The organism is Mesonia profundi (genome assembly GCF_031085155.1).
GTDB classification, from domain to species: Bacteria; Bacteroidota; Bacteroidia; order Flavobacteriales; family Flavobacteriaceae; genus Mesonia; species Mesonia profundi.
In genome coordinates this window covers 1-82,349 of sequence record NZ_JAVHUL010000011.1, presented here as the reverse complement: position 1 = coordinate 82,349, position 82,349 = coordinate 1, and the positions used below count along the sequence as shown (strand labels likewise).

Annotated in this window: 82 protein-coding genes, 2 tRNA genes, 1 pseudogene and 1 riboswitch; of the genes and pseudogenes, 44 read left to right on the top strand and 41 right to left on the bottom strand. The window is 35.4% G+C overall.

Annotated elements, in window-relative coordinates; translation table 11 throughout:
- The first annotated feature begins 356 nt into the window (after nucleotides 1-356).
- From RBU60_RS06065 to RBU60_RS06030, 8 genes are all read left to right on the top strand, one after another.
- Nucleotides 357-1,703 carry a phage integrase SAM-like domain-containing protein gene (locus tag RBU60_RS06065; protein ID WP_308863836.1) on the top strand — a complete coding sequence of 449 codons (1,347 nt, stop codon included), beginning with the start codon at nucleotides 357-359 and terminating at the stop codon, nucleotides 1,701-1,703.
- Between the two features lie 12 nt (nucleotides 1,704-1,715).
- On the top strand, nucleotides 1,716-2,603 hold the full coding sequence (locus RBU60_RS06060; RefSeq protein WP_308863835.1) for a PH domain-containing protein: 888 nt from the start codon (nucleotides 1,716-1,718) through the stop codon (nucleotides 2,601-2,603).
- 113 nt (nucleotides 2,604-2,716) lie between these two features.
- Nucleotides 2,717-2,986, top strand: coding sequence for a helix-turn-helix domain-containing protein (locus RBU60_RS06055; protein ID WP_308863834.1), 270 nt, complete (start codon nucleotides 2,717-2,719; stop codon nucleotides 2,984-2,986).
- An 8-nt stretch (nucleotides 2,987-2,994) separates the two neighbouring features.
- Nucleotides 2,995-4,467 (top strand): hypothetical protein, encoded by a 1,473-nt coding sequence (locus tag RBU60_RS06050; protein WP_308863833.1) that lies wholly within the window; start codon nucleotides 2,995-2,997, stop codon nucleotides 4,465-4,467.
- 401 nt (nucleotides 4,468-4,868) lie between these two features.
- The gene (locus RBU60_RS06045) at nucleotides 4,869-5,591 is read left to right on the top strand and encodes a hypothetical protein (protein ID WP_308863832.1); all 723 of its coding nucleotides are present in this window, start codon (nucleotides 4,869-4,871) and stop codon (nucleotides 5,589-5,591) included.
- A 160-nt stretch (nucleotides 5,592-5,751) separates the two neighbouring features.
- A complete protein-coding gene (locus RBU60_RS06040) occupies nucleotides 5,752-5,895 on the top strand; it encodes a hypothetical protein (protein WP_308863830.1) in 144 nt (47 codons plus the stop codon).
- A gap of 639 nt (nucleotides 5,896-6,534) precedes the next feature.
- Nucleotides 6,535-7,530: an AAA family ATPase gene (locus RBU60_RS06035; protein ID WP_308863828.1), complete on the top strand. Its 996-nt coding sequence runs from the start codon at nucleotides 6,535-6,537 to the stop codon at nucleotides 7,528-7,530.
- A gap of 6 nt (nucleotides 7,531-7,536) precedes the next feature.
- Nucleotides 7,537-9,999 carry a S8 family peptidase gene (locus RBU60_RS06030; protein WP_308863826.1) on the top strand — a complete coding sequence of 821 codons (2,463 nt, stop codon included), beginning with the start codon at nucleotides 7,537-7,539 and terminating at the stop codon, nucleotides 9,997-9,999.
- Between the two features lie 93 nt (nucleotides 10,000-10,092).
- Here the strand turns inward: RBU60_RS06030 and RBU60_RS06025 are convergent.
- Nucleotides 10,093-10,174: transfer RNA gene (locus RBU60_RS06025), tRNA-Leu, on the bottom strand.
- A gap of 204 nt (nucleotides 10,175-10,378) precedes the next feature.
- On the opposite strand from RBU60_RS06025, the gene RBU60_RS06020 reads away from it, so the two are divergent.
- Nucleotides 10,379-11,773: a dipeptidase gene (locus RBU60_RS06020; RefSeq protein ID WP_308863825.1), complete on the top strand. Its 1,395-nt coding sequence runs from the start codon at nucleotides 10,379-10,381 to the stop codon at nucleotides 11,771-11,773.
- A gap of 29 nt (nucleotides 11,774-11,802) precedes the next feature.
- Entirely contained in the window at nucleotides 11,803-12,279 is a 477-nt protein-coding gene (locus RBU60_RS06015; protein ID WP_308863824.1) for a DUF6495 family protein, read from the top strand.
- Between the two features lie 10 nt (nucleotides 12,280-12,289).
- Here the strand turns inward: RBU60_RS06015 and RBU60_RS06010 are convergent, their stop codons facing one another.
- Nucleotides 12,290-13,531 (bottom strand): ABC transporter permease, encoded by a 1,242-nt coding sequence (locus RBU60_RS06010; RefSeq protein ID WP_308863822.1) that lies wholly within the window; start codon nucleotides 13,529-13,531, stop codon nucleotides 12,290-12,292.
- Between the two features lie 99 nt (nucleotides 13,532-13,630).
- On the opposite strand from RBU60_RS06010, the gene hisS reads away from it, so the two are divergent.
- Nucleotides 13,631-15,001 (top strand): histidine--tRNA ligase, encoded by a 1,371-nt coding sequence (gene hisS, locus RBU60_RS06005; protein ID WP_308863821.1) that lies wholly within the window; start codon nucleotides 13,631-13,633, stop codon nucleotides 14,999-15,001.
- 350 nt (nucleotides 15,002-15,351) lie between these two features.
- On the opposite strand, the gene RBU60_RS06000 is transcribed toward hisS, so the two are convergent.
- Nucleotides 15,352-16,104, bottom strand: a complete 753-nt coding sequence (locus RBU60_RS06000; protein WP_308863820.1) for a hypothetical protein — start codon at nucleotides 16,102-16,104, stop codon at nucleotides 15,352-15,354.
- Between the two features lie 480 nt (nucleotides 16,105-16,584).
- A tRNA-Met gene (locus tag RBU60_RS05995) sits at nucleotides 16,585-16,658 on the bottom strand.
- 126 nt (nucleotides 16,659-16,784) lie between these two features.
- On the opposite strand from RBU60_RS05995, the gene RBU60_RS05990 reads away from it, so the two are divergent.
- Both RBU60_RS05990 and RBU60_RS05985 read left to right on the top strand, forming a co-directional pair.
- Nucleotides 16,785-17,183, top strand: coding sequence for an START-like domain-containing protein (locus tag RBU60_RS05990; RefSeq protein WP_308863819.1), 399 nt, complete (start codon nucleotides 16,785-16,787; stop codon nucleotides 17,181-17,183).
- Nucleotides 17,184-17,242: 59 nt separating this feature from the next.
- Complete coding sequence (locus tag RBU60_RS05985; RefSeq protein ID WP_308863817.1) at nucleotides 17,243-18,088, top strand: aminotransferase class IV; 846 nt, start codon at nucleotides 17,243-17,245, stop codon at nucleotides 18,086-18,088.
- On the opposite strand, the gene RBU60_RS05980 is transcribed toward RBU60_RS05985, so the two are convergent.
- The 5 genes from RBU60_RS05980 to RBU60_RS05960 all read right to left on the bottom strand — a co-directional run bounded on the left by RBU60_RS05980 (nucleotide 18,085) and on the right by RBU60_RS05960 (nucleotide 22,608).
- Nucleotides 18,085-18,645: a YqgE/AlgH family protein gene (locus RBU60_RS05980; RefSeq protein ID WP_308863816.1), complete on the bottom strand. Its 561-nt coding sequence runs from the start codon at nucleotides 18,643-18,645 to the stop codon at nucleotides 18,085-18,087. The genes RBU60_RS05985 and RBU60_RS05980 overlap by 4 nt on opposite strands.
- A 109-nt stretch (nucleotides 18,646-18,754) precedes the next feature.
- Nucleotides 18,755-19,027: an HU family DNA-binding protein gene (locus RBU60_RS05975; RefSeq protein ID WP_308863814.1), complete on the bottom strand. Its 273-nt coding sequence runs from the start codon at nucleotides 19,025-19,027 to the stop codon at nucleotides 18,755-18,757.
- Nucleotides 19,028-19,213: 186 nt separating this feature from the next.
- Nucleotides 19,214-20,161, bottom strand: a complete 948-nt coding sequence (gene fmt / locus RBU60_RS05970) for a methionyl-tRNA formyltransferase (RefSeq protein WP_308863813.1) — start codon at nucleotides 20,159-20,161, stop codon at nucleotides 19,214-19,216.
- Nucleotides 20,158-22,059 (bottom strand): RecQ family ATP-dependent DNA helicase, encoded by a 1,902-nt coding sequence (locus RBU60_RS05965; RefSeq protein WP_308863812.1) that lies wholly within the window; start codon nucleotides 22,057-22,059, stop codon nucleotides 20,158-20,160. The genes fmt and RBU60_RS05965 overlap by 4 nt, the downstream gene beginning before the upstream one ends.
- A gap of 3 nt (nucleotides 22,060-22,062) precedes the next feature.
- Entirely contained in the window at nucleotides 22,063-22,608 is a 546-nt protein-coding gene (locus RBU60_RS05960; RefSeq protein ID WP_308863810.1) for an ATP-binding protein, read from the bottom strand.
- 68 nt (nucleotides 22,609-22,676) lie between these two features.
- Between RBU60_RS05960 and RBU60_RS05955 the strand changes: the two genes are divergently transcribed.
- The 3 genes from RBU60_RS05955 (at nucleotide 22,677) to murA (ending at nucleotide 25,070) form a co-directional block, all read left to right on the top strand.
- Complete coding sequence (locus RBU60_RS05955) at nucleotides 22,677-22,970, top strand: DUF493 family protein (protein WP_308863809.1); 294 nt, start codon at nucleotides 22,677-22,679, stop codon at nucleotides 22,968-22,970.
- A 115-nt stretch (nucleotides 22,971-23,085) separates the two neighbouring features.
- Entirely contained in the window at nucleotides 23,086-23,745 is a 660-nt protein-coding gene (locus RBU60_RS05950; protein WP_308863807.1) for a DUF4290 domain-containing protein, read from the top strand.
- Nucleotides 23,746-23,759: 14 nt separating this feature from the next.
- Complete coding sequence (murA, locus tag RBU60_RS05945; RefSeq protein WP_308863805.1) at nucleotides 23,760-25,070, top strand: UDP-N-acetylglucosamine 1-carboxyvinyltransferase; 1,311 nt, start codon at nucleotides 23,760-23,762, stop codon at nucleotides 25,068-25,070.
- A 78-nt stretch (nucleotides 25,071-25,148) separates the two neighbouring features.
- On the opposite strand, the gene RBU60_RS05940 is transcribed toward murA, so the two are convergent.
- On the bottom strand, nucleotides 25,149-26,603 hold the full coding sequence (locus RBU60_RS05940) for a TonB-dependent receptor (RefSeq protein WP_308863804.1): 1,455 nt from the start codon (nucleotides 26,601-26,603) through the stop codon (nucleotides 25,149-25,151).
- A 99-nt stretch (nucleotides 26,604-26,702) separates the two neighbouring features.
- On the opposite strand from RBU60_RS05940, the gene RBU60_RS05935 reads away from it, so the two are divergent.
- Nucleotides 26,703-27,464: an MBL fold metallo-hydrolase gene (locus tag RBU60_RS05935; protein ID WP_308863803.1), complete on the top strand. Its 762-nt coding sequence runs from the start codon at nucleotides 26,703-26,705 to the stop codon at nucleotides 27,462-27,464.
- On the top strand, nucleotides 27,464-27,958 hold the full coding sequence (locus RBU60_RS05930; RefSeq protein ID WP_308863802.1) for a hydrolase: 495 nt from the start codon (nucleotides 27,464-27,466) through the stop codon (nucleotides 27,956-27,958). The genes RBU60_RS05935 and RBU60_RS05930 overlap by 1 nt, the downstream gene beginning before the upstream one ends.
- On the opposite strand, the gene RBU60_RS05925 is transcribed toward RBU60_RS05930, so the two are convergent.
- The 7 genes from RBU60_RS05925 to RBU60_RS05895 form a co-directional block, all read right to left on the bottom strand.
- On the bottom strand, nucleotides 27,955-28,608 hold the full coding sequence (locus RBU60_RS05925) for an alpha/beta hydrolase (RefSeq protein ID WP_308863800.1): 654 nt from the start codon (nucleotides 28,606-28,608) through the stop codon (nucleotides 27,955-27,957). The two genes, RBU60_RS05930 and RBU60_RS05925, sit on opposite strands and share 4 nt — an antisense overlap.
- On the bottom strand, nucleotides 28,605-28,949 hold the full coding sequence (locus RBU60_RS05920; RefSeq protein WP_308863799.1) for a DUF4870 domain-containing protein: 345 nt from the start codon (nucleotides 28,947-28,949) through the stop codon (nucleotides 28,605-28,607). The genes RBU60_RS05925 and RBU60_RS05920 overlap by 4 nt, the downstream gene beginning before the upstream one ends.
- Entirely contained in the window at nucleotides 28,933-30,195 is a 1,263-nt protein-coding gene (locus RBU60_RS05915) for a dihydroorotase (protein ID WP_308863797.1), read from the bottom strand. Before RBU60_RS05915 ends, RBU60_RS05920 begins: the two co-directional genes overlap by 17 nt.
- A gap of 100 nt (nucleotides 30,196-30,295) precedes the next feature.
- Nucleotides 30,296-32,230, bottom strand: coding sequence for a BatA domain-containing protein (locus RBU60_RS05910; RefSeq protein ID WP_308863796.1), 1,935 nt, complete (start codon nucleotides 32,228-32,230; stop codon nucleotides 30,296-30,298).
- A 10-nt stretch (nucleotides 32,231-32,240) separates the two neighbouring features.
- Nucleotides 32,241-33,449, bottom strand: a complete 1,209-nt coding sequence (locus RBU60_RS05905; protein ID WP_308863795.1) for a sensor histidine kinase — start codon at nucleotides 33,447-33,449, stop codon at nucleotides 32,241-32,243.
- A gap of 71 nt (nucleotides 33,450-33,520) precedes the next feature.
- Nucleotides 33,521-34,285: a TIGR02757 family protein gene (locus RBU60_RS05900; protein WP_308863794.1), complete on the bottom strand. Its 765-nt coding sequence runs from the start codon at nucleotides 34,283-34,285 to the stop codon at nucleotides 33,521-33,523.
- Between the two features lie 251 nt (nucleotides 34,286-34,536).
- Entirely contained in the window at nucleotides 34,537-35,205 is a 669-nt protein-coding gene (locus tag RBU60_RS05895; protein ID WP_308863793.1) for an ABC transporter ATP-binding protein, read from the bottom strand.
- A 152-nt stretch (nucleotides 35,206-35,357) separates the two neighbouring features.
- Here RBU60_RS05895 and msrA point away from each other — a divergent pair, with 152 nt between their 5' ends.
- Nucleotides 35,358-35,885: a peptide-methionine (S)-S-oxide reductase MsrA gene (gene msrA, locus RBU60_RS05890; RefSeq protein WP_308863791.1), complete on the top strand. Its 528-nt coding sequence runs from the start codon at nucleotides 35,358-35,360 to the stop codon at nucleotides 35,883-35,885.
- A 44-nt stretch (nucleotides 35,886-35,929) separates the two neighbouring features.
- Nucleotides 35,930-36,244, top strand: a complete 315-nt coding sequence (locus RBU60_RS05885; RefSeq protein ID WP_308863790.1) for a hypothetical protein — start codon at nucleotides 35,930-35,932, stop codon at nucleotides 36,242-36,244.
- Nucleotides 36,245-36,318: 74 nt separating this feature from the next.
- On the opposite strand, the gene RBU60_RS05880 is transcribed toward RBU60_RS05885, so the two are convergent.
- On the bottom strand, nucleotides 36,319-38,481 hold the full coding sequence (locus tag RBU60_RS05880; RefSeq protein ID WP_308863789.1) for a T9SS type A sorting domain-containing protein: 2,163 nt from the start codon (nucleotides 38,479-38,481) through the stop codon (nucleotides 36,319-36,321).
- Between the two features lie 252 nt (nucleotides 38,482-38,733).
- The gene (locus tag RBU60_RS05875; RefSeq protein ID WP_308863788.1) at nucleotides 38,734-39,276 is read right to left on the bottom strand and encodes a DUF1697 domain-containing protein; all 543 of its coding nucleotides are present in this window, start codon (nucleotides 39,274-39,276) and stop codon (nucleotides 38,734-38,736) included.
- 152 nt (nucleotides 39,277-39,428) lie between these two features.
- Between RBU60_RS05875 and RBU60_RS05870 the strand changes: the two genes are divergently transcribed.
- Both RBU60_RS05870 and RBU60_RS05865 read left to right on the top strand, forming a co-directional pair.
- Nucleotides 39,429-40,313, top strand: a complete 885-nt coding sequence (locus RBU60_RS05870) for a sterol desaturase family protein (RefSeq protein WP_308863786.1) — start codon at nucleotides 39,429-39,431, stop codon at nucleotides 40,311-40,313.
- Nucleotides 40,314-40,318: 5 nt separating this feature from the next.
- Entirely contained in the window at nucleotides 40,319-41,656 is a 1,338-nt protein-coding gene (locus RBU60_RS05865) for an MBL fold metallo-hydrolase (protein ID WP_308863785.1), read from the top strand.
- Nucleotides 41,657-41,923: 267 nt separating this feature from the next.
- Here the strand turns inward: RBU60_RS05865 and RBU60_RS05860 are convergent, their stop codons facing one another.
- The 8 genes from RBU60_RS05860 to RBU60_RS05825 form a co-directional block, all read right to left on the bottom strand.
- Entirely contained in the window at nucleotides 41,924-42,505 is a 582-nt protein-coding gene (locus tag RBU60_RS05860; protein WP_308863783.1) for a PhnA domain-containing protein, read from the bottom strand.
- A gap of 126 nt (nucleotides 42,506-42,631) precedes the next feature.
- Nucleotides 42,632-43,810, bottom strand: coding sequence for a DUF748 domain-containing protein (locus RBU60_RS05855; protein WP_308863782.1), 1,179 nt, complete (start codon nucleotides 43,808-43,810; stop codon nucleotides 42,632-42,634).
- Between the two features lie 97 nt (nucleotides 43,811-43,907).
- Entirely contained in the window at nucleotides 43,908-44,903 is a 996-nt protein-coding gene (locus RBU60_RS05850) for a metal-dependent hydrolase (protein ID WP_308863781.1), read from the bottom strand.
- Nucleotide 44,904: 1 nt separating this feature from the next.
- Nucleotides 44,905-46,677, bottom strand: a complete 1,773-nt coding sequence (locus tag RBU60_RS05845; RefSeq protein WP_308863780.1) for a MutS-related protein — start codon at nucleotides 46,675-46,677, stop codon at nucleotides 44,905-44,907.
- Between the two features lie 10 nt (nucleotides 46,678-46,687).
- Nucleotides 46,688-47,062: an MmcQ/YjbR family DNA-binding protein gene (locus RBU60_RS05840; protein WP_308863778.1), complete on the bottom strand. Its 375-nt coding sequence runs from the start codon at nucleotides 47,060-47,062 to the stop codon at nucleotides 46,688-46,690.
- Between the two features lie 2 nt (nucleotides 47,063-47,064).
- Nucleotides 47,065-47,706, bottom strand: coding sequence for a DUF4230 domain-containing protein (locus tag RBU60_RS05835; RefSeq protein WP_308863777.1), 642 nt, complete (start codon nucleotides 47,704-47,706; stop codon nucleotides 47,065-47,067).
- A gap of 3 nt (nucleotides 47,707-47,709) precedes the next feature.
- Entirely contained in the window at nucleotides 47,710-48,459 is a 750-nt protein-coding gene (locus RBU60_RS05830) for a cyclase family protein (RefSeq protein WP_308863775.1), read from the bottom strand.
- Nucleotides 48,460-48,504: 45 nt separating this feature from the next.
- The gene (locus RBU60_RS05825) at nucleotides 48,505-48,690 is read right to left on the bottom strand and encodes a hypothetical protein (RefSeq protein WP_308863773.1); all 186 of its coding nucleotides are present in this window, start codon (nucleotides 48,688-48,690) and stop codon (nucleotides 48,505-48,507) included.
- A 38-nt stretch (nucleotides 48,691-48,728) separates the two neighbouring features.
- Between RBU60_RS05825 and RBU60_RS05820 the strand changes: the two genes are divergently transcribed.
- Nucleotides 48,729-49,115, top strand: a complete 387-nt coding sequence (locus RBU60_RS05820) for a nucleoside triphosphate pyrophosphohydrolase family protein (RefSeq protein ID WP_308863771.1) — start codon at nucleotides 48,729-48,731, stop codon at nucleotides 49,113-49,115.
- A 32-nt stretch (nucleotides 49,116-49,147) separates the two neighbouring features.
- On the opposite strand, the gene RBU60_RS05815 is transcribed toward RBU60_RS05820, so the two are convergent.
- Complete coding sequence (locus tag RBU60_RS05815) at nucleotides 49,148-50,221, bottom strand: branched-chain amino acid aminotransferase (RefSeq protein WP_308863770.1); 1,074 nt, start codon at nucleotides 50,219-50,221, stop codon at nucleotides 49,148-49,150.
- Between the two features lie 107 nt (nucleotides 50,222-50,328).
- Between RBU60_RS05815 and RBU60_RS05810 the strand changes: the two genes are divergently transcribed.
- The 4 genes from RBU60_RS05810 to RBU60_RS05795 all read left to right on the top strand — a co-directional run bounded on the left by RBU60_RS05810 (nucleotide 50,329) and on the right by RBU60_RS05795 (nucleotide 52,981).
- Complete coding sequence (locus RBU60_RS05810) at nucleotides 50,329-50,871, top strand: DUF4920 domain-containing protein (protein ID WP_308863769.1); 543 nt, start codon at nucleotides 50,329-50,331, stop codon at nucleotides 50,869-50,871.
- Between the two features lie 2 nt (nucleotides 50,872-50,873).
- Nucleotides 50,874-51,308 carry a hypothetical protein gene (locus tag RBU60_RS05805; RefSeq protein WP_308863768.1) on the top strand — a complete coding sequence of 145 codons (435 nt, stop codon included), beginning with the start codon at nucleotides 50,874-50,876 and terminating at the stop codon, nucleotides 51,306-51,308.
- A gap of 3 nt (nucleotides 51,309-51,311) precedes the next feature.
- Nucleotides 51,312-51,983 (top strand): tRNA (5-methylaminomethyl-2-thiouridine)(34)-methyltransferase MnmD, encoded by a 672-nt coding sequence (gene mnmD / locus RBU60_RS05800; RefSeq protein WP_308863767.1) that lies wholly within the window; start codon nucleotides 51,312-51,314, stop codon nucleotides 51,981-51,983.
- A gap of 92 nt (nucleotides 51,984-52,075) precedes the next feature.
- Nucleotides 52,076-52,981, top strand: coding sequence for a TIGR01777 family oxidoreductase (locus RBU60_RS05795; protein ID WP_308863766.1), 906 nt, complete (start codon nucleotides 52,076-52,078; stop codon nucleotides 52,979-52,981).
- Between the two features lie 59 nt (nucleotides 52,982-53,040).
- On the opposite strand, the gene RBU60_RS05790 is transcribed toward RBU60_RS05795, so the two are convergent.
- The gene (locus RBU60_RS05790; protein ID WP_308863765.1) at nucleotides 53,041-53,718 is read right to left on the bottom strand and encodes a YceI family protein; all 678 of its coding nucleotides are present in this window, start codon (nucleotides 53,716-53,718) and stop codon (nucleotides 53,041-53,043) included.
- Nucleotides 53,719-53,872: 154 nt separating this feature from the next.
- On the opposite strand from RBU60_RS05790, the gene RBU60_RS05785 reads away from it, so the two are divergent.
- The 6 genes from RBU60_RS05785 to RBU60_RS05760 all read left to right on the top strand — a co-directional run bounded on the left by RBU60_RS05785 (nucleotide 53,873) and on the right by RBU60_RS05760 (nucleotide 60,335).
- A complete protein-coding gene (locus RBU60_RS05785; protein WP_308863764.1) occupies nucleotides 53,873-54,451 on the top strand; it encodes a nucleotide exchange factor GrpE in 579 nt (192 codons plus the stop codon).
- A gap of 24 nt (nucleotides 54,452-54,475) precedes the next feature.
- Nucleotides 54,476-55,606: a molecular chaperone DnaJ gene (dnaJ, locus tag RBU60_RS05780; RefSeq protein WP_308863763.1), complete on the top strand. Its 1,131-nt coding sequence runs from the start codon at nucleotides 54,476-54,478 to the stop codon at nucleotides 55,604-55,606.
- A gap of 332 nt (nucleotides 55,607-55,938) precedes the next feature.
- Nucleotides 55,939-56,868: an ABC transporter ATP-binding protein gene (locus tag RBU60_RS05775; RefSeq protein WP_308863762.1), complete on the top strand. Its 930-nt coding sequence runs from the start codon at nucleotides 55,939-55,941 to the stop codon at nucleotides 56,866-56,868.
- Nucleotides 56,861-58,153: an ABC transporter permease gene (locus RBU60_RS05770; RefSeq protein ID WP_308863761.1), complete on the top strand. Its 1,293-nt coding sequence runs from the start codon at nucleotides 56,861-56,863 to the stop codon at nucleotides 58,151-58,153. The genes RBU60_RS05775 and RBU60_RS05770 overlap by 8 nt, the downstream gene beginning before the upstream one ends.
- A gap of 109 nt (nucleotides 58,154-58,262) precedes the next feature.
- Nucleotides 58,263-59,168, top strand: coding sequence for a DUF6268 family outer membrane beta-barrel protein (locus RBU60_RS05765; RefSeq protein ID WP_308863760.1), 906 nt, complete (start codon nucleotides 58,263-58,265; stop codon nucleotides 59,166-59,168).
- Nucleotides 59,169-60,335, top strand: coding sequence for a sigma-54-dependent transcriptional regulator (locus tag RBU60_RS05760; RefSeq protein ID WP_308863759.1), 1,167 nt, complete (start codon nucleotides 59,169-59,171; stop codon nucleotides 60,333-60,335).
- Nucleotides 60,336-60,338: 3 nt separating this feature from the next.
- Here RBU60_RS05760 and RBU60_RS05755 read toward each other — a convergent pair whose 3' ends face one another.
- Complete coding sequence (locus RBU60_RS05755; protein ID WP_308863758.1) at nucleotides 60,339-60,941, bottom strand: hypothetical protein; 603 nt, start codon at nucleotides 60,939-60,941, stop codon at nucleotides 60,339-60,341.
- Between the two features lie 80 nt (nucleotides 60,942-61,021).
- On the opposite strand from RBU60_RS05755, the gene RBU60_RS05750 reads away from it, so the two are divergent.
- Together RBU60_RS05750 and RBU60_RS05745 are read left to right on the top strand one after the other, a co-directional pair.
- The gene (locus tag RBU60_RS05750) at nucleotides 61,022-61,900 is read left to right on the top strand and encodes a PPK2 family polyphosphate kinase (RefSeq protein ID WP_308863838.1); all 879 of its coding nucleotides are present in this window, start codon (nucleotides 61,022-61,024) and stop codon (nucleotides 61,898-61,900) included.
- 250 nt (nucleotides 61,901-62,150) lie between these two features.
- Nucleotides 62,151-63,683, top strand: coding sequence for a GH3 family domain-containing protein (locus RBU60_RS05745; RefSeq protein ID WP_308863757.1), 1,533 nt, complete (start codon nucleotides 62,151-62,153; stop codon nucleotides 63,681-63,683).
- 92 nt (nucleotides 63,684-63,775) lie between these two features.
- On the opposite strand, the gene RBU60_RS05740 is transcribed toward RBU60_RS05745, so the two are convergent.
- Nucleotides 63,776-64,372 (bottom strand): hypothetical protein, encoded by a 597-nt coding sequence (locus tag RBU60_RS05740; protein WP_308863756.1) that lies wholly within the window; start codon nucleotides 64,370-64,372, stop codon nucleotides 63,776-63,778.
- Between the two features lie 130 nt (nucleotides 64,373-64,502).
- Here RBU60_RS05740 and RBU60_RS05735 point away from each other — a divergent pair, with 130 nt between their 5' ends.
- The 3 genes from RBU60_RS05735 (at nucleotide 64,503) to RBU60_RS05725 (ending at nucleotide 66,992) form a co-directional block, all read left to right on the top strand.
- Nucleotides 64,503-65,855 carry an MATE family efflux transporter gene (locus RBU60_RS05735; RefSeq protein ID WP_308863755.1) on the top strand — a complete coding sequence of 451 codons (1,353 nt, stop codon included), beginning with the start codon at nucleotides 64,503-64,505 and terminating at the stop codon, nucleotides 65,853-65,855.
- Between the two features lie 340 nt (nucleotides 65,856-66,195).
- A complete protein-coding gene (locus tag RBU60_RS05730; protein WP_308863754.1) occupies nucleotides 66,196-66,423 on the top strand; it encodes a hypothetical protein in 228 nt (75 codons plus the stop codon).
- Between the two features lie 5 nt (nucleotides 66,424-66,428).
- A complete protein-coding gene (locus RBU60_RS05725; protein WP_308863753.1) occupies nucleotides 66,429-66,992 on the top strand; it encodes a phosphatase PAP2 family protein in 564 nt (187 codons plus the stop codon).
- A gap of 57 nt (nucleotides 66,993-67,049) precedes the next feature.
- Here the strand turns inward: RBU60_RS05725 and meaB are convergent, their stop codons facing one another.
- Complete coding sequence (gene meaB, locus RBU60_RS05720) at nucleotides 67,050-68,138, bottom strand: methylmalonyl Co-A mutase-associated GTPase MeaB (RefSeq protein ID WP_308863752.1); 1,089 nt, start codon at nucleotides 68,136-68,138, stop codon at nucleotides 67,050-67,052.
- A 100-nt stretch (nucleotides 68,139-68,238) separates the two neighbouring features.
- On the opposite strand from meaB, the gene RBU60_RS05715 reads away from it, so the two are divergent.
- Entirely contained in the window at nucleotides 68,239-68,664 is a 426-nt protein-coding gene (locus RBU60_RS05715) for an organic hydroperoxide resistance protein (RefSeq protein ID WP_308863751.1), read from the top strand.
- Between the two features lie 73 nt (nucleotides 68,665-68,737).
- On the opposite strand, the gene RBU60_RS05710 is transcribed toward RBU60_RS05715, so the two are convergent.
- Nucleotides 68,738-69,301, bottom strand: coding sequence for a DUF2911 domain-containing protein (locus RBU60_RS05710; protein ID WP_308863750.1), 564 nt, complete (start codon nucleotides 69,299-69,301; stop codon nucleotides 68,738-68,740).
- 446 nt (nucleotides 69,302-69,747) lie between these two features.
- Here RBU60_RS05710 and RBU60_RS05705 point away from each other — a divergent pair, with 446 nt between their 5' ends.
- The 4 genes from RBU60_RS05705 (at nucleotide 69,748) to RBU60_RS05690 (ending at nucleotide 73,125) form a co-directional block, all read left to right on the top strand.
- Nucleotides 69,748-70,239, top strand: a complete 492-nt coding sequence (locus RBU60_RS05705; protein ID WP_308863749.1) for an RNA polymerase sigma factor — start codon at nucleotides 69,748-69,750, stop codon at nucleotides 70,237-70,239.
- Nucleotides 70,223-70,816, top strand: a complete 594-nt coding sequence (locus RBU60_RS05700) for a hypothetical protein (protein ID WP_308863748.1) — start codon at nucleotides 70,223-70,225, stop codon at nucleotides 70,814-70,816. Before RBU60_RS05705 ends, RBU60_RS05700 begins: the two co-directional genes overlap by 17 nt.
- Before the next feature lie 11 nt (nucleotides 70,817-70,827).
- Nucleotides 70,828-72,321: a hypothetical protein gene (locus tag RBU60_RS05695; protein WP_308863747.1), complete on the top strand. Its 1,494-nt coding sequence runs from the start codon at nucleotides 70,828-70,830 to the stop codon at nucleotides 72,319-72,321.
- A 126-nt stretch (nucleotides 72,322-72,447) separates the two neighbouring features.
- A complete protein-coding gene (locus tag RBU60_RS05690) occupies nucleotides 72,448-73,125 on the top strand; it encodes a peptidoglycan DD-metalloendopeptidase family protein (protein ID WP_308863746.1) in 678 nt (225 codons plus the stop codon).
- 2 nt (nucleotides 73,126-73,127) lie between these two features.
- Here RBU60_RS05690 and RBU60_RS05685 read toward each other — a convergent pair whose 3' ends face one another.
- From RBU60_RS05685 to RBU60_RS05670, 4 genes are all read right to left on the bottom strand, one after another.
- Nucleotides 73,128-73,619, bottom strand: coding sequence for a DUF4199 domain-containing protein (locus tag RBU60_RS05685; protein ID WP_308863745.1), 492 nt, complete (start codon nucleotides 73,617-73,619; stop codon nucleotides 73,128-73,130).
- An 88-nt stretch (nucleotides 73,620-73,707) separates the two neighbouring features.
- The gene (gene secA / locus RBU60_RS05680; RefSeq protein ID WP_308863744.1) at nucleotides 73,708-77,064 is read right to left on the bottom strand and encodes a preprotein translocase subunit SecA; all 3,357 of its coding nucleotides are present in this window, start codon (nucleotides 77,062-77,064) and stop codon (nucleotides 73,708-73,710) included.
- Nucleotides 77,065-77,152: 88 nt separating this feature from the next.
- Entirely contained in the window at nucleotides 77,153-77,374 is a 222-nt protein-coding gene (locus RBU60_RS05675) for a DUF2795 domain-containing protein (protein WP_006989959.1), read from the bottom strand.
- A 126-nt stretch (nucleotides 77,375-77,500) separates the two neighbouring features.
- The gene (locus RBU60_RS05670; RefSeq protein ID WP_308863742.1) at nucleotides 77,501-78,076 is read right to left on the bottom strand and encodes a cob(I)yrinic acid a,c-diamide adenosyltransferase; all 576 of its coding nucleotides are present in this window, start codon (nucleotides 78,074-78,076) and stop codon (nucleotides 77,501-77,503) included.
- A gap of 356 nt (nucleotides 78,077-78,432) precedes the next feature.
- On the opposite strand from RBU60_RS05670, the gene wrbA reads away from it, so the two are divergent.
- The gene (wrbA, locus tag RBU60_RS05665; protein WP_308863741.1) at nucleotides 78,433-79,032 is read left to right on the top strand and encodes an NAD(P)H:quinone oxidoreductase; all 600 of its coding nucleotides are present in this window, start codon (nucleotides 78,433-78,435) and stop codon (nucleotides 79,030-79,032) included.
- A gap of 129 nt (nucleotides 79,033-79,161) precedes the next feature.
- Here wrbA and RBU60_RS05660 read toward each other — a convergent pair.
- From RBU60_RS05660 to thiM, 4 genes and pseudogenes are all read right to left on the bottom strand, one after another.
- Nucleotides 79,162-79,716, bottom strand: a pseudogene (locus RBU60_RS05660) (TenA family protein); the annotation flags it as partial.
- A gap of 82 nt (nucleotides 79,717-79,798) precedes the next feature.
- A complete protein-coding gene (gene thiD, locus RBU60_RS05655; protein ID WP_308863740.1) occupies nucleotides 79,799-80,641 on the bottom strand; it encodes a bifunctional hydroxymethylpyrimidine kinase/phosphomethylpyrimidine kinase in 843 nt (280 codons plus the stop codon).
- Nucleotides 80,638-81,270 carry a thiamine phosphate synthase gene (gene thiE / locus RBU60_RS05650; RefSeq protein WP_308863739.1) on the bottom strand — a complete coding sequence of 211 codons (633 nt, stop codon included), beginning with the start codon at nucleotides 81,268-81,270 and terminating at the stop codon, nucleotides 80,638-80,640. Before thiE ends, thiD begins: the two co-directional genes overlap by 4 nt.
- Nucleotides 81,263-82,066: a hydroxyethylthiazole kinase gene (gene thiM, locus RBU60_RS05645; protein WP_308863837.1), complete on the bottom strand. Its 804-nt coding sequence runs from the start codon at nucleotides 82,064-82,066 to the stop codon at nucleotides 81,263-81,265. The genes thiE and thiM overlap by 8 nt, the downstream gene beginning before the upstream one ends.
- 55 nt (nucleotides 82,067-82,121) lie before the next feature.
- A riboswitch (TPP riboswitch) is annotated at nucleotides 82,122-82,214 on the bottom strand.
- Between the last annotated feature and the right edge of the window lie 135 nt (nucleotides 82,215-82,349).

Genomic DNA, 82,349 nt, shown 5'->3' with positions numbered 1-82,349 from the left:
AAAGTAGATTTTTTCCTATTTAGACTATCCACAATTTTTGCATAAAACTAAAATCCCACAACTTTTTGACTTGATCCGAAGTAAGCTACAGCCATGAATGGATCAAGCTGTATTTTCTAAATAAAAAAAGCTCCAACGATTAAGTTGAAGCTTTTTGAGTACGGGCGGAGATAACACAAATAATGCATTGTGTTAAACTGTACTAAATGTATTTAAGCTTTCAATCCCTTTATTAGCAGTAGTTTTAAAGATTTTTATAGGGAATGAAATAGAAATAAGTTTAAATCAAATGAAGTTTTTAGTACATATTTAGTACAACTTAGCTATTTTTGTTATAATAAACTAAACAACCAATTATGGCTAGAGTATATTTTTTATATCGTTCGCAAAAAGAAAAAGCAGCACTTAAAGTAAGATTACAAGACAAAGGAATTGAGGGCAAATTTTTTCAGTTTGAAGCAAATACGCAAATTCACGTCTCCAAAGAGTTTTGGAATACTGCAAGAAAAAAGCAGCGTGGTTTAAGTGGGGATGATAAGAATGAAATTAAAAGAGTAAATGACAGTATTGAACCTTTAGAGGAATTTATACTAAAGCAATACGAAAAAGATGCACCTAATGAAAAAGATAAAGACTGGCTTAAATTAGCGTTGAAAAATTACTACTCACCAAAAACAGAAGAAAAGAAATACCCTGTTTTTTTAGTTGACTTCATTGATTCTTACCTAGCTGATAAAAAAGCACTTAATGAGTTAAAGGATAACCAAAGAAAGCGAATAATTACCACACGCAATAAGCTAATAAGACTAGAGGAGAGCATATCTAAGAAATACAAGATTAAGGACATTAACGATGACTTTAAGGCTGATTACATTGCATATTCAGAGCAGCAGCAATACTCTGTTAATACTCAAAATAAGGAATTTGAACGTGTTAGAACCATTTGCCGTTATGCAGAACGCAGAGGTTTAGAGGTTAGCAAGGTTTTAAATGAGCGAACTTTTAAGATAAGCAAAGAGAAAGCTATCAAGCTATATCTTGAAGAAGCTGAAATAGAGCAAATTGAAAATGTAAAATTAAAACACGACTATTTGGAAAATGCAAGGGATTGGCTTTTGATAAGTATTTATTCAGGGCAGCGTATTTCTGATTTTATGCGTTTTACTTCTAGTATGATTACTAAGGATGAAAATAACCGCTCGTTTATAATATTTACACAAGTAAAAACAGCACACGAAATGTTCTTGCCTTTAAGGGAGGAAATAAAAACCATTTTAGATAAAAGAAAAGGAGAATTTCCAAGAGCAATTTCAGACCAAAAATATAATGATTATATAAAGTTAGTTTGCAAAGAAGCTGGAATTAATACAATTTGTCAAGGTAAGAAACGTGAGTGTATAGCTCCAGAGGGACAAAAACCTACAAAGTATGATTATAGAAATGTAATTGGAGACTTTGAAAAATGGAAGCTTATAACGTCTCATATTGGAAGAAGGACATTTGCTACTTTAAACTATGGTATCGTACCAACGCCAGACCTAATGTATTTCACAGGTCACACAACAGAGAAAGAGTTTTTAAACTACATAGTAAGACCAGACTATGATAAAGCTAAGAGAGCGTTTGACAGCTTTAGTAAAAAGAAAAGCAAGCCTAAACCCATTCCACAATTAAACGTTATTAGAAACGCATCTAACCAGTAAAAAGCAGCAGTTATGAAAGCTAATAAAGACCAAAATAATAAAACAGCAATGCCAAGTACTAAAACCGAAATATTTCCACAAGAAGAAAAGACAAAAGAAGAAATTTCAAACTTACTTTTATACAGTTACAAAGATGATGCTTATGGCAGACTACAAGAATTATACGACCGTATTAAAAATAGCGATATGAATATGGTGAGCGACAAAGAAGCTAAAGGTTTATTTTTTGAAATTGAACGTGTTACAAACGAGGCAAAGGATTATGCTATGCGTACTTATTTAAAAGAGGAGAAACTAAATAATATCGTCAGAAGAATTGCAGACATAAACAAAGTGAAGAATAATATTAATTGCTTTTCAAAAGAGGAATTAGACGAATGGATAGATGCTTTTGATTTTGAGTTAAAACCTGAATACCCACAAGAGCATAAAGAGGTCAAATATGTAGAACGGGCATCTGAAATTTCTAAAAAGATTGATGAAGCTTGCAAAGCAGCAACTGTAAAAACAAACGAAGCTTGCAGTAATAAAGAGAAAGAAGGTAAAAAAAGTTCTGATATAAACAATAAGGAGACAAAGCATCCTTTATACGATGCCAATTTATTTAATGAAAAGGGTTATGATTTTTTCAAATATCTAATCGAAAATTATGTGAAAGTTTCAAAACACGGAGATAAAACTCGGTTTATGAATATTTGGCATTATTTCAATAACGAATTAAATAATAGCATCAAGTTTGAAAAGCATAAAAGGTTAACAAAAAAAGCTTATAAAGAATTAGCTAAACATTATGAAATTGAAATCACAAACACCGATAAAACCCCAAGCTATGAAAATAAACATTTACCCACTTTGAATTCCCACTTTGAAGCCTTTAAAAATAATCTTTCCAATAAATAGCTTGAATAAAGTTTAAAAAAACAGAAAAAACACATAAAACACATTTTCAACCACTTTTATCGCAGTATAATGAAAATTGAGATTTGCAGTATAACATTTAAAAACAATAAGTTATGCAAACAATTCAATTTACATTACCCGACAGCCTTACAAACGAGTTAAAGGCACTAAGGAACGAACTGCAAGAAATTAAAAGCAATTTCAGACCCAAACAACAATCCGTTTATCTTTCCAGACACGATGTTTCTGAGATGCTACAAATCGACGTTTCAAGCGTTCATAATTGGACAAAGAAAGGTATTATACAAGCGTATCAAATTGGCGGACGTGTCTATTATAAGCGCGAGGAAGTAGAAGCTGCAATCGTGCAACTAAATAAATAAAAAAAGCTATGAGTAAAAAGAAAACCCATAGCTCTAAACCAGCTTCGGAAATAAAATCCGTTCGTAAATATACAAAATTTAAATCACTTGAATTTTGGCGCCGTAACGATAGAGGAAACTTTGTAACTGACATCGCAAAACTTAAAAAATTTTTAGAACTGAATGGTTTTCGAATCATTCATTATTCTGGAAAATGGTTGGCTGTAAAATTTGAAAATAACATTGCTAAAGTTTACAGTCCGCAAGAAGTTTTTAATTACGTTCTAAAGTATATTGAAGAGCAGAAAAACGATAATCTTACCAGTTGTTTCATTAAGGAAGGAGAAACCTTACTAATGATAAAGAAAGCAATTTTAGGCAGCTTGCCAGAGATTGAAGCCACAAGGTATAAGGACAGCAAAAATTCAGCGATAGTATTTTTTAAGAATGTATTTGTCGTTGTTGATAAAGATAACTCCAAGTCTTACAGCTACTCAAGCCTAAGTAAAATAATTCCTAACCAATATATTCTTGAAGGTCAGATTATTAAGCAAGATTTTAAGCATCGAAAAGACTTTAAGGAAAGCCAGTTTTATGAATTTCTAAAGCTATCTACTAATGAGAAAAAGCATTTTAAGAACGTAATAACTTCAATAGGTTATATGCTGCACCGTCATAAGAACCCAGGTTTAGCCAAGGTAGTAATATTGAGCGATATTTCAAGTCAGGCAACCAACACCGCAAACGGAAGAAGTGGTAAGGGTATAATTATAAAAGGAATGGAACAGCTTCTAAACGTGGTAGAACAAAATGGCAAAAACTTAGATTTAGCGAGGGATAAATTTGTCTATCAGTCCATTGATATAGAAACGGTTTTGTTCGTATTACAGGACGTTCAACAGAACTTCAGTTTTGAAGATTTATTTGCAGTAATTACTGATAAAATGACCATAGAGCGAAAGCATCAACTTAAAGAAATATTAAACTTTGAAGACAGTCCAAAGATAGCAGTTACAACAAATTACACGTTATCAGACACCGGAGGCAGCTTCAGCGATAGAAAACATCTAGTACTATTGAATAATCATTTCAGCAGCACTAACAAGCCTGAAAAGCACTTTGGAAACTTGTTCTTTTTGGAATGGAACGATAAGGAATATCAACGCTTCTACTCATTTATGATTTACTGTTTACAGCAGTATTTTAAGAAAGGTTTAGTTGAATATAATAGTCCCGAATTAAGCGTGCAGAAGCTCGAAAACGAAACCAATAAAACTTTTGTTGAGCTAATGGAATCTGATTACAAAGAACTTGGTACGTACTATTTATTGAAAGATATAGCCAACGAACTTAGAGAGGAAATTAACAATCCAGATGATAGAGTTAGGAGTCGTGTGGTTAGTGGATGGATTCAAATTTGGGCTAATTTTAAAGGCTATGAAGTTGATACCAGAGTAAGCGCAGGCGTTGCGAAAGTAGCTTTTAAGAAACTCAAAAACTAAGTTTAAAACTAATGCTTTTAAAGCAAAACTTCTAGTTTGACATCAAATTCAGCAAACTTAAACAAGTAGGACAAGTAGGACAATTTTCAGAAAGATTTAAAAAAGGCGTACAATTTTAAAAAGAAAGTTGAGAACTGTCCTACACGTCCTACAAAAACGTAGGTTAAGTAGGACAATTTTAAAAATATACACATGTAAAAATATATATATATATAAAGTATATGCGAAACTGTCCTACTTGCCCTACAAGCTAAAAAATTAAAAGAATGAAATATTATAAATGGAATAATGCTCCTTAGTTATTATTCAGAATAAATATGTCCTTAAATCAGAATTAAACAATTAATAAAATAATTGAGCGGCAATTGAATATAACATTGCAGCTCCTAAAAATCACACAAATGTCAATTAAAAAAAAATTAGAGTTTAACCAATCAGAACATAAGAGAGAGGAAGACGGAATATTAGAAGTCGGAAATATTTTAATAGATGCTCAAAATGAACTTAGCAAATTAAAAGTTAAGTGTGAGCCCAAGGATTTAATTCAAGGTAATTTCTTAGATGAATTTCACAATCATCATCGCAAAGCTCATAATCAACAAAAAGAAGGTTTCGTTAAAATGCTTTCTTATGAAAAGTATATTGAGATGTTAGAGTTTGACGTAACAGAACTAGAAAAGCTAGAAGAAATTTACAACGCCCGAGCATTTAGCCAACGTGAGTTTTACGCTTACAATACTAAGTTTTATCAGTACTGCAAAAATAACGCTTCAAGGAATCCAAGCTTAAAAGAGTATTTAGATGATGCACCAAAAAAAGTATCGTTCAAACCAGTAGATTTGTTAGTCTTTAAAAATGGAAACATTGAAGTGAATTTAGATACTGAATTATTTACAACCTATGCAAGCAATGACAAGCAGCTTGAAATGATGAACGATATTAAACAATTTGTCAAGCTTGGTAAGAAAATGGATTTGGCGTATAAAGATGTTTATACTCCGATTAAGCATTATTTGTATGATGAAAGTAATCTCTTTCACGGACATCAAACGGGAAAGCAAGGTCTAACAAGAGATTTAAACGAAGTGAATTTTAACTATAACAAAATACTAACAATCCAATAATTATGACCTTAGCACCTGAATACAAAATATTGACATCTAGCAGTAGAGCAATACTAGAAAAAAAAATTGTAAACCACTTTAATAAAAGCTATGAAGCTATTACGGAAGTAACAAAAAACGAGTATAATGAATTCCAAATTGGAGTAAAATTAAATCTATAATGAAAGAAATAAAGATTATTCAAAAGAACAGTATCATCGATATTGAGAAAGAAATTAATAAGCATCTCAAAGAAGGATGGAAAGTAAAAAATAACATCGTTGTAGATGATTGTACTTTAACCATTATGATGAGCAAAAAATAAACCTTGCTTATTTGTTAAATTAAAGGAGCGACCTTAATTGGATACGCTCCTTTTTTTGTTTGTTATATAATTGACAGTATTTATGTTTTTAGCAGCAACTGCAAGTAATAACAATAGAACTAAATAAGAAAAATCTATACAAATTCGTAATGTTATAACTTTAATCTATAACAAGATTTCAAAACCGTGTAGAATAAATCAACATTGCTGCGCGCAACATATTGCAACAGCTTATAAAAGTCGGCAAAGTAACTAAAAGTTTTATTGAGCAATCCCACTAAACATCGATTAAATTAAGCGTCAATCATTGCGATGGTATAATAATAAATTGCAGAGCAACACCCTTAACGGCTTATACTATATGAGTAGCTTAGACGTGCTTGAAATACTTAACAGCATGCTTTAATTGCTTAAATCTATGTAGACTTGAATTAATTTTTCAAACTTAAACTTGTCAAGTTTTTCATAAGGTGATTTTTATTCAATTTTTTTGTAGAAGATTGAAATACATTCATTTTTAAGGTTTCTTAGAACCAGTTTTACCTAATACCTTTTATTAATTATTGTTCATAATCAAGGAAAGGGAAAAAAAAACTAATTTCTTTCTCTAATTTAATAACTTTGTAAAAAAAAATACTAATGAACCAAGCACTGCTAACAAGATTATTTAAATCGATTGAAGGAGACAAAAAAGCACCTTTAGTTAGAATTGCTTATAGCATCATAGAAGAAGAGGAAAAAAAGGGACATTCAAAATTAGCAAGAAAATTAGGTTTAATTTTGGAAAATAATCTTTCTAAATATGAATATAGCACACCCTTTAAACTAACAAAAGAAGCAGATTTTAAAATTCCTGCTGATAGGAGATATAAACTTCCATTAGCTAATCATATCGAGCATGAAAACTTAAGGCGGGAAATGGTTCTTTCATCTACTGTAAAAAGTAAAATATTAAGAATTGAAAAAGAATACCTAGCTAAAGAGAGATTAGCACATCATGGATTAAAACCGCGAAAAAAAATTTTATTATATGGCGCTTCTGGTTGTGGAAAAAGTATGACCGCAGAAAAAATTGCTTGGGATTTAGGTTTGCCTTTTTATAAAGTCCGTTTTGATTCAATTATCTCTTCTTATTTAGGAGAATCAGCTTCTAACTTGCAAAAATTGTTTGATAGTATTCGAAACTACCCTTGTGTTTTACTGTTAGATGAGTTCGATATTATAGGAAAGAAGAGAAATGTCAATTCAAATGATGCAGGCGAGATACATAGAATAGTAAATATTCTATTGGGATTATTAGAAGAATATGATGGAGAGGGTTTATTGGTGGCTACAACTAATCTTGAAGATAGCTTAGATGATGCTTTGTTTAGAAGGTTTGATGATTTTATTGAGCTTCCTCGACCTTCTTTGGAAGAAATAGTTGCTTTACTTAAAATATCCTTTTCAGCTCTTAAACTGAGTAGAGATATAAATATCAATGATTATGCAGATAAAATGGTTGGACTTTCATATGCTATAATCGTAAAGATAGCCAATGATGCAGCTAAAAGATCTGTAATAGACTCAAATAGCGAAATATCCATTAATGATTTGAATAAAGCTCTAGTTGAGAATTCAGCTTTAAACAAATAACATTTTATGGATAGACTTCCTCATTTAAAATTTGTTCAAAAAATACAAGGTAATCCTAGGCTCCATGGTGGTGGTGGTCAAAATGAAAGAACTAAAGAGAATAAAAAAAACCGTAAAAAGCACAGTTCATATTTATCAAAAAGAACTATTGACCTAAGGGAATCTTGGACGCTTAACTTGAGTGAGAGAGAGGAGCAAGAACTCGCACCGTTGGATAAGGATATTATCCCTATATTTCTACAAACTGACCCTGATTTATTATCCGATATTAGTTTTGATTTACAAAAATTTGGGATAGAGATCATTTCAGAGGAGGATGATGGCTTTATAGTTGGAGCATCGAATGATGGTTTAAGAGCTTTAGAGGAAAAGATTAATGGTTTTGTACATTCGGGTCACGGTACTGCTAAAATTGCAAAATTATGGGAGATTATAACTGGGGAGAGAAAAGATTGGAAGCCAAAGCACATTTTATCTGAAGAACTTTATAATAAATGGCCTCATATTAATGAAAAAGATATTTATAAGGTAGAAGTAGGTGTAGCTTTTGATAAACCATTAGGGAAAGAGCCTGACCCCACAAAACAAGGTGGTATTAAGAGGCTTGAAAAATATCGCCAAAAGCAGATAGAAAGAGATGATTTATGGATGGAAAGAGAAACTCATTTTGATAATTTCATTAAAATTTATGGTAGTAGAACCAGTAGCTTTATTGATTTAGAGGATAGCTTTTCTTGTGAATTAGAAATTAGTGGTAGTGGCTTAAAGGATTTGGTAATTAATTATCCGTTTGTATTCGAAGTAACAGAAGTTGATATTATTAAAGGTAGAGTTGGAGAAAGTTTTGAAATTGATGAAAAAAATATAGATATATTACCTCCAAGTGAAGAATCTGCCGAAGTTGGCGTTATTGACAGCGGGATAATGGAAGGTCATAAATATTTGAGCTTAGCTATTGACAGTTCAAAGTCTAAAAGTTATGTTCATAATGATGAATCAACAGCAGATAAAGTTATTGAGGGAGGGCACGGTACTAAAGTTGCTGGCGCAATAATATATCCGTTAGGAATTAATGGTCTGTCTTCTCCATATCAATTACCTTGTAGAATCAGGAATTTGAGAGTTTTAAATGATAATAACCAGCTTAAAAATAAGTTTCCTGCTGAGCTAATGTTTGACATTGTTAATGATAATGAGGATTGTGATTTATTTAATATGTCTATTAATTCAAAGTTCCCATTTAGGATTAAGCATATGTCTACTTGGGCTGCCGCTCTAGACTTATTAATACATGAAAAAAATAAAATATTTATAATATCCAGTGGAAATATAGACAGACCTAAAATACGAAGTTATATTAATGAAGGTTTAGAATACCCCAATTATTTAAATGAAGCTTTTTGCAGAATTGCTAACCCTGGACAAAGCTGTTTCTCTTTAGTTGTAGGTTCTATAAATCATTCAAGTTTTGAGGATGATAATTGGGTTTCCCTTGGAAAGGAGAATGATATTTCTGCATTTTCAAGAATTGGAAATGGAATATGGGGGATGATAAAACCAGATGTAGTTGAATTTGGTGGAGGATTTGTAAGATCAAAAAATGGCGTCAATTCAGTAAGGGAAATAGAAGAGACATCGATCGAACTTGTAAGGTCAACTTTAAATGGAGGTTCTGCATATGGACAGGATACTAGTGGTACTTCATTTTCAACTCCTAAAGTTTCAAATATTGTAGCAAAACTGAAAGAGCTTTATCCAAAAGAAAACAACAACTTGATTAGAGCATTAGTTGCTCAAGGAGCTCGTCTACCAGAAGCACATTTTTTTAATCCTACTACGAGTAGTCTCAAGCATTTTGGATACGGAATTCCTTCACTGGAAAGAGTAACTAGAAATACAGAACAACGAGTAACTTTTTATAATACATCAAAAATTCGAGCAGAGGAAGGGCATATATATTCTTTAAAAATACCTGAAAGCATACGAAATCAAGCGAATGAATATGATATATTGATTGAAGTTACATTATCATTTACTGCAAAAGTCAGAAGAACCAGACAAAAGACAAAATCTTATTTATCAACATGGTTAGACTGGACAGCCTCTTATTTTGATGAGCCATTAGATAAATTTAGGAAAAGAGCTTTAAGGGTAATTGAAGATGAAGAAGTAGACTATGAAAAAGAAAACGGAAAACAAGTTGTTAAGTGGAAAATAAGGGAAAATAAAGACTGGGGAAGTGTTAAAGGTTTGAGTAGAAATAATAGTTCTTTACAAAAAGACTGGGTTATAATTAAGGCTTATGAATTATCTGAAGAAATAAGCTTTTCTGTTCAAGGGCATAAAGGTTGGGATGTAAATAAAGAAGAGATTCCTTATGCTTTTACAGTTTCTATTGAAGCAATAAATGATGATGTTCAGATCTATGAAGAAATAAAAATAGAAAATGAAATTGAGATCGAATTGTAATATGTTTTTCTAAGACAACGTACAAATATAGTACAAGGTATAAAACAAAAAAAGCTAACTAGTTAATAATAACATAGTTAGCTTTTTATTTTGTACGGGCGGAGAGACTCGAACTCTCACACCTCGCGGCACTAGATCCTAAGTCTAGCGTGTCTACCAATTCCACCACGCCCGCATTTATTATATGGTATTTTTCACGTGTCTATCTCCCGACACTTCGGGGCACCACCCTCGCATTATTTCTTAACAAAACCCAGAATTATTTGCTAAGAGGATGCAAATATAAACAAAGATTACAATTTTCAAAGAAAGTCTTTTATAAAAATTTTATTTTTTATGAAGTAGTTCTTATCTTGACCATCTAATAAAAATGAGAAAGATGAATTCTAGCAAAGCTTATGTAGAAAAAAACCAGAAAAGGTTTATAAACGAATTAATAGAAATTTTAAAAGTGCCCTCCGTGAGTGCAGATCCGGCGTATAAAAAAGACGTGATTCGCATGGCAGAAGGAATTAGAAAAAGTTTGGAAGACGCAGGATGTACGCATACCGAGGTTTGTGAAACTCCAGGTTATCCTGTGGTTTACGCAGAAAGAATCATAGATGAGAAGTTGCCAACCGTTTTAGTGTACGGTCATTATGATGTGCAACCGGCAGATCCTATCGATTTGTGGGACAATCCGCCGTTTGAACCTGTGGTTAAGAAAACCGACATCCATCCCGAAGGTGCTATTTTTGCACGTGGCGCTTGTGACGATAAAGGACAAATGTATATGCACGTGAAAGCTTTAGAATATATGGTAGAGAACGACGATTTGCCGTGTAATGTAAAGTTTATGATTGAAGGAGAGGAAGAAGTAGGAAGCGAAAACCTAGGTTGGTTTATTGAGCGGAATCATGAGAAGTTGAAAAATGATGTGATTCTTATTTCCGATACGGGAATGATTGCTAAAGATGTGCCTTCTATTACGACAGGCTTACGCGGATTGAGTTACGTTGAGGTGGAAGTAACAGGTCCTAATAGAGATTTGCACTCTGGCTTATATGGCGGAGCTGTAGCTAACCCGATAAACGTGTTGGCTAAAATGATCGCCTCTCTTACCGATGAAAACAACCACATTACGATTCCTGGTTTTTATGACAAAGTAGAAGAACTCACCAAAGAAGAGCGTGCGAAAATGGGGGAAGCTCCGTTTGATTTAGAAAAGTATAAAAAAGCTTTAGACCTAAACGATGTGTACGGAGAAAAAGGTTATACAACGAACGAAAGAAATTCTATTCGACCTACTTTAGACGTTAACGGAATTTGGGGCGGGTACACAGGAGAAGGAGCTAAAACGGTGATTGCGAGTAAAGCATTTGCTAAAATATCTATGCGTTTGGTGCCTAATCAAGACTGGAAAGAAATTACTGAATTGTTTAAAACTCATTTTGAAAATATCGCTCCAAGCGGAGTAACGGTAGAGGTAAAGCCACATCATGGAGGTCAGGGGTATGTAACTCCCATTACTGGAATCGAATATCAAGCTGCCAATGATGCTTATCACGAAGTCTTTGGAAAAGATCCTATTCCGCAGCGAAGTGGAGGAAGTATTCCTATTGTTTCTCTGTTCGAAAAAGAACTAGGAAGTAAAACCATCTTAATGGGCTTTGGTTTAGATAGCGATGCGATTCACTCGCCTAATGAGAATTTTGGAATCTGGAATTACCTGAAAGGAATTGAAACCATTCCATTTTTTTACAAACATTTTACCAAATTAAAACAGGAATCATAAGCTTCCTTATTAAAGAGATTTAGATGGGTATGAAATACGCAAGATTAACGAAAGAGCAATTGGAAGAATTGCATGAGGAATTTATCAATTTTTTAGCTTCACAATCCATTACGGCAGAGGAGTGGACACAAATAAAGAAAGATAAACCTGAATTAGCCGAAGATGAACTAGACGTATTTAGCGATTTGGTTTGGGAAGGAGTGCTTAACCAAGCCAACTATTTAGAGCATCTTTCTAAACAACAATTATTTTTATTCCATATTGAGGAGGCAAAAATGCGTCTTATAGGAATAAAAGTGAATAATGAAGCTATAAATATTGCTACTAAAGAAGGCTATGCCTGGCTTCAGGATAATTTATTGACAGAAGATGTAGAGATTTATAATTCCGTCAAGGCCATTTCCGAAGATAGAAACAAAGATATCTTTGCCCTCATTCAACAAGGGGCGAATATTACCAAAGGAGAGTTGTTTCAGTATTTTGAACGCGTGATAGAGGTTGAATAATCAGCCTTTACTACTCGTATCGCAAAGATTCTATCGGGTTTTGTTTTGCCGCTTTAAGCGCAGGATAACTACCCGAAAGAATTGCGATAACCAAAGAAATTACCGTGGCTGAAATAATTGCTCCCCACGGAATGCTAAAAACAAAATCGGCGCTCACCGCCACCACGTAGCCTACAAGCATACCTAAGAGAATTCCTAGAATTCCGCCTAGCTGTCCAATAATAATAGTTTCGCTAAAAAACTGAAAAGCAATGGTGTTCTTTTTGGCACCTAAAGCTTTTCTTACTCCAATTTCTCGGGTTCTTTCGGTTACTGAAACCAGCATAATATTCATCAAGGCAATGGAAGAGCCCAAAATAGTGATGATAGAAATAATCCACGCGGCCACATCTAAGTAGCCCATAATTTTAAAAATCTCATTTAATAAGCTGTCGCTACGCTCCATCCCAAAGTTATTCTCTTCTCTAGGCTTTAACTTTCGTATCTTTCTAAAGCTAATGATCGCCTCATCTTGCGCACCTTCCAGCATCTCTTTATCGGCTACTTTTACACTGATGTTGTAATTGGTATTGGCGAGGTTAAATAAAGTCCGCGCTTTCTGAATGGGGATTAACACCCGTAAATCTTGATTGTTTCCAAAGGTAGAACCCTTGCTTTCCAGAACGCCAATTACTTTAAATTTAGCGCCACGAACGCTGATGGTTTTATTGATAGGATCTATGTTTTTAAAAATTCCGTCTTTAAAATCAGAACCTATTACGCAAACGTTTGCGTTATTTTCAATATCAAAGTAAGAGAAATCTCTTCCAGTTTCGACTTCTAGTCCGGAGTTGGTTAGAAAAAATTCATTTACGCCCAAAACGCTTACTTCGGGATCTGTTTTTTCTTTTCCATATTTTATTTCGGCTGCGGAGGTTCCAGAAAAAGAAATGGAAGTATCTGTATTGGGATAAATAAAGTTTTCTTTAAACTCTTTGGCATCGCGATAGGTAATCACAGGATTCACTTTTTGCACCTCTCCGCTACCTCTGGTTTGCACCGTAAAATCATAGCGTTGCAGGTTAAACGTATTGGCGCCCATCGAGGCAAAATCACTGGTAATCGTGTTTTCTAAGGCATTGACGGCACTTAAAATCCCAACCAATGCGGTAATCCCAATAGCGATAATCAATACCGTTAAAATAGTTCTAAGCAGCTGGGTTCTTATGCTGTCTAGAGCGATTCTTATATTTTCTTTGAAGAGTGAAAACATGCGTTTGTGTTAAGCGTTGTTAATAAGACGAGCTTAAGGGCTAAAAGTTACTTATAATTTCTCTTTTGTTTAATTATCTTTGTGACTTTAAATTTTGATATGGCACAAAAACCCACAATACCTAAAGGAACAAGAGATTTTTCTCCTGCAGAAGTTAGTAAAAGAAATTATATTTTCTCTACCATCAAACATCAGTTTCAAAAATTTGGCTTTCAACCTATAGAAACCCCCAGTTTTGAAAACTCAGATACCTTGATGGGGAAGTACGGCGAAGAAGGCGACCGACTTATTTTTAAAATCTTAAATAGTGGAGATTTTTTAAAGAAAGTAGATGATCACGCTTTCGCGGAAAAAAATAGCCAAAAGATCACTACGCAAATTTCAGAAAAAGCTTTGCGTTACGACCTTACCGTTCCTTTTGCGCGTTATGTGGTGCAGCATCAAAACGAAATTGAATTTCCGTTCAAACGCTATCAAATTCAGCCGGTTTGGCGTGCCGATAGGCCTCAAAAAGGAAGGTTTAGAGAATTCTACCAATGCGATGCAGATGTGGTGGGTAGCGATAGCCTTTGGCAAGAAGTAGAATTTGTTCAGCTTTATGATGCCGTATTTACCGCTTTAGGCTTGGAAGGCGTGACTCTAAAAATTAACAATAGAAAAATTCTTTCTGGTTTTGCCGAAGTGATTGGAGAAAGCGATAAACTTATCGATTTCACGGTGGCTTTAGATAAGCTCGATAAAATAGGAGAAGAGGGCGTGATTAAAGAAATGCAGGAAAAAGGTATTTCCGCGGAAGCGATAAAAACCATACAACCTATATTTTCTCTCACCGGAGATTTCTCAACTAAAATTCAAGGTTTAAAAGAGATTTTAGCGGAGTCTGAAGAAGGAAAAAAAGGAATTGAAGAACTTCAGTTTATACAACGTGCCCTTGAAGCTATGCCGTTAGAAACCGCCAAATTAGATTTGGATGTAACTTTAGCACGCGGACTTAATTACTACACGGGAGCTATTTTTGAAGTAGCTGCGCCAGAGAAAGTGAAGATGGGGTCTATAGGTGGCGGAGGTCGTTATGATGATCTCACTGGCATTTTCGGACTTAAAAATATGAGTGGGGTTGGGATCTCGTTTGGTTTGGATCGAATTTATTTGGTGTTAGAAGAACTTGGTTTATTTCCCGCTTCCGCGGAAGCGAATACCCAAGTAATCTTTATCAACTTCGGAGAAAAAGAAGCCTTGTACGCGATGAAAGCGGTGAAAGAATTAAGAACTCAACACATCGCCGCCGAAATGTATCCCGATGCAGCCAAAATGAAGAAGCAAATGAACCACGCCAACAAACGCAATATTTCGTTTGTCGTATTGGCAGGCACCAAAGAGATGGAAGAGGAAAAATACACCTTAAAAAATATGAAAACCGGAGAGCAGTCCAGCGTTTCTTTACAAGAAATGATAAAAACGATAAGCTAGTTTATCTCTAAAATTTCCGCGTCAAAAAAGTCGAGCAAGTTGTTCGGCTTTTTTGATGGGATGATAGTTCGCGGTTCTGTGGTCTTTTAAGTGATTAAAAGAGGTTGTTTTCTGAAGTTGTAGAGCAATCAATTTTGAAGAAAAAAGGATTTAAGTGGATTGAGTGATTTTCGAAAGAAAGTCGTATCGAAGCTAAAAGATGGGTATTTCAATACACTTGTCAAAAAAAAGCACTCAAACTCCTTAAATTAACAACAAATTTTGCATTTTATTTGTGATTTAAATTGTCAACGGTACTATTTACATTTAAATAAAACTCTTCTTTAGTTTCACATTTATTCACTTATAAGTTAAGATAAATACCAAAGTTTATCTGATTTATCTAAATCCGGTAATTTATCTAATCCATAACCGAGATATTCCAAAGTTTTTAAGCCTAATTTCGTAGGTCTGTATCCTTTTATACCTTTTTTATCCCAAACAGTTGTAAACCCACGTGAACTGGCTGTTTCAATTACACCAATTGAAACTAAATAATCTAAACATGCTTCAATATGGGATTTTTCGTGTTGTTTTTTATTTGTGTAAGAGTGAACTATATACCATTCCGGTTGATAACAAAACTCATCTTTAGCCTTAGAGTAATAATAATCACTTCCCATTAAAATATTCTCTTTACCATAACCAGACGATAAATATTTAGTAATTGACAACAACAGGCTTGCCTGTAGTAAACTAATTTTATCAATTGTATATAATATCATTTCTTTATCATTATCTTTCGAAAGACTTTTCGTTGAAGAGAAAAATAAAAAATCTGATAGTAATTTCCTTTTTTCACTCTTAACTTCATCCTTTCCTTTCTCAACTGTTTGTTCTATTAATTTTTTAGCTTCTTCCTTTTTAAGGTACTCTTCATCTACTTGATTTTTAAACTTTTGTAGGTTTTTAACATATCTTTCAAGAAGGTCTTTTATTCTCAAAGATTGTTGATGGTTTTTATATTCAGACCAACCAGTTGCTAAAGATGCAGCTACTGGAAAACTTGAAGCGACAGATATAAGCGTTGATTCAATTATTTTACTAATATCTTTTTTATTCATTAAACATTATAATTACTCTTTATTAATTTCTTTTGAAGTTTTTCAATAACCTCAAAGCATAATTCTTCAATTTTTTTAAGATTATGGACTTTATTAAAAGTTTACTTATTATTAAGTATTTCCATAAAACAAATTATTTGAATATCATTTAGATTAAATATACTCTCCTTTTTTCTCTTTTCAATTTTCATGCCTGAAAAATTAACTTTTTTTCTGTTTTGAAATATTTTAATAAATAGGTAACAATGATTTAAGTCTTAACTGCTTTTACATAAAACTTTCTTCTTTTTCTTTTTTACGATATTAAGATTTAGCAATCTATCTAATAATTATACTGAAATTATGTTAACAGTTAGTAAAGCTATATAGAATGAATATAAAATCCTATCTAAAATTTAAGAATTTGTAAAACGTGTATCTCTAAGAGATTAGCCTTAGTGTTAAGCATAAAAAAACCACTCTAAAAAGAGTGGTTTTTTGTAGCGAGACCGAGATTTGAACCCGGGACCTCCGAGTTATGAATCCGACGCTCTAACCAACTGAGCTACCTCGCCGTTTGCGGGTGCAAATATAGTATTATTTGGCTTTCGAGCAAATAAGTTTTAAAAAAATTAATAAATTAATTTTTAGCTCCTATTCGGTAAAGAATATATATATTGCCTTTCAACAAATTATACGTTATGAGTACAAAAGTGAAATACGAAATGGAGTTTCCAATACAGGTTTCCCCGTCATTATTATATCAATATATATCTACCCCTTCTGGCCTAAGTGAGTGGTTTGCAGACAATGTTAACTCAAGAGGTGAAGTTTTTAATTTTATCTGGGAAGGTAGCGAAGAGAGTGCTAAATTAGTAAGTAAGAAAAGTGGAGAGCGTATCAAATTACGTTGGTTGGAAGATGAGGAAGAAGGAGATGCTTACTTTTTTGAAATGCGCATACAAGTAGATGAAATTACCAAAGATGTTTCTTTGATGATTACAGATTATGCCGAGGATAGTGAAGATGATATTAATGAAGGCAAAATGTTATGGGAAAATATGGTTTCAGATTTAAAACAAGTCTTAGGTTCGGTTTAAAAAATCATATTATTTAAAGTATATTTGCTCCAATTTTACACAAAATTGGAGCTTTTTTTATGATCAATTACAACGGAAAAATGGTAGCGCAAGAGGACGCGAGTTTGTCTATAGACAATCGAGGGTATCACTATGGAGATTCTCTTTTTGAAACCTTAAGAGTGGTGCATGGCAAATTGATGTTTTGGGAAGATCACTACTTTCGCTTAATGGCTTCTATGCGTATTTTGCGCATGGAAATTCCTATGTCGTTCTCGCCAGAGTTTCTCGAAGAAGAGATTCTTTCGTGTGTAAAAGAAAACGGTTTTGAAGAGCAATCCGTGCGGGTAAAAATTAATATTCATCGTCTTCCTGGAGGATTATACCTTCCGCAGCAGCGAGAAATAGGTTATATGATTTCTACTTCCCTTTTAGATACTCCTTTTTACATCAACGATGAATCTGCATACGAAGTAGAGCTTTATAAAGATCATTATGTAGCGAGCGGCTTGCTTTCTACGCTTAAAACGAACAATAGGATTGTAAATGTGTTGGGAAGTATTTATGCCGAAGAAAATGACTACGAGAACTGCTTATTGCTCAATGAGAAGAAGTCGGTTTTAGAAGCCCTTAACGGAAATATTTTCTTGGTAAAAGGGAATAGTATTAAAACTCCGCCATTATCTGATGGTTGCCTTAACGGAATTATAAGAAAAAACTTAATTAAAATTATTGGTAAACTGGAAGACTTCGATTTAAAAGAAGAGAGTATTTCTCCGTTTGAACTTCAAAAAGCAGACGAGCTTTTTGTGACTAATAGCATTATGGGCATTCAATCGATAACAAAGTATAGGAAGAAAAGCTATGATTTTGCGACGGCGAATAATCTACGGGCAAAATTAAATACGCAAGCGCGTTTGGGCTAGTTGTAACTAGGATTTTCTGGCGCATTAGACCAAATGAGGTATTCTCCGCCTAATTCATCTAATTTCTCTTTCCAGAAGTTATGGTAGTTTTTTTCTAAGATCTCTTCTTGAGCATATTCATTGATCAAGATCCAAGCTTTAGCGTGTAACTCTTCTTCGAGTTGGTTCAAATCCCAACCGGAGTATCCTAAAAAGAATTTAATTTCCTTATCGGTGATTAGATTATTTTGGATGAGCTTTTTAACGGCTTCAAAATTTCCTCCCCAATAAATACCTTCGGCAATTTCTATACTATCTGGAATTAAACTAGGGACTTTGTGGATAAAATATAGATTGTCTTGCTCTACGGGACCGCCGTAATACACTAGAAAATCTTTTTTAATACCTGGGATGAGTTCGCTAAGGTTATGGTCTAAAACTTTGTTAAGGATAAAACCAATAGAGCCTTCCTCACTATGATCTGCTAATAATATGACAGAACGATTAAAGGAGAGGTCTCCTGTAATAGAGGGTTCTGCGGCCATTAAGATGCCTTTTTTTGGTTTTAATGCTTCCAAAAGTATATTTATTTACCTAAAACTAAATTAAAAATTTTAAAAGAACAAAATCTTTGATAAAAAAAAGACCCTAAAGAAGGGTCTTTTTAATATTTTCTATAAAGATCTCTTAGTTAACAGACTTCTGTAAATCTGAACCAGCTTTAAATTTAACTACATTTTTTGCAGCAATTTTGATAGTCTTTCCTGTTTGTGGATTTCTTCCTTCACGAGCAGCTCTTCTAGTAACTGACCAAGAACCAAATCCTACAAGAGATACTCTATCTCCTTTCTTCAAAGAACCTTCTACGTTTTCTAAGAAAGATTCTAATGCTTTTTTAGCAGCTGCTTTTGAAATTCCAGCATCTTCTGCCATTGAATCAATTAAATTTGTTTTGTTCATAATTTTTGTTTTAAACTAATTGTTGGTTAAACATCTATTAAATTCTCTCTACAAATTTATACGCTTTTCGTTGCCATACAAGTAATAGCAGGCTAAATACCTATAATTGTTAATAACTTTAGTCAATTGTTAATAAAACTAGCTTGTTTTTCAATTTATTTCTCTCTCGCTAGCATTTTCAAGGCTTCAGAGCATCTTTGCATTTTCTTTAAACTCATAACCATTTAAAAGGTCTTTTGCTTTCATTTTTCTTTTTCCTGGTAATTGCATCTGCTCAATTTTAATAAAACCATTTTGGGTAGCTACTAAGATGCTTTTTTCTTCCATAGAAATTTTACCCAAAGGGAGTTGATGTTCTTTTAAAGTATAACTCGCTTCTTGTATTTTGCAGCGTAAAGTCTCTTCTCCATTTTCTAACTGAGTCCAAGCAACAGGATACGGACTCAAACCTCTTATGTGGTTGTAAATCTCTTGTGTGGGTTTAGACCAATCTATTTTTGTATTTTCATTGATCAACTTATAAGCGGTTTTTAATCCTCCAGCTTCTTTTTGCTCTTGTGGAGAAACTTTGTCGTTTTCAATTTGCTCTAAGGTTGTAATCACCAAACTCGCGCCTTTGTGCATTAACTTATCGTGTAAGCTTCCGGCATTATCTGTAGCTTCTATTTCTACTTCCTCTCTTAAAATAACAGAACCCGTGTCAATTTTTTCATCTATAAAAAAGGTAGTTACTCCCGTAGTCTTCTCTCCGTTAATAATCGCCCAATTAATAGGTGCGGCTCCTCTATATTGAGGTAGGAGCGAAGCATGTAAATTAAAAGTCCCTAAACTAGGAAAGTTCCATACTTTCTTAGGAAGCATTCTAAAAGCAACCACAATGTTTAAATTAGGTTGTAAACGGTTTAAATCTTCCTGAAAAGCATCAGATTTTAAGTTGGTAGGCTGTAATACTTCGATGCCTTTTTCTTCTGCAAAAACTTTTACAGCAGATTTTCTAAGCTTTTGACCTCTCCCAGCAGGTTTGTCGGGGGCGGTTACTACGCCAACTACCGTATAGTCTTGTTGAATGATTTGATCTAGAATAGTTACGGCAAACTCGGGAGTTCCCATAAAAAGTATACGTAATGCTGTCATTTTTTTAATTGAATAATATTGTTACTGCTAATTGAAATTAATTTTTTATCTAGCATAGCTCTTAATAGGTATAAAGTGTCTTCTTCTTTGGCTTCAATTTTTGGGACCAATTGCTTTAAAGGCATTTCTTCCTTTTCTAAAATTACTAAGATTTGTTGGTAAACATCATTATAAACCTTTCTAGTATGCTTTTTCTTGCGTTTTAAGCACACCGAGCATTTGCCACAATCCTCTTTTTCATCTTCCCCAAAATAGGCTAAAAGTTCCTTTACTTTACAGCGTTCTTTGGAAGAAACAAATAAAGTAACCGCTTTTATCTTTTCTTCTTTGAGGCTATATTGCTGTTTGATATATTTAGAGACGGGATTAATGCTAATGTCATCTTCCCTGGTTACTAAAAACACTAAACTCGTATCTTGATTGGCAATGCTTAGATCTATGATTTTTTCTTTGGACAAATATTCTAATTTGTTTTCAATCATTTCTGGGGTTACGCCCGATTTTTCACTCAGCCTATCAATCGAAAAACTGGTTTTATGCTCAAAAAAGCCTCCCTTTAATCTGAATAAGGTTTTTAAAAGTTCTTCGTAAGACGGATTCCTTTCCAAAAAGTAAAACACTTGCTTACTACTAATTAAGAATTGTAAGGCTGTTTTTTTTGAAAACTCTTTGGTAAGCTTGATGACTCCTACGCGATCTAATAACTCTAAACTGTTATACGTAAGCGCAAAGGGAAGTTGGTAATTTTTACAGAAATCACTAAAATTAAAGTTGTGTTCGGTTTGTTCGCCTTCGCCATAAGCAATGGAGAAATAAGCGTTCAGCTTTTTATAGACTAGCTTGACGCTTTTTACAGTAGCGATATTTTTTAAAAACTGATTGTTGAGCAACAAAAAGTCATGATCGTTATAGAGCAGGAGGGAAGTAGCGTCTTCTCCATTCCTACCCGCTCTTCCGGCTTCCTGAAAGAAGCTTTCCAAACTTTCTGGCAGGTGAAAATGAATCACATTCTGAACATTTTCTTTGTCAATTCCCATCCCGAAAGCAGTAGTGGCTATCATTACCTTAAACCTTTCTTTTAGCCAGCCTTCTAGTAATTTATTTTTCTGAGAGGTTTCTAGTCCTCCATGATAAGCATCTGCAGAAATTTGATGTTGTAGTAAAACTTCTTTTAACTCTAAGGTCGCTTTTCTATTTCGTACGTAAATGATACTCGATCCCGGATGTTTTTTCAGAAAACCAATCAGGTGATGTGTTTTATCTTCTTCTTTCTGAATTAGAAACTGAATGTTATTCCGCTTAAAGCTGTATTTAAAGACTTGGGAAACATCAATGCCTAAAGTTTCTAAAATATCACTTTGTACGCGTTTGGTTGCTGTGGCAGTCAAAGCGACTACGGGAATTTCGGGATGAAGTTCTTTAAGAATATTGGTCTTTCTATAAGCGGGTCTAAAGTCGTGTCCCCATTCAGAAATACAATGCGCCTCATCAATAGCAATAAGGTTGACATTCATTTTAGAAATTCTCTCTTGCACCAAATCTTGTTGTAAACGCTCTGGTGAGAGGTAGAGAAACTTGTAATTACCATAGATGCAATTGTCTAAGGTGGTGTCTAATTCCTGAAGAGAAATTCCGCCTTTAAGCATCAGCGATTTAATTCCCTTGGCATTAAGGTTTTGCACCTGGTCCTGCATAAGTGCAATAAGCGGCGAAACCACAATGCATATTCCTTCTTGCATTAGTGCGGGAACCTGAAAACAAATAGATTTTCCGCCACCGGTGGGGAGTAATGCCAGCGCATCATTTCCTTCTATAAGATGGGTGATGATTTCTTTTTGCGCAGGTTTAAAAGTGGAGAAACCCCAATATTCACGTAATATTTCTTCAGGGGTGGGCATGAATTAGTTTATTTGAGTATTCGTTAAAATAAATTCGACACGTTTTTCAACCGAACTTTTAGGGACTTCAATCAAATCATAACCCAATTCAGTATACGTTTTTATAAGCTGTTGCTGAATTTTTTTAGCTTGATCTAAATTTTCATAACGTTCGTTATCTGAAGTGTAAATGGCCTCCCAAATAGGAAGCAAAAATACCTGATCGTAAGTGTACTTTAGATTCGCATTCTCGAAAGTCTCTGGATACTGATCACCTCTAAAATCCATATAAGCGGTAATATCGGGAATTCCTCTGTCTATAAAAACATAATTGGCTGCTAAATCATCTGCTTCTTGATGCTGTTTTATTCTACCTTCTAAAAGTAATTCGCTAAACCGTAAAGGCTGCGATAGAAAAAGCTGTTCTGTGCCTTCTTTTTGAGCGGTAAGGGTAATTTTCCTAGAAATCTCAGGAAAGCAGCGATAACCCATTTTATCTAAGTGATTTATGATGGTAGACTTTCCCGTTCCCGGTCCGCCTATGAGCAATATTTTTTGAGCCTTAGCCATGATAACTTTTTTTTGGCAATTTAAAAAAATGAATGAAGTATCTTTGTATTTTAAAAGATATTAAATTTATGAGTTCAAATAAAGAAAGAGATGACTTTTATAAGAATCTAAAAGTTAAATTAGCAGAAACAGCAGAATGGCCAAGTGAGTATTTATATAAATTTATTGTTCCTTCAAGTAATGAGAAAATAGCCGAAGTAGAGAATATTTTTGACAATATGGGCGCTGTGATTACTACCAAAGAGTCTTCTAAAGGAACCTATACCAGTGTTTCTGTTAGTGTTAAAATGAAAAGTCCAGAGGCGGTGATAGAAAAGTATATTAAAGTAGGAGAAAAGGTAGATGGAGTTATATCGCTATAAATTTGCTATTTTTTATTAAAAAATGGAGCTGGTAGCTAATTATTTATTATTTTGCAAGCGTTATGAGCTAAAGACTTCAGCTTCAACAATATTTATACCTATATAATTTTCAATTTTGATATACGATTTAGAATACAACTCAGAGAGGAGTAAACTTTTTATTCCAGAATATGGCAGACATATTCAAAAAATGGTAGAACACGCCATTAGTTTAGAAGATGATAAAGAAAGGAATGAGGTAGCAAAATCTATCATTGCCGTGATGGGAAATCTAAATCCGCATTTGCGTGATGTACCAGATTTTCAGCATAAATTATGGGATCAACTTTTTATCATTAGTGATTTTAAACTAGATGTAGATTCTCCATATCCAAAACCTTCAAGAGAGAAGTTGCAAGAGCATCCGTCTCCTTTAGAATACCCTCAAAATTTTCCTAAATACCGTTTTTACGGAAATAATATTAAACGCATGATTGATGCTGCGTTAGAATGGGAAGATGGAGATTTAAAAGATGCACTTGTGTTTAATATCGCCAATCACATGAAGAAATGTTACCTTAATTGGAACCGTGATACGGTAGACGATAAGGCAATTTTTGAACATTTGTACGAATTGAGCGATGGTCAAATTAATTTGAAGGCCAAAGAAGAAGACCTTACGGAAGCTTCAGATCTTATAAAAGGAAGTAACAGTAAGCGTTACAGTAAAACTTCTACTTCAAAACCCACCAACAAAAAAAATCACCGTAACCGTAGCACTCGCAAGCGCTACTAATATTCTGATTATTTATGGCTACTTTTCAAATTGAAGGAGGACATTCTTTAAAAGGGGAAATAGTTCCGCAAGGAGCAAAAAACGAAGCATTACAAATACTTTGTGCTGTTTTGTTAACCGATGACGAGGTGATTATTGAAAACATTCCAGACATTAGGGATGTGAACAAACTCATTACCATATTGGGTAATCTGGGAGTTAAAATTCAGAAATTAGGTAAAGGAAGATACTCCTTTATTAGCGATCAACTCCACTTAGACTACCTAGAAAGCGAGCTTTTTAAAGAAGAAGGCAGTAGTTTGAGAGGTTCTATTATGATTATGGGACCTTTATTGGCTAAATACGGTAAAGGCTATATCCCAAGACCTGGAGGAGATAAAATTGGAAGAAGAAGACTAGATACCCACTTTGAAGGTTTTATAAAACTAGGCGCAAAATTTAGATACAATAAAGAGGAGCGTTTTTACGGCGTAGAAGCACCCAAAGGTTTAAAGGGAGCTTATATGCTTTTAGAGGAAGCATCGGTTACTGGGACAGCAAACATTGTGATGGCTGCTGTTTTAGCTAAAGGAAAAACTACCATTTATAATGCAGCTTGTGAGCCTTATATACAACAATTGTGTAAGATGTTGGTTTCTATGGGAGCTCATATCGAGGGAATAGGTTCTAATCTTTTAAAGATTGAAGGCGTAGAAAAACTAACGGGATGTACGCATAGAGTTCTTCCCGATATGATCGAAATTGGTTCTTGGATAGGTTTAGCCGCCATGACCAAAAGCGAACTTACCATTAAGGATGTAAGCTGGGATAACCTAGGCTTAATACCCACTACATTTAGAAAACTTGGAATCACCGTTAAAAAGAAGGGCGATGATTTGTACATTCCTGCCCATAAAAATGGATATGAAGTACAAAGCTTTATCGATGGTTCTATTATGAATATAAGTGATGCTCCTTGGCCTGGTTTTACACCAGATTTATTGAGTATTATGTTGGTGATCGCCACTCAAGCTAGAGGAAGCGTGCTTATACATCAAAAGATGTTTGAGAGCCGACTTTTCTTTGTAGATAAATTGATTGATATGGGTGCGAAAATCATTTTATGTGATCCGCATAGAGCGACCATTATTGGACACGATTTTCAATCTACTTTAAAAGCAACCACCATGACAAGCCCCGATATTAGAGCGGGAATATCCTTATTGATTGCAGCACTTTCTGCTAAAGGGACCTCTACCATTCATAATATTGAGCAAATTGATCGTGGATACGAAGATATAGATGGAAGATTAAGAGCTATAGGCGCTAAAATTACAAGAGTCTAATCTTCACGGAAAAATGACACAAAAAAAACACCTTTCAAAGGTGTTTTTTTTTGTTTTAGTAATCTATAAGTGAAGCTGTTAGGCCTCTTGTTTTTTTTCTTTAGGCTTAAACCCAAATAAATGTTGTTCTCGTACAAGGCTAGCCGTGTTTTCTGGAAGCATTTCTTCCCAACCCTCTGTATCATTGGCAATCATTTGTAGGGCTTCTCTAGAGTAAATATCCATAATACTAGGATCGTAGTCTTTAATGTCTACTACTTTTCCGTTATATTTAAAGAACTTATAAAGCTCTTTCATTCTTGGATGCACTTTTAGGTTATCACTATTGGTGATTTCATCGGTTTTTTCGTCTTTCCAAGGGTATAGGTATACTTTTAAATCCTTAAAGAAAAGTTTACCAAAGGCTTCTAAAATTCCTCCGCTAAGGTGACGGTAATATTTTTCGTCAAAAATATCTACCAAATTGCTAACGCCCATGGCTAGTCCCATCCGCTGTTTGGTATACCTAGAAAAGTACTCTACAAGCTTATAGTATTCTTGAAAGTTAGAAATCATAACCGTATGTCCTAAGGAGCACAGTAGCTTTGCTCTGTCCATAAAGTCTTTTTCGTCAATTTCTCCTTCAGACCTTAGATTAGAAAGTGTAATTTCAAAAATGCACATGGTATTTTCTTTCTTAACGCGTTTCTCCGCTAAAAAAAGTTCCATAGAGTTTTTATAGATATCCATATTTACTTTGGTAACGGGTCTAAAGCTCCCTCTTAGTGCAAGTACATTTTTCCTATAAAGCACTTTTGCAGGAAGGACGTTATTTCCGTCTGGAGCAAACATCACTGCTTTGGTCATTCCGTTTTTAACCAATTGTAAACTCATCAAACGGTTGTCGACTTCCTTAAAACGAGGTCCAGAAAAGTTGATGGTATCTATTTCTATTTGTTCTTTATCAATGTGATCGTAAAGATACCTAAGTAGTTTTTTTGGGGAATCATATTTGTAATAAGCTCCGTGAATGAGGTTAACGCCAAGAGTACCTAAGGTATTTTGTTGTAAACGAGCATCATTTTCGTGAAACCTAACGTGTAGAATAATTTCGTTGTAATCTTCTTCTGGCGTTACTTGGTATCTAATTCCTACCCAGCCGTGACCTTTATATTTCTTAGCGAAATCTATAGTTGCTACGGTATTAGCGAAACTAAAAAACAATTTATTAGGATGTTTTTTCCGGTCAATTCGCTCTTCTATAAGATTCATCTCATGAGAAAGCATCCTTTTTAGACGTGCTTCGGTCACATACCTTTTATCGTCTTCTGCGCCATAAATGGCATCACTAAAATTTTTATCATAGGCACTCATCGTTTTCGCGATGGTTCCAGATGCCCCGCCTGCTCTAAAGAAATTTCGAACCGTTTCTTGACCTGCACCAATTTCAGAAAATGTTCCGTAAATATTTTCGTTTAAATTAATGCGAAGTACCTTGGTGTTGATGGTAGGAATACTCTCGAATTCCTTGTCACCCATTATCGTAATTGGCATGGCTATATAAAAAGATTAATAAATAAGATTACAGTATCAAAGGTAGTGATTTGACATTTAAACAAAAAAATATAACTACTTTTGTGACAAAATAAATGCGTGCAAATTACTTTTTTAGGTACTGGAACTTCACAAGGTATTCCTGTTATAGGAAGCCAGCATCCTGTGTGTTTAAGCGAGAACCCTAGAGACAAGCGTTTACGGGTTTCTGTGATGATAGAATGGGAAAATTATCGCTATGTGATTGATTGTGGCCCCGACTTTAGACAGCAAATGCTTACTCATCATGTTTCTCATATTGATGGGATTTTATTTACTCACGAACACAACGATCATATTATTGGATTGGATGATGTAAGACCTTTTTATTTTCGTCAAGGAAAAATAGATGTTTACGCACATCATAGAGTAGTGGAGGCACTTAAGAAAAGATTTGATTATGTTTTTCAAGAAAAGAATAAATATCCCGGTGCCCCGGAAGTACATGTAATTGAGCTTACTGGGGAAGCATTTACGTTAAAGAATAAAGAAGTAGTTCCTGTAAATGTGTTGCACAATCGATTGCAGGTATTTGGGTTCAGGTTAAATGATTTTGCTTACATCACCGATGCAAAAACCATAGCAGCAGAAGAGAAAGAAAAGCTAAAAGGCCTAAAAGTCTTGGTGATAAATGCTTTGCGAAGAGAGCCACATCATTCTCACTTAAACTTGGAAGAAGCCTTGGCTATGATTGAAGAGTTACAGCCAGAAAAAGCTTATTTAACCCATATTAGTCATTTGTTAGGTTTTCACGATGAAGTGGAAGCAGAGTTGCCAGAAAATGTATTTTTGGCCTATGATAATTTAAAAATTGAAATTTGATGAGCGGTAAAATTTTTATGTTCTTGTTTGTGTTTGCATTATTATATATTGTCTTTCAATTCTCAAACTCTAAGAAAGGTTTGGAAATGCAAGAGGCACAAATAACTGAGCTTTCTAAGGACAAAAAAGAACTCAAAAGAGAAAAAGATTCGCTTGTGAATCTAGTAGACGCCAGCAGTAGATTTTCGTTGCTGCAAAGCGATAAAGCAAAAATGTATATTGAAGACAGAGGCTTTCGTGTAGAAGAATTTAATGGGTTGCTACAAGCACAAATTTTAGATAAAAACAGCATTGATAAAGACAATCCTCTGGTTCCTTACCAAGGAATGGATGGAAATATGGCGATCAATGCCATTAAGCTATTGAATCATAAATGGGGAATTGCCGAATTTACGGATGGAAAATATTGGGGAGAGTTCATGTTCAAGTATTTTATCAATGAAGATAAATCTATTGATATTGAAGTAACAGACTCCTTTATTTATACCGACTAATGCTGGGCTAACCAGTTTTTAAATTCCTTAAAGTTTTCAGGATTCACGCCGTGGCCTACAGGAAATTCAGAATACTTGTTTTCAATTCCTAATTCGTCTAAGAAAGGTTTGTTTTTTCGAGCCCACTCTACAGGAATAACCTGGTCTACATTTCCGTGAGAAGCGTAAATACTTAGGTTAGAAAAGTCATTATTCTCGTATCCTGCCTTGTAAATAGAAGCGTGGATATATCCGCTTAAAGCGATAATATTTTGCACTTTATTGGGATAAGAAAGCGCTACGGCATAACTTAAAATAGCTCCTTGGCTAAAGCCTAATAAAGTTACTTGTTGTGCATCTGCGTGGTAGGCTTCTACAATCTCGTCAATAAACGTCGCAATTAAATCTCGAGAAGCAATGGCTTGTTCGTCGTTGGTAAACTTATCGCCTTGGGCATCAAAATTAATTTCGTACCAAGCATTTCCGTAAGGCATCATTTGTTGTGGCGCTTTCGCGGAAACGATTAAATACTCACCAGGAAGCTCTGATGCAAACGAAAATAAATCGTTTTCATCACTTCCATACCCATGAAGCATAAGGATTAAGGGGGCTTTTCCTTCTAATGTTGAAGGTCTTAACACGTGTTCTAAAGATAATTTTTTTGTGATCATGGCGCTATTTTATTAAACCAATTTTGAAAATGTTCTCCCAATAATGGGATTATATATCTCTTTCCTTGTACTACGCCTAAGAAAGCATAAAACCATAAGACAAAGAAGAATATCCATAAAGGAAAGGAAATCAAAAAACTATCAAAACCACTCATGGTGGTGAAAATAAGAATTTGAAGCAAATGTATGCCTATGGCCTGTCTAATATGAAAAGAAGCAAATTTATTTTTGGGTTCTAGATTCATAAAAATGGCGATGATGCCACCTACAAAAGTGAGGTAACTTATAATGGCGGTAGTTTTGCCATTTTCTACTTCAGAAGAACTATGAGTCTGATTCATGGAGAACAAGATTTTTTTGTGCATATACTCCAAGCGCTTTTCCCGTTAAGGAGTGATTTAAAAACATCGCATTTTTTGAAGAGGAATATATGTGTTGCGGGGCAAAGGTATAATTGCCTTTTGGATTAAAAAAGCTAAAATTGGCCATTTTTCCTTCTTTTATAAGGGAAGTAGGAATGTGAAATCGTTTTTTTGCTTTGGTGAGTAAATCAATGGTTTTTTCTAATCCTAGCAATGCGTTAAGCGCTCCAAAAGCCGATTCTAAACCAATCGTTCCAAAAAGAGCATTTTCAAATTCTACTTTTTTGTTTTCAATATCTATGGGCATATGGTCTGTAGTCACCATATCTATCGTGCCGTCTTTAACGCCTTCTACTAAAGCTTCTTGATCTTCTTTAGACCTTAACGGCGGCATCACTTTAAAGTGACTATTAAAAGTTTCTAGCTTATCATTGTGAAACACAAGTTGATGAACAGCAACGCTGCAGCTTACGTCCAAGCCTTTTTTCTTGGCTTCACGAATGAGTGCTACCGCTTTCTTAGTTGAGAGGGTTGGGATGTGTAATTTCCCTCCCGTATATTCTAAAACGTGAAGGTCTCTGCTAATTTGTAATTCTTCGGCAAAAGAAGGAATTCCCTTTAAGCCTAATATGGTGCTTTGCTTATTCTCGTGTACATAGCCTTTGTGAGCAATGGATTCATCTAAAGGGAAAGACTGTACGAGTCCGTCAAAATTTTGTACGTATTGTAGAGCGATTTTTAGCAAGTTGGGATTGTTCACCGGTTTCTTGTAATCGTAAAAGGAAACGGCTCCCGCATGGTGCATATCATAAACTTCGGCTAAATCTTTTCCTTCACTATGTTTGGTTAACGCAGCGATAGGATAAACCCGCACCGCTTGCTTTTCATTTTCTTTTTGTAAAAAATTAAGGGCAGAAGCATGGTCTGCAATCGGGTTGATGTTGGAGTTTAAACCTAGTTGAGTAAATCCGCTTTTGGCTGCTGTTAATAAACCGTTTTCTAGGGTTTCTCTTTCTTCATAACCAGGTTCTCCAAAAGAGACACTGCTATCAAACCAACCTTCAGAAAGATGTAAATTTTCTATCTCTAGGATTTGGTCTGCACGTTCATCAATCTTGGGCTTAATGGAAGCAATTACTCCATCTTCTATAAGTATATCTACCTGTTGTTGATGAAATTCACTGGAGGGCTGGATCACTTTGGCCGACTTAATAAGTAGTTTCATACGTTTTATTCCCTTATTGAAGGTTATTACTGCGAGGATTTCCCTCGAAAATTAACAATCATATCCCAAGTTGTATTTTGAAGCGTTGCTGTTAGGTTCTTTATTTCAGGAACTTGAGCAGCAACATTTCTATGGCTAAAAATACAAGTGCAAAAATAACAAACCATTTCCAAAGTTCATCAACTTCGCTCTGGTTTCTTAAGCTAGAAAAATATTGGGTAATACTGTTTTTAATTTCTACGTGTTGCAATTGCTCAAGAGGATAAACCTTTAAGTCGCTTTCCTTCCGGTTGTAATTAAAACCTAAGCTGGTAATGAATTCATCTTGTTTCCTTACTTCAAAATTTCCCGCCAAAAGAGGAAGATCTGGAGCTGTGGTAATTTTTACTTGCTTGTTTAATTTCCGTTGCAACGGAATAAAATCTGCGTCTCCTTGAGTTAAATGCAAGACTTCATCATCATGTAAAGGCGTAGGAATATCAATCGCATTCACTTCTCCAACCTCATAATAGAGTTGAGGGATAGAAACACTTTGCCAAGCCATATTATACAAGACGGGAACAATTAGCGGAGAGCTTTTAAAGTTAGTCGCCTCTTGATTTAAAGCCGATTTAAATAGATAAAGATGATTCTTTTCGGTTAAAAAACCTGCATTGTCATTGGTGATTAGCACAGGAGAGCCATAATCGTTGATCTTATAACTTTCATAAACCGTAGGATAATCAAAATTGGAAATTTGCTTACGGAAGACATTTTTGAGTAAAGGATGTGAAAATCTGATTTGAGTAAGTTTTAATTCCTGACTATTCTTTTCGATGATTTTAGCGCGGTTTAGTATCCCTAAAAACGCATTGTAATTGGAAATATCTATATCACTCCCGGGAATAATTAGTACGTTTTTCTCTTGCTTCAGTTTTTGCTGAAGCAAGGTTTGTAGACTTGTGGGGAGTTGTGAGAGCTCATTCACGATTATAAAATCGGCGTTTTCTAGGACAGAATAATCGGCTTCATTTTCTTTAAAACTATGAAAATCAAAAGTTTCTTTGTTGGTAAAAATTTTCTTTAAGAACCGATCCTCTTCCGCAGAAATGGCTGCTACTTTTATTTTTTGATAGGAGTCAATACCAAAAAATAAGCGATTATCATAATCTAAAGATTGGTCTTCTAAGCTTATTCTTCCGTAAAGAATTTCTTTTTCATTAAGATTAAAAACCACTTTTCTTACCAAACTATCTGTAAAGCTAATGCTGCTTTTGGCCAAAAGTTGATCTTGATTGTATAAAGCAATGGGAAAAATATCTTCAGATTTTTTGTTGCTTGAAACCCGAATATGCATTTGGTAATCTTGATTGATTTTATTGGCAATATATGCCGAATCAATACTCACATTTTGTTGCTCTTTCGCTTGAAGCGGAATTAAGATGTTATGAATTTCTTTCTCAAAAAAGTCATTAGAATCTACCGTATTAGCTTGAAAATCGGATAGTGCTAAAAAGCTTTTACGCTTGTTATTTTCAGTAGTAAAAAGGTTCTGAGCTTTTAGGTAAGTAGATTTTAAGCTAGGGTTCTTTGCGGTAAAACCCGTCTCTAACAACTGATTTTTAATTTTATCAAGCTTGGTATTTTGGTAGACTTTATTGCTGGTAAAAAGAGTAAATTCTTTTTGGGCAGGAATAGAAGTGATGAAACTTTGCACCGCTTCGTTTAAAAGCGTGCCATTAGCTCCTTCTTGCTGCATACTAAACGAGTTGTCTAGATAAACCACTAAATCTTCATCTTTGATACTCGTGTCTTCCGCGGGGAAATAAGGCTGAGCAAAAGCCATAATAATAGCGGCAAATGCCAATAATCTGGAAAGCAGCACTAGCCACTTCTTTACTTTAGAGCTTTTTCTAGACTGCTGCTGTATCTTTTTAAGAAATGCGACATTGGTGAAGTATTCTTTCTTAAACCTTCGTAATTGAAAAAGGTGTACAAAAAAGGGAATAATCAATACACATAAAGCATATAAAACGGCAGGGTTTTTAAATAGCATATGATATTAATTACTTTTTAATGGTAAATGAAACTTTCGTGAATTCTCCTACTTCAGACTTTATTTTAACTTTTCCGCCTAATTTTTTAACTAATTTTTTTACGGTAGAAAGACCAATTCCGTTTCCTTTATTTCCATGGCGATCTTGTATTCCTGCGGTAGAAAATAACTTAAAAATATCTTTTTGCTTATCTTTAGGAATGCCTACCCCATTGTCGTGAACGGAGAATAAATAATACCCGTCTTTCTCTTTGCACTTAATTTTGATAATGATATTTTCCTTATCATTATATTTTAAACTGTTCCCTATAAGATTCAATAAAATTTGCTCTAAAGCAGTTCGATTACACTGAAGCTCTATATTGTTATTTGGTAACAGAATCTCACATTCTTGCTTAATATTAAACAAGTCAATGATTTCTTCTAATAATTTCTTTAGATCAAAAGAATCTTTAGAGTTTTCTAGAGTACTGACTTCACTCTCATACAAATTTAAAATACCGGTAATGTATTCGCTTAGTTTAAAGCTAGATTGCTTTAAGTAGTTTAAATATTCTAGGCCTTCATCATCTAAAACGGGTAGGTACTTTTTCTTTAAAATATCTACTGTTAAAACCATATTGGCCAAGGGCATTTTTATATCGTGAGAAACGGTTCCTGCAAAATCTTTAAGTAACTTATTCTTCTCTTTAAGAGATTTCTCTGCTTCTTTTAACAAGACAAAATTACGTCTTAATTCTAAGAGTTTTACCACTTGATTGGATAAGGTCTTTAAAGAAGCTTTTTGACTTTCGTTCATAGATCCTGGTTGATGACCTATAATACAAAGTGTCCCTAAAGTCATCCCTTTACTATCGGTAAGCTTAAAACCGCAATAGTAAATAACAGGTGATTCTGGGGTAGTTACAAGCGGATTATTTTTAAAACGCACATCTTCTAGAGCGTTTTTAACCTCTAAGATATCACCTTCAGCTTCAATCGCGTGGGTACAAAAAGAAATATTTCTTTCGGTTTCACACACATCAAAGCCCACTTTAGATTTAAACCATTGCCTATTTTTGTCTATAAACGAAATGAGAGCAACAGGCATACCAGAAATTTTAGCTGCTAACTGCGCAATTTCATCATACTCTGCTTCATTTGGCGTATCTAAAATGCGATATTCTTCTAAAGCTTTTAAACGTTTTAATTCTCGGCGAGAAGTTTGTTGAGTAAGCATAAAGACAAAGCTTTTGGAGGTAGTTAATTTTAAGTAAAGATAAAAAAGTAAGTATAGTTATGCGGTTATATTTAGAATTTTTCAAAAACTCCTAATCCAAAGAGAGCAAAATCATATTTTACAGGATCTTGAGGGTCTAATTTTCTAAGTTGCATGTCTAATTCTGCTAAAGCTTTAGCATCATTTTGCTTTCTTTTTAAGAGGCCTAATTTTCTAGCCACGTTGCCGCTATGAACGTCTAGCGGGCAAGATAAGGCGGACGGAGAAATATGTTTCCAGAGTCCGAAATCTACTTCATTTTTTGAAGAACGTACCATCCACCTTAAAAACATATTGATACGCTTTGCAGCGGATTTTTTTAAAGGATCGCTAACGTGTTTCTCGGTTCTTTTTTGATGCTCTAACTCAAAGAATATCTTTTTGAGTTCGTGAATTCCCACTTGGGTAGAAGTAGGCGAGCTAAATTCGGTAAAAATGCCTTCAAGGCCTTGGTGATTTTGATAGATGTTTTGAAGTGCTTTTATAAAATAGAATAAATCATTTGCATTAAAAGTACGATGAACAAAGCCCGTAAGCGAGTCCAAATCTGTTTCTTGATGATTTTTGATAAAGTCATAGGGCGAATGATCCATCATTTCCATGAGTCGATGCGCATTTTTAAGAATGCTTTTTCTATTTCCCCAAGCGATGGTGGCAGTAAGAAAGCCTGCGATTTCGATATCTTCTTTTCGAGTAAATAAATGCGGAATCTGAATAGGATCAGTCGCTATAAACTCGGGATTTTCGTATTCAACAACCTTATGGTCTAAAAACTCTTTTAGTTCTCTTTTATTCATTCCGCGGGTATTTTTTTGCTGTAAAAGCCTTCTTTTAAAGTTTTTCCTCTTCGCTGCGGAATATAATGGATTTTTTCTTTAAAATATTTAATCTGGTCTTTGTTTACGCTAGGCAAAGGACCATCTCCCGTATTCCAGAAGAAACTGAATAACTAAAGCTTGAAAAGAAAGTTTTAATTGTTGCTGAATAAAAAGCCCTACTAGCGTAGAAGCTAGAAAAATATAGAGCCAAGAAACAACAATGAACAGCATTATACGGGCGGAGTTATACTACCGTCGACCATAACCAGTTTACGGTCTGCCATATTAGCTAATTCTAGGTTGTGGGTGACAATGACAAAGGTTTGACCGAATTCTTCTCTTAGTTTAAAAAAAAGCTGATGAAGATTTTCAGCAGATTCAGAGTCTAAATTTCCTGAAGGTTCATCGGCAAGGATAATTTCAGGATTATTGATTAAAGCTCTGGCAACCGCTACTCGTTGTTGCTCTCCACCACTTAATTGGCCGGGTTTGTGATCTTTGCGATCTTCAAGTCCTAGAAATTCTAAAAGCTCTAAAGCTCTTTTTTCAGCTTGATCTTTGGGAGTTTTATGAATAAAAGCCGGAATACAAATATTTTCTAAAGCCGTAAATTCGGGTAACAATTGATGAAACTGAAAAATAAATCCGATATGTTGATTTCTGAATTTAGCCAAGTCTTTCTTAGAGAGTTTGCTCACTTCAGTCTGGTTGAGCTTTACCAAAGAATCCTGCTTTTTACTGGGGGTATCTAAGGTGCCCAGAATTTGTAAAAGAGTGGTTTTTCCAGCTCCAGAAGCGCCCACTATAGAAACAATTTCACCTTTTTCTATCACGAGATTGACATCGTAAAGAACGTGAAGGTCTTCGTAGTATTTATGTAAATTTTTAACTTCAATCATGGATATCTTTTTTGAGCAAGATTTTCTAGGCTAAAATAGGTTTTTCTTTTCAAAATGTGATGCTAGGTGATATAAATCACAAATCAACGTTAATTTAAGCCTAGCTGTTTTAATGCTGAAAAACTTCTTTTAATTTTAAGCAAAAAATGGAAATGAAACAAGTCACTCTAGCCAATGGTTGTTTTTGGTGTACCGAAGCTGTTTTTCAACGGGTAAAAGGAATCTCTGGTGTAAAATCTGGTTTCTCTGGCGGAAAAATTAAAAACCCTCCTTACCGAGAAGTGGTGGAAGGAAGAACGGGACACGCCGAAGCATTACAATTTACCTACGATCCCAAGCAAGTTTCGTATGAAGAAATACTACATATCTTTTTTGCGACGCACAATCCTACAACTTTAAATAGACAGGGAAATGATATTGGCACTCAATATAGAAGCGCTATTTTCTACCAAGATGAGGAACAGGAAGAAACTGCCAATCGGGTAATTGAAGAGTTAAACAAGAAGGTTTTTGAAGATAAGATTGTCACTGAAGTTACCTCCTACACCAATTTTTACGAAGCTGAATTTCAGCATCAAAACTTCTATAATAATTACACGCAACAACCTTATTGCCAGATTATTATTAATCCTAAACTTAAAAAATTGAGAGAATCTTTTGCCTATTTATTAGATGAATAGATAATTTCGGCACTTTTTTTGTTATATATATAGATAAAAAACACATGAATTTAACTCATAAATACCAACAACTTTTTAAGGGATTACTTTTTGATGGCGTAGGGATGTTATCTATGGTCATTCCTGTAGTAGGACCTTTTTTAGATATTTTGTGGGCGCCATATGCTGCTAAACAGATGTCTGAAATGTATCCAGGAAAGAAAGGTAAAATTGCCTCAATTCTTGTATTTGTCGAAGAAATATTGCCTTATACAGATATTGTTCCTTCCTTTACACTTATGTGGGTTTATGCCTATATTTTCAACGGAATTAGTGCAGAAGATTTAAATGATAATGTGATTGATGCTGAAGTAATTTAACCTTAGTTCTATCTAGTAAACAAAAAAGCCTTTCAGATTTAACTGAAAGGCTTTTTATATGGGTTAAAAACAGTTTACTTCTTTATAATCTGTTTGGTTTCTTTCCCATTTTTAGAAGTAACTTGTATAAAATAAACTCCGTTAGAAAGTGTGCCTAGATCTAGGCTTGCGCTTTCCGTTTCTAGATTATTTAATGATTGTATTAATCTACCAGAAGTATCATATACCTTAATATCTTTAATTAATTCTTTGGCAGAAACATGAACCACAGAAGAAGTTGGATTAGGGTATATACTAAATGAATTAACTTCTTGTGAAGAAGTAGAAAGATCTTCGCAAGAGAAAGAAGCATTCCATCCAGCAAGATTAACAGCAGGATCAGAAATAAATTTCACTGTAATGGCACCCGACGGATGCGTTGAGGTAAACGGACCTGGATTGGTGCTTCCAGACATCAAATCAGCATTTGGAAAGATAGGATCATTTACACTTTCTCCATTATAAATGGTCATAAAGTCATAATCTAACTCTAAATCAAATTCATTAAAGGTCATCGTTAATGTTTCTCCATCTCCTGGATAAAAAGTCTTCACAAAATATTCTTGATCGCCATAAAATCCGCTGGTGCCACCAGTATCAGTAAATACATCACCGTTACAGTAATCCCCGTCTGTTAAAAACATTCTTTTGGTACTAATGTTTAAACTCCCAGGATTATTACAAATGTTTTTAATTTCAATCACGTAATAGGAGTTAGGATCTAATTGTGATAAGTCAACAGATTGACTCGTAGTAGAGATCCAGTTGTTGCTGAATGAATTTACAGGATATATTTTGTATTCCCATTCGGTAGAGTAGTTATCAACAATATTCACCGTAGCAGAGTTTTGAGTAACATCGGTAAAGGTTGCATCATATACAGTTGCTGAACATTCAGAAGTGGTACAATCTGTCCCAAGACAAGATTTAGAATCAATAGTGTTTTGTATTAATGTTGATGGTTGTGTTCCAAATCCGTTAAGGAAATTAATCCCCACACCAGATACTAAATGACAATAACTCATAATGGTACCGCCATCACTAGGTAAAGCCGCATCACAACCCTCACCGTTTCCAGATTGAGGTCCGCAACCATCTATCGCGGTATTGTTTCCATTCCAGGCACAAGCATGGGTGTGTGGAGAACCTAAAGCATGTCCCATTTCATGTGTCATTGCCATAATCGTCCAAGAATAGGTAGGCACGTCTGCGTAATATTGGTCAATACCAGAATAGGCAAACCTATTTTCTGAACAAAGAGAGTTTAAATAAGCTACAGAGGTTGTAGATGGATAATTAACCAAATGGGCTAGATCTCCATTAAACCCAGTTCTTGAATTAGCGAAATAAGATAAATTACCAGAAAACCCAAATTCATAAGGATCTTCGCTGGTCCAAACCATTACCTCGCTTAAAGCAGTTTGAATGTTGTCATTAGAATATAAGGTAGCAATATTGTTATGAATAGCAGTTAACCAATTTATAGTTGCAGTAGTGTCACTATTATTGTTTACATAAGGAGCGTAAGCAATCTCATAATAAACTCTTACGCAATTGTTAGTCATATTAGTGTTGGCAGTGGTGCTACTTTGTGTAATTTTTCCAGATTCATTATTCTCTTTCAATGTATCTACACCACACATAAACGGGTTTTCCTTTGTTAAGTTATGATCTGCATAGGTAATAAAATGATTAGAACCTTTAATTTTTCCCAAAACAACATTTCTTAAACTTAAGGAAGAAGTAACTCCCATAACATCATCATTAAAAAAACTAAAACCTACTAAAGAATTAGGTTCATGGGCAACAATACCCTGGTAATAGGCACCTAAGTCGTAATCGATTTTGTTTCCCTTTTCATCAAAAGCTTTAAAACTTTCCGTAAAATTATTGGTTCTTAATAAGTGTAACGTAATTTTTTCTTCTTGGTAATAAAAAGAAACTTCAATTGCTTTGGGTTTCTCGGTGATTAGCGATTGCAGTTGAGAATTGTTTAGCTCTAAGACCGTAGCGTCTGAAGCTAGCCTGCTTAGTTTTTCTATTTCTGTACTGTTTTCAACTTTAGAAAAGAGTTCGAATGAGGTAAACTCTCCGTTGTTTTGCTTGAAGTCTTCTATTTTTTGAGGAATGGGTCTTAATTCTTGTCCATAAAAAGAAAAGCAAGTAAAAATGCTAAGTAAGAGAAGAAGGTGTTTCATAAGTGTAGGTTAAATTTTTGCAATTATAGTTAATTATTTCTATTAGTTTAGAGTTGTTATAGTTAATTATTGCCTTAATCGGTAATAATCTATCCATTATAATTAAAAAGATGAAGAGAACGCTATCTGTTTTTATCCTGTATTTTTGGCGTCATGCGGATAAATATAAAAAGCAGAGAACGAAAAGAAAGAGCAAAATTTATATTTAGCTAGGATTATGCTAAAGGGTGAGGAATGGAGTTTATTTTCAAACTACAGGGTTTCCAGTTTCTTATAAATCCGCTCTAGGGTATTCCAATTTCGAGTGGTTATTTTCTTTTTATAGAGTTTGCCTAATTTTTCCATAGCTTTCGTAGTTTTCCCTTTAGAGAGATCTACCATACTAAAAATTTGATTAGAAGTAGATTTTATGATTTTAAAAGATTCATCTTCTAAAAGTTGAAGTTCAGTTTTATTTTGAATCTCTTCTTTTGTAAAAGAAACATACAGACGTATGTCTTTATGAATCTCTTCCTTTTGAAAAGTATTTTCTTCTATCATTTGCTGAAGACTTCTCGCGCTTAATGCAATTACAGGAATCGGAAAAGAGAAATGATGCTCTAAAAGCTCGCTCAAGTTGTTTTCTAAGACAGAAATACCTTGTTCTTTTGCATTGAAAATGACATTCCCAGAGTTAAGTAATGTAATTACATTCTTATAAGTACTTTGTTCTAAAAGAGTCTTTACTTCTTTCATGGAAACCTTGTGCTTTCCTCCAACATTAATGCCTCGTAATAAGATGATATAGGTGTTCATTTTATGATAACTTTCATTAAATCTAATAAGAAAACTCCGATATTTGGGAATCTAAAATTAATCATTAAAAGATACAAAAGCTTTAAAGTGCTTTTAGAAAGTAAGGAATACCTTAGTAAGCTTGACAAAGGAAAAAATAAAATGCGCTAGATTTGGATAAATACCTCAAAATTATACAAGATTCTTTTACAGGTTATTTCAATTATTTGGTAGAAGAAATTGCCCATCCCTCTCTTTACAATTACTTTTATTGGCTCATAGGATTATCTCTTTTAGTTTGGATATTAGAAATTGTGATTCCGTGGCGAAGAAACCAGCCTATTTTAAGAAAAGATTTTTGGTTAGACACTTTTTACATTCTCTTTAATTTCTTTCTCTTTTCCTTAGTGGGATATAATGCCATTTCTAATGTGGGCGTAGAGTTGTTTAATGATTTTTTATCTTTATTTGGGATTACTAATCTAGTGGCTATAGAGGTGCAAGACTTTCCAGAATGGGCGCAGTTGCTCATTATGTTTGTGATTGCCGATTTTATACAATGGAATGTACACCGCCAATTACACCGCCGTCCTTGGTTGTGGGAATTTCACAAAGTGCATCACAGTGTAAAAGAAATGGCCTTTGCCGCGCAGTTTAGATTTCATTTTATGGAAACCATTTTTTATAAATCGGTTCAATATATTCCTTTGGCGATGATTGGTTTTGGGATTCAGCAATTTTTTGTGGTTCATATGTTTGCCGTTTTTATAGGGCACCTTAATCACGCCAATTTGGGTTGGAGTTACGGTTATTTTGGCTATATTATCAACAATCCTAAAATGCACATTTGGCATCATTCAAAAGAATTACCAGACCATTTAAAGAAAGGAATGAATTTTGGGCTGTCTCTTAGCATTTGGGATTATTTATTTAGAACCGCTTACATTCCGAAAAACGGAAAAGATATAGAATTAGGTTTTGAAGGAGATGAAAATTTTCCAGACGGTTTTGTCAATCAAACCATGCATCCCTTTCAGAAGAAACATAACAAAAATTAAAAAAAATGACACTTAAACAGTTTAACGATAAAGCATTAGCACATTATTCTTACGCCATAGTTTCTAACGGTAAAATGACACTTATAGATCCTTCTAGAAATCCGCAGCAATATTACGCTTACGCGGAAGAGCAAGACGCCAAGATTGTAGCAGTGATAGAAACACATCCGCACGCCGATTTTGTGAGCAGCCATTTGCAAATTCATAGAGAAACTGGTGCGACCATTTATGTAAGTAAATTGTTGGGCGCAGAATATCCTCACAAGACATTTGACGACGGAGATCATTTTTCTATAGGAAGCATTAAATTATCTGCTATAAATTCTCCTGGACATTCCCCAGATAGTATTTGTATTTTGGCCGAAGAAGCAGAAGAAAAAGTGCTTTTTACAGGCGATACCATTTTTATAGGAAATGTAGGAAGACCAGACTTAAGAGAAAAAGCGGGTAATATGCAGGCAAAACGTGAAGAGTTAGCAAAAGCCATGTACCATACGCTAAATCATAAATTTAATGATTTACCAGACGAAACCGTGATTTATCCTGCGCACGGAGCGGGTTCTCTTTGCGGGAAAAATATGAGTGATGCTTCTTCGTCTACTTTAGGGCAAGAACGCTTAAGCAATTGGGCATTTAAAGAGCAAACGGAAGCGGAGTTTATAAAAGAAATTTTAAAAGACCAACCTATGATTCCGCATTACTTTGGTTTTGATGTGGACACCAATAAAGCAGGAGCAAACACTATAGAGAAAAGTTTAGGAGAAGTACCCCGATTCATCAATCGGTCTCAAGTAGATCACAACATTACCGTTGTAGATACCAGAGCGATAGACGATTTTAAAGCAGGTCATTTACCCAACAGCATTAATATTGAAGCGATTAGAGATGCACAAAAATTAGAAACTTGGTTGGGAGCCATTGTAAGACCGGGAGAACCTTTTTACATAGTGGTAGATTCTGTGGCTAACTTTGATAAAAATTTGGAAAGAATTGCAAAAATAGGCTACGAAAAGCAACTGAAAGGAATTCTTACGATTGAGCATCGTTTATTAAAAACTTCAGCAAAAATTTCTGGAGATAAATTAAAAGGGAATGAAGAGGATTATACCATCGTAGATATCCGAAATCAGCCCGAAGTAGAAGAAAATAAACCTTTTAAAAGTTCTATCAACATTCCATTACACGAACTAAGAGAAAGAGCTCAAGAACTCCCTACTGACAAGCCGATTGTGGTGCATTGTGCAGCAGGCTATAGAAGTGCCGCAGGAAGTAGTATTTTAGAAAACAAACTTCCTCAATTAGAAGTGCTGGACTTAAGCAACGACATCAAAGATTTCTTATAAGCACTTGTGAAATAACATAAGTGATTAAGAAAAAAATCCGTCTCTATGCTAATATTTAGCTTGGAGACGGATTTTTAAATTTATAATAGGAGCAAAAATTTTGCTTATACCAGTTTAATTATGGAATGGCGTACAGAGAACGAAGTTAATCTTTTGTTCTATGCCGCTGTGATCGATTTGCATAGCCTTAGCTACGGAAAATGTGAACAAGAAAATAGAACGAAAAATGAACGAGTTGGAATGCGACATCTCATTGTCAAATTGGTATTACATCTTTTTCACAAATTTGGTAAGAATCACAATTTGTTGTCCGTCCACTTTTCCTTCCAAGTGTTCTTCATTGTCGTGAACCAAAGAAACTCTTCTTACAGCCGTTCCTCTTTTGGCTACCATGCTAGAACCTTTTACCGGTAAATCTTTAATCAAAACCACGGTATCGCCAGCTTCAATCACGACTCCGTTGCTATCTCTATGCACCAATCCTTTGGGAGCTTCCTCTTCTTGTACTCCGGCAGATTTTGCCCAAGTTAAAGTGTCGTCTTCCATATACATCATGTCCAGCAAATCTTGCGGCCAGCCTTCATTTTTTAATCGGGTGAGCATACGCCAAGCTACCACTTGTACGGCAGGTGTGGTATTCCACATACTGTCGTTAAGGCATCGCCAATGGTTAGGCTCTATTTTATCGGAATCTTGTAATTGTTCAAAACAAGTTTCACAAGTAAGCACTGCGGTATCTGCAGTTACTTTTTCTTCCGGAGGAACAGGGTATATTTCTAGGTTTTCTTTACTTCCGCAGAGTTCACATTTAGAATCTGCGCGTTGCATCAAATCTTGGTCTAGGCTCATAATAGTTTTAAAAAAAGTAAAGGTAATCGTTTTTTAGAGTTTCTACTTTAAGACGCTCAAAAAAACTTCTATTTGGTAGATGCTAGTTTCGCTTCCGCGGAAGCGAAACTTTTAAGTTTAGTTCAATTATTCCTTGTCTTTTTCTGCTTTTCTCTCTTCTCTTTTCTTTTTACGCTTTTCTTTGCGTTCTTCTTTAGCTTCCTTTTTATCGTATTTTTCACTCTCTTTAAAAGCATCTTTATACTCTATGTTACCATCAACACTTCCTGTAAACGCCTTAATCCAGGCGTTTTTAAAGATGTTTAGTACGGTAGGAAAAACCTTTGGTCCTACTTCGCTAAGATCTCCTTCTATAGGAACTTTGGTTGCTACGGTATCGGTGCTTTGATTTTTTAGAATAAATTTAAATACGCCCACAAAACCTTCCCATAGTGTTTCTAAGAAACCATCTTCTTTCCCTATTAATGTAGTATCGGTTAAAAGAGGTTTTACATAACCTTTAAGATGGGCGTCTGCGATGGCAAATTCGGTAAAAACACCTACAGTTCCGCTTTCAAAATCTAGACCGGCATAAAAACTGGTAAACTCATTTAAGGCAGTGGCATCCACTTCATCTAAGGAAAGAGACATATCCATATCTGGAATTTCTTTGATGAGGTTAATTTTTCCATCTAGGTTTAGTTTCCCGTTTCCAATGCTTGTTCCTGTGGCAGTGATAGGAGAAGGAAGAACCTTTTCTACCTGCTTTACATTTCGTAAATTTTTAGCACTAAGTCTTAGATTATGAATGCTTAAGTCGATATTAGGTTCAGATTCTAACTGTACGAAAGCGAGTTTTCCATTGTAAATATCAAAGCTGTTGATGTCTAGCGGAACAATATCTGTTAAGGCTGCTGTCCAATCTTCGGTATCTGCTTCCCCCTCTTCGGGAGTTTCTTCTTGATCTTCTAAAACATAAATAATTTCTGGATTGTGCATTTCAATCTCGGTAACAATTTTACCTTTAAAAAGAGACCTCCATTCAATAGAGATATCTGTCATCGGAAAATTTAAGAAAGGAACTTCGCTTTTAGCAGTTTTTTTGTTCAGGTAAAGTCCTTCCAATTGGTAAGCGCCTCGCCATAAGGAAAGATCTACGTCTTCTATTGCGCCGTGATAACCAGGAATATCAGCTAAAACTTTATTCAGGTTGTTTTTGACCAAGGTTGGTAAATACAGGCGAAAAGCTATGAGTAAAACAATAAGGATAACAGGTAGTATATACCTTTTCTTCTTATATCTTTTTCGATGCTGCCGCTTACTCATACCTGATATTTTAAGCTAATTTGTTAGTTTTTATACTAACTTCGAGTTAACAAATTCACAAAAATAGGATTTGTTGCAAGGACATCTTCAGTAAAAATCAATTTCCTAGGATGCGTTCGCCTAATTCGCCAACTAATTCTTTGGCTTGTTCTCTGTCTTTTTCGACTTCTTCTACCTTCAGTCCTGTGGGAGTTTCTATGAGTTCATAGCTAAATACAAACCGATCTTCTCCTGAAGCAAAACCTAAAACGCCAAACCTTAAATCGTTAAAAAATAAGCGTTCTCCTTTTTGCGTAATGCTATACCAACCTTCGGTAATTCTAATGAGTTGCTGCACTTTTTCTTCGTCTTTGAGTTTGCCCAATAATTCGTGTTGTTTGGGATAGGAAGCAAACTGAATAGGTTGAGTGTCAAAAATAGAGTAATGTCCAATGAGATAGGCATTTGGTGTATCTACATTGGCGGTCCATAAAATGCTATTAAAGGCAGAAGGTTTCGTTTGCACGGAAGTGTAATCAACTTCTTGGTCTTCTAGAGCCTGCGTGAATTTGGGGTAGGTATAGGCTTTTAAAAGTAAGGTAATTACTAAATAAGAAGAGCTTAAAATGATTCCAAGCCAGTTGATTTTTCTCCGTTTAACGGAAATTTTTGGCAGTCGCATCGCCCAAATGACACAAATCAAAAACGGAATCGTATATAAAGGATCGATGACAAAAATATTTTTATACGCCAGTCGAAGGTCGAGCGGCCAAAACAACTGCGTCCCCCAAGTGGTGTGTGCATCGAGTAGGGGATGAGTCAAAAACCCCCAAAAGAACAACCAAGACCAATCTTTAAAAGAACCTAATTTTTCGTAGCGGGAAACCAGCCACCCAAAAATAGGCGCAAAAAGCACCGAAAATACGATAGAATGTGTAAAACCTCTGTGAATATCGAGTGCGTTTACCGTATCTGTAAATTGAGAAGCCAAGACATCCAAATCTGGGATCGTCCCTGCAATGGCTCCGTAAAGCATGGCTTTATTACCTACTTTCTTTCCTAAGACAACTTCGCCAACGGCAGCTCCTAAAACAATTTGCGTGAGTGAATCCATATTAATCTACAATTTCCATTTTCTTAAGTAAAAAGGAAGCATTCATATTTTGACAAATTCCGTTTTTAAACTTATAGTCAAAAAAGAGTTCGTTGTTTAAAATTTCGGCATCAAAATAGTGATTTTTCACTTGGGATAATTCTTCAGAAACTTCACACAAACTTAAATCGTGCGTGGCGATAATCCCCGAAGAATGGGAACCGACCAGTTTTTCTATAAATTTTCTGGAGCCAATAGCTTTATCGGTGCTGTTAGTTCCTTTTAAAATTTCATCGAGAATAATAAAATAACGGTCGGTTTTAATTTCTTCTACGATAAATTTTAAACGCGTCAATTCCGAAAAGAAATACGAAGCTTCATCTGCCAAACTATCTACAGTTCGCATACTGGTGATGAGTTTTATAGGCGAATAATCACAAGTTTTTGCACAAACTGGCAGACCTACATTGGCCATCATAATTTGTAAGGAAACCGTACGTAAGAAGGTGCTTTTTCCAGCCATATTGGCGCCGGTAATGATAAAAAATTCTTCCTTTTTGATTTGATAATCGTTGGTAACCGCTTCTTCAGGATCTATTAAAGGATGTACCGCTTGGGTGGTTTTTAAAATATCTTGGTCTTCATTAATGTTGGGAAACACATATTCTTGATGGTTCAACGCATAATTCCCTAAAGAATTATAAGCATCAAAAAAGTCGATTACTTGAAACCATTCGTCCACTTCTTGACGGTGATTCACAATCCACCGTTCTAACTTTAAAGACTGTTGTAAATCCCAAAGCAGAAACCCGTTTCCAAAAACGCCAAATAGCAAATTATTTCTTTGGTCTAAAGCATCAATTGCCTTTGAAAAGCGTTTCAAGGTTTGCGAAGCTTTGTGTTGATCGTTGATGATTTTCTCTTTTTCTTGTTTTAGCAAGTCTCCGCTAAACTCTTCCTGTTCCAATAGCGCTAATAATTGATAATATTGTCTAAAAGTTTCTTGCACTTTGCTTACGCGAGAAGAAAGCTCGTTGATGTTTTTCAGGTATTTGCTCGTAATCACCAAGCCTAAAATCATCCATCCCAATAAAACGTACCCCGAAATAAAATCAGTAAAGTAAGCTGCAATTACTGCTAAAGAAAGTACAGAAAACACTTTGGGGAGCCAAGAAATAAAAGAAGGCACAAAAGTTTGATATTGCTTGAGCCAGTTTAAGATGGTATGTGTGCTGGTTTCTACTTTTACCAATTGGGCCACCGCAGAAAACTCTTGTCTAAACTTTATTTTTTCGGCAAGTTCTTGAATTGCGTTTTGCTTCTTCGGAATAAAACTGATGTGGTTACTGGTTAAAAGTTGCGCTAATTTCTTTTTTCCTGAGGCTAGAGCAGATCGGTTGAGGTATTGGAAGAAAGAGCGATTTCCAAATAAATCTATATCCTGACTAAAATGATGAAGTGAATTTGCAAATTCTTCCCCAGTAGGGAGCTCCTGAAAATCCCGATTTAAAACTTTGATTTCCGTTTCATTAATACCAATAAGAGCCTCTAACTTTTTCTTTTTCTGCTGAAGCGTAGCGTGCCTCGACACTAAGAAGATGAAACCGATAATAGCGCCAATCACAAAACCAATGACCAACTTGGTGTTTCCAAAAAAGTGATAGATTAAAAAAGCAAAAAGCAAAAAGAGAACAAGCCTAAGCATGCTAGAGGCAATGAGTTGTTGCTTTAGTTTTTTAAGCTGGTAACTGTACGTAAGAATATAGGAAGAGTAGGTGGTATGTGGGTTTTGCATGAATATCTAGTTAAGGAGTGTTTTTCAACTCTTCTTTTTGTTTTTTGGTGAGTTTGCTAACCACGAGCTCGTAGCTGTGATTAATAAAACCTTGAATGTTTTTAGCAGTAAGATGAGGTCCGTTAAGGATTACCGTGTTCCAATGTTTTTTGTTCATATGGTAACCGCCATAAATTTCTTCGGGGTATTTTTCGCGTAAAGCGATGGCTTTTTCTGGGTCACATTTTAGGTTGATGCTATGATCTCCTTCTTCCCATTTTTTAAGGTTGGTCAAGGCAAATACCTTGTTCATTACTTTAAAAACCAGCGTATGCTCATCAAACGGGAAATCTTCTGTAGCGGCTTTTCTAGAGAGACAATAATCTCTTAATTCATCAATTTCCATACTTATTGATTTTCTAAGGTATCTTTCCTTTTATCTTGTAAAGGAGTTGCCGTACTCGTTCCCATTTCTAAGGAAGAATAATCCAATTTCCAGTTGATGGTCTCTACCAATTTTTCCATAAGCTGAATGGTCTCTAAGGCTTGGTTAGAAGCTTCGTTTAGCAATCCGCTGTTTGGAATTTTCTCTACGATATATTGTTTGGCTTCCTTATTAATATCAGTTAAATCTGAAGAAGTAAACGGATTCGCCCAACCTTCTTTTTTATCGTAATATTTAAAATCGGTTTCTATAGAAAGAAGTTCCGGGAGGGGGAAGTTGCTTAAAATAATGGTTTTCTTTTCCACATCAGAATTCATTTTTATTTTAGTCAAATCAAAACCAATATGCGCTTTAGCTTCAATAAGTACCAGAGCTTTTTTGCTTCCTAAAAACAAGTTAAGCCATTTGTCTTTAACATTGGCGTAGTGGTAAATTTCAGAAAAATCACCTTCCACCGTAATGAATTTACATACGGCTCTAATCTTTTCCATCAAGACCACAGATTGCTGTTGCTCTTTCTCTTTCTTTTTGCTTTTATTAAAAAAAGAATAGATGAGATAGGCAACAATGGCTCCGGCAGCAAGCCCTATAAAAAGTAATTCCATAGTTTAAGATTCAATTTTGTACAACACCGGTTTGCTAGGACTGGCGTCATTATGAAAAGATGCGATTTGTAAATTAAGTAAATAATTTCCATCCTCCACTTCTTGAGGCACATAAATCATTTCGGTAATCGTAGCTTTAAGTCGGGTGTTTTTGGGATAATCCCAAAAGGCGTGGTGTGCCAATAGCTTCCCGTCGTCTTTTTCTTTATCTACCGAAGGTAAATCAATCAACAAATGCTTCACGCCACAGGCTCTCAAATAAAGTGCCGTTTCTTCCAAAAGGTAAGGCCAATTGGTGTGGCTGTAGTGTTTGCTTCGTTTTTTTTCTGAATTGGGTAAAGATCTTATGATAATGGCTTCTGCTTCTCCTTTACGGAAATGTTTTTCGATTTGTTTTTTGCTGAATACTAAATCTTCTCCACGAGCTTCGGGCGTTAAGCTAACCACTTTGGCCGAAAAAAAAAACTGCTGTAAACAATCGTTGATGCTATAAAACTCTATGGAAATATGTCCGACGCATTCCGTGTGGGTTCCATGGGCATGCGGATTAAAAGCAATGTTATTAAAATTAACCGAAGCGCCTTCACTTACTTTCGCAATCCAATCGCCCTCTTTTACGGGTTGTATTTTTGGGGCATCCATATACCAAGCCGTGGGATTATTTTCTTCGGCGCTAAGCCTTAAAGAAATATCTATAGGCTGTTTTAAGTTGACGGTAATGTCTTTATGTTCTAATTGTATCGTTGCTTTCATCAGCTTGGTTAAGCTTACGAAGATACATAATTCAGAAAAATGCGCCTAGTGTAAAAACTTTTTAATTACAAACAGAAGACCTATAAAAATTAGAAAGCCCAAGAGAACGTATAGGCTACCTTTATAATATTTTTTGTGTAATTTTAAATCTTTACGATAGCTAATAGTTATAATGATAACAAAGGCTACGACAAAAAAGCCCGCAAAAAAAAGTTGTCCTTGGGAAAACATAAAGTTTATTTTTGTGCAAAATTAAGACTATAAAAGTTATGAAGAAAAGAATTAATGAGGTAAAACAGTTTCACGAAGCATTTGGTTTAGGTGTTAAAGAACAACCTCAAGTTCACTTGGGAAAAGCTAAGAATTTATTGCGGTATCATTTAATGAAAGAAGAGAATGAAGAATATCTGGAGGCGGCGAATAATAATGATCTTATAGAGGTGGCAGATGCTCTTGGAGATATGTTATACATTCTTTGCGGAACGATCATAGAACACGGAATGCAAGATAAAATTGAAGAAGTGTTCGACGAGATACAACGAAGCAATAGGAGTAAATTAGGCGAAGATGGGAAACCTATTTATAGGGAAGATGGAAAGGTCCTAAAAGGCCCTAACTATTTTAAACCGAATCTGGAACGCGTTTTAAAGAAATAAAAAAAGCGCCGTAATTACAAGCGCTTTTCATTTTATGAGGTCTTAACGGCATAGCGCCAGTTAAAAGGATCTTCTGCTTTATTGGCTTGAATATCCTGAAGTTTCTTTTTTAGTTTTACGTTGTAAGCATTTTCTACCTCTGGAAGGTCATAAAAAGTACCGTCTTGTTCAAAACCAGAAATCTGGGCGATAGTCGCAGCGGTTCCAGTTCCAAAAATTTCTTTTAGCGTGCCGTTTTTAGCGGCTTCTACGATTTCACTTACTTTTATCTTTCTAACCTCCACGTCTATACCTTCGTGTTTAGCTAAATCGATAATACTTTTACGTGTAATCCCATCTAAAATACGATCGCTGGTAGGCGCGGTAATCAATTTATCACCAATTCTAAAGAAGACATTCATTGTTCCTGCTTCTTCTAGATACTCGTGTGTACTCGCATCGGTCCAAATTACTTGTTGGTATCCTTTTTCTTTAGCCAAATTAGTAGGGTAGAAAGAAGCACCGTAGTTTCCAGCAGCTTTTGCAAAACCTACACCTCCGTCGGCAGATCTACTATAGTGATCAGAAATTAAAACTTTTACTGGCGTAGAATAATAAGCTTTTGCAGGGCAACAAATAATGATAAATTTATATTCATTAGAAGGGGAAGCCGAAACTCCGTATTCGGTTCCAATCGCAAACGGACGAATATAAAGCGAGTTACCCTCTCCTTTTTTTACCCATTCTTGATCTAAATCTAATAAAGTTTCTAAAGAATTGAAAAAATAATCTTTAGGAAATTCAGGAATAGCCATACGCTTTGAAGAGATATTGATACGTTCAAAATTTTCTTCGGGTCTAAAAAGCCATACTTTATCTTGGTCATCTTTAAAAGCTTTCATTCCTTCAAAGACTGCTTGCCCGTAATGAAAAACTTTAGAAGAAGGCTCTATTTCCATAGGTCCATAAGGCATAATTTGTGGCGTTTGCCATGCCCCATCCTTGTAATCACAAATCATCATATGATCTGCATAATACTTACCAAAAACTAAATTATCAAAATCTACTTGGTCTAAACGGGATGATTTGGCCGTAGTAATATCTAGGCTTTTTTTTGGAGTATTCATGGAATAAAGTTTAATTTTTACAAAAGTATTAAAATAAAGATATAAGAAAAACTAATGTATTTCTTAATTTTGCAAATATAAACAAATCATTGATAAGGTTTTAAATTATGAAAAAAATAGTTTTTATGTTCAGCGCCTTGGCTTTTATTGCTTGTCAAGACAACACTAAAAAAGAAGATGCTTCAAATGAAGTGGAAGAGGTGAAGCAAGAAGAACTTATCGCAAATGCAGCTATTTCTTATGCTAGTTTTGGAGAGAAGATAGATAAAGAAGGAGTGATTTCTGCTTCAGCAATGAAAGAGAAATTTACTTCTATGAAAACCGGCGATACGCTTGACGTAAAGTTTAAGACCCAAGTAGAGAAGGTTTGTAAGAAGAAAGGATGTTGGATGTCTGTGAAATTAGATGATTCTTTAACTTCTTTTGTACGCTTTAAAGACTATAGCTTTTTTGTGCCTTTAAATGCGGAAGAAAGAGAAACCATTTTAGAAGGAAAAGCCTTTGTTACCAAAACTTCTATCGATGAGTTAAGACATTATGCCAAAGATGCAGGTAAAACGGAAGAAGAAATAGCCGCGATTACAGAGCCTAAGACAGAATATGCGTTTATGGCGACAGGCGTGTTAATGGAAGAGCCTGCTCAAGACTAAGCATGAGAAAATTACTTTATCTTGTTTTCTTAAGTGGATTGATCGCTTGTAAGGACAAACCAGAAGTCAAGAAAGAAGATGTAACCCAAAGAGACGAACCTTTTCAGCTATATCAAATGTCTGAAATGGCTGCTTTTATGGAAAATATGTATGTAGATCATCAGCGTATAAAAGGTGAAATCATGGCAGGCAAAAAAGTAGATACATTACACTACGATTTGTCTAAGTTGTTTTACGCAAGAATGACAGACTCTACAGACCGCGATGCCGAATATGAAAGTATGGCAAAACTGTATGTAGAATATGAAGAGCAGTTGGTGGGCGATAGCCTCCAGCAGAAAGAAACCTTCAATAAGGCCATTAATATGTGTATTAGTTGCCATCAAAAAAAATGTACAGGTCCTATTCCCAGAATTAAGAAATTACTTATCCGCTAAGTGTTGAAAAGAGAGATAATGACTACCGCAGATGGTTCTACAACCATCCATATACCCGAATGGAATGAGCAATATCATTCTAAGCACGGCGCTATTCAAGAAGCTTACCATGTGTTTATTAAAACCGGTTTTAATCACTTACCCAAAGCGCTTTCTCCTATAAAAATTCTAGAAATAGGCTTTGGTACGGGATTAAATGCACTCATCACGAGCCTAGAAGCAAAAAATCAAAATCGGGAAGTAAACTATTGCGGAGTAGAGGGATATCCTGTTTCTCAACAAGAACTGTCGCAACTTAATTATGCCACCGCTTTAGATGACGCTTCCGCGGTAGCGTATTTTCAAAAGATTCATAAAGGAAACTGGGAAGAGAATTTTGTAGTTCACGATAAATTTAAGTTGATCAAGCAAGAAAAAATGTTTGATGAGATTGAAAATAAAAAAGAATTCGACCTTATTTATTTTGATGCTTTTGGAGCAAGAGTACAACCCGAATTATGGGAAGTGTCTATGTTTCAAAGAATGTATGAGGCGGTAAAAGATAACGGAGTTTTAGTGACCTATTCGGCTAAAGGAAGTGTAAGACGCGCTTTGCAGGAAGTGGGATTTGCAGTAGAAAGACTCGAAGGCCCTCCAGGAAAAAGAGAAATGCTTAGGGCAACGAAGAGGAATTGATAATTAAATCACAAATTTTAATTTTTTGCTGTTAAAGCCGTATTAAACATAAGGCTGTCACGCTTGTAAATGGCTACATTTAAGTAAAAAACATGAGGGTATTAATTACCGGTGCAACAGGGCTAATAGGATCCTCCATTATCAAGCTTTGTTTAGAGAAAAAGATACAAGTTTATTACCTTACCACTAGTAAGGAAAAGATAGAACATTCAGAAAACTATAAAGGATTTTATTGGAATCCAAAAGAAAATGAGATTGATGAAAACTGCATTGAAGGAGTAGATAAAATCATCAACCTTGTGGGAGCCAGTGTTTCTAAACGCTGGACAGATCAACAAAAGAAAGCCATTGTTGATAGTAGGGTAGACACCGCTAGCGTACTCTATAACTTATTGGCGACAAAAGAAAACAAAGTCACACAAATCGTTTCGGCAAGTGCCATAGGGATTTACCCAGACAGTCTCACCAACCTTTACCAAGAAGATAGCCCAAAAATAGCCGATAATTTTTTAGGAGATGTAGTTATTAAATGGGAACGTGCTGTAGATCAATTTGAAAAGTTGGGCATAGAAGTGGCCAAAATTAGAATTGGAGTGGTTTTAGCGGAAGGTGGTGGTGCCTTAGAAAAAATGAAAGAGCCTATAGAAAAAGGTTTTGGTTCTCCCTTAGGAAGCGGAAAACAATGGCAGTCTTGGATTCATATTAAAGACTTAACTAGAATCTTTTTATTTGCTATACAAAAGAATTTAGATGGCGTTTACAACGCAGTAGCTCCTAATCCTGTGACCAATAAAAAGCTTACCCATAGTATTGCGAAAGTCTTAGATAAAAGCTTGTGGATGCCTAATGTTCCTGCTTTTATGCTTAAGTTAATTTTAGGAGAAATGGCAACTATCGTTTTGTCTAGCCAATTGGTAAGCAATAAAAAAATAGATGCCCATGGTTTTAAATACCATTATACCCATATTCTTCCTGCCTTAAAGAGTTTATTAAAATAAAAAAAGCCACAAGGTTTAGGTTGTGACTTTTTGATACACTTAAATTATTAAAAAATCGATTAAGATTTTTTAGCTTCTACCATAAAGGTAATTTCAATTTCGTCGTTTACGTACTTATCTTTTAAATCGTCAAATACAGATTTAGATCCGTAGTTCACTTTCCATTGCGTTCTATCAATAGTAAAAGGTTCACTTTTTAAAACCAATTTGTTTCCATCGTCTTCCATAGAGTAGCTTACAGGAATATCTACATTTTTAGAAGTTCCTTTCATAGTTAGATTTCCAGATAACCAAATTTTACCTTCTTTTTCCACTACTTTAGTAATTTCAAATTTAGCTTCTGGGTGTTCTGCAACATTAAAGAAATGATCCTCTTTTCCTTCGGCGGTTCCTTTTAAGTGTGCTTCCAAAGAAGCTTTATCATCTCCTTCTAAGTCATTCACCGTAATGCTGGTCATATCTAAAGTGATATTACCACTTTCTAACTCTTCCCCCATAGTAGAAAACTTACCATCTTTTACCATGACAGTTCCGTGGTGTTCTCCAGCAGGTTTAGCACCTTTCCATTCAATTTTTGAGTTGTTGGCGTCAATCATAAAAACCTGAGCCTCTTCTGTAGCTACTGCTGCTGCTTCTGCATCGTTTGCTTTAGTTTCGTTCTTAGGCTCATTTTTACAAGAAACACTTGTAATTCCTATAAAAGCGACTAACATCGCATTTAAAAATACTTTTTTCATGTGTAAGATTTTGATTTATTTAATTTGCGACAAATTTAGTGGAAGAGTACCGAATCAAATCATAAAAATTTATTAAAAAATAAGGAGTGACATTTTGACATTTTTACAACAATGGCAGTAGATTTGCCATTAAGATTTAAAAATAAGAAAAGCGATGAGCCAAGATAAAAATTCACAAGCCCAAGACGAGTCTTTGAAAGATCAAGTAGAAGAAACGCTAGACCAAGCTATAGAAGATGCAGATAATAATGACGCTTCCGCGGAAGCAGAACAAGAAGAGCTTTCTGAGGCAGAACAATTAAAACAAGAAGTAGAAAAAGAAAAAGATAAATTTTTACGTCTGTTTGCTGAGTTTGAAAATTATAAACGTAGAACTAGCAAAGAACGCCTAGAGCTTTTTAAGACGGCAAGTCAAGAGGTGATGCAGTCTATGCTTCCTGTTTTAGACGATTTTGATAGAGCCTTAAACGAAATTAGAAAGACAGAAGATAAAAGCCTGCTAACAGGAGTGGAACTAATCAGCAATAAACTTAGGGAAACGCTAAAGAGTAAAGGTCTTGCAGAAATGACTGTAAAGTCAGGAGATAAATTTGATGCCGACCTGCACGAAGCCATTACGCAGATTCCGGCTCCAGACAAGAAATTAAAAGGTAAGATTGTTGATGTAGTAGAAAAAGGATACACCTTAGGAGATAAAATTATTAGGTATCCAAAAGTAGTTACCGGAAAATAAGCATTCTCATAAAAAATTAATTTGATGAAAGAAGATTATTACGACATATTAAAAATAAGCAAGAGCGCTTCTGTAACCGAAATAAAGAAAGCTTACCGGAAAAAGGCCGTGAAATATCATCCAGATAAAAATCCAGATGACACGGAAGCGGAAGAGAAGTTCAAAAAAGCAGCAGAGGCTTATGATGTATTGAGCAACCCTGACAAAAGAGCACGCTACGACCAAATGGGGCACGCGGCTTTTGATGGTTCTGGAGGCTTTGGCGGCGGTGCCGGGGGCATGAATATGGACGATATCTTTAGTCAGTTTGGAGACATTTTTGGCTCCGGCTTTGGCGGCGGCGGAGGTTTCTCTGGTGGTTTTGGAGGTTTTGGTGGCGGTCAGCGTCGAGCCAAAGGAAGCAACTTGCGTATTCGCGTGAAACTTACTCTAGAAGAAATCGCCAATGGCGTAGAGAAAAAGATAAAGGTTAAAAGAAAAACTCAAGCGGAAGGAACTACGTATAAAACCTGTTCTACCTGTGGTGGTTCTGGACAAGTGACTCGTGTAACCAATACGATTTTAGGAAGAATGCAAACCGCTTCTCCATGTAATGTATGTGGTGGTTCTGGACAAATGATCGACAAGAAATCTGCCGATGCTGATGCCCAAGGATTTAAAGTGCACGAAGAAACTGTTTCTATCAAAATTCCACCTGGAGTGGTAGAAGGAATGCAGTTAAAAGTAGCTGGTAAAGGGAATGATGCCCCAGGAAATGGTATTGCTGGAGACTTATTGGTCGCTATAGAAGAAAAAGAACATGAGCAATTACAACGCGAAGGCGATAACTTGCATTACGATTTATATGTGAGTTTTTCTGAAGCTGCTTTAGGAGAATCTAAAGACATACAAACGGTAAATGGCAAAGTACGTATCAAAATAGAACCAGGGGTACAGAGCGGGAAAATTTTACGCTTACGCGGAAAAGGAATTCCAAGTATCAATGGTTATGGGAAAGGAGATTTATTAGTTCATGTAAATGTATGGACTCCCAAAACACTTTCTAAAGAGCAAAAAGAGTTTTTTGAAAAGATGAGCGGAGATACTAATTTCGAACCAAATCCTGAAAAAAGCGATAAATCCTTTTTCGAAAAAGTTAAAGATATGTTTTCTTAATCCTGTCTATTAACAAAATTTTATATATATTTGAATATCACTATTTAATTATAGTGATATTTTTCTTTTTCATAGCAATTTTTTCCCATCCTTATTTCCAAAAGATTTAAGGGTGGGTTTTGTGTTTTAAAACAGGTCGTTTATACCAATTTAAATACGTAATGTCGTATTAAAAAATTGAATTATTTTATGTTTAATTGAAATTAAAAATGATTAGCATAGCCTTTGTTATGGTAATCATTTTAATAAAAAGTAAGCATAAAAGAAACGATTTAATAGCGACACTATTTGTTTAATTTGGTATCATTACCTTTATCCCCTCAAAAGTAACTATGAAGAACTTACTCGTCGCCCAAAATGTTTCTAAATCTTACGGGGATTATAAAGCCATCAACGACTTATCTATAGAAGTGCCAGCGCAAAGTATCTTTGGTTTGTTGGGGCCCAATGGAGCAGGGAAAACCACCTTTATAAGAATCATTAATCAAATTACAATGCCAGATACAGGCAAGATTTTGTTAGATGGTGAGCCTTTGCAACCTAGCGATGTGCAGCATATAGGTTATTTACCAGAAGAGCGAGGTTTGTATAAAAGTATGAAAGTAGGCGAGCAGGTATTGTATTTGGCTCAATTAAAAGGACTTTCCAAAAAAGAAGCCACGAAGCGATTAAACTATTGGTTTGAGCGATTAGAAATTGGCGATTGGTGGAATAAGAAAATTCAGGAGCTTTCTAAAGGGATGGCTCAAAAGATTCAGTTTATCGTAACCGTAATCCATCAGCCTAAATTGCTCATTTTTGACGAGCCTTTTAGCGGTTTTGATCCGGTGAACGCCAATCTTATAAAAGATCAAATCCTTCAGCTGAAAGAAGATGGTGCCACGATTTTATTTTCGACGCATCGTATGGAAAGCGTAGAAGAACTGTGTGACTATATGGCATTGATTCATAAGTCTAACAAAATCCTTGACGGAAAAGTTTCAGATATAAAAAAAGATTTCAGATCTAATACGTATGAAGTTGGAATAAGTCCGCGGAAGCAACAAGAATTTATTGGAGATTTAAAACAACATTTTGAAGTAACTCCTGCACATTATCATAGCATTCACGACGACACCAAATTGCATATAAAAATACCAGATCATAGCAACGCCAACGATTTGCTGCATCATTTAATAAGTTTGGGAGAGGTGAACCATTTTGTAGAGGTCATTCCTTCTGTAAACGATATATTCATTAAAACTGTAGGGCAACATGCGTAATCTTCAACTTATTATAAAACGAGAATACCTCTCTAGAATAAGAAACAAAACCTTTGTGGTGATGACGTTTCTAAGTCCGGTGATTATGGTGGCGATGGTGATGCTCATCGCTTACCTTACTAGTTTAAACAATGACGAAGAAAAAATTGTAGGGGTTCATGATGTTTCCAATATCGTGTATGATCAACTTCAAGAACAAGAAAATACCGTCTACCTTAATCTTTCTTATTTAGATTTGAGAACGGCGATAGACTCGGTAGATAAAAAAGAATACTACGGCTTGTTATACATTCCTTCTGGAGAAACCGACGCAGAACTATCCAGTCATGTAGAGTTCTTCGCAAAAGAAGCACCAAGCAATTTCTTCCTATCAGATTTAGAACAAAAGATAAGTGGAGTTCTTTCTAATAGGAAATTAGAAAATACGGGTGTCAATCTCGCTACTATCGAAAATTCTAAAGCACAAGTAAATATCAAAATTGAAAATTTTTCGGGGCAAACCACTTCAAAAATGGCTAGTTATGTAAAAATGTTCTTTGGCGGAGCTGCAGGTTATTTATTAATGATGTTTATTATTATCTATGGAAATATGGTGATGCGGAGTGTGATTGAGGAAAAAACCAATCGCATTGTTGAGATTATTATTTCTTCGGTAAAACCCATTCAATTGATGTTAGGGAAAATTGTGGGAACCAGCTTGGCAGGAATCACTCAGTTTTTCATTTGGATTATTTTTGGAAGCATTTTATTGTTTTCGGTGACCGCGATTTTTGGGATTGAAAGCACCTCTATTCAAGGTCAGGCTGCTGCCACTGCCATCAACCAAGATGAAATGCAATTATTTATTAATGATGTGTTACAATTGCCATTGGGAACTATTACCGTTGCCTTTTTAATTTACTTTATAGGAGGCTATTTTTTATACAGCTCTATTTATGCAGCCATAGGCGCTGCCGTAGATAGCGAAACCGATACGCAGCAATTTATGTTTCCCGTGATTTTGCCTTTAATGTTGGGGATTTATGTAGGTTTCTTTTCGGTGATTGAGAATCCGCACGGGATTGTAGCTACGATTTTCTCTTACATTCCCTTAACCTCGCCTATTGTGATGCTCATGCGGATTCCGTTTGGAGTCGCTTGGTGGGAAGTGTTGATTTCGTTGAGTATTTTATTTGCTACCGTATTTTTAGTGATTTGGATGGCTGCAAAAATCTACCGCGTAGGGATTTTAATGTATGGAAAAAAAGCGAGTTACAAAGAGCTCTTTAAGTGGTTAAAATATTAATTTTTATATAAAGTAATCTCTATAGCGCCAAATAAAAGTTAATCCTTTAAGGAATAAATCATATTTTTCTATCTTGGACAAGCCAAGAACAAGCCTCCAAAATAACCTTATGAAAAAAGCCTTAAGCTTAACTAGTTTACTAATAGCATTCATATGCACCTCGTTTATTCAGTTACAAGCACAAAGCACAGATTTAGCACGAATAGAATATATGCGTGTTCCCTTTAGCAATGGAGATCAATCTATGAACAGGTTTAGGGCGTTTATACAAGCTCCAATTCCAATAAAAGATGATTATTTGGTGATAGGAGCAGAGTACCGTAAACTAGATTTAGATTTTAGAGAAAGTGCTCCATTTGAGACGGGAGCATTAGAATCTACGCAGCGTATAGAGGCTAGTCTTGGTTATGTGAAGAAAATTAAAAATACCAATTGGCGTATTGCTGCACGGGGAGGAGCAAGAATAGCTTCCACTTTCGAAACCACTTTAGAAAAAGACGATTTTATTTATCTAGGTGCTATTTATGCAATCAATGACGTAAAAAATAGGGACGAAAAAGGTAACATCATAGGAAAACCTTACCGATTGATTGTGGGACTCGTTTATACCAGTACTCCAGGAAGAAATTATCCGCTTCCTTTGATAAACTATTTTAGAAAGGTTAATGAAACTTGGTCGTATACGCTAGGAGTTCCTAAAACATTGTTGAGGTATACGTTTAATGAAAAAAATCACTTGCATGCTTTTGCCAGTTTAGATAATTTTTTCGCTAACATTCAAAATCCGGTGATGGTTCCAGGAAATTCAAGACCTGGAGAAAATATCTCGATGACTAATGTTACTTTAGGTCTGGGATATGAATTTTATTTTACAGACCATTTGCAGTATTACCTTTATGCGGGGCATACCGTTTACAATGAATATAGAATAAGAGATAATAATAAAGATGATGTATTTGTGATAGATAACGACAATACATTTTATATACGAACAGGAATAAAATTTAAAATATAAATGCCGAAGATTTTAATAATTGAAGACGAAGCTGCCATACGTAGAGTATTGGTTAAAATACTCTCTGAAGAAAGTAAAACTTACGAATTGGAGGAGGCAGAAGATGGCCTTGCCGGAATTGAAAAAATAAAAGATCAAGATTACGATTTGGTGCTTTGCGACATCAAAATGCCAAAAATGGACGGCGTAGAAGTCTTAGAAGCCATCAAAAAAATAAAACCTGAAATCCCTATTGTGATGATTTCTGGACACGGCGATTTAGAGACTGCCGTAGAAACCATGAAAAAAGGGGCTTTTGATTACATTTCAAAACCACCAGATTTAAATCGGTTATTGAATACGGTTAGAATTGCGTTAGACCGAAAGGAACTGGTCGTAGAAAATCAGCGTCTGAAGAAGAAGGTGGGTAAAAACTATCAAATGATAGGAAACTCTCCCGAAATTGACAACATTAAGGAAATGATTGAGAAAGTAGCTCCTACCGAAGCGCGCGTATTGATTACCGGAGATAATGGAACTGGAAAAGAATTAGTAGCGCATTGGTTGCACCAAAAAAGTAACCGATCTAAAGGGAATATGATAGAGGTGAATTGTGCTGCCATTCCTTCAGAATTAATTGAAAGTGAACTTTTTGGACACGTGAAGGGTGCTTTTACTTCGGCCAACAAAGACAGAGCAGGTAAGTTTGAAGCTGCGAATGGCGGAACTATATTCTTAGACGAAATAGGAGACATGAGTCTTTCCGCGCAAGCGAAAGTATTGCGAGCCTTACAAGAAAATAAAATTCAGCGGGTTGGGAGCGATCGAGATATAAAGGTAGATGTAAGAGTAATCGCTGCCACCAACAAAGACTTAAAAGAAGAAATCAAAGAAAAGAATTTCAGAGAAGATTTATACCACCGTTTGGCGGTCATCTTAATTGAAGTCCCTAAGCTGAATGATAGAAAAGTAGATATTCCTTTATTGGTAGATTATTTTTGTGAGAAAATAGCCAAAGAGCAAGGAACGGCGGTTAAAACATTTTCTGCGGAAGCATTAGCGCTTTTAAAGGATTACGATTGGACGGGAAACATTAGAGAACTACGAAATGTGGTAGAGCGCTTAATTATTTTAAGCACTTCTCAAAAAATAGATGAAAAAGCGGTGAAGCAATTTGCAGGGAAATAGCGACTAGCTTTTCTCCTGCTTTTCCTTTAATGCTTTGGGAACATAACGTAAGAACCACATTTTGTGGCCGTCAGGACGATCCCAAGTATTAAAAAGTTCAAAGCCAAAACGTTGGTAAACGATTACATTTTTACGAATACGTGTTTCTGCATATAACGGGATATTATATAAATCTGCCCTGCGTAAAAATTCATCCTTCATTTCTTTACCAATCTGGGTGTCGGCGCCACGATTTCCTTGTACGATTCCCCAAAACCAACAGTATAAATATTCTCCCTCTTGCGGACGTTGATTTTTAATATACTTCTGATTTTTTAAGATTTTAAGCGCATTTTTAACTCCGGTAACCTTAAACACCAGGCCTAATTCTTGAAAAATATCATTCCAAAAATTACTATCTTTTTTACTGGTTTTGAATAAGATAGCGATTCCCATGTCGTTTTCAGAAAGAACAAGAGCATCTTTCTTTAGGGCTTTGTTTACCATATGCGTCGCCAAATAGTGAAATCTACGATCTCTATCAGCTCCTTTTTTTACAATATCTTGTGCAGACGGGGTTTCCTTTAAAATCTCCGCCACACGGTCTATAATAACATCTTTATTCAATGGGATAATTTTAGAAGGCGAAGATAAATAAATAAAGTGTCTTAAAGATTGTATATTTAGGATTCTAATTCACAATTATGATGAAAGATATTAATATAGATCAATTTAAGGTAACGCAACCTATAAAAATAAGTGAAGTAAACACTTCTATTTCGCTTGACGCGGATAAAAAAGAGAAGAAAAAAGCCCTAAAAAAGACCAGAAAGAAGCTGGCAAAATGGCAAGATAAACTCTACGCTCATGGAAAGTATTCGGTGTTAGTTTGTTTGCAGGGGATGGATACTTCTGGAAAAGACAGTTTAATACGAGAAGTTTTTCAAGGTTTTAACTCTCGCGGAGTAGTGGTTCATAGTTTTAAAACCCCTTCCAAAAGAGAATTGCGTCACAATTATCTTTGGCGTCACTATGTAGCTTTACCCGAACGAGGAAAGTTTGGTGTTTTTAATAGAACTCAATATGAGAATGTGTTGGTTACTAGAGTTCACCCCGAATATATTTTAGGAGAAAACATTCCGCATATCAATAGTCTAGAAGACATAGATGAAGATTTCTGGGAAACTAGAATGAACGAAATCAGAGATTTTGAAGAAGGCATGGTAGATAATGGTACCATTGTGTTTAAGTTTTTTCTTCATATTTCTAAAGAAGAACAAAAATACCGACTCCTAAGACGATTACAAAGACCAGAGAAAAATTGGAAGTTTTCTCCAAGTGATTTAGAAGAAAGAAAGTTGTGGGAAGAATATCAAAACTGCTACGAAAAAGCAATCAATAACACCTCTACAGAAAAAGCACCTTGGTACATTATTCCGTCAGATGATAAAAAAGCGGCTAGGTATTTAGTGGCAAAAATTTTAAGAGAAAAGTTGTTGGAATATGAAGATGTGCAAGAACCTTCAGTCTCTCCCGAAGTTGAAAAGAATATAGATGAATATATAGCGGCCTTAAAAGAAGAATAGCTATTTCAACTAAAAACTAAAAATGATTAACTAAAGGCAAAGACAAAGTTTGATGTAATCTCTAAATTATCGGTTTTAACTCGTAAGGTTCTTTCACTTCTTATTTAAATGACAAAAAATAGTTCAAAAGCATTTAATAATGTGTTTTTTAAGAACTGCACTAAAGAGAAATAACTTTATTAACAAACTTTTAGGGAGCGGCTTTTTTACGCATTAAAGTTTAAAATTATCTTTGATAAAAAACACTCGTATGGCAATTATAGGCTCGATTATAAAAAAAGTGATTGACGTTACCGGAAGCATTTCTAATGATGATGCTAACGTACAAGAAGATCAGTTAAACGTATTAAAAGAACTTTTAGAAAAAGCAAAAGAGACTTCTTTTGGTAAGTTTTATAATTTTTCAAGTATTTTAGAGTCAGAAGATGTCATCAAAACATTTCAGAAAAAAGTACCTTACTTTGATTACCATCAGCTTAATGAGCGTTGGTGGCAGCAATTGCATGAAGGTAGCGAAGACATTACCTGGCCAGGCTCTCCAGATTACTACGCGTTGAGCTCGGGGACGACAGGAAAAACGAGTAAGCGTATCCCAGTGACAGAGGATATGATTGATGCCATTCGTCAAGCCGGAATAAAACAAGTTGCAGCGCTTTCTAATTTTGATTTACCATCAGATTTTTTTGAAACAGAAATTATGATGCTGGGAAGTTCTACCAATTTACAAGAACGAAAAGGAAAATTGGAAGGCGAGATTAGCGGAATAAGCGCAAGTAACATTCCCTTTTGGTTTAAAGGATATTATAAACCGGGAGAAGATATTGCAAAAATTGACGATTGGGATGAGCGTGTAGAACACATTGCCAAAAATGCAAAAACCTGGGATATTGGCGCTTTAAGCGGAATTCCTTCTTGGATGGAATTGATGCTTAAAAAAGTAATTGAACATCATCAAGTAAAAAACATTCACGAAGTTTGGCCTAACCTACAAGTATATACCTCTGGCGGAGTAGCTTTTCAGCCTTACGAGAAAAGTTTTAATGCCTTATTAGGAAAACCCATCACGGTGATTGATACTTATTTGGCTTCAGAAGGATTTATCGCGTTTCAAAATCGTCCCGACACCGAGTCGATGAAACTGATTACCGATAATGGAATTTTCTTTGAATTTGTTCCCTTTCAACCCGATTACATCAATGAAGATGGTTCTTTAAAACAAGAAGCACCCGTGATGAGTATTGAAGATGTAGAAGAAGATGTAGATTATGTATTGTTAATGAGCACCGTTTCTGGCGCTTGGCGTTATATTATTGGCGATACCATCGCGTTTACAGATAAAGAAAAATCAGAAATTAAAATCACCGGAAGAACCAAGTTTTTTCTAAATGTGGTGGGGTCTCAGCTTTCTGTCAACAAGATGAACGACGCCATTAAAGAGTTAGAAGAAATTTACGATGTGCAGTTGCCCGAGTTTACCGTGGGAGCCATAAAAATTGATAATGAATTTTATCATCAATGGTATATAGGTTCAGATTCAGATTTTGACATGAATGAAGAAGAGATAGCCAAGAAGCTAGATGAAAGTCTTAAAGATGCCAATAAGAATTATAAGGTGGCTCGAGGAAAGGCTTTAAAAGGAGTAAAGGTAAGTATACTCCCATTAAAAGCTTTTTATGAATGGAGTGGTGCCAACAAGAAAAAAGGCGGACAAGTAAAAATGGAGAAGGTGATGAAAGAAGAAAAACTCAAAGAGTTTCAAGAGTTCGTGAAAGATTTTAAATAGAAACTGTTTATAGCTAACTTAGCTTAGAGCATAAAGAAAGCCATATGACCTAGCGTGATATGGCTTTCCTGTTTTAAAGAAATTAAATGGTGCTAAGATGGTGTTTCTTCTAATTCTTTGTCTACTTTCTTTTCGGTTTCTTTAGGGCCTTGTTTATTCACCAGTTCCATAATTTCTTCGGGAGACATGTATAGGCGTTTAATACGCGCTTTATATTTGGGTGAAATTCGGGTGTTGTTTAATATAAAATCTTTGGTGGCTAAGATATATTCTTGCATTCCTCGTTGTACCGCAAACGTATCGGCAGTGCGTTCCACCTCTTTTATATGCATAGGAGAAAATAAGTATTTTAAGCCAAAAATGAGCATTCCAAAAGTGCTACGGTCTTTATAATCTATGACGTGGCCTAGTTCGTGGCCAATCCAACCAATAAGTACTTCTTTCTCCATATCGGTGATTTTATATTCTTCATCTTCAATATGAAACTTCTCGCTAATCAAAATAATATATGCCCGTTGCTCTTTGGGTACAAAAAAGCTTTTAAACACAGGTTGTGCTTGCATAGTAGATTTCTTAATGCTTTTTTTAAACTTGAATTCGATAGGAACATCCTTTAATTCAGGATAAAAAGTAAGCGCTTTTTCTACTTCAGGTAAGATGATTTCGGGAATGATTTTATTTGTATACAAATCGTTTTATTTTATTTTTAGTAAATTATTCAATTCCTGCTTATTTTTTATTAAAGTCATCATAAAACTTATCTTAAAACAAGAATGGGTTGCACTTATTTAAAATATATTTGCCCAAAATTTCAGTACGGTGCAACTATCCCTATATACCAAAGAATTTAAGAAGAATCTAAACATAGCCTTTCCCGTAATGCTGGGACAATTGGGCCATGTGTTGGTAGGCTTGGCAGATAATATTATGGTGGGGCAGTTGGGAGCAGCGCCTTTGGCAGCGGTATCTTTAGGAAATAGCCTTGTTTTTATTGCACTTTCGGTAGGAATTGGGTTTAGCTTTGCGATTACGCCGCTTATTGCTGAAGCCGATGGCTCAAAAGATATTGAGAAAGGAAGGTCTTTTTTTCAGCACGGAATTGTGATGTGTTGCCTTAACGGAATTTTACTCTTCCTTATCTTGCTGGCCTGTAAACCGCTACTGTATCATCTCGATCAACCGGAAGAAGTGGTTAATTTATCGATGCCCTACATTGATATTGTAGCATTTTCATTGATTCCGCTGATGATTTTCCAAGCTTTTAAGCAGTTTGGCGACGGACTTTCACAAACCAAGTATGCGATGTACGCGACTATTCTTGCCAATTTAGTCAACGTGCTTTTTAATTACTTATTGATTTACGGGGTTTGGATTTTTCCAAGATTAGAACTAGAGGGTGCAGCTATAGGAACGCTCATTTCTAGAGTATTTATGCTTTTCTTTTTATTCTATATTTTAAAATCCAAGAAAAAGTTTGCTACTTACTTTATTTGGGCTAAAAAATCTTTACAAAAGCACGTGTTTAAACGCTTATGGGATTTAGGTTTTCCTACGGCATTACAAATGCTATTTGAAGTGGGTATTTTTACCTCTTCCATTTTTTTGGCTGGGACTTTAGGTACCAATCCGCAGGCTGCCAATCAAGTGGCACTTAATTTGGCCTCGATGACTTTTATGATTGCGGTAGGGATTGGAGTAACGGCCACCATACGGGTAGGAAATCAAAAAGGAATGGGTAATTTTAAAGAACTTAGAAGAATCGCCATTTCTACCTTTTTATTGGTTTTCTTAATTGAAGCGGTTTTTGCCGTTGGGTTTATTTTATTAAAAGATGTACTTCCCATCATTTATATAGATAATTCTGAAGTGATCTTTTTAGCTTCCCAACTGTTGATTGTGGCAGCATTATTTCAGCTTAGTGATGGTTTGCAAGTGGTTATTTTAGGCGCTTTACGCGGATTGCAAGACGTTAGGATTCCTACGATAATATGTTTTATTTCGTATTGGATTATTGGTTTTCCGGTTTCTTATTATTTAGGAAAAGCGGAAGCCTTGGGAAGTATGGGGATTTGGCTTGGTCTTCTAGCCGGTTTATCTGCTTCCGCCATCATGTTGTATGTTAGGTTTGCTTATCTAAGTAAAAAGATGATTGCCCATGCAGAACTTACTTAAAAAAAGACAATTCTTAGTAAGCTGAAACTAATTTGTTTCCTCTGGTAACAGATTCAGAGAAAGGTGAAAAGAAAGACAAATAATTCCCTCGGAAGGATTATATGCTTATTTTATCAATAGAAATACTACCTTTATGCCTCGTAAAAACTTCATTGGATTCAGATGTTACCATAGCAAAATGGAGCTTCTAATCAAAAAAATGTAGATAAGTTAGAGTTTCAATAGTTACGAACTTAATATATATTCGAAAGGCAAATGGTTAATTTACGCTTCTCAAGAAGAGATTACTTTGTTAAGACAAAAAAATTAAAATAACGAATCATTAAAATATACCTCCTAAATGGAATTTCCAAAATATTTATTAGCAGATAACACCGATTACCCCGAAGCTATTTTTGTAGTACATACTCAATTTCCCCGTTTTATCATCAACCTGCAAGACGATGAGGTAGAATGGTTAGAAGATTTTGATGCGCACGACGAAGAAGAATTAGAAAGTGAAGCAGAAACGCTCATAGAAGAAGCTTCTGCGTTTTATGACCGCGAAGTAGAACGCTACCAAGATTAATAGCTATGGAAGAGTTATTAAAACTGGATCAAGAACTATTTCTATTTTTTAATAATTTAGGATCTTCTCCTTGGGATGGGTTTTGGTTATTTATCACCAATAAATTTGCCTCCATACCTTTATATGCTTTTTTACTTTTTTTACTCTATAGAAATTATGGTGTAAAACCCACGCTAACGATCATGGTATTGGTAGCGGCTATGATTACGTGTACCGACCAATTGGCCAACGTATTTAAGCACGGGTTTCAACGGCCTAGACCTTGCCAAGAAGATTTTATAGAACAAGGGAGGTACATTGCGGTTCGTTGCGGACGCTATGGCTACTTTTCTGCCCACGCCGCGAGTAGTACAGCCTTAGCCATTTTTATGGGATTTTTATTAAAGCGCTTTTATAAATATGCTTTTCCTTTATTGATAATTTGGGCATTGGTGGTAAGTTATAGCCGTATATATGTAGGCGTGCACTATCCTGGTGATGTTTTCACAGGCATGTTGATAGGAACCTTAATAGGATTAGGATTTTACCATCTTTTTAAATGGATCTACAGGAAATATTTCAAAATATAACACCCAACCGATTAAAGTTAGTTTTTAAACTATTTCTGGAGTGATTACTTTCAAGAACTATAACTCCTTAGCTTTTTTTAATAAATAATTCGCCGCTTCAAAAGGCGTGGTTTCATTGTTTTCTATCGCCAAGAGTTGTTGTTGTAGCGCTATTTTTATTTCGGGTTGGTTGTAGAAATTACTTTTTAATTGCTCGTTAATGGTTTGCAATAGCCAAAACTTATTTTGCTCTTTCCGGTTATGAAAGAAATACTTGTTTTCTTGGGTAGAGGTCACATAAGTTTCAATCATTTCCCAAATTCGAGAAATCCCTTTTTGATGTAAAGCGCTGCTTAGCATAACTTTAGGTTTCCAATCGTTGCTCTTAATAGGGTAGAGGTGGAGCGCTTTTCTAAATTCAGATTTGGCACGTTCTGCAGGACGTTTATTATCTCCGTCGGCTTTATTGATGACAATGGCATCGGCCATTTCCATAATACCGCGTTTTATCCCTTGCAATTCATCCCCGGCTCCTGCAAGTTTCAGTAATAAAAAAAAGTCAGTCATACTGTGGACCATGGTTTCACTTTGTCCCACGCCTACGGTTTCTATGAGAATGGTGTCAAAACCTGCAGCTTCGCACAAAATGATAGATTCCCTTGTTTTTTGTGCCACTCCACCAAGTGAATCGCCAGAGGCTGTAGGTCTTATAAATGCATTTTCTTGTTTTACCAATTCTTCCATACGGGTTTTGTCTCCAAGAATGCTTCCGTGAGAAACGCTACTGGTAGGGTCTACGGCGAGTACCGCTACTTTTTTTCCGTGTTCGTTGATTAAATAATTCCCAAAAGCTTCAATGAACGTGCTTTTTCCTACGCCGGGAACGCCTGTAATTCCTATTCTAACCGATTGGTTAGCGTGTGGCAAACAACCTTCAATTAGGATGTTTACGTTTTGGTTATGTTTTACATTTTTACTTTCTACCAACGTAATTCCTCTACTAAGGGCGGTTTTATTTCCGTTAAGGATATCTTGAAGCAATTGGTTGGTATCCAGTTTTTTCTTCCGTAAAGCTTTAATTCTTGCGGCACTTTTTTGGCCGATACTTTTAGGAGTTGAAGGACTTTCATTTTCGCTTAACGCGGATTTATTTTTAGCTGCGGCCATGAGGGAGAATATTTAGGACAAATTTATGAATTCATTTTTGAAAAGCGAACGAATCCTTTCTATCTTGAAATTATAAATTAATTGATAAAAAACTAACGAAATGAAAACTTTTTATACCGCAAAAGCAACCGCTGAAGGAGGACGTTCTGGAAGCGTTAAAACCGACGATGGAAAAATAGATATGAACCTGAGTGTCCCAAAAGATATGGGAGGCGATGGTGGTGATGGAACCAATCCAGAACAATTTTTTGCATCGGCATATTCTGCTTGTTATGGTAGTGCTTTACAATCTATCGCAGAGAAGAAAGGAATTGATATGGGAGATTTTAGCGTAACAGCTTCTGTAAGTATAGGAAAAACAGAAAAGGATAACTTCCAACTGTCAGTGATTTTAGATTCTTATATTCCCGGAGTAGATGTAGAAACTGGGGAAGATTTGGTAAACAAAGCACATGAAGTTTGTCCGTTTTCTAGAGCTACACGAGATAATATTACGGTAACGCTTAACCTACTTTTAGACGAGTAGTCATATAAAGCAAGTACCAAAAAGCCCAAAGTTGAATAACTTTGGGCTTTTTTTATAAGACTCACGACTATATTTAATTCGCTTTTTTAAATGGAAATGCAATAAAGGTTTCCCCCCAAGTTAAAAACATCATGTGCATTTCTTGTTGTCTATCAAAATAGATGGTAAACTGCTCGGTGCTATTTAATTTTTCATGCGTAGGCACTTCAATGATTAAGGCATCGTATTCTGGATCTCTAGCCGCTTTTTCGCTAGTGAGATCAATTCCCCAAGCATACATTTTTTTATTAAAAATTACTTTCCAAGAATCCTCGTTAGGAATGGTCCATAGAGAATATTCTCCGGCTTCTAATAAAGAACCATCCACCATAATATCTTGATTCACCTTAAAGGTAGTGGCTTCATTGGCTCCCGTTCGCCATACTTCTCCAAAGGGAACAAGATTCCCAAAAATAAGTCGGTCTTTTTTATAAGGACGGTTGTAAAACACGGTCACTTTTAGGTTATCGTGTCTATAGCTAATCGTTTCTTCGGGACTAAGAGATTTCGTTTGGTCTTTCAGGACATAGAAACCAATGGTTCCTCCCAAGATCAAAAAAATTAAAATCGTAACGGTAAATCTAAACTTCTTTGGCATTTTTTATTTTTAACTATTAGTGTTGGATTTAGGTTTTAAAAGTGTCAGTTTTCTTAATGATAGAAGTCAGAAACGATGCATTTTTAGATTTACATGTTACTTTCAACATGAGTCTTATAATTTTAAGATAAAATTTAAAAATTAAGCTGCTGATTTCAATAGGATTGAAATCAAATCTAACTTCTATCATCTAAAAGCGTCCGCCCAGTAAAACGTTTGGATAGATCAGTCAGTAAAATTGTTCGTAAAGTTCTGGCCGAATACTAATTGCGGCGCGGTCTAACATCTTAATCGGACACGATTAATGTTTAAAGATAAAATTATTCAGCAAAGTTGCAACAAAAAGAATTAATTTTCGTCTTTATAAATGAATAGCAACTAACCAGAAAATTTTGTTACAAACTGATCTCATAGAAGCGTGTCGGCAAAACGACAGAAAGGCGCAAATGAAGCTCTATAATAAGTATTGTGACGCTATGTATTATGTTGCTTTTAGGTTTTTGAAAAATTCTTTTGAAGCCGAAGAAGCCATGCAGGAGTCGTTTATACAAGCTTTTATAAAACTTCATCAATTTACAGGGGAGGTGACCTTTGGCGCTTGGCTTAAACGCATTGTCATCAATAAGAGTATTGATATGCTTAAAGCGAAAAAACTTAATGTTATCGCTATTAATGAGCAAACTTTGGGAAGGGTTGAAGAAGATAACAATTGGAATATTAATGATGAAATCACCATCGATCAAGTCAAAAGTGAAATTGAAGAACTGCCAGAACGGTATAAGTACGCAATGATGCTCTTTTTAATTGAAGGTTATGATCATGACGAGATTTCAGAAATATTGGGAATTACTTCGGTTTCCTCCAGAACATTAGTACACCGAGGCAAGAAAAAATTACAACAAAAGTTAAAGCATTTATATCATGGCACAGGATCTTAGAGAATTGATGAATCAAGAAAAATATGCTGCCCAAAGACCTAGTTTGTCGAATGGGCATGAAAGTAGATTTTTAAGTCGGTTAGCAGAAGAAATCCCAGAAGAGAAGAAAAGTAACTCTTATTTATGGATGAAAATTGCCGCGGTTTTGGTAGTGGTATTGGCGACAAGTTTCTTTTTGAAAAACCAGGCAATCAATACGAGACCAGAGGTACCTATGATTACCAATGCTTCTACAGAAAGTTTGGAGGTGAGTCCGGTTTATTTAAGCGATGTCTCTCCACAATTCAAGAAAATAGAAGATTATTATTTGGGTAATATCAACGCCGAATTGGCGCAGTTAACCATAACCAATGATAATAAAGAGCTTATAGATTCTTTTATGCTGCAGCTAGAAGAATTGGATAAGGAGTACACGCGACTCAATGAAGAGATGGACGAAACAGGAGTAAATGAAGCTGCTGTGAATTCTCTTGTCAATAACCTAGAGTTAAGGTTAGGACTTTTATCTAAGCTTAAAAGTAAGCTGGGAGAGATTAAGCAAGCTTCGCAGGAGAACATCCAGGGAGTGAAAATTTAAAAAAAGCAATGATGAACTATACGATAAAAATTATCTTAGGAACGCTGGGTTTGCTGTTCTTAGGAGCTGGTGCTTATGCACAAGAAAAAGTGGATAAACTCTCTGAGACCTACAAAGTAGAGAATCAACCTAGCGTAAAATTAGATACCAAACACACGCAGGTGGTGATTGAAACTTGGAATAGAAACTCCATTGCTGTAGAAGCTTATGTAGAAGCCGATGAGCTTTCTAAAGAAGAAGTAGAACAAATAGCTAAAGACTGGAAGATACAAGTCTTAGGGAATAGCAATGGCGTCTCTATCATTTCAAGAGGAGGTAGGTCTAATTTTGTACCGGGATTAAGAAATGTTTCACAGTCGGTTCCTATGGCCAGTTTAAGGGCGATGAATAGCGAATTGATAGAACCACTAATGGTGAGTTTGGTAGGTCCTATGTTAGAGAAAATGGGAGACGTAAAATTACCTGCCCGTTTTTATGAAAGTATGAGTGGTTTAAAATTTGACTATGAAGCTTATCAAAAAGAAGGAGAAGATTATATTGAAAAGTATGAAGCTCAAATAGAGAAAAGCTTTGGGAAAGATTTTGAACAAGCGATGGAAAAGTGGGGAAAAGGCTTTGAGAAAAATGCCGAAGTATGGTCAAAACAGCTAGAATCTCGTATGAAGAACTTCGAAAAAACCCAAGGGGTATCCGTTGAAAAATGGGGAGAGCAGTTTGGAAAAGAAATGGAACAATGGGGGGAGCAATATGGAGCCAAAATGGAAGCTTGGGCACAGCAGTTTGATGCCAATGGAGGAAATTATAAAAAGGAAATAGTGATGCATCCCAATGGAGGAAAATCAACGCTGATTACTTACTCTAGCAGTAATGTGAAACCTGCAGAGCCTGCGGGTGATAATAAAAGCATCAGAAAAATAATTGTAGTGAAAATGCCAAAAGATGCTACTTTGCGTATGGATGTGCGTTATGGAAAAGTAGATCTTCAAGACGATGTAACAAGTTTAAAGGCTTCCGTTTCTTATGCAGATTTTAAAGCGGCCAGTATCCTAGGAGAAAACAATTTTTTAAATATTGCTTATTCGCCTCTACAAATGGATTATTGGGAGCATGGAAATTTGCAAATGAGTTATGTGAAGAATAGTCAAATCCGTAAAGCGAAGAGCATTCAACTTTCCTCAAAAGGCAGCGATGTCAATATTGGAGAGATAGAAAAGATAGGAATTATTTCTGGTTCATTTGGAGAGCTAACGATTAAAGAGGTGAGTGATGATTTTGAACAATTAGATATTAGTCTAGAAAATAGCGACTTGGTATTGAGCTTGCCTAAATCTTCCTTTAACTTCACCTATAATGGGTCTAGAAGTGCTATTAAAATTCCGAAGAATTTAACCACCAAGAAAATGGATAGCTACGGAAATCAGTTGATTAACGGCTATTATAAATCTAGAAACACCGACAGTAACATTATGATTAACGCCAAGTTTAGTGACTTGATTATTAAATAGAGAACCTCCCAGTGTGTTAAACTGGTATTAGGATCCTTTCTGCTAAGAGGTGTAGTGGAGGTTCTTTTTAAAAATAGTTTTACCCCATCAGGTAAAACTATTTTTATTTTTAAAGAAAATTAATTTATGAATCTTAAAAGGTATTTGTATTCACTTACTCCAGGCTTAACGCGTTTGGTAGATGATGTTTCTGTAGAGGATTATATGGCGGTAGACTTGTCTCTTCAGCAAAAAGACCTTCATACTATAGCTACTTCGTCTTCACAATTTTTTCAAAGCTATATTGATTCCTACTTGCATACGCACAAGAAGAAAGTGGCTTTTGGCGGTTATTTAGAAAAGCGAAATTTATATAACCGAAGTCCTTATTTTACATCTGATAAAGAAAACCCCAGAAATATTCATTTAGGATTGGATATTTGGTGTCCTGAAAATACGGCGATTTTACTTCCGTTAAACGGAAAAATACATAGTTATCAAAACAATATAAATCATGGCGATTATGGTCCCACAATTATGGTAGAACACCAGTTGAAAGATCAAATCTTTTATACCCTGTACGGGCATTTGAGTCTTAATTCCCTTGACGGAATTAAAATCAACTGCGAATTACAAGCAGGAGAAAGGCTTGGATATTTGGATGACGCCGAAGTAAACGGAGATTATGCACCTCATTTACACTTTCAAATCATTAGAGACTTACAGGGCAATAGCGGAGATTATCCCGGCGTTTGCGCCCTTAAAGATTTAGAATTTTATCAACACAATTGCCCAGATCCTAATTTGTTATTAAAAATCGTTTGACTTTACTTTTTCTTCTTAGTCGGTGTTTTTAGGAAAAGCGAGACAATAGCTGAGGTAACTACTCCCATGGCTAGAGATCCAAAAACAGATTGAATCATATAAGATTTAAGACTGAAATAAGCCTGTGCAGATTCTTGACTCATCGTCCCCGATTCTACCGTATACGAAATGATGTTCTCAAAATACTGGGGCGTAACCGACTTAGAGACAATGTACTGGACTAAAGGCGCTAGAATGGCAATGAGCACCGACATAATCCCACCAGAAACCAAACCTTGCTGCCAGGTCATCACGCCTTTAAAATACTCATGTTTTTTTTCTTTAATCGCTAGGTAAAAAAGAATGATATAAGGAATGGCAATGAGGTTGGTGTAAATAGCTTGTTTGGCAATGTACTTGTCGTGCAGACCTATATTTTTTTCCAAATACATCCAAAATAAAGTGGTAAAGCTAAAGATGAGCGCCCACTTGATTTCAGTTTTAAAATTTTTCATGCTAGCGATTGAATTAAAAGTTAAAAGTAAATAAAAAACCCCAATCGTATCAATTGGGATTTTTTAAAGATTTATATCATTACAAAAATTAATGATCAGTAAGTACCCACTCTCCTTTTTCCAGTAGAGGAATGGCTTGCTTGTATTTTAAAGACTTGCTTTCGCCAGACATCACATTTTTAATCGTCACTTTATCGTTTCTACCAATTTTAGGTTGTTCTCTAACGATGGTTTCGGTGACTGGTTGCTTTTGGCTAGCCTGTTCTCCTGCAGAACGATTTTGTGCAGCTCTTTCATCCATATTAGGAATATCCTCCTTACTGGTTTCTAAGTTCTCTTTTGGCTTTGCATCTGCAGCTTCTTGAATTTGTGTTTCTTGTTGAGGAATTTCTCCTTTAAATAAGAACGAAATTACCTCTTTGTTGACTTCATCAAGCATGCCTTTAAACAATTCAAAAGCCTCAAATTTATAAATCAATAAAGGATCTTTTTGTTCGTGTACCGCCAATTGAACACTTTGCTTTAACTCATCCATTTTTCTTAAATGCGTTTTCCAAGCATCATCAATAATGGCTAAGGTAATATTCTTCTCAAAGTCACTCACCAACTGTCTACCTTCAGTTTCGTAGGCTTTTTCTAGGTTGGTGGCTACCTGAAGCGTTTTTTGTCCGTCAGAGAAAGGAACTCCTATCCGTTCAAACTTGTTTCCTTGCTGTTCGTACACTTGCTTAATTACAGGAAAAGCCAATTCGGCATTTCGCTTCATACGCTCTTCATAATTAGCGTAAGCAGCTTTGTATACTTTTCCGGCTAACTCCTGAATTTTTGTTTTTTCAAACTCTTTTTCATCTACAGGAGAATCCATAGAGAAGTAACGAATCAATTCAAACTCAAAATTCTTAAAGTCGGCTGCATTTTTATTGCTTTCCGTAATCGATTCCGAAATATCGTAAATCATATTGGCCAAATCCACCCGAAGACGCTCGCCAAATAAAGCGTGATAACGACGTTTGTAAATCACCTCACGTTGTGCGTTCATCACATCATCATACTCCAGTAAACGCTTACGAACGCCAAAGTTATTCTCCTCTACTTTCTTTTGGGCACGTTCTATAGATTTAGAAATCATCCCGTGTTGAATCACTTCTCCTTCCTCAAGTCCCATTCTATCCATTAACTTAGCGATACGCTCACTTCCAAAAAGACGCATTAAATTGTCTTCTAAAGAAACGTAAAACTGAGAACTTCCTGGATCTCCTTGACGTCCAGCACGACCTCTTAACTGTCTATCTACACGTCTAGAATCGTGACGCTCTGTACCAATAATCGCTAACCCACCGGCTTTTTTCACTTCGTTACTCAACTTAATATCGGTACCACGACCTGCCATATTGGTGGCAATGGTTACAATACCAGATTTACCGGCCTCTTCCACAATATCGGCTTCTTTCTTGTGTAATTTCGCATTTAATACGTTGTGAGGTACATTTCTTATCTTAAGCATTCTACTTAATAATTCAGAAATCTCTACCGAGGTAGTACCAATTAATACGGGCCTGCCTGCTTGAGAAAGTTTAGTTACTTCTTCAATAACGGCGTTGTATTTCTCCCGTTTAGTTTTGTAAACTAAATCTTCTCTATCAAATCTAGCAATAGGACGGTTGGTAGGAATCTCTACGACATCCAATTCATAAATCTCCCAGAATTCTCCTGCTTCTGTAACCGCTGTACCTGTCATTCCAGATAACTTGTGGTACATTCTAAAGTAGTTTTGAAGGGTTACGGTAGCAAAAGTTTGCGTAGCATCTTCAATCTTTACATTTTCTTTTGCTTCAATCGCTTGGTGTAGTCCGTCACTATAACGACGCCCATCCATAATACGACCGGTTTGCTCATCTACAATTTTCACTTTGTTTTCCATCACCACATATTCGGTATTGTTTTCGAATAGGGTGTAAGCTTTTAATAATTGTCTAAGCGTGTGGATACGTTCACTTTTTACGCTGTAATCGCGGAAGAGTTCTTCTTTCTTTTCTACTTCTTCTTCCTTAGAAAGATTTAAGTTTTCAATCTTAGAAACTTCCATACCAATTTCTGGCATTACGAAGAAATCTGGATCTTCTTTTCCTGAAAGGAATTCAACTCCTTTATCGGAAAGATCTATCTGATTATTTTTCTCTTCAATGACAAAATACAAATCCTCATCTACCTTAGGCATTTCGCGATTGTTATCTTGCATGTAATGATTTTCTGTCTTCTGAAGCAGTTGTTTGATTCCGTCCTCACTTAAAAACTTGATTAAAGCTTTGTTTTTAGGCAATCCGCGGTAAACGCGTAACAATAAGAATCCTCCTTCTTTGGTATCTCCTGCAGCGATTAGTTTTTTAGCTTCGGCCAAAACACCTACTAGATATTTACGCTGTACTTCTACAATTTTAGAAATTTGAGGCTTTAAGGCATCAAATTCGTGTACATCTCCTTTGGGAACCGGTCCAGAAATAATTAAAGGGGTACGCGCATCATCAATCAAAACTGAATCGACCTCATCAACGATGGCGTAGTTATGTGGGCGTTGCACCAAATCGTTTGGAGCGTGACTCATATTATCTCTTAGGTAATCAAAACCAAATTCGTTGTTGGTACCGTAAGTAATGTCTGCATTATAAGCCGCTCTTCTTGCAGCAGAATTAGGTCTGTGGTAATCTATACAATCTACCGTAAGGCCATGAAATTGAAATATAGGAGCCATCCACGCGCTATCACGTTTGGCTAAGTAATCGTTTACCGTCACCAAATGCACTCCTCTGCCAGTTAACGCATTTAAGTACATAGGAAGCGTTGCCACTAAGGTTTTTCCTTCTCCGGTGTGCATCTCGGCAATTTTACCTTGATGCATCGCAATTCCACCAATAAGCTGTACGTCGTAGTGAATCATATCCCACTTCACTTGTTTTCCTGCAGCATCCCAAGTGTTTGCCCAAAGTGCTTTATCTTCTTTTAAGCTGACATATTCTTTGGTGGCAGAAAGTTCACGGTCATATTCGCTTGCCGTAACTTCTAAGGTTTCGTTATGGAAAAATCTTTTGGCCGTTTCTTTAACGGTAGCAAAAGCTTCGGGAAGAATGTCGTTTAAAATAGCCTCTGAAGCTTCGAGCTCTTTTTGCTCTAAGGCATCTATTTGAGCGTAGATGTCTTCTTTTCGGGTAATATCGGTAGAAGCTTCTGCTTCTTCCTTTAAGGTGGTTATTTCTTTATGGATGCTTTTGGTAGCATCGGCAATCTTTTGCTTAAAACTAGTGGTTTTTGCCCTCAATTCGTCAATAGATAATTTCTCGAATTCAGCTTCTAAAGCTTTAATTTGATTGACGGTAGGTTGCATGGCATTTACGTCTTTTTTCGACTTGTCACCAACAAATACTTTTAATACGGAGTCTAAAAAACTCATAAGTTGTTTTTTATTTATTTATGTTTCAAAGTTACGCAAAAAAAAAGCCTCTAAAAGAGACTTTTTTATTGATATTTTTGCGTGTTATTTAATATTCATCTTCATTCCAAAGATAATCTTCGTCTGTAGGGTAATCTGGCCAAATTTCTTCGATAGAATCGTAAGAATCTCCTTCATCTTCAATAGACTGCAAGTTCTCTACTACTTCTAGTGGAGCACCTGTTCTAATTGCATAATCGATTAACTCATCTTTAGTTGCCGGCCAGGGAGCATCACTTAAATAGGATGCTAATTCTAATGTCCAATACATCTGATACTGTGTTTAGTTTTTTGCAAAAATAAATTTTTAATTGTAAATGACAAGAAAAAAATCTATTATTTCAACATTAATATTAAGAACTTATGTTTTTGATGTTACATCAACAACTCGAATGGATCAATTTTCTTTTGTAGGAATCCACTTTATTTCTTCTACTTGTAGGTCTTTAGACAACTTTCGTGCCAGCACAAAGAGGTAGTCAGATAGACGGTTGATATATTGTAGAATGTAGGCTTCAAATGGCTCTACTTCATTTAAAGCGGCAGCTAAACGTTCGGCTCTACGGCAAACACAACGCGCAATGTGACAATATGACACCGTTGTATGTCCGCCTGGAAGAATAAAATTTGTCATCTGCGGCAGGTCTTGATTCATCGCATCTATTTGATCCTCTAAAAACTGAATTTCAGCTTCTTTGACTTTCACGATGTTCAGGCGTTCTTTTCCATTTTTAAATTGTGCTTTTTTAGGATCTGTGGCTAATTCCGCGCCAAGCGTAAAGAGATTATTTTGTATTTTCTTTAAATCGTTTTTTAATGCTTCGTCTATTTCTTGGTCTTTTATAAGACCGATGTAAGCATTAAGCTCATCTATCGTACCGTAACTTTCAATGCGAATGTGGTGTTTAGGAACGCGAGTTCCCCCAAATAAAGCCGTGCTGCCTTTATCTCCTGTTTTGGTGTATATTTTCATGATGTAAACTTTTTTCTAAAAGTACAAATTAAGTAAGAAATGAGGAAAGAAAGGTTTTAAGTTTATTTGTAATAAGATTTTTAAATCTATTTTGCTGTATATAAGGCTTAGAAGAATAATTGCTAGCCAGCACGCAGAATTGTTTTTTAAGACTTTTCTTGAAAAAAAATAAAGTTACAATCACATTTTTATGTGAATGTTGTTTGTTAAATACTTAACCTTAAGTCTTGATTTTTGACTCTAAAAACGAAGCAATCTTTTTTCTTTGCAAGACAATAATGATTTTTTATAAAAGTTTTAAAGGTTGTTTTTCTTTTAAAACCATAGTTTTATAGTATTTTGAAAGAAAATAAACTATGAAAAATCTAAAATTAGCTATTATATATTATAGCTCTACAGGAACCAATTATCAATTAGCAAAGGAAGCAGAAACTGCGGCGAAAGATGTAGGTGTTGAAAAAATTCGTTTTCGAAGAGTAGAAGAAACCGTACCCGAAAAAGTGATTAAAGAAAATGAAGAATGGTACAATCATTATAAAGAAACCAAAGAAATAACAACCGCAACGGTAGATGACCTCGATTGGGCAGATGCTATTATTTTTAGCTTTCCTACTCGTTATGGAGATGCTCCTTCACAAGTTAAGAGTTTAATCGATGCCACTGGTGGGCTTTGGCAAAACGGTAAATTAGTCAATAAAGTTGTAAGTGGAATGACAAGTGCTGCCAACCTGCATGGCGGACAGGAAGGTACTTTACTTTCACTTTACAAAACAATGATGCACTGGGGAGCAATTATTGCAGCTCCAGGGTATGCCGATCCTGTGATTTTTGAAACAGGAGGTAATCCTTATGGTTTTAGTATTGTGGGGGGAAGCAATCTCAATGGAAAACAACGACAAGCCATTTCATTTCAGGTTAAGAGAACATTAGAAATCGCCGATAAAATAAATAAATAATAAAGGAAAGGCAGAGGTGCTCTAAGAAGAATAGTTCCGACAGTCTGAATTTGATCAAGTGCTTTTTATGATTTACAAATTAAAAAGTATAAGATACTGAAAATGAATTCAGAATGACGGAAACTTCTTTTAAACCTCCCAAGTTTTAAGTTGGTAGGCACCGTCCCAAAACATAAACTCTAGTTTACTAGCTTCAATAAAGGTTTGCGTCATTCTTTCTTGTTGCTGCTTTGTACAGTTTCTATCTACTTCATTACAGATGGTTTTGGCTCTAGTTACCAATACTTCAAACTCTTCTCCAGCGTAGGTATCAATTCATTTTTGGTAAGGATTTTCTTCAGTTAACTGATTTTTATAAATATAATCGCCTACTTCTTTATAAATCCAAAAGCAAGGTAAAACGGCTGCCATCGCTACTTCAACCTGATCTAAGGCAGAAGTACTTTCAAGGAAATTGATGTAATGATGTGTTGTGGGTTCAATATGTCCACGATTTTTTAAACCAAATTCTTGAAAGTAGGAATCATGTAAAGCTTTTTCTGCTACAATAGCGCCTTCTGCAAAACGAATAAAATCTAAGGCATGATGAATGCCTTTTGCTCTTGCCCGAATTAATGCCAAACTTCTCGCAAAATTTTCTAAATAAAAGGAATCTCGTCCCATGTAGAATTGAAATTTTTCTAGCGGAAGCGTGCCGTTTTAAAGTTCTTCAATAAAAGGCATTTCAATGATTTTTTGATAGATAGGCTCTATGTTTTTCCATGTTTTATCGGTCCATTTCATTTTTAATAAGTTTTTGAGGGTTAAAAAAGTGATTTACCGGTCCGTTGCCATTTCCTATAGATACATCTTTTCCTTGGAAAATAGCCTGATGAATATATTTTTGTCCTAAGCTTACAGCTTCCAGTAATGATTTTCCTTGCGCTAAATAAGAAGCGATTGCCGAAGAAAGTGTACAACCCGAACCGTGTGTATTATTGGTCTCGTATTTTGGGAATTCAAAACTTTCTATACTTCCGTCAGGTAAAAAATAAAGGGAAGTAAGTTGTTTAGTTTTTAAATGTCCGCCTTTTAGAAGTACAGATTTACAACCGAGTTGCATAATTTTTTTTCCTGCAATTTTCATTTCTTTCACAGTTTCAATGTTCATGCCAGCCAGAATTTCAGCTTCATCTAAATTAGGTGTAATCACATCTGCTAAAGGAAATAATTGTTTAATAATGGTTTGTATCGTATTGTTTTCAATTAATTGATGACCACTGGTAGCAACCATTACAGGATCAAAAACAATAGCTAATGGCGGAAATTCTTTTAATTTTCCTACCATAATTTCAACTAATTTAGGGGTATGCACCATACCTATTTTTACGGCATCGGGAAAAATATCTTCTAAAATAGTTTGTAATTGCTTTTCTACAATTTCTTCAGGAATGCTAAAAATAGATTTTACCCCAGTTGTATTTTGTATGGGTAAAGCCGTAAGTACAGAAGTGGCGTAACAGCCTAAAGCAGAGATGGTTTTTATATCTGCTTGAATGCCGGCGCCTCCGCTACCATCAAAACCAGCAATGGTTAAAACCGATGGATACCTATATTTTTTTTGAATCATACTTTTTCTATTTCGTTTCTTAGTTGTTCTGCAGCTTTTGCTGGGTTTTTAGAAGCACAAATTGCTGAAACTACCGCAAGACAATTAGCTCCAGCTTTAATGACTTTTTGTGCGTTTTCTACCTTCATTAGCCCAATAGCAACCAAGGGTTTTTGAGTTATAGAACGTATGTGGCGAACTCCCGATAATCCCCATTCGGTAATGGTATCTGTTTTGGTAGGGGTTTTAAAAACCGGACTTATACCTAAATAATCTGCGGCTTCAGTTTCCTTTGTGTACAATTGATTTTCATACTCAATAGAATACCCTAAGCAATTGATATTTTTCCATTTTTGTAAGATTTGAGTAGGGGGGAGGTCTGATCTTCCTACGTGAACACCAAATGCTTCAACTTTTTTGGCTACTTCTAGGTTGTCATTAATAATTAGTGGAACATTATAGCGATCTAAAATTTCTTTTAGTTGAAAAGCTTTCTGCTGGAATGCTGTTGTGGAAGTTTCTTTTTCCCGAAGCTGAACCAAATCCACTCCGCCTTTTACCGCTTGTTCAGCTACCTTTAAAAAATGATCATGCAAACAGGCTTCTTCAGTAATCACCAAATACAGTTTATATGGAAAAGGATTAATCACGTTTTACTTTTAGTTTGAGGGTGGAAGTAAATTCTGTTTCAGTAATATCGTAAAGTTTATCCAAGATATTTAGTTGTAAACTTCCCGGTCCCTGACTTTCTTTTGAGGCGATTTCTCCCACAACACCCAAAAGAGCCATGGCAGAGGTTGCGGCTTCGGCTTTATCTTTAATAATGGCAGCAAAAGCAGCTACTAAAGCGGTTGCGGTACAACCCATTCCGGTAATTTTTGACATCAATTCATTTCCGTTAAGGAGATGAATTTCTTTTTTATCATTTAGAATTATATCTGTAGCTCCAGAAATACAAACTGTTGCATGATATTCTTTTACTAAAAATTGGGCGGCAGCAATAGCTTCATTACTTTCTGCAGAACTATCTACTCCTTTTGTTGGGCTAGTATTATGTTTTGCCAATGCGATAATTTCTGAAGCATTTCCACGAATAATACTTGGTTTTAAGTGAAGTAATTCAGATAGCACCTTATCACGATAAAGTGTTGCTCCTGCTCCCACAGGGTCTAATATCCAAGGTTTATTGAGCTTGTTGGCCTGTTGTGCGGCTTTTTTCATAGAAGTTACCCAATATTCATCTAGCGTACCTATATTAATCACTAGGGCTTGGCAAATAGTTAGCATATCTTCCATTTCTGGTTGCGCATGCGCCATAATAGGTGAAGCTCCTGCGGCGAGTAAGGCATTGGCAGTATTGTTCATCACCACATAATTGGTAATGCTATGTACAAGAGGAGTTATTTCTTTAAGTTGGGTAATATTTTTCCAAAGGTTTTCTTTCATCATTTATGGGTTTTAGTATAAATGGCTGAAGGATGATTCCTTTAAAATATGAAGAAATATTATTTCAACTTTTCCCTACGCCGGTGTTAACCGAATCAGGTTCAAAGGGTGTGTCTCAATTCTTTATAGAATACCCCTAAAGCCACATCAAAAATAATGATTATCTTATCGAATAGAGCATGTTTTTAGAGGTTTAGTTCAAAAATTAAAATAAAGAGCGAGCACATCCGAGTATACGACACACCCTGCTGATGCCGTAACGTTTTTTATGCCTGTGAGCTAA

What these genes read in the sequence shown, in the direction of transcription:
- RBU60_RS05770 (WP_308863761.1), top strand. Translation starts at nt 56,861, where the DNA reads ATGCGTAATCTTCAACTTATTATAAAACGAGAATACCTCTCTAGAATA.
- RBU60_RS06045 (WP_308863832.1), top strand. Translation starts at nt 4,869, where the DNA reads ATGTCAATTAAAAAAAAATTAGAGTTTAACCAATCAGAACATAAGAGA.
- RBU60_RS05725 (WP_308863753.1), top strand. Translation starts at nt 66,429, where the DNA reads ATGGAAGAGTTATTAAAACTGGATCAAGAACTATTTCTATTTTTTAAT.
- RBU60_RS05700 (WP_308863748.1), top strand. Translation starts at nt 70,223, where the DNA reads ATGGCACAGGATCTTAGAGAATTGATGAATCAAGAAAAATATGCTGCC.
- RBU60_RS05975 (WP_308863814.1), bottom strand. Translation starts at nt 19,027, where the DNA reads ATGAACAAAACAAATTTAATTGATTCAATGGCAGAAGATGCTGGAATT.
- RBU60_RS06065 (WP_308863836.1), top strand. Translation starts at nt 357, where the DNA reads ATGGCTAGAGTATATTTTTTATATCGTTCGCAAAAAGAAAAAGCAGCA.
- murA (WP_308863805.1), top strand. Translation starts at nt 23,760, where the DNA reads ATGGCTACTTTTCAAATTGAAGGAGGACATTCTTTAAAAGGGGAAATA.
- RBU60_RS05960 (WP_308863810.1), bottom strand. Translation starts at nt 22,608, where the DNA reads ATGGCTAAGGCTCAAAAAATATTGCTCATAGGCGGACCGGGAACGGGA.
- msrA (WP_308863791.1), top strand. Translation starts at nt 35,358, where the DNA reads ATGAAACAAGTCACTCTAGCCAATGGTTGTTTTTGGTGTACCGAAGCT.
- RBU60_RS05820 (WP_308863771.1), top strand. Translation starts at nt 48,729, where the DNA reads ATGAAGAAAAGAATTAATGAGGTAAAACAGTTTCACGAAGCATTTGGT.
- RBU60_RS06000 (WP_308863820.1), bottom strand. Translation starts at nt 16,104, where the DNA reads ATGAATAAAAAAGATATTAGTAAAATAATTGAATCAACGCTTATATCT.
- RBU60_RS05760 (WP_308863759.1), top strand. Translation starts at nt 59,169, where the DNA reads ATGCCGAAGATTTTAATAATTGAAGACGAAGCTGCCATACGTAGAGTA.
- secA (WP_308863744.1), bottom strand. Translation starts at nt 77,064, where the DNA reads ATGAGTTTTTTAGACTCCGTATTAAAAGTATTTGTTGGTGACAAGTCG.
- RBU60_RS06010 (WP_308863822.1), bottom strand. Translation starts at nt 13,531, where the DNA reads ATGTTTTCACTCTTCAAAGAAAATATAAGAATCGCTCTAGACAGCATA.
- RBU60_RS05900 (WP_308863794.1), bottom strand. Translation starts at nt 34,285, where the DNA reads ATGAATAAAAGAGAACTAAAAGAGTTTTTAGACCATAAGGTTGTTGAA.
- RBU60_RS06020 (WP_308863825.1), top strand. Translation starts at nt 10,379, where the DNA reads ATGAATTCTAGCAAAGCTTATGTAGAAAAAAACCAGAAAAGGTTTATA.
- thiM (WP_308863837.1), bottom strand. Translation starts at nt 82,066, where the DNA reads ATGAAAGAAAACCTTTGGAAAAATATTACCCAACTTAAAGAAATAACT.
- wrbA (WP_308863741.1), top strand. Translation starts at nt 78,433, where the DNA reads ATGAAAAATCTAAAATTAGCTATTATATATTATAGCTCTACAGGAACC.
- RBU60_RS05695 (WP_308863747.1), top strand. Translation starts at nt 70,828, where the DNA reads ATGAACTATACGATAAAAATTATCTTAGGAACGCTGGGTTTGCTGTTC.
- RBU60_RS05930 (WP_308863802.1), top strand. Translation starts at nt 27,464, where the DNA reads ATGAGCGGTAAAATTTTTATGTTCTTGTTTGTGTTTGCATTATTATAT.
- hisS (WP_308863821.1), top strand. Translation starts at nt 13,631, where the DNA reads ATGGCACAAAAACCCACAATACCTAAAGGAACAAGAGATTTTTCTCCT.
- RBU60_RS05855 (WP_308863782.1), bottom strand. Translation starts at nt 43,810, where the DNA reads ATGAGTAAGCGGCAGCATCGAAAAAGATATAAGAAGAAAAGGTATATA.
- RBU60_RS05885 (WP_308863790.1), top strand. Translation starts at nt 35,930, where the DNA reads ATGAATTTAACTCATAAATACCAACAACTTTTTAAGGGATTACTTTTT.
- meaB (WP_308863752.1), bottom strand. Translation starts at nt 68,138, where the DNA reads ATGGCCGCAGCTAAAAATAAATCCGCGTTAAGCGAAAATGAAAGTCCT.
- RBU60_RS05815 (WP_308863770.1), bottom strand. Translation starts at nt 50,221, where the DNA reads ATGAATACTCCAAAAAAAAGCCTAGATATTACTACGGCCAAATCATCC.
- RBU60_RS05835 (WP_308863777.1), bottom strand. Translation starts at nt 47,706, where the DNA reads ATGGAATTACTTTTTATAGGGCTTGCTGCCGGAGCCATTGTTGCCTAT.
- RBU60_RS05965 (WP_308863812.1), bottom strand. Translation starts at nt 22,059, where the DNA reads ATGCCCACCCCTGAAGAAATATTACGTGAATATTGGGGTTTCTCCACT.
- RBU60_RS05670 (WP_308863742.1), bottom strand. Translation starts at nt 78,076, where the DNA reads ATGAAAATATACACCAAAACAGGAGATAAAGGCAGCACGGCTTTATTT.
- RBU60_RS05920 (WP_308863799.1), bottom strand. Translation starts at nt 28,949, where the DNA reads ATGAATCAGACTCATAGTTCTTCTGAAGTAGAAAATGGCAAAACTACC.
- RBU60_RS05730 (WP_308863754.1), top strand. Translation starts at nt 66,196, where the DNA reads ATGGAATTTCCAAAATATTTATTAGCAGATAACACCGATTACCCCGAA.
- RBU60_RS06060 (WP_308863835.1), top strand. Translation starts at nt 1,716, where the DNA reads ATGAAAGCTAATAAAGACCAAAATAATAAAACAGCAATGCCAAGTACT.
- RBU60_RS05845 (WP_308863780.1), bottom strand. Translation starts at nt 46,677, where the DNA reads ATGCAAAACCCACATACCACCTACTCTTCCTATATTCTTACGTACAGT.
- RBU60_RS06030 (WP_308863826.1), top strand. Translation starts at nt 7,537, where the DNA reads ATGGATAGACTTCCTCATTTAAAATTTGTTCAAAAAATACAAGGTAAT.
- RBU60_RS05830 (WP_308863775.1), bottom strand. Translation starts at nt 48,459, where the DNA reads ATGAAAGCAACGATACAATTAGAACATAAAGACATTACCGTCAACTTA.
- RBU60_RS05895 (WP_308863793.1), bottom strand. Translation starts at nt 35,205, where the DNA reads ATGATTGAAGTTAAAAATTTACATAAATACTACGAAGACCTTCACGTT.
- RBU60_RS05705 (WP_308863749.1), top strand. Translation starts at nt 69,748, where the DNA reads ATGAAGCTCTATAATAAGTATTGTGACGCTATGTATTATGTTGCTTTT.
- RBU60_RS05685 (WP_308863745.1), bottom strand. Translation starts at nt 73,619, where the DNA reads ATGAAAAATTTTAAAACTGAAATCAAGTGGGCGCTCATCTTTAGCTTT.
- RBU60_RS06050 (WP_308863833.1), top strand. Translation starts at nt 2,995, where the DNA reads ATGAGTAAAAAGAAAACCCATAGCTCTAAACCAGCTTCGGAAATAAAA.
- RBU60_RS05790 (WP_308863765.1), bottom strand. Translation starts at nt 53,718, where the DNA reads ATGAAAAAAGTATTTTTAAATGCGATGTTAGTCGCTTTTATAGGAATT.
- RBU60_RS05785 (WP_308863764.1), top strand. Translation starts at nt 53,873, where the DNA reads ATGAGCCAAGATAAAAATTCACAAGCCCAAGACGAGTCTTTGAAAGAT.
- RBU60_RS06055 (WP_308863834.1), top strand. Translation starts at nt 2,717, where the DNA reads ATGCAAACAATTCAATTTACATTACCCGACAGCCTTACAAACGAGTTA.
- RBU60_RS05765 (WP_308863760.1), top strand. Translation starts at nt 58,263, where the DNA reads ATGAAAAAAGCCTTAAGCTTAACTAGTTTACTAATAGCATTCATATGC.
- RBU60_RS06035 (WP_308863828.1), top strand. Translation starts at nt 6,535, where the DNA reads ATGAACCAAGCACTGCTAACAAGATTATTTAAATCGATTGAAGGAGAC.
- RBU60_RS06040 (WP_308863830.1), top strand. Translation starts at nt 5,752, where the DNA reads ATGAAAGAAATAAAGATTATTCAAAAGAACAGTATCATCGATATTGAG.
- RBU60_RS05810 (WP_308863769.1), top strand. Translation starts at nt 50,329, where the DNA reads ATGAAAAAAATAGTTTTTATGTTCAGCGCCTTGGCTTTTATTGCTTGT.
- RBU60_RS05925 (WP_308863800.1), bottom strand. Translation starts at nt 28,608, where the DNA reads ATGATCACAAAAAAATTATCTTTAGAACACGTGTTAAGACCTTCAACA.
- fmt (WP_308863813.1), bottom strand. Translation starts at nt 20,161, where the DNA reads ATGACAGCATTACGTATACTTTTTATGGGAACTCCCGAGTTTGCCGTA.
- RBU60_RS05860 (WP_308863783.1), bottom strand. Translation starts at nt 42,505, where the DNA reads ATGAGCCTAGACCAAGATTTGATGCAACGCGCAGATTCTAAATGTGAA.
- RBU60_RS05775 (WP_308863762.1), top strand. Translation starts at nt 55,939, where the DNA reads ATGAAGAACTTACTCGTCGCCCAAAATGTTTCTAAATCTTACGGGGAT.
- RBU60_RS05715 (WP_308863751.1), top strand. Translation starts at nt 68,239, where the DNA reads ATGAAAACTTTTTATACCGCAAAAGCAACCGCTGAAGGAGGACGTTCT.
- thiD (WP_308863740.1), bottom strand. Translation starts at nt 80,641, where the DNA reads ATGATTCAAAAAAAATATAGGTATCCATCGGTTTTAACCATTGCTGGT.
- RBU60_RS05880 (WP_308863789.1), bottom strand. Translation starts at nt 38,481, where the DNA reads ATGAAACACCTTCTTCTCTTACTTAGCATTTTTACTTGCTTTTCTTTT.
- RBU60_RS05675 (WP_006989959.1), bottom strand. Translation starts at nt 77,374, where the DNA reads ATGTATTGGACATTAGAATTAGCATCCTATTTAAGTGATGCTCCCTGG.
- RBU60_RS05840 (WP_308863778.1), bottom strand. Translation starts at nt 47,062, where the DNA reads ATGGAAATTGATGAATTAAGAGATTATTGTCTCTCTAGAAAAGCCGCT.
- RBU60_RS06015 (WP_308863824.1), top strand. Translation starts at nt 11,803, where the DNA reads ATGAAATACGCAAGATTAACGAAAGAGCAATTGGAAGAATTGCATGAG.
- dnaJ (WP_308863763.1), top strand. Translation starts at nt 54,476, where the DNA reads ATGAAAGAAGATTATTACGACATATTAAAAATAAGCAAGAGCGCTTCT.
- RBU60_RS05955 (WP_308863809.1), top strand. Translation starts at nt 22,677, where the DNA reads ATGAGTTCAAATAAAGAAAGAGATGACTTTTATAAGAATCTAAAAGTT.
- RBU60_RS05940 (WP_308863804.1), bottom strand. Translation starts at nt 26,603, where the DNA reads ATGCCAATTACGATAATGGGTGACAAGGAATTCGAGAGTATTCCTACC.
- RBU60_RS05805 (WP_308863768.1), top strand. Translation starts at nt 50,874, where the DNA reads ATGAGAAAATTACTTTATCTTGTTTTCTTAAGTGGATTGATCGCTTGT.
- RBU60_RS05990 (WP_308863819.1), top strand. Translation starts at nt 16,785, where the DNA reads ATGAGTACAAAAGTGAAATACGAAATGGAGTTTCCAATACAGGTTTCC.
- RBU60_RS05865 (WP_308863785.1), top strand. Translation starts at nt 40,319, where the DNA reads ATGACACTTAAACAGTTTAACGATAAAGCATTAGCACATTATTCTTAC.
- RBU60_RS05690 (WP_308863746.1), top strand. Translation starts at nt 72,448, where the DNA reads ATGAATCTTAAAAGGTATTTGTATTCACTTACTCCAGGCTTAACGCGT.
- RBU60_RS05750 (WP_308863838.1), top strand. Translation starts at nt 61,022, where the DNA reads ATGAAAGATATTAATATAGATCAATTTAAGGTAACGCAACCTATAAAA.
- RBU60_RS05985 (WP_308863817.1), top strand. Translation starts at nt 17,243, where the DNA reads ATGATCAATTACAACGGAAAAATGGTAGCGCAAGAGGACGCGAGTTTG.
- RBU60_RS05795 (WP_308863766.1), top strand. Translation starts at nt 52,076, where the DNA reads ATGAGGGTATTAATTACCGGTGCAACAGGGCTAATAGGATCCTCCATT.
- RBU60_RS05745 (WP_308863757.1), top strand. Translation starts at nt 62,151, where the DNA reads ATGGCAATTATAGGCTCGATTATAAAAAAAGTGATTGACGTTACCGGA.
- RBU60_RS05825 (WP_308863773.1), bottom strand. Translation starts at nt 48,690, where the DNA reads ATGTTTTCCCAAGGACAACTTTTTTTTGCGGGCTTTTTTGTCGTAGCC.
- RBU60_RS05915 (WP_308863797.1), bottom strand. Translation starts at nt 30,195, where the DNA reads ATGAAACTACTTATTAAGTCGGCCAAAGTGATCCAGCCCTCCAGTGAA.
- RBU60_RS05910 (WP_308863796.1), bottom strand. Translation starts at nt 32,230, where the DNA reads ATGCTATTTAAAAACCCTGCCGTTTTATATGCTTTATGTGTATTGATT.
- RBU60_RS05710 (WP_308863750.1), bottom strand. Translation starts at nt 69,301, where the DNA reads ATGCCAAAGAAGTTTAGATTTACCGTTACGATTTTAATTTTTTTGATC.
- RBU60_RS05905 (WP_308863795.1), bottom strand. Translation starts at nt 33,449, where the DNA reads ATGCTTACTCAACAAACTTCTCGCCGAGAATTAAAACGTTTAAAAGCT.
- RBU60_RS05875 (WP_308863788.1), bottom strand. Translation starts at nt 39,276, where the DNA reads ATGAACACCTATATCATCTTATTACGAGGCATTAATGTTGGAGGAAAG.
- RBU60_RS05850 (WP_308863781.1), bottom strand. Translation starts at nt 44,903, where the DNA reads ATGGATTCACTCACGCAAATTGTTTTAGGAGCTGCCGTTGGCGAAGTT.